Origin of the sequence: Pseudofrankia saprophytica (genome assembly GCF_000235425.2) — a bacterium.
Lineage (GTDB): Bacteria > Actinomycetota > Actinomycetes > Frankiales > Frankiaceae > Pseudofrankia > Pseudofrankia saprophytica.
In genome coordinates, this window is sequence record NZ_KI912266.1 from 60,771 (window position 1) to 144,775 (window position 84,005).

Annotated in this window: 75 protein-coding genes, 1 other RNA gene and 1 pseudogene (1 of these 77 only partly in view); 39 read left to right on the forward strand and 38 right to left on the reverse strand. The window is 72.5% G+C overall.

All coding sequences use genetic code 11. The annotated features are described in order from the left end of the window. The 5 genes from FRCN3DRAFT_RS41925 to FRCN3DRAFT_RS0200260 form a co-directional block, all read left to right on the forward strand. Positions 1-795 carry the 3' portion of an ABC transporter ATP-binding protein gene (locus FRCN3DRAFT_RS41925; protein WP_007512908.1) on the forward strand. 132 nt of this gene lie to the left of the window's left edge, so 795 of the gene's 927 nt are visible here — the last part of the coding sequence; its start codon lies beyond the left edge, outside the window; the stop codon is at positions 793-795. A gap of 1 nt (position 796) precedes the next feature. Further along, positions 797-3,406, forward strand: a complete 2,610-nt coding sequence (locus FRCN3DRAFT_RS0200245; protein WP_007512906.1) for an ABC transporter permease — start codon at positions 797-799, stop codon at positions 3,404-3,406. Between the two features lie 108 nt (positions 3,407-3,514). Next, positions 3,515-4,855, forward strand: a complete 1,341-nt coding sequence (locus FRCN3DRAFT_RS0200250; RefSeq protein WP_232793864.1) for an FAD-binding protein — start codon at positions 3,515-3,517, stop codon at positions 4,853-4,855. A gap of 540 nt (positions 4,856-5,395) precedes the next feature. Continuing rightward, on the forward strand, positions 5,396-6,421 hold the full coding sequence (locus FRCN3DRAFT_RS41930) for an MHYT domain-containing protein (RefSeq protein ID WP_051466090.1): 1,026 nt from the start codon (positions 5,396-5,398) through the stop codon (positions 6,419-6,421). Between the two features lie 93 nt (positions 6,422-6,514). Next, entirely contained in the window at positions 6,515-6,952 is a 438-nt protein-coding gene (locus FRCN3DRAFT_RS0200260; protein ID WP_007512899.1) for a TIGR03618 family F420-dependent PPOX class oxidoreductase, read from the forward strand. Between the two features lie 115 nt (positions 6,953-7,067). Here FRCN3DRAFT_RS0200260 and FRCN3DRAFT_RS0200265 read toward each other — a convergent pair whose 3' ends face one another. After that, a complete protein-coding gene (locus FRCN3DRAFT_RS0200265) occupies positions 7,068-7,682 on the reverse strand; it encodes a TetR/AcrR family transcriptional regulator (RefSeq protein ID WP_007512897.1) in 615 nt (204 codons plus the stop codon). Positions 7,683-7,747: 65 nt separating this feature from the next. Between FRCN3DRAFT_RS0200265 and FRCN3DRAFT_RS0200270 the strand changes: the two genes are divergently transcribed. The 10 genes from FRCN3DRAFT_RS0200270 to FRCN3DRAFT_RS0200315 all read left to right on the forward strand — a co-directional run bounded on the left by FRCN3DRAFT_RS0200270 (position 7,748) and on the right by FRCN3DRAFT_RS0200315 (position 18,407). Then, entirely contained in the window at positions 7,748-9,376 is a 1,629-nt protein-coding gene (locus FRCN3DRAFT_RS0200270; RefSeq protein WP_007512895.1) for an MFS transporter, read from the forward strand. 119 nt (positions 9,377-9,495) lie between these two features. Further along, positions 9,496-10,227 (forward strand): response regulator transcription factor, encoded by a 732-nt coding sequence (locus FRCN3DRAFT_RS0200275; RefSeq protein WP_007512894.1) that lies wholly within the window; start codon positions 9,496-9,498, stop codon positions 10,225-10,227. 13 nt (positions 10,228-10,240) lie between these two features. Next, positions 10,241-11,635, forward strand: a complete 1,395-nt coding sequence (locus FRCN3DRAFT_RS0200280) for a sensor histidine kinase (RefSeq protein ID WP_007512892.1) — start codon at positions 10,241-10,243, stop codon at positions 11,633-11,635. Between the two features lie 79 nt (positions 11,636-11,714). After that, positions 11,715-12,410 (forward strand): LmeA family phospholipid-binding protein, encoded by a 696-nt coding sequence (locus FRCN3DRAFT_RS0200285; protein ID WP_083401434.1) that lies wholly within the window; start codon positions 11,715-11,717, stop codon positions 12,408-12,410. Continuing rightward, positions 12,403-13,038, forward strand: coding sequence for a hypothetical protein (locus FRCN3DRAFT_RS0200290; protein ID WP_007512888.1), 636 nt, complete (start codon positions 12,403-12,405; stop codon positions 13,036-13,038). The genes FRCN3DRAFT_RS0200285 and FRCN3DRAFT_RS0200290 overlap by 8 nt, the downstream gene beginning before the upstream one ends. A 153-nt stretch (positions 13,039-13,191) precedes the next feature. Further along, on the forward strand, positions 13,192-14,676 hold the full coding sequence (locus FRCN3DRAFT_RS0200295) for a cytochrome P450 (RefSeq protein ID WP_007512886.1): 1,485 nt from the start codon (positions 13,192-13,194) through the stop codon (positions 14,674-14,676). 245 nt (positions 14,677-14,921) lie between these two features. Then, positions 14,922-15,383: a hypothetical protein gene (locus FRCN3DRAFT_RS0200300; RefSeq protein ID WP_232793865.1), complete on the forward strand. Its 462-nt coding sequence runs from the start codon at positions 14,922-14,924 to the stop codon at positions 15,381-15,383. A gap of 136 nt (positions 15,384-15,519) precedes the next feature. Next, complete coding sequence (locus FRCN3DRAFT_RS0200305) at positions 15,520-16,458, forward strand: alpha/beta fold hydrolase (protein WP_232793866.1); 939 nt, start codon at positions 15,520-15,522, stop codon at positions 16,456-16,458. Between the two features lie 239 nt (positions 16,459-16,697). Further along, on the forward strand, positions 16,698-17,756 hold the full coding sequence (locus tag FRCN3DRAFT_RS41935; protein ID WP_007512880.1) for an LLM class flavin-dependent oxidoreductase: 1,059 nt from the start codon (positions 16,698-16,700) through the stop codon (positions 17,754-17,756). A gap of 9 nt (positions 17,757-17,765) precedes the next feature. Continuing rightward, positions 17,766-18,407, forward strand: a complete 642-nt coding sequence (locus tag FRCN3DRAFT_RS0200315; RefSeq protein ID WP_007512878.1) for a class I SAM-dependent methyltransferase — start codon at positions 17,766-17,768, stop codon at positions 18,405-18,407. Here the strand turns inward: FRCN3DRAFT_RS0200315 and nhaA are convergent. The 4 genes from nhaA to FRCN3DRAFT_RS0200335 all read right to left on the reverse strand — a co-directional run bounded on the left by nhaA (position 18,401) and on the right by FRCN3DRAFT_RS0200335 (position 23,487). Beyond that, a complete protein-coding gene (nhaA, locus tag FRCN3DRAFT_RS0200320) occupies positions 18,401-19,669 on the reverse strand; it encodes a Na+/H+ antiporter NhaA (RefSeq protein ID WP_007512874.1) in 1,269 nt (422 codons plus the stop codon). The two genes, FRCN3DRAFT_RS0200315 and nhaA, sit on opposite strands and share 7 nt — an antisense overlap. A gap of 278 nt (positions 19,670-19,947) precedes the next feature. After that, complete coding sequence (locus FRCN3DRAFT_RS0200325; RefSeq protein ID WP_007512872.1) at positions 19,948-20,661, reverse strand: hypothetical protein; 714 nt, start codon at positions 20,659-20,661, stop codon at positions 19,948-19,950. Positions 20,662-21,040: 379 nt separating this feature from the next. Further along, complete coding sequence (locus FRCN3DRAFT_RS0200330) at positions 21,041-22,561, reverse strand: DUF1349 domain-containing protein (protein ID WP_007512870.1); 1,521 nt, start codon at positions 22,559-22,561, stop codon at positions 21,041-21,043. Continuing rightward, positions 22,558-23,487 (reverse strand): ATP-binding cassette domain-containing protein, encoded by a 930-nt coding sequence (locus tag FRCN3DRAFT_RS0200335; protein ID WP_007512869.1) that lies wholly within the window; start codon positions 23,485-23,487, stop codon positions 22,558-22,560. The genes FRCN3DRAFT_RS0200330 and FRCN3DRAFT_RS0200335 overlap by 4 nt, the downstream gene beginning before the upstream one ends. Positions 23,488-23,574: 87 nt before the next feature. On the opposite strand from FRCN3DRAFT_RS0200335, the gene FRCN3DRAFT_RS0200340 reads away from it, so the two are divergent. The 3 genes from FRCN3DRAFT_RS0200340 to FRCN3DRAFT_RS0200350 all read left to right on the forward strand — a co-directional run bounded on the left by FRCN3DRAFT_RS0200340 (position 23,575) and on the right by FRCN3DRAFT_RS0200350 (position 26,098). After that, complete coding sequence (locus FRCN3DRAFT_RS0200340; RefSeq protein ID WP_007512868.1) at positions 23,575-24,237, forward strand: response regulator transcription factor; 663 nt, start codon at positions 23,575-23,577, stop codon at positions 24,235-24,237. After that, a complete protein-coding gene (locus FRCN3DRAFT_RS0200345; RefSeq protein ID WP_007512867.1) occupies positions 24,234-25,331 on the forward strand; it encodes a sensor histidine kinase in 1,098 nt (365 codons plus the stop codon). Before FRCN3DRAFT_RS0200340 ends, FRCN3DRAFT_RS0200345 begins: the two co-directional genes overlap by 4 nt. Before the next feature lie 203 nt (positions 25,332-25,534). Beyond that, the gene (locus FRCN3DRAFT_RS0200350) at positions 25,535-26,098 is read left to right on the forward strand and encodes a dihydrofolate reductase family protein (RefSeq protein ID WP_007512866.1); all 564 of its coding nucleotides are present in this window, start codon (positions 25,535-25,537) and stop codon (positions 26,096-26,098) included. A gap of 60 nt (positions 26,099-26,158) precedes the next feature. Here FRCN3DRAFT_RS0200350 and FRCN3DRAFT_RS0200355 read toward each other — a convergent pair whose 3' ends face one another. Beyond that, on the reverse strand, positions 26,159-26,560 hold the full coding sequence (locus FRCN3DRAFT_RS0200355; RefSeq protein WP_232793867.1) for a hypothetical protein: 402 nt from the start codon (positions 26,558-26,560) through the stop codon (positions 26,159-26,161). Positions 26,561-26,594: 34 nt separating this feature from the next. On the opposite strand from FRCN3DRAFT_RS0200355, the pseudogene FRCN3DRAFT_RS50895 reads away from it, so the two are divergent. From FRCN3DRAFT_RS50895 to FRCN3DRAFT_RS0200380, 5 genes and pseudogenes are all read left to right on the forward strand, one after another. After that, positions 26,595-26,893: pseudogene (locus tag FRCN3DRAFT_RS50895) on the forward strand (transposase); the annotation flags it as partial. A 421-nt stretch (positions 26,894-27,314) separates the two neighbouring features. Then, positions 27,315-27,680 (forward strand): hypothetical protein, encoded by a 366-nt coding sequence (locus FRCN3DRAFT_RS0200365; protein WP_007512864.1) that lies wholly within the window; start codon positions 27,315-27,317, stop codon positions 27,678-27,680. 447 nt (positions 27,681-28,127) lie between these two features. After that, positions 28,128-28,517 (forward strand): hypothetical protein, encoded by a 390-nt coding sequence (locus tag FRCN3DRAFT_RS50465; protein ID WP_007512863.1) that lies wholly within the window; start codon positions 28,128-28,130, stop codon positions 28,515-28,517. A gap of 109 nt (positions 28,518-28,626) precedes the next feature. Further along, complete coding sequence (locus tag FRCN3DRAFT_RS0200375) at positions 28,627-29,109, forward strand: cation:proton antiporter regulatory subunit (protein WP_007512859.1); 483 nt, start codon at positions 28,627-28,629, stop codon at positions 29,107-29,109. A gap of 23 nt (positions 29,110-29,132) precedes the next feature. Beyond that, complete coding sequence (locus FRCN3DRAFT_RS0200380; protein WP_007512857.1) at positions 29,133-30,446, forward strand: cation:proton antiporter; 1,314 nt, start codon at positions 29,133-29,135, stop codon at positions 30,444-30,446. Here FRCN3DRAFT_RS0200380 and FRCN3DRAFT_RS0200385 read toward each other — a convergent pair. Beyond that, a complete protein-coding gene (locus FRCN3DRAFT_RS0200385) occupies positions 30,365-32,005 on the reverse strand; it encodes a GGDEF domain-containing protein (RefSeq protein WP_232793868.1) in 1,641 nt (546 codons plus the stop codon). The two genes, FRCN3DRAFT_RS0200380 and FRCN3DRAFT_RS0200385, sit on opposite strands and share 82 nt — an antisense overlap. A gap of 383 nt (positions 32,006-32,388) precedes the next feature. On the opposite strand from FRCN3DRAFT_RS0200385, the gene FRCN3DRAFT_RS54690 reads away from it, so the two are divergent. Beyond that, positions 32,389-32,550, forward strand: a complete 162-nt coding sequence (locus FRCN3DRAFT_RS54690) for a hypothetical protein (RefSeq protein ID WP_007512853.1) — start codon at positions 32,389-32,391, stop codon at positions 32,548-32,550. A gap of 277 nt (positions 32,551-32,827) precedes the next feature. On the opposite strand, the gene FRCN3DRAFT_RS54695 is transcribed toward FRCN3DRAFT_RS54690, so the two are convergent. Both FRCN3DRAFT_RS54695 and FRCN3DRAFT_RS50900 read right to left on the reverse strand, forming a co-directional pair. After that, complete coding sequence (locus FRCN3DRAFT_RS54695; protein WP_007512851.1) at positions 32,828-32,983, reverse strand: hypothetical protein; 156 nt, start codon at positions 32,981-32,983, stop codon at positions 32,828-32,830. Positions 32,984-33,163: 180 nt separating this feature from the next. Next, positions 33,164-33,580: a WhiB family transcriptional regulator gene (locus FRCN3DRAFT_RS50900; RefSeq protein ID WP_232793869.1), complete on the reverse strand. Its 417-nt coding sequence runs from the start codon at positions 33,578-33,580 to the stop codon at positions 33,164-33,166. Between the two features lie 442 nt (positions 33,581-34,022). Between FRCN3DRAFT_RS50900 and FRCN3DRAFT_RS0200405 the strand changes: the two genes are divergently transcribed. Then, positions 34,023-34,493: a response regulator gene (locus tag FRCN3DRAFT_RS0200405; protein WP_007512848.1), complete on the forward strand. Its 471-nt coding sequence runs from the start codon at positions 34,023-34,025 to the stop codon at positions 34,491-34,493. Between the two features lie 127 nt (positions 34,494-34,620). Here the strand turns inward: FRCN3DRAFT_RS0200405 and FRCN3DRAFT_RS0200410 are convergent, their stop codons facing one another. From FRCN3DRAFT_RS0200410 to ftsE, 9 genes are all read right to left on the reverse strand, one after another. After that, on the reverse strand, positions 34,621-35,043 hold the full coding sequence (locus FRCN3DRAFT_RS0200410) for an ATP-binding protein (protein WP_232793870.1): 423 nt from the start codon (positions 35,041-35,043) through the stop codon (positions 34,621-34,623). 449 nt (positions 35,044-35,492) lie between these two features. Continuing rightward, positions 35,493-35,768: a GlsB/YeaQ/YmgE family stress response membrane protein gene (locus tag FRCN3DRAFT_RS0200415; RefSeq protein ID WP_007512844.1), complete on the reverse strand. Its 276-nt coding sequence runs from the start codon at positions 35,766-35,768 to the stop codon at positions 35,493-35,495. 677 nt (positions 35,769-36,445) lie between these two features. After that, positions 36,446-36,819, reverse strand: a transfer-messenger RNA (tmRNA) gene (ssrA, locus tag FRCN3DRAFT_RS50470). A gap of 298 nt (positions 36,820-37,117) precedes the next feature. Then, positions 37,118-37,798, reverse strand: a complete 681-nt coding sequence (locus FRCN3DRAFT_RS41950) for a YoaK family protein (protein ID WP_063630198.1) — start codon at positions 37,796-37,798, stop codon at positions 37,118-37,120. Positions 37,799-38,092: 294 nt separating this feature from the next. After that, positions 38,093-38,560, reverse strand: coding sequence for a VOC family protein (locus FRCN3DRAFT_RS0200425; RefSeq protein WP_007512840.1), 468 nt, complete (start codon positions 38,558-38,560; stop codon positions 38,093-38,095). 127 nt (positions 38,561-38,687) lie between these two features. Next, on the reverse strand, positions 38,688-40,334 hold the full coding sequence (locus FRCN3DRAFT_RS50905) for a THUMP-like domain-containing protein (RefSeq protein ID WP_007512839.1): 1,647 nt from the start codon (positions 40,332-40,334) through the stop codon (positions 38,688-38,690). 35 nt (positions 40,335-40,369) lie between these two features. Continuing rightward, positions 40,370-40,849 (reverse strand): SsrA-binding protein SmpB, encoded by a 480-nt coding sequence (gene smpB / locus FRCN3DRAFT_RS0200435; protein WP_007512838.1) that lies wholly within the window; start codon positions 40,847-40,849, stop codon positions 40,370-40,372. A gap of 296 nt (positions 40,850-41,145) precedes the next feature. Next, positions 41,146-42,018 carry a permease-like cell division protein FtsX gene (gene ftsX, locus FRCN3DRAFT_RS0200440; RefSeq protein WP_007512836.1) on the reverse strand — a complete coding sequence of 291 codons (873 nt, stop codon included), beginning with the start codon at positions 42,016-42,018 and terminating at the stop codon, positions 41,146-41,148. Continuing rightward, positions 42,019-42,798, reverse strand: coding sequence for a cell division ATP-binding protein FtsE (gene ftsE / locus FRCN3DRAFT_RS41955; protein ID WP_232793871.1), 780 nt, complete (start codon positions 42,796-42,798; stop codon positions 42,019-42,021). It lies immediately after the preceding gene. A 364-nt stretch (positions 42,799-43,162) separates the two neighbouring features. Here ftsE and FRCN3DRAFT_RS0200450 point away from each other — a divergent pair, with 364 nt between their 5' ends. Further along, complete coding sequence (locus FRCN3DRAFT_RS0200450; protein ID WP_232793872.1) at positions 43,163-43,312, forward strand: hypothetical protein; 150 nt, start codon at positions 43,163-43,165, stop codon at positions 43,310-43,312. 116 nt (positions 43,313-43,428) lie between these two features. Then, complete coding sequence (locus tag FRCN3DRAFT_RS0200455) at positions 43,429-44,715, forward strand: PQQ-dependent sugar dehydrogenase (protein ID WP_007512830.1); 1,287 nt, start codon at positions 43,429-43,431, stop codon at positions 44,713-44,715. 221 nt (positions 44,716-44,936) lie between these two features. Here FRCN3DRAFT_RS0200455 and cobA read toward each other — a convergent pair whose 3' ends face one another. The 3 genes from cobA to prfB are packed head-to-tail and all read right to left on the reverse strand — an operon-like array spanning position 44,937 to position 47,254. After that, positions 44,937-45,761, reverse strand: a complete 825-nt coding sequence (gene cobA, locus FRCN3DRAFT_RS0200460) for a uroporphyrinogen-III C-methyltransferase (protein WP_007512828.1) — start codon at positions 45,759-45,761, stop codon at positions 44,937-44,939. 31 nt (positions 45,762-45,792) lie between these two features. Then, positions 45,793-46,131 carry a hypothetical protein gene (locus FRCN3DRAFT_RS0200465; RefSeq protein WP_007512827.1) on the reverse strand — a complete coding sequence of 113 codons (339 nt, stop codon included), beginning with the start codon at positions 46,129-46,131 and terminating at the stop codon, positions 45,793-45,795. A 19-nt stretch (positions 46,132-46,150) separates the two neighbouring features. Then, a complete protein-coding gene (gene prfB / locus FRCN3DRAFT_RS0200470) occupies positions 46,151-47,254 on the reverse strand; it encodes a peptide chain release factor 2 (protein ID WP_007512825.1) in 1,104 nt (367 codons plus the stop codon). A 637-nt stretch (positions 47,255-47,891) separates the two neighbouring features. Between prfB and FRCN3DRAFT_RS0200475 the strand changes: the two genes are divergently transcribed. Further along, complete coding sequence (locus tag FRCN3DRAFT_RS0200475) at positions 47,892-48,893, forward strand: hypothetical protein (protein ID WP_007512823.1); 1,002 nt, start codon at positions 47,892-47,894, stop codon at positions 48,891-48,893. Positions 48,894-48,938: 45 nt separating this feature from the next. On the opposite strand, the gene FRCN3DRAFT_RS0200480 is transcribed toward FRCN3DRAFT_RS0200475, so the two are convergent. Further along, entirely contained in the window at positions 48,939-49,403 is a 465-nt protein-coding gene (locus tag FRCN3DRAFT_RS0200480) for a pilus assembly protein TadG-related protein (RefSeq protein WP_051466092.1), read from the reverse strand. 495 nt (positions 49,404-49,898) lie between these two features. Between FRCN3DRAFT_RS0200480 and FRCN3DRAFT_RS0200485 the strand changes: the two genes are divergently transcribed. From FRCN3DRAFT_RS0200485 to FRCN3DRAFT_RS57335, 4 genes are all read left to right on the forward strand, one after another. Next, positions 49,899-50,882 (forward strand): hypothetical protein, encoded by a 984-nt coding sequence (locus tag FRCN3DRAFT_RS0200485; protein WP_007512821.1) that lies wholly within the window; start codon positions 49,899-49,901, stop codon positions 50,880-50,882. 786 nt (positions 50,883-51,668) lie between these two features. After that, positions 51,669-52,736, forward strand: coding sequence for a type III polyketide synthase (locus FRCN3DRAFT_RS0200490; RefSeq protein ID WP_269799804.1), 1,068 nt, complete (start codon positions 51,669-51,671; stop codon positions 52,734-52,736). Then, complete coding sequence (locus FRCN3DRAFT_RS0200500) at positions 52,733-53,992, forward strand: cytochrome P450 (RefSeq protein WP_007512819.1); 1,260 nt, start codon at positions 52,733-52,735, stop codon at positions 53,990-53,992. Before FRCN3DRAFT_RS0200490 ends, FRCN3DRAFT_RS0200500 begins: the two co-directional genes overlap by 4 nt. Before the next feature lie 568 nt (positions 53,993-54,560). After that, on the forward strand, positions 54,561-55,052 hold the full coding sequence (locus tag FRCN3DRAFT_RS57335) for an excalibur calcium-binding domain-containing protein (RefSeq protein WP_083401430.1): 492 nt from the start codon (positions 54,561-54,563) through the stop codon (positions 55,050-55,052). 367 nt (positions 55,053-55,419) lie between these two features. Here the strand turns inward: FRCN3DRAFT_RS57335 and FRCN3DRAFT_RS0200505 are convergent, their stop codons facing one another. The 6 genes from FRCN3DRAFT_RS0200505 to FRCN3DRAFT_RS0200540 all read right to left on the reverse strand — a co-directional run bounded on the left by FRCN3DRAFT_RS0200505 (position 55,420) and on the right by FRCN3DRAFT_RS0200540 (position 60,949). Then, positions 55,420-55,869, reverse strand: a complete 450-nt coding sequence (locus FRCN3DRAFT_RS0200505; protein WP_007512817.1) for a hypothetical protein — start codon at positions 55,867-55,869, stop codon at positions 55,420-55,422. 467 nt (positions 55,870-56,336) lie between these two features. Then, positions 56,337-56,750 carry a TadE family protein gene (locus tag FRCN3DRAFT_RS0200510; RefSeq protein WP_007512815.1) on the reverse strand — a complete coding sequence of 138 codons (414 nt, stop codon included), beginning with the start codon at positions 56,748-56,750 and terminating at the stop codon, positions 56,337-56,339. Between the two features lie 250 nt (positions 56,751-57,000). Further along, positions 57,001-57,243 (reverse strand): hypothetical protein, encoded by a 243-nt coding sequence (locus FRCN3DRAFT_RS0200520; RefSeq protein WP_232793874.1) that lies wholly within the window; start codon positions 57,241-57,243, stop codon positions 57,001-57,003. A gap of 317 nt (positions 57,244-57,560) precedes the next feature. Beyond that, the gene (locus FRCN3DRAFT_RS0200525; RefSeq protein WP_007512812.1) at positions 57,561-58,532 is read right to left on the reverse strand and encodes a type II secretion system F family protein; all 972 of its coding nucleotides are present in this window, start codon (positions 58,530-58,532) and stop codon (positions 57,561-57,563) included. Between the two features lie 94 nt (positions 58,533-58,626). Next, positions 58,627-59,487, reverse strand: coding sequence for a type II secretion system F family protein (locus FRCN3DRAFT_RS0200535; RefSeq protein WP_007512808.1), 861 nt, complete (start codon positions 59,485-59,487; stop codon positions 58,627-58,629). Positions 59,488-59,563: 76 nt separating this feature from the next. Next, positions 59,564-60,949 carry a TadA family conjugal transfer-associated ATPase gene (locus tag FRCN3DRAFT_RS0200540; RefSeq protein WP_007512806.1) on the reverse strand — a complete coding sequence of 462 codons (1,386 nt, stop codon included), beginning with the start codon at positions 60,947-60,949 and terminating at the stop codon, positions 59,564-59,566. A 595-nt stretch (positions 60,950-61,544) separates the two neighbouring features. On the opposite strand from FRCN3DRAFT_RS0200540, the gene FRCN3DRAFT_RS0200545 reads away from it, so the two are divergent. Then, positions 61,545-63,476, forward strand: a complete 1,932-nt coding sequence (locus FRCN3DRAFT_RS0200545; RefSeq protein ID WP_007512805.1) for a PAS domain-containing protein — start codon at positions 61,545-61,547, stop codon at positions 63,474-63,476. 11 nt (positions 63,477-63,487) lie between these two features. Here FRCN3DRAFT_RS0200545 and FRCN3DRAFT_RS49050 read toward each other — a convergent pair whose 3' ends face one another. Beyond that, positions 63,488-65,092: a hypothetical protein gene (locus FRCN3DRAFT_RS49050; protein WP_007512803.1), complete on the reverse strand. Its 1,605-nt coding sequence runs from the start codon at positions 65,090-65,092 to the stop codon at positions 63,488-63,490. A 530-nt stretch (positions 65,093-65,622) separates the two neighbouring features. After that, positions 65,623-66,105, reverse strand: a complete 483-nt coding sequence (locus FRCN3DRAFT_RS0200555) for a DUF6912 family protein (RefSeq protein WP_027140115.1) — start codon at positions 66,103-66,105, stop codon at positions 65,623-65,625. A 443-nt stretch (positions 66,106-66,548) separates the two neighbouring features. Here FRCN3DRAFT_RS0200555 and FRCN3DRAFT_RS0200560 point away from each other — a divergent pair, with 443 nt between their 5' ends. Beyond that, the gene (locus tag FRCN3DRAFT_RS0200560; protein ID WP_027140116.1) at positions 66,549-67,043 is read left to right on the forward strand and encodes a transcriptional regulator; all 495 of its coding nucleotides are present in this window, start codon (positions 66,549-66,551) and stop codon (positions 67,041-67,043) included. 364 nt (positions 67,044-67,407) lie between these two features. Continuing rightward, positions 67,408-68,598: a patatin-like phospholipase family protein gene (locus FRCN3DRAFT_RS0200570; RefSeq protein ID WP_007512797.1), complete on the forward strand. Its 1,191-nt coding sequence runs from the start codon at positions 67,408-67,410 to the stop codon at positions 68,596-68,598. Between the two features lie 33 nt (positions 68,599-68,631). Here FRCN3DRAFT_RS0200570 and FRCN3DRAFT_RS0200575 read toward each other — a convergent pair whose 3' ends face one another. Further along, a complete protein-coding gene (locus FRCN3DRAFT_RS0200575; RefSeq protein ID WP_007512795.1) occupies positions 68,632-69,972 on the reverse strand; it encodes a CpaE/TadZ family protein in 1,341 nt (446 codons plus the stop codon). Beyond that, a complete protein-coding gene (locus tag FRCN3DRAFT_RS0200580; protein WP_007512794.1) occupies positions 69,969-70,802 on the reverse strand; it encodes an SAF domain-containing protein in 834 nt (277 codons plus the stop codon). The genes FRCN3DRAFT_RS0200575 and FRCN3DRAFT_RS0200580 overlap by 4 nt, the downstream gene beginning before the upstream one ends. A 733-nt stretch (positions 70,803-71,535) precedes the next feature. Here FRCN3DRAFT_RS0200580 and FRCN3DRAFT_RS0200585 point away from each other — a divergent pair. Further along, positions 71,536-71,772 carry a helix-turn-helix domain-containing protein gene (locus FRCN3DRAFT_RS0200585; RefSeq protein ID WP_007512793.1) on the forward strand — a complete coding sequence of 79 codons (237 nt, stop codon included), beginning with the start codon at positions 71,536-71,538 and terminating at the stop codon, positions 71,770-71,772. A gap of 63 nt (positions 71,773-71,835) precedes the next feature. On the opposite strand, the gene FRCN3DRAFT_RS0200590 is transcribed toward FRCN3DRAFT_RS0200585, so the two are convergent. Continuing rightward, the gene (locus FRCN3DRAFT_RS0200590; protein WP_007512792.1) at positions 71,836-72,402 is read right to left on the reverse strand and encodes a hypothetical protein; all 567 of its coding nucleotides are present in this window, start codon (positions 72,400-72,402) and stop codon (positions 71,836-71,838) included. Between the two features lie 506 nt (positions 72,403-72,908). Between FRCN3DRAFT_RS0200590 and FRCN3DRAFT_RS0200595 the strand changes: the two genes are divergently transcribed. Both FRCN3DRAFT_RS0200595 and FRCN3DRAFT_RS0200600 read left to right on the forward strand, forming a co-directional pair. Beyond that, on the forward strand, positions 72,909-74,477 hold the full coding sequence (locus FRCN3DRAFT_RS0200595; protein ID WP_051466094.1) for a LysM peptidoglycan-binding domain-containing protein: 1,569 nt from the start codon (positions 72,909-72,911) through the stop codon (positions 74,475-74,477). Between the two features lie 36 nt (positions 74,478-74,513). Continuing rightward, a complete protein-coding gene (locus FRCN3DRAFT_RS0200600; protein ID WP_007512790.1) occupies positions 74,514-75,416 on the forward strand; it encodes an Rv3235 family protein in 903 nt (300 codons plus the stop codon). A gap of 80 nt (positions 75,417-75,496) precedes the next feature. Here the strand turns inward: FRCN3DRAFT_RS0200600 and FRCN3DRAFT_RS41965 are convergent, their stop codons facing one another. Together FRCN3DRAFT_RS41965 and secA are read right to left on the reverse strand one after the other, a co-directional pair. Continuing rightward, on the reverse strand, positions 75,497-77,302 hold the full coding sequence (locus tag FRCN3DRAFT_RS41965; protein WP_007512789.1) for a serine/threonine-protein kinase: 1,806 nt from the start codon (positions 77,300-77,302) through the stop codon (positions 75,497-75,499). 275 nt (positions 77,303-77,577) lie between these two features. Further along, on the reverse strand, positions 77,578-80,559 hold the full coding sequence (secA, locus tag FRCN3DRAFT_RS0200610) for a preprotein translocase subunit SecA (protein WP_007512788.1): 2,982 nt from the start codon (positions 80,557-80,559) through the stop codon (positions 77,578-77,580). A gap of 278 nt (positions 80,560-80,837) precedes the next feature. Here secA and FRCN3DRAFT_RS41970 point away from each other — a divergent pair, with 278 nt between their 5' ends. Further along, positions 80,838-81,404 (forward strand): GNAT family N-acetyltransferase, encoded by a 567-nt coding sequence (locus FRCN3DRAFT_RS41970; protein ID WP_007512787.1) that lies wholly within the window; start codon positions 80,838-80,840, stop codon positions 81,402-81,404. Between the two features lie 24 nt (positions 81,405-81,428). Here the strand turns inward: FRCN3DRAFT_RS41970 and FRCN3DRAFT_RS0200620 are convergent, their stop codons facing one another. From FRCN3DRAFT_RS0200620 to FRCN3DRAFT_RS0200630, 3 genes are all read right to left on the reverse strand, one after another. Next, positions 81,429-82,142, reverse strand: a complete 714-nt coding sequence (locus FRCN3DRAFT_RS0200620) for a response regulator (RefSeq protein ID WP_007512786.1) — start codon at positions 82,140-82,142, stop codon at positions 81,429-81,431. A gap of 430 nt (positions 82,143-82,572) precedes the next feature. Then, positions 82,573-83,442 carry a ribosome hibernation-promoting factor, HPF/YfiA family gene (hpf, locus tag FRCN3DRAFT_RS0200625; RefSeq protein ID WP_007512785.1) on the reverse strand — a complete coding sequence of 290 codons (870 nt, stop codon included), beginning with the start codon at positions 83,440-83,442 and terminating at the stop codon, positions 82,573-82,575. A 312-nt stretch (positions 83,443-83,754) separates the two neighbouring features. After that, a partial coding sequence (locus FRCN3DRAFT_RS0200630) for a phosphoribosyltransferase family protein (RefSeq protein ID WP_007512784.1) occupies positions 83,755-84,005 on the reverse strand: 251 nt, incomplete at its 5' end.

Consider the following 84,005-nt stretch of genomic DNA (forward strand, 5'->3'; position numbering starts at 1 on the left):
AGCAGCGCGGTGGCGCTGCGCGACGTCCGGAAGGTCTATGGGCGACGCGCGGCGGCCGTGACCGCCCTGGATGGGGTGACCCTGGACATCCACCGGGGCACGTTCGTCGCGGTGATGGGGCCGTCCGGCTCGGGCAAGTCGACGCTGCTGCAGTGCGCGGCGGGGCTGGACCGGCCGAGTGCCGGCGAGGTGTTCCTCGACGGGGTGGACCTGCGCGGGCTGAGCGAGAACGAGCTGACGATGCTGCGCCGGCAGCGGGTTGGCTTCGTCTTCCAGTCGTTCAACCTCGTTCCGGCGCTGTCCGCCGAACTGAACGTGGCGCTGCCGCTGCGGCTGGCCGGCCGCCGGCCGCGGCGGCGCGAGGTGCGCGACGTGCTCGCCGCCGTCGGGCTCGCCGGGCGAGGCCGGCACCGGCCGGCCGAGCTCTCCGGCGGTCAGCAGCAGCGCGTCGCCATCGCGCGGGCGTTGGTCACCCGCCCGGCGGTGCTGTTCGCCGACGAGCCGACCGGCGCGCTGGACACCCGGACCGGCCGCGAGGTGCTGACCCTGCTGCGCTCGCTGGTCGACGTCGACGGGCAGACGATCGTGATGGTCACCCACGACCCGGTCGCCGCCTCCTACGCCGACCGGGTCGTGTTCCTCGTCGACGGCCGAGCCGCCGGGGAGCTGGCCGACCCCGACCCGGCCACCGTCGCCGCCCGGCTCGCGGGCCTGGAGCCCGACGGCCGCGACCACTACGGCCGTAAGCACGGCGACCGCGACCGCGACCGCGACCACGGCCGCGAGGAGAGCTGACATGGCCGGGCTCGTCTGGCACACCGTCCGTGCCCGCAAGGGCGGCCTGCTGGGAACGTTTCTCGCGCTGGCGCTCGGGGTCGCGCTGCTGGCGGCGATGACGCTGACGCTGGTCAGCACCGTCGGCGGCTCCGCCCGCGCCCCGCGCTGGTATGCCACGCCGGACGTCGTCGTCGCCGGCGCCGGCACGGTCAGCATCACGACCGGCTCCGGCGAGGACCGGGAGACCTCCACGGCCAGGACGATCCTCACCCGCCCGCTGCCGGCCGGCCTCGTCGACCGCCTGCGGGCCGCCCTCGGCGGTGACGCGGCGGTGGTGGTCGATGTCGCCGGCTACGCGGCGGCCGACGGCGCGCCGGGTGACACCGTCCACCCGTGGTCCGCGGCGGCGCTGCACCCTTACTCCTGGGTCGCGGGCGGCGCGCCGCGGGCGGCCGGGGACATCGTTCTCAGCGCGCCGACCGGCCACCGCCCCGGCGACCGGGTCACCGTGGTGACCACGCATGGCGCCCGCGCCTTCACGGTGAGCGGGGTGCTGCGCACCGACGCGCCGGGCGCGTTCTACGCCACCGACACCGTCGCCACCGAGCTCGCGGACGGCCGGGTCACGGCGGTGGCGCTGACGGTCCGGCCAGCCACGACCGCGGCCACCGCCGGCGATCAGGCCGGCGCCCCGGCACCGCCACGCGACGCCGCGGCGCTGGCGGCGGCCGCGCGGGCCGTCGTCCACGACGCGCGCGCGGGCGACGGCTCGGTCAGCGCCGACGACGGCTCGGTCCGGGTGCTCACCGGCAACGGCCGCCGGTCCGCCGAGCCAGACCCGGACGCCGAGCGCCACGAGGTCGCGATCGCCCTGCTCGGCACCACCACCGGCCTCGGCGGCTTCGTGTCGATCTTCGTCGTGGCCGGTACCTTCGCCTACTCCGTCGCGGCCCGCCGGCGCGAGTTCGGCCTGCTGCGCGCCGCCGGGGCCACCCCGCGCCAGGTGTTCCGGCTCGTGCTCGGCGAGGCGCTCACGGTCGGCCTGCTGGCCTCGCTCTCGGGCGTGCTGCTAGGCGTGCTGCTCGCCCCGCCGTTCGCGCGCGTCCTGGTCCGCACCGGGTTCGCACCCAGCGGCTTCACCGCTCATTTCGTCTTCTGGGCGGTGACTCCCGCCTTCGGCACGGGTCTGCTGGTCGCGTTGGTAGGTGCCTGGGCGGCGGCGTGGCGCGCCGGGCGGATCCGGCCGGCGGAGGCGCTGCGGGAGGCGGCGGTGGACCACCGGCCGATGACCGTGGGACGCACCGTCCTCGGGCTGCTCGCGCTCGCCGGCAGCGTGCCGCTCATCGCGGTGCTGATGGCGCACCCGTCGGCGGCGGGCGTGGCACTGATCATCGTCGCGGGGATGCTGCTGGTCATGGGGTTCGCGCTGTTCGCGCCACTGGTCATCCCGCCGCTGGCGTGGCTGCTCACCGCGCCGCTCGCCGCCTCGCCGGGCGCGGTCGGGCTGCTCGCCCGCCACAACGCGCGCGGCGCCGTGCGGCGCACCGCGGCGACGGCGGCGCCGATCCTGGTGACGCTCGGCATCGCCGGCTCGATGCTCACCGGCTTCGGGACGCTGGAGGCGGCGACCGACAGCGCCGCTCGTGATCAGATCGCCGCCGACGCGCTGGTCGTGCCGGCCGTCGGCGCCGGCCTGCCCGACGCCGCCGTCCAGACGCTGCGCGAGATCCCAGGCGTGCGGGCCGCCGTACCCGTGACCGACGCCTCCGTCTATGTCCGGGACGACGGCGACCCCGAGCGCTGGGCCGCCCGGTACGCCACCGGCGCGGATCTCGCGGCCGTCCTCGACACCCCGGTCACCGCCGGCCGGCTCGCCGACCTCACCGGCACCGACACGGTCGCGGTGCCGGCCGGCAGCCACTGGAAGCTGGGCGAACGCGCCGAGCTGTGGCTCGCGGACTCGACGCCCGTGCGGCCGCGGGTGGTCGCCGTGCTCGGCAAGCGCCTCGACCTCGACGAGACCCTCCTGCTGCCGGCGGCGCTGCGCACCGGGCACGAGCCGGCGATCGCCACCGTCGTCTACCTGCGGCTCTCGGCGGAGGCGACGCGGTCGACGGCCGCCAGGGCCGCCGTCGCCGCCGGGGTGGCGACGGCCACCGCCGGCGCCGGAAAGCTGGTCGGCACCGACGAGTACCTGTCCGCGGCGAACGCCGAGCAGTCCAGGGCCAACCGGATGGCGTCGGTGGTGCTGCTCGGCCTGGCACTCGTCTACACCGTGCTCGCGATCGCGAACACGCTGGTCATGGCCACCCGGGACCGGGCGGGTGAGTTCGCCACCGTCCGCCTCGCCGGGGCGACCCGCCGGCAGGTGCTGGCCGTCGTCGCCACGGAGGCCGTGCTGGTGACCGCCATCGGCGCGGCGCTGGCCGCGGCGGTCACCGGGATCACCGCCTGGGGCGCCCGGTACGGCCTGGCACAGCTCGCGCCGTCGGTGCCGGTCGTCGTTCCCTGGGCGACGCTGAGCGCGATCGCCGCGGCCTGCCTCGCGGTCGCCCTGGTGGCCAGCATCGCCCCGGCGGCCCTGCTGCTGCGCCGCGACCCTGCCGACCTGGCCGCCGTCCGGGAGTGACCGGTCCCGTCCCCGGGCGGTGTCAGGCACGGCCGGGTGCGAGACTCGTCGCCGGGTTGGGGCCGAAGGGACGGCGTCGAAGGACGGCGGCGCGGAAGGGACGGCGGCATGGCGGACGGAGGCATGGCGGACGACGGGAGCGCGCCCACGCGGAACTGGGCCGGGAACGTGACGTTCGCGGCGGCCCGCGTCGTCGCCCCGACGTCGGTCGCCGAGCTCGCGCGCGTCGTGGCCGCCGGGGGCAGGGCGCGGCCGCTCGGCACCCGGCACTCGTTCAACCGGATCGCCGACACGGACGGCACGCTGATCTCGACCGCCGGGCTGCCTCGGCTGGTCCGCGTCGACCAGGCGGCCCGCGAGGTCACGGTGAGCGCCGGCATCCGGTACGGCGACCTGGGCCGGGAGCTCGACGCGGCCGGCTGGGCGCTGCGCAACCTCGGATCGCTGCCGCACATCTCGGTCGCCGGCGCGTGCGCGACGGCGACGCACGGTTCGGGCGAGCGCAACGGCAACCTGGCCACCTCGGTCGTCGCGCTCGACCTGGTCACCCCGTCGGGTGAGCTCATGACCGTCCGGCGGGGCGTCGACGAGGACTTCGACGGCCACGTCGTCGCCCTCGGCGCGCTCGGCGTCGTCGTCGCGGTGACCCTCGAGATCGTCCCGACCTTCCAGGTCAGCCAGCACGTCTACGAGGGCCTGACCCGCGAGGACCTGCTGGCCGGCATCGACGAGATCCTCGCCGCGGCCTACAGCGTCAGCGTCTTCACGGCCTGGGACCCGAACGCCGGCTCGCAGGTGTGGCTCAAGCGACGCCTCGGCGCAGGCGACGGCGACGGCGACGGGGGAGGCGGGGACGACGGGAGCACGGCGGCGCCGGCCGAGGTGTGCGGCGCCCGGCCGGCCACTCGCCCGTTGCACCCGATCCCCGGCGTCGACCCTGAGCACACCACCCAGCAGCTCGGCGTCCCCGGCCCCTGGTTCGAGCGGCTGCCCCACTTCCGCCTGGGCTTCACCCCCAGCGCCGGCGACGAGCTCCAGTCCGAGTACTTCGTCGCCCGTGAACACGCCGCCGCGGCGATCGACGCCGTCTACCAGGTCAGCGGCGACGTCCGTGGCGCGCTCCAGATCAGCGAACTGCGCGCGGTGGCCGCGGACGGTCTCTGGCTCAGCCCCGCCTACCACCGCGACGCGCTGGCGCTGCACTTCACCTGGCTACCGGACGAGACCGCCGTCGCCCGCGCGGTCGCCGCCGTCGAGCGGGCCCTCGCTCCGTTCGCCCCCCGGCCGCACTGGGGGAAGGTCTTCGCGCTGGATCCCGAGCGGGTCCGGGCCGGGTACCCCCGACTGGCGGAGTTCGTCCGGCTGGCGGCCCGCCGCGACCCGGGCCGGGTCCTCCGCAACTCCTTCCTCGACACCTACCTCAAGGACACCTACCTCAAGCTCGGCTGAGGGCCCCCGGCCTCAGCGGTCGCCCGGGCGCTGAGCGGCCGCTCGCCAACGCGGAACGCCTGTCCCTCATGGGCTGGAACGACGCGCGAGCCACCGCGATAGCACCAATGGGGCCCGCCTAACGGGACGTGAGCCAAACGGCGCTTAGGGCGATCATCGGTGCAGCCGTTGCGATGACACCCGGTTGACCACCTCAGGTGCTCGGCCATCTCACTTCGAGTGCTCGTCCGCATACCGGCGGATGCTTACCGACGGCGGTGACACCACCACCGTCCAACGGAGACACGATCGGTCGCGCCGACAAACAGCCCGGCCACGTTCCGCAGCATTCAACGGACCCAGTTCAGCCGTCACACCATCTCGCGCCCGCACCGCTATGGCCTGTATCGTTCCAATGAGTCATATAGATCACTATGCTGTTCCGATCTCCGCTGCTCAGATCGCCTTGTCGTCACGCTTGACCTCATTGCCCGGTCGCCCCGTACCCGCGAGCCCGGCCAGCGTCTCACACCCGCGGGGGGAAATGTGATCACTGCCCAGGTGGCGCATGAGCACGCCAGCAGCGACCTCATCTTTGTCGCCAGCTCCATCGGCCTCGCCGTGATCGGCTCGTTCGCGGCATTGGTAAGCGCGCGGCGTATCCCGGGCACCCAGGGCGGCGCCCGACGCCGCTGGATCGCCGCGTCCGCGGTATCCCTCGGCGGTGGCGCCATCTGGTCGATGCATTTCATGGGAATGCTCGGTTATCACGTCGGTGACCGGAAGCTTGCCTACAACCTTCCGTTGACCGCACTTTCCCTGCTGATCGCCATCGCCGTTTCGGCGATCGGGCTGGCCATCGTCGGGACCAACCCGAGAAGCGCCGTGCGCCTCATCGTCGGCGGGGTCATCGCGGGGCTCGGCGTCGCGGCGATGCACTACACGGGCATGGCCGCGATGCAGGCCGGCAGCACCGTCACCTATGACAAGAAGCTGGCCGGCGTCTCCGTCGCGATCGCCGTGGTGGCGGCCCTGGCCGCCCTGTGGCTCGCCTTCCGGGTGCGCACCACCGCGCACGTCGTCGTCGCGTCCCTCGTGATGGCCGCCGCGGTCAGCGGGATGCACTACACGGCTATGGCGGCCACCCAGGTCGCCGAGACCGACCGCCTGTCGGAGACGAGTGGCGCCGACCCGATCGTGCTGAGCTTCCCCGTCATGCTGATCGCCTTCTCGGTGCTCGCGCTCATCATCTTCGCCGCGCTCGGGGGCTTCGCCGAGACCGGCAGGTCCCCGCTGGTCGCCGGCCCGCGCAACGGGCGAGGTTCGCCCACCCCGGCTCGTGCCGACCGGAACAGCCCGGCCCCGCACGGCCGTCACCAGGCGGCGCCGGACGTGGATGCCCGCGACGCGGCGGCGGGGCGAGCCGCCTTCGACGACCAGCCCAGGCGCGATTTCTTCGACCGTCCGGCACCCGCCGGGCAGGGCTGGACGGATTACCCTCCTCAGCAGCCCGCGCCTACGCCTACGTCCGCGCCCACCACTCCGGCGTTCCCGGACGACGACCGCCGCGCGCCGCTCTACCGGTAGGGTCGGCCAGGGCCGCGCGGTAGACAGTCAGACTGCTGCGGCAGCTCTGTTGTAGCCGTGTAGTACCAGTCTCGGGCAGAGGGTGCCGGCCGGATGACCACCATCGACGATCTGGCCGCTCTCGGGCGCGCGGAGAACGGGCTGGCGGTCATCTCGACCGTGCGGGGCGATCAGACGATCCAGTCGTCGGTCGTCAACGTGGGCGTACTGACGCATCCGCTCACCGGCGAGACCGTGCTCGGTTTCGTCACCTACGGCAAGGTGAAGCTCGCGAACCTGCGCGCTCGCCCCCAGCTGACGGCCACCGTCCGGTCCGGCTGGCAGTGGGCGACGGTCGAGGGACGCGCGGAGCTGATCGGACCCGACGATCCCAGTCCGGACGTCGACGCCGAACGCCTGCGGCTGATGCTGCGCGAGGTGTTCACCTCGGCGGGCGGCACCCACGACGACTGGGACGAGTACGACCGCGTCATGGCCGAACAGCGGCGCACAGCCGTCTTCGTCCGGCCCGACCGGGTCTACAGCAACTAGCTGGAACCCTCCGCCAGCCAGAACCGCCGCCGCGGGCGGTGCCGCGCCGGCGGGGTCGAGTGGGCACCGTCGTCGAGTGGGCACCGTCGTCGACCGGCACGCCGTGGTCGCACGGTCAGCGGCGGCGCGCGGTGGGGGCGTAGAGGGCGGCGCGCAGGCCCGGGGCGAGGTGCCGGACCAATTCATCAGCCGTCATGCTCGCGATGGGTTCCAGCTCGAGCACGTAACGGGTGAAGATGGTCCCGGCCACCTGCGCGGTGAACGCCGCGGCACGGTAGGGGGCGTCCGCGCCGCCGACGTACTCGGCCACCTGGCCCACCATCTCCCGTTCCAGCACCTCCCGGAACAGCCGGGTCAGCTCGGGCTCCTGCACGATCGCCGCGATCATGAGCCGGAGCTGGTCGCCGCGGTCGGAGTCGTCCCAGGTGGTGACCGCGGAGCGCAGCACCCGCTCCGGCAGCGTCGCCCGGTCGCCCGGCAGCGCGGCGGACAGGAGCTCGGGCGGGTTGGCGAGCAGGCCGAGCGTCGCGCCGAACAGGCCCTTCTTGGAGCCGAAGAAGTAGCTGATCAGGGCGACGTCCACCTCGGCCTCCGCGGCGATCGAGCGCAGTGTCACAGCTCGGTAGCCATCCGACAGAAAGCGCCGGCGCGCGACGTCCAGGATCTGGCCGCGGGTGTCCGGGCTGCCGGCCCGCCGGCCACGGGTGCCCCCCTCAGCCTTATTCATCATGGTTGAAATTATGCGGAGAGCGGGTGACCTTGGCCAGGGTTCACACCCTCGGCTGGAGGTCCACGATGACCATCCCCACGGCGGCTCCCATGCCACCGGCAGACCGGCAGGGCGGCGTGCATCGCGCCGTGCTCCCGGTCGTCATGCTCGCCCTCGCCACCGTCGTCGCCGCCGTCGCGTCGCTGAACGTGGCGCTTCCCTCGATCGCCCGTGACACCCACGCGAACCAGACCCAGCTGTCCTGGGTGATCGACGCGTACGCCCTGCCGTTCGCCGCGCTGCTGCTCCTCGGCGGCGCCATCGGCGACCGGTACGGCCGCCGACGCGCGCTGATCGTCGGTCTCGCGGTCTTCGGGGCCGGCTCGCTCGCGGCCATGGCCGTCAGCGACCCGAGCTGGCTCATCGCGATGCGCGCCGTGCTCGGCGTCGGCGCCGCCCTGGTCATGCCCGCGACGCTGTCGACGATCACCGCCACCTTCCCGCCGGAGCAGCGGTCACGCGCCGTCGGAGCCTGGGCCGGCGTCGCCGGGGCGAGCGCGCTGCTGGGGGTGCTCGCCTCCGGCCTGCTCCTGGAGGTCTGGTCGTGGCGCTCGGTGTTCGGACTGAACGTCGCGCTGGCCGCGGTGGCCGTCCTCGCCACCCTGCGGGTGATCCCCGAGTCGGCCGACCCCGCGGCCGGGCGGCTCGATCTCGTCGGCGCGCTGCTCACGGTCGCCGGGCTCGGCGTGGCGGTCTACTCGATCATCGAGGCGCCCACGGAGGGGTGGAGCAGTCCCCGGACGCTGCTCGGCATCGCCGCCGGGGTCGTCATCCTGGTCGGCTTCGTCCTCTGGGAGCTGCGCCACCCGAACCCGCTGCTGGACCCGCGCCTGTTCGCCCACCGCGCCTTCGCCGCCGGCACCCTGTCGATCACGTTGCAGTTCTTCGCGTTCTTCGGGTTCATCTTCCTGCTCCTGCAGTACCTGCAGCTGGTCCGCGGCGACGGCCCGCTCGTCGCGGCGGTGAGCCTGATCCCGATGAGCCTGACGATCATGCCGGCCGCGCGGGTGGCCGCGCCCCGGCTGGTCAGCCGGGTCGGCGCCCGCCCGGTCGTCGTCCTCGGGCTCACCCTGGTCACCGCGGGCCTGCTGGTGCTGTCGCGGCTGGGCGCGGACAGCGGCTACTGGCTGCTGCTGGCGGGCCTGCTGCCGCTCGGCGCCGGCATGGGCCTGGCCATGACGCCCGCGACGACCGCGATCACCGACGCGCTGCCGGCGGCGAAGCAGGGCGTCGGCTCGGCGACGAACGACCTCGCCCGCGAGCTGGGCGGCGCCCTGGGGATCGCCGTGCTGGGCAGCATCCTGCAGTCGACCTACCGCGACCACCTGCACCCCGCCGGCCTGCCGGCCCCGCTCGCCGAGTCCGCCCGGTCCTCGCTCGCCCTCGCCACCCGGTTGGGCCCGGCCGTCGCCCAGCAGGCCGAGACCGCCTTCGTCGACGGCATGCGCACCGCGCTGACCTGCGCCGCCGTCGTGGTCGCCGCCGCGGCCGTCGCCGTCGGGACCCTGCTGCGCCCCGCCGCGGCGCAGACCGCCCCAGGCCAGCCATCCCAAAGCCAGCCAGCCCAAAGCCAGGCAGCCCAAAGCCAGGCAGCCCAAGGCCAGCCAGCCGAAGCGGCCGAGGATCAGCGGTCTGCCCAGCCCGCCTCGTCGTAGGCGGCTCCACCCCGGCGCCGGCGGTTCGAACCGAACTCATATGTTCGCCAGATGGAATGGTCCGCGGACAGCATGGAATGGTTCGCGGACAGCACGGCAGCGAAGGCCGGGGGTGAACGATGGAGGGGGCCGGGCCACGGCTGCTGGTCGTCGATGACGAGCCGAACATCGTCGACATGCTGCGGATGGCGTTGCGGTTCCACGGGTTCGACGTGGTCACCGCCCAGTCGGGGCGGCAGGCCACGGCGGCGGTGGCGGCGCGGCGCCCGGACCTGCTGGTGCTGGACATCATGCTGCCCGACTGCGACGGCTTGGAGCTGTGCCGGCAGTGGCGGGAGCAGGGCGTGGACGTGCCGGTCGTGTTCCTCACCGCGCGCGACCGGCACACCGACAAGATCGCCGGGCTGACCTACGGCGGCGACGACTACGTCACCAAGCCGTTCTCGATCGACGAGCTGGTCGCCCGGATCAGGGCCGTGCTGCGCCGCACGCGGCGGGAGCCACCCGCCGCGTGCCCGCCGGCGCTGACCTTCGCCGACGTCCGGCTGGACGAGGACACGCACTGCGTCACCCGCGCGGGCCAGCCCGTCGAGCTGGCCGCCACCGAGTTCAAACTGCTGCGGTATCTCATGACCAACCCGAACCGGGTGCTCTCCCGGGAGCAGATCCTCGACGCCGTCTGGAGCGAGGACTACCGCGGCGGCGCCACCGTCGTCGACCAGTACGTCAGCTACCTGCGGCGCAAGCTCGCGCCCTACGGCCCGCCGCTGATTCACACTCAGCGGGGTTTCGGCTACGCCCTGCGGGCGGGCGTTCCGGCTGCCCAGCAGCCGGACGCGAGTGAGGCGTGACCGAGGTCCCGCCGTGACGCTGCGCGCCCGACTGATGCTCGGGTTGCTGGCGCTGCTCGCGGTCTGCCTGGCGGTCGCCGGGACGGCAAGCGCCCTGGCCCTGCGGTCGCACCTGATCGACCAGGCGGACGACCAGCTGCGCGGCGCCCAGAACCTGATCAGCACCCGCGGCGTCTCGACGCTCACCCGGCTCGCTCCGCTGTTCGGCGGCGTCGGGCTGCAGCGCGCCGTGGCCCCGACCGAGTTCGTGATCGAGCTGCGTCAGCCCGGCGGTTCGACGATGACCCTGACCGGCGGGACCGACCAGCCAGCGGCCGGCGCCCGGCTCCTGACCAGCGTCACCGACCTGGACCGCCGGATCGCCGCGGCCACGCCGTTCACCATCGAGACGGCGGACGGCCGCTACCGAGCGCTGGTCACGGCGCTCCCCGGCGGCGTCACCGACCTCGTCGCGCTGCCCATGCGACCGATCGAGGACACCATCGGCCGGCTCCTGCTGGTCGAGACCGTCGCCGCCGCCGCCGTGCTCGCGCTCGGTGGGGGCTGCGCCTGGCTCCTGCTCGGCCGCGGCCTGCGCCCCCTGCGGGACATCACCAGGACCGCGGCGGCGATCGCCGACGGCGATCTGGAACGCCGGGTGCCGCATGGCCGGTCGCGTACCGAGACCGATCGCCTCGCCGCCGCCCTCAACGTCATGCTCACGCAGATCCAGACCGCCTTCGAGGGCCGCCGACGCTCGCAGGAGCGCCTGCGGCAGTTCGTCGCCGACGCCTCGCACGAGCTGCGCACACCGCTGACCTCGGTGCGCGGTTACGTCGACATGCTGCGCCAGGGCATCGTGCCGCCGTCGGGCGCGGACGACGCGCTTCGCCGCGTGCAGGACGAGACCCGTCGGATGAGCACCCTCGTCGACGACATGCTCTACCTCGCCCATCTCGACGAGGCCCGGCCGCTCGAACGCGCCACCGTCGACCTTGCCGCCATCGTCCGGGACGCCGCCGCCGACGTCGCCGCGGTCGAGCCGGATCGCCCGCTGTCCGTGCGGGTGCCGCCGGAATGCCTTGTCGTCGGAGATTCGGATGCGCTGCGGCAGGTGATGGGCAACCTGCTGACCAACGTCCGCGTCCACACCCCGCCCGGCACCCCCGCCGAGATCTCCCTCAGCGCCGTCGGCGGCGAGATCCTGCTCGAGGTCCGGGACGAGGGGCCGGGCGTGCAGGCGGCCGACCTGGACCGGATCTTCGACCGTTTCTACCGTTCCGACGCCGGCCGGGAGCGTGGCCGCGGCGGCAGCGGCCTGGGGATGTCCATCGTCGCCGCCGTCGCCGCCGCCCACGGCGGCCGCGCCGAGGTCGCGAGCGCTCCCGGGCAGGGGCTGGCCGTCCGGGTCACGCTGCCCGGTTCCTGAACGGACCCGCGTCGGACCCGCACGCCGCTCGACCCTGGCTCACATCTCGTCCGCATGAACGGGCGGTCTGCTCGGTGTCATGCGGAAACCGGTGGGTGGGTTCGGATCGGCGAGTTGTCTGCCCGCGCGACGGGTGGTCATCGCGGGCGGCGGAGCCTGGTGGCGGGGCAGATGGCAGATCAGATGGCGGTGGCTCGCCGCGGCGCCGCTCGTGGTTTCGGCCGCCCTCCTGCTGACCGACCGTCTGCTGGTTCGCGTCGCCGAGCACCGCCTGACCAACCGGCTGGGCTGCATGGGCACGTTGACGGGAACTCGATCCGTGCATATCGACGGATTCCCCTTCCTGACGCAGCTCGGCGCCGGTCATTTCCGGACCGTGACGGCGACGGCCGACGGCTTCGGCCGAACCGACCGGCTGACCGAACTCGCCGTGACGTTCCACGACGTCCACGTCCCGGTCTGGTCGGCCATCTTCGGCCGTCCGGCGGCGGGTTCGCCCACGGTTGGCTCGGTCTCGCTGACGGCCGTTCTGCGCCTCGGCTCCGACGGGCCGGGCGGCCGGTTGGCGCGCCTGCTCGGGTCCGGGCCGCTGGCGACCGGCCACCCGGCGGTGGCCGCGGCGGTGGCCGGGCGCCCGTCAGCCGCCGTCCTGCCACCGGGCGCGCACCTCGACGGCGTCGAACCGGTGCCTGGCGGACTGCGGCTCGCGGTCACGATGCCGGGAGCCGCGCTGGCCGGCATGGACGGTGCGGACGGACGGATATGCCGTGGCTGACACCACGTCCTGCGACACCACGTCCTGCGATACCACGGCGCCCAGCACCACGGCACCAGGTCCCGGGGCGCCGCGCGTCGCCTGGCGGCTCGTCGCCCGGCGGGGCAGGTCCGCGCGCGACCGCGGCGCCAGGCTGCTCCTGATCATCACGGCGCTGCTGGTCCTGCGCGGGGTCCAGGCCGCCGTCGCCGGGCTGACCGTGCTGGTCGTGACGGTGTCGCGGTTCGAGCACCCAGCCCCCACGCTGCACCTGGCCCGGCTCGCCGAGGTCGAGCCCGCGCCGATGAGCGCCGTCACCGCGCTGACCATGATCCTGGTGGCCACGGGTCTCGCTGCCGTTCTGCTGCCCCGCCGCCATCCGTTCGCCGCGTTCGCCGGGATCAAGGCGTTCGCACTGGTCGCCGCGTCGGCGCTCGCCGTCCTGTTCACGGCCGAGCCGGTCAGCATCCGGGCCGCCGTCGCCGGCTGTGGCATCGGCATCGTCGCCCTGTTCTGGCCAGCGGCGCGGGACGCGGCCGGGCGGGTACTGGCCGCGGTGGGCCTGCCGCACCCGCACGGCCGAGCCGGTGACCTCCTCCTCGCCGTGAAGATCGCGCTACTGGTGGCGGTCGTCGTCCTTCCCTTCTGACAGCCAGCCCTCTTCTGACAGCTCGCGCGCGCAGTACCGCGCGCGGCGTCCAGCCGTCGTTCCTGCCCGCGGACCTTGCCGGTCCTGACCAGACCCGACCTCGACGCACCCAGACGGTCATGAGACCACCACTCGATCAAGGAGACACGCGACATGCGCCCCACGGCTTCTTCTCCCCCGCCCTTCTCTCCCCCGCCCGTCTCGGCCTCGTCGCCCGGGAGCGTCCCGGCGACCGCGCCACGCGGCGTGCACGAGGTTCCCGGGCCGCCCGGCGGCATGGTCGCGGCCGTCCGGCGGCTGCGCGCCGATCCGCTGGCGCGGTTCCCTGAGCTGCGCCGCGACTACGGGCCGCTGGTCCGGCTGGCCAGCTGGCCGGTGTCCGCCTTTCTCGTGTCCGACCCGGACGCGATCGCCGACGCTCTGGTAGGCGGCCACCGCCTGTACGCAAAGGGGGCCGTGGTTCGCGGCCCCGGCTCGCGCACGACCGTCACGCAGCCACTGACATACCTGCTCGGCCAGGGCCTGCTGACCAGCGCGGGCGATACCCATCTTCGCCAGCGCCGGCTGATCCAGCCGCTGTTCCACAAGCAGCGGATCGCCGGTTACGGCGAGCAGTTCGTCGCGTTGGCAGACGCTGCCGCCGCGACCTGGCGGGACGGCCAGCGGCTGGACCTGCACGCGGAGATGACCGAGATGACGTTGGCGATCGTCGCCAGGACGCTGTTCGACGTCGATGTCGACGATCGCATCATCGACGTGGTGCGGACCGCCGTCGGCGAGAACATGCCGGCCGCGCGGCGCGCCAGCCTGCCCGGCTTCCAGCGTCTGGAGCGGCTCCCGCTCCGAGCGGCGCAGCGACGTCAGGAGGCCCGTCTGGCGCTCGACAACGCGGTGTTCGAGATGATCGCCGCCCGGCGCCACGCCGCCACCACCGGCGCTACCGGTGCCGCCGGCACTGACCTGCTGTCGCTGCTGCTGCACGCCCAGGACGCCGACACCGGCGAGCGGATGGACGACTCCCAGATCCGCGACGAGGCGATGACCCTCCTGCTGGCCGGCCACGAGACGACCGCGAACGCGCTGGCGTGGACGTTCCATCTGCTCGGCGGCGAGCCGGCGGTGGCCGCCAGGCTGCACGAGGAGGTCGACGCTGTCCTCGGCGGCCGGCCACCCACGATCGACGACCTGCCCCAGCTTGCTTACACCAACGCGGTGTTCTCCGAGTCCATGCGGCTCTACCCGCCGGTCTGGGCGATGGGTCGCCATCTCGTCGCGGACCACGAGGTGGCCGGATACCTGCTGCCCGCCGGATCGACCCTGGTCTTCAGCCAATGGGTGATGCACCGGGACGAGCGCTGGTGGCCGGATCCCGACCGCTTCGACCCGACGCGCTGGCTCGACAAGGCGACGGCGCACGACCGCCCCCGCTTCGCCTATTTCCCGTTCGGCGCCGGATCTCGCCAGTGCATCGGTAACAGCTTCGCGGTCGCCGAGGGGGTCCTGACGCTGGCCGCGATCGCCCGCCACTGGTCGTTCACCCCGGCCGCGGACACGCCGGTCGTGCCCGAGCCGCTGGTCACGCTGCGCCCCAAGGGCGGCCTGCCGATGGTGGCCCACCGCCGCGGGGGTGTCAGCTGAGGAGACCTGGCCAGTTCCGGTTTCGTCACACGGTTCTCACATCCAGCTCGCAGCCACGGCGCATCCACCGCGGGTGGGATCACCGCACTGGACGCCGCCCAGGCTGGCGTCCGCCAAGCGTCGTCGTCAGTTCGGAGAATGATGTGAACAGTCGGAACTGGGTTCGCGGCCGCTCGATCGCGCTCGCAGGCGGGCTCCTGCTGGCCGTATCCGGGTGCCGCGCCAGCGCCGGACCATCGCCGGGCGTGGCCTCGGCGGCACCCGCGACCGCCACGGCCGGCGCGGCCGCGTCCACGAGCACGAGCACGAGCACGGATCCGACGGCCGGCACGACGGCACCGGCCGGGGCGGGCACCGGCGGCCCCGGCTCGCTGACCGTCGGCATCACCAGCCCGGTGTCCGTCGCGGGGCACGTCAACACGCCGGTGAGCTGCGAGGTCGCCGGGCGGCGCTACGCCGAGTCGGCGACCGGCGTCGTGAACGGGGCCACGGTCGCCGAGAGCGTGCGGGTCGCGGGTTACACCGGACCGGGCTCGTACGCGGCGGTGGTGACCGTGTCCCTGGTCGCGAACGACGCCTCCCGGTACGCCATCGACGCCGTGCCGGCAACCGTCGAGATCACCTCGACCGGCGGTTCTGTCTCGTTCAGCGCCAGCACATACGCCGGCCGCACCCTGGCGGGCTCGATCAACTGGGCCTGCTCGTAGCCCTCGCCGTCCGTGTGGATTCCTTTACTGCGTCGGCTGGACCTGTCAGCGTGGACGAGTGCGGGCGCTGATCAAATACTGCGCGACGCCGGCTGGCCCCGTCGCGTATTCGACAATGGGGTCTGGACCGGCCTTGTTGTGCGACTCGGGGTGGATCACCCACCTCCGTGAGCAGCTGGATCTGCTTTCCTTTGGCAGGTTCGTCGAACGCCTCGCGCAGCATTTCACGGTGATTCGCTTCGACAAGCCCGGATGTGGCCTGTCGGATCGGGACGGAGCAGACCTCTCGTTCGACGGTCAGGTGGCTGCGGCGCTGGCGGTCGCCGACGCGGTGGGCACGCGCCGCTTCCGCCTGTTCGGCGCCTCGCAGGGGGGTCAGATCGCCGCCGCGATCGCGGCGAGGTGCCCGGAACGGGTCGAGGCGCTCGTGGTCTACGGAATGTGCGCCGACGGCCGAGAGCTGGCTCCGCTCGACGTCAGGAAGTCCGTCGTCGCGCTGGTGCGGGCGCACTGGGGCATGGGGCTGCAGGCGCTGGCGAACGCATTCGTCACCGATCCCACCGCGGACGAGATGGCGGCGTTCACCCGGTTCCAGCGGACGAGCGCCTCGGCCGCGGTGGCCGCCCAGCTGCTGGAGGTGTACTACGACACGGACATCCGGGCGCTCCTTCCGGCGGTCCGGACGCCGACCGCGGTCCTGCACCGCGAAGGCGACCGAGGCACCAGGTTCGAGCTGGGCCGCGCGGTCGCCGCGAGTATCCCCGGGGCCACCCTGATCCCGCTGCCAGGCTCCAGCCATCTCTACTACCACGGCGACTGGGAGGCGGTCCTGGACGCGGCACTCACCTTTCTTGGCCAGCCCGCGCGCAGGGGACAACGGCTGACGGACCGTGAGTTCGAGATCGCCGAACTGGTGACCGAGGGGCTCACCAACCATGCCATCGCCGGCCGGCTGTCCGTCGCGCCGCGAACGATCGAAACGCACGTGGAGAACATCCGACGCAAGCTGCGGATGAGCTCCCGCGCCCAGATCGCGGCCTGGACCACCGAACAGCGGCTGCGCCGGCACCGCTGAAGGATCGGTCGAACACCCGATATCCGCGGCCGCCAACCGTGCCAGGACCACGCCGGAGCGGTGCCAGGCCAGTAGTTCACCCGATAGGCGGCCCGACGCGGCGGTCCTAGCGTCGACCTCATGTCACCCGTCTCGATCCCGGCGCCCCTACCGGCCACCGGGAAACAGTCACCGCGCCCGGCGCCACCGACCCTGGCAGTCCCAACCTGTTTCCACGGCCCGGCCGAGAGCGCGGCGTCATGACTGCGCGGCGCGGGGTGGGCCTCACCCCCATGGAGACCCGGCGAGACGTCATCGTCAGGGCCGCAGTGCTGGCAGAAGAGCTGGGATACGAGACCTTCGCGGTTCCCGAGGGATGGGGCCTGGACTCCACCCCGGTCGTGACTGAGATCGCGCTGCGCACCACTCGTATCCAGCTGGCCTCGGCTGTCCTGTCGGTGTGGGGGCGCACCCCGGCGACACTGGCGATGACCGCCGCCACCCTGCACCAGGTCTGTGCGGGGCGCTACGTGCTCGGCCTGGGTGCCAGCACGAAAGCACTGGTCGAGGGGTTTCACGACGTGCCGTTCGAGCATCCGGCCGCGAAGCTGCGCGAGGTCGTCACCCAGGTCCGCGCGCTGCTCGCCGGCGAGCCGGCCCAGCTGCGCCACCTCCCTGGCGCGCACCCGCTGCGACTGGGCCAGTCCCCGACCTCCGAGGTGCCGATCTTCCTCGCGGCACTCGGCCCACGCACGACCCGGGTGGCCGCCGAGGTCGGCGACGGCTGGATCCCCGCGCTGATGGCCCGGGACCACCTCCCGGCCGCGGCGGAGCAGCTCAACCGGCTGCGGGCGACCGTCGCTCCGGACCGGGCGGCTCTCACCGTGGCGGCCGGCCCCATCGCCGTCGCCGATGAGAACCCCGACACCGCCCGGCACATCGCCGCCTCCTGCGCCGCCTGGTACCTCACCGCCATGGGCGGCGTCTATGCCCGGTCGGTGTCCGATCAGGGCTACGCCCCCCAGATCAGCGCCATCGCGGATGCCAACCCGCGACCGAGCCCGCGGCGCGGCATCATTCCCCCTGCCGCCCAGTCCGTCCTCGACCAGCTCGCCGCCTACGGAACCGGCGGCCAGGTCACCGAGCAGCTAGCGGCCTGGGACCAGGTCGCCGACGTCGTCACCATCCTGCTGCCACCTGGCCTGCCCTGGCCCACCATCGAGGCCACCCTCGTCGCCGCGGCGCCACCGGCCGCCGGCCGGGCCGAGGGACCGAACGCCGCCGTGCCCCGCCCAGGTTCCGCCCAGGTCCTCCGATGAGGAGTCGTGATGGGGTTCTATGACGACCAGGTGCTGCCCCGGATCACCGACCTCGCCCTCGGCAGACCGATGGAGGAGACCCGGGCGCGCGTCGCGGCCGGGCTGTCCGGCGAGGTTCTCGAGATCGGTTTCGGGTCGGGACGCAACATTCCGCATCTTCCAGCAGGCGTCACTCGCCTGCTCGCGGTCGAGCCCGCGGCCGTCGGCCGCAAACTCGCGGCGTCTCGCATTGCCGCGGCGCCCGCCCCGGTCGAGTTCATCGGTGACGATGGCCAGGCGCTACCCCTTCCGGACGAGTCGGTCGACCATGTGCTGACGACCTGGACACTGTGCACCATCCCCGATGCCGAACAGGCGCTGCGCGAGATCCATCGAGTACTGCGGCCCGGCGGCACGATGCACTTCACCGAGCACGGCCGCTCGCCCAGACCCGGCGTAGCCCGCTGGCAGGACCGGCTCACACCTTCCTGGGGCCGACTCGCCGGAGGCTGCAAGCTCAACCGCCGGATCGACGAGCTGGTCGAGAAGTCCGGACTAACCGTGGAGTCGGTCAGGACGTATCCGATGAGCGGTACGGCGCTGATGGGTTTCGCCTACGAGGGCGTCGCGTCGAAACCGGGCACAGCCGACCTCCAAGAGCAGCGTCACTGAGTCGAGTTCGTCGCGCGGCTCGCGCGGTACGCGCGGTTGCGCGGGCGCAGCACAGCGGCGGCGAGGACAGCGGCGAACAGGGAGCTGGCCAGGATGGCGATCTTTATGTGGTCGTCGTGGCCGCTGCCGGTGCCGAAGGCGAGCTCGCCGATGAGCAGGGAGACGGTGAACCCGATTCCCGCCAGGACCGCCAGCCCGAGAACATCGATCCAGGCGAGCTCGTCGTCGAGGGTGGCGTGGGTGAAGCGGGCTACCAGAAAGGTAGCGGCCATGATCCCCACGGGTTTTCCGATGAGGAGGCCGAGCATGACCCCGAGGGCGGCACGGTCTGTCAGAGCGTCGGTCAGGCCGTGCAGGCCGCCGATGGTGACCCCGGCGGAGAGGAACGCGAAGACCGGCACCGCGACACCGGCCGAGATCGGCCGCCAGCGGCGCTCGAAATGCTCGGCCAGCCCGGGACCCGTCGGGGGCCCGCCGGCCTGGTCGCCATGTCGTCGTCGTACCGGCACGGCGAATCCCAGGAGCACCCCGGCGACGGTCGCGTGCACACCGGAGGCGTGTACCAGCATCCACGTGGCCGCGGCCAGGGGAAGCAGCAGCCACCACGCCCGTACTCGGCGTTGCACCAGGACGGTGAACACCGCGAACGGCACCAGGGCGCCCAGCAGCGGGACGACCGAGAGGTGGCGGGTGTAGACGACCGCGATGATGACGATGGCGAGCAGGTCGTCGACCACGGCGAGGGTCAGCAGGAAGGTCCGCGGCGCCGGCGGCAGATGCCGTCCGACGACGGCCAGCACCGCCAGCGCGAACGCGATGTCGGTGGCGGTCGGGATCGCCCAGCCCCGGGACGCGCCGCCGTCGAGATTGACCAGCGAGTACAGCACGGCCGGAACCGCGACGCCTCCCATGGCGGCGACGACCGGAACGGCGGCTCGCCGCGGATCACGCAGATCGCCGGCGACGAACTCGCGTTTGAGTTCCAACCCCGCCACGAAGAAGAAGATCGCGAGCAGTCCGTCGGCCGCCCATTCGGCCACCGTGAGATCCAGACGCAGCCGGGCCGGCCCCAGGCGGTAGGACACCATCGACTGGTAGGAGGCCGACCACGGCGAGTTCGCCCAGACCAGAGCCAGGACGGTGGCCACCAGCAACACCGCGCCGCCGATGGTCTCCTTGCGCAGGATGGCGGCGATCCGACGGCTCTCCGGCCACGATCCACGATCGAACACCACGAACCGGCGAGGTGGGCTCTCGGGCACGGCGGACTCCTCGCCACGGGGTCAGGTCACCAGCCGCCGACCAGACTTCCCGGCACACCGGCACCGACAGTAGCCGAAGCCGCGGACAAGGCGCGTGCGCCTCAGCCGAAAGCCACGATGCCAGGCCTCCCGATCGACCGGCCGCACGCTCGCGGGCTCGATCAGCTGGGCCTGCTCGTGGCTCAGGCCACCCCGGCGGCCGCGCGCCGGGGTGGCCCGGACGCCCGGACGCCCGGGCACCGGGGCACCGGGGCACCGGGGCACCGGCGTCGACGCTGTCAGGCGTCCCTGCGTTCGAGGAGTACCGCGGCGGCAAGCAGCGCGCCGAGGGCCCACAACGCCAGGACGCCGAGACCCTTCCAGGGGCCGATCGCGAGGTCGCCGGAGGTGGCCTGCACCGCCAGGCCAGCACTCGCCGGCTCGATCCGCTGCAGGCGCCGTTGCCAGGCCGGGTCGGCCACCGCGGCGTTCACGATCGGGAGCGCGTACAGGAGCGCGAGGACCGTCCCCATCCCGGCGGCCGGGCTACGGACGGCCGCCGCGATCCCGAGGCTCAACAGGCCGATGAGGACCAGGTACAGCACCGAGCCGACCGCCGGGCGCGCGGCCAGGGTGTGCGCGGGCAGCAGGAACCGACCCGCGGCCACGGACCCGGCCACGGCGACGGCCGCCGCGGCCGCCACCACGGCGGCGACGACCGCCGCCTTGGCGGCCAGCACCCTGCTGCGGCGCGGCATGGCCGTGAACGTCACCACAGCCAGGCCGCTGGCGTACTCGTCGCCGACGGCCAGCACGGCCAGGACCGCCACGACCGCCTGACCCAGCTGCACTCCGGTGAGGCTCAGCCTCGGCAGGTCCGCGCCGGGCAGCGGGTCCGAGAACCCGGCCGCGACCGCGCTCACCGCGACCGTGCCGGCGACGACCGCGGCCAGCAGCGCCAGCGTGCCCGGCGACGTGCGCAGCTTGGTCCACTCGGCGCGCACTGTGTTCATGGTTCGCTCCGTGCGGGCGGCGCGCTCCGGCCCCTTCCTTGCTTCGCTGCGGAAGGGACCTCCGCGCGCCGTCCTCCTCCGCTCACGGGCGCTCCGGCGACCTCCGCTGCGGCCCAACCCACTTCGCTGCGCTCGTGGGCCGGGCCTCCGCGGAGGCGCGCCTCCGCGCCGCACGGTCGCCCGCCGCTGAACGTCGCCAATCCACGAACGACCTCTGTTCGCGGGGCACTTCGCTGCGCTCGTGGGCGGGCTTCCGCGGAGGCGCGCCTCCGCGCCCCGTTCGGTCGCGGCACGCTGTAGCGTCGCCAAGCCGAGGCTGCTTCCTCGCACGGGCAACCTCGCTGCGCTCGTGGGCGGGGCTCCGTGGCATCCGTCGGCGTCATGCGTCCCGCCGGCGTTGCGTCACCGCGGCGGCGGCGAGGACCACGGCCGCCCAGCCGGCAAGGACGGCGAAGCCGGCCCACGGCGCGAGCGGGAAGTACCCGTCGGCCGGCGTGTAGAGGTTCGCCACCTGCGGATACTCCGGCGACGCCTGCTGCAGCGCGAACGCCGCCGCCGGGCTGACGCGCAGCAGCCAGCGCGCCGCGTCGCCCGTCAGGACGGTCATGGCCAGCAGGTATGGCAGGACGATCACGAGGACCGCGGTGGTGACCGCGGTGACGCCGCGCCGCAGCAGCGTCCCGAGGCCGAGGGCCAGGACCGCGGCTACGGCGAGCAGGGCCGCGGTGCCGACGACGACGCGCGCCTCGGTGCCGGCCGGGGCGGCATGGACGTACACGCCGTTGCCGCGCAGCACCCGTTGCCCGAGGGTGATCGTGGCCGCCGCCGCGGCCAGGCCGGCGACGAACATGACGCCGCCGACGACGGTGGCCTTCGCGGCCAGGACCCGCAGGCGGTGCGGACTGGCCGCGAACGTCGTCCGGACGAGTCCGCGACGGTACTCCGCGGTGACGAACACGGTGCCCACGACGACGGCCAGGATCAGGCCGACGAAGGTGCCGACCAGCGTCTGGGCGATGGACACCCCGAGGCCCCCGGCGCCGGCCACGGCCGGCGCGATGTCGCCGGAACCGGTCAGGCGCACGGCGTCGCCGACCCGCTCGACCCCCAGCGCGGCGCCCAGGGGATCGCCCGACGGCCCGCTCGGCGCGCCGATGACGTCCGGGTGCCAGGCCGCGCCGGTCCAGCCGTCCCGCGCGGCGAGGTGGTCGAACGTGCCGGTCACCTGGGTCGGCCCGCCCATGGCGCCGGACATCAGCCCGGCGTGCAGCTCCTCGGAGTGCTGCGGGGACGTGGCGAACAGCCCGACCTCGACGGTCGGCGGCAGGCCGGGCAGCCGAGCGGTGCCGACGGTCGTCCACCGGCCGCCGTCGACGGACTCGGCGGCCGTGACGGTGTCCCCGGATCGGCTCAGGCGCAGCCAGCGAGGGGCGGTGGTGGTGGTGTCGCCGGGGCTGCCTGCGACGTCGTGGGTGTAGTCGTACTGCAGCCGCACCCCGTGGCCACCGGTGACCATGACCGCCGCGTACGACGAGCCCTGCCCCGTGCCCGCCCTGACGATGAGGCCGGCCTTGGCCCACGGCTCGACGGTGTGGCTCGGCGCGTCCGGGTCCACCCCGGACGCCAGGCCGGTGATGGCGGTGACCCGGGCGATGACCTCGCCGTCCCCGGCGAGCGCCTGGTGCAGGAACGTGAAGGTGTCGGTGACCTCCTCGCCGCCGGGGCCGACCGGCAGCGAGCACTCGGATCCCGGGCCGTTCTTGCCACAGCTCCCCTGCATCCCCGGCATGAGCCCGAACGCCACGATGACGCCGACGATGGCGACGGTGGCGATGACCCAGCCGCGGATGGTCCGGAACTTCGTCCACTCGGCCCGCAGCGTGTCCGCGAACGCGCTCATCGTGCCTCCTCCGTGGTGGCGGCCGACGCGGCGGCGCGGTACTCCACGGCGTCGCGGGTGAGCTCCAGGTAGGCGTCCTCGAGCGTCGCCCGGTGCGCGGCGAGCTCGGAGAACGGCACGCGGTGGCGGCTGAGCAGCGCGGCGATCGCCTCGGCCGGCAGGCCGGCCACGACGAGCGTGCCGTCCCCGGCGGCCGTGACGGAACCGCCACCGCCCGCCAGCACCACCGCCGCGCGCGCGGCCGAGGAACGTACCGTGACCCGGCCGTCCGACACGGCGGCCAGCAGCTCGGGGACGCTCGCGTCGGCGAGGACCCGGCCCCGGCCGGCGACCACGACGTGGTCGGCGATGTCCTGCAGCTGGCTCATCAGGTGGCTGGAGACCAGGACCGCCCTCCCCTCGGCGGCGAGCGCCCGGGTGAGACCGCGCATCCAGATGATCCCTTCGGGATCCATGCCGTTGAACGGCTCGTCGAGCATCAGCGCCGGCGGGTCGCCGAGCAGCGCGGCGGCGATGCCGAGGCGTTGCCGCATGCCGAGCGAGAACCCCCCGGCCCGGCGCCGGCCGACGGAACCGAGCCCGACGGCGTCGAGGACCTCGTCGACCCGGCCGGCCCCGAGCCCCTGGGAGTGCGCGAGCCACAGCAGGTGGTTGCGGGCGGTGCGGCCCGGCGAGACCGCGGCCGCGTCGAGGAGCGCGCCGACGTGGCGCAGCGGGTGGCGCAGGGAGCGGTACGGGTGCCCGTCGATCAGGGCCTCGCCGTCGTCGGCGGCATCGAGGCCGAGGACGACCCGCATGGTGGTCGACTTGCCGGCGCCGTTCGGCCCGACGAAGCCGGTGACCTGCCCCGGCTGGACGGTGAACGTCATTCCGTCCAGGGCGGTGGTCTCGCCGAACCGTTTCCGCAGTCCGTTCACGGTGATCATAGGTCGGGGTTCTAACCGTCCGGCGGTGTCAGCACGGTGCCGCCCGACGACACCTGGACGCCACCGCCGGCCTGGGATGGTGATGGGATGCGCGTCCTGGTGGTGGAGGACTTCGAGATTCTGGCCCGCACGATCAGGACCGGGCTGCGCCGCGAGGGGATGGCGGTCGACGTCGCGCTCGACGGTGACGACGCGCTGGCGCGCCTCGTGTCCACCCGGTACGACGTGGTGGTGCTCGACCGGGACCTGCCCGGCACGCACGGCGACGAGGTGTGCCGGCGGATCGTCGCCACGTACTCGGGCAGCCGGGTCCTCATGCTGACCGCGTCGAGCACGGTCAGGGACCGGGTCGACGGGCTTGGCCTGGGAGCCGACGACTACCTGCCGAAACCGTTCGACTTCGCCGAGCTGGTCGCCCGGATCCGGGCGCTGGCCCGCCGGCCGACCGCCCTGGTGCCGCCGGTGCTGGAGCACGGCGACCTGACCCTCGACCCGGGTCGGCGGGTCGCGTCCCGGGGCGGCCGGCGCCTCGACCTCAGCCCGAAGGAGCTCGGAGTGCTCGAATGCCTGCTCGCCGCGTCGGGACGGCCGGTGCCGGCCGAGGAGCTGCTCGAACGGGTGTGGGACGAGGCGGCGGACCCGTTCACGACCGCGGTGAAGACGACGATCCGCCGGCTGCGCGCCAAGCTGGGCGACCCGCCGGTGGTGTTCACCGTCCGCGAGGGCGGCTACCGGATCGGCGAGCTGTGATCCCCCGCCCGCGGTTGCCGCGGCGGCTGCGGACGCAGCTGATGCTGCTCTACGCCATCCCGTTCTTCGTGTCGGGCACGGTGCTGCTGACGGCGGCGCTGGTCGGGACCAGGTCGTCCGCGCCGGTCGGCGCGGTGCTCGATCCCGGGCTCGGGCCAGGCCCAGGGCCAGGGATGCGGCCGACCACGACGACGTATTTCCCGTTCCTCACCTGGTCGCTGTGCCTGGTCGCGCTGCTGCTGGTGTCGGTCGGGCTGGGCTGGCTGGTGACGGCCCGGTTCCTGCGGCCGCTGCGGACCATCACCGCGACGGCCCGGGACATCTCGGCGAGCAACCTGCACCGCCGGCTGGGGCCGACCGGCCGCGCCGACGAGTTCGCCGAGCTCGCGGCGACCCTCGACGACCTCTTCGGCCGGCTGGAGGCCGCGTTCGCGTCGCAGCGGCGCTTCGTGGCGAACGCGTCGCACGAGCTGCGCACACCTCTGACCGCGCAGCGAGCCGTCCTGCAGGTCGCCCTCGCCGACCCCGACACGACGGTCGACTCGTTGCGGGTGGCCTGCGGGGAGGTGCTTGAGCTGGGCGCGACGCAGGAGCGACTGATCGAGGCCCTGCTCACCCTGGCCAGCGGCGAGCAGGGCGTGGACCGGCGGGAGCCGTTCGACCTGGCCGACATCGCCCGGCAGGTCCTGTCGTACCGCCCATCGCATCGGCCCGCCGACGTGGCCGTCGACTCGACCCTCGACGCGGCACCCGCGTCGGGGGATCCGCGGCTGGTCGAGAGCCTGGTGGCGAACCTGGTCGACAACGCGCTGCGCTACAACGTGGCCGGTGGGCGGGTCGAGGTGACGACGTCGGCGACCTCCAGCGGGGCGCGGCTGTCCGTCCGCAACTCGGGGCCGGTCGTCCAGCCAGCGCAGGTCGCCCGACTTTTCGAGCCGTTCCAGCAGCTGCACGGCCGGCGCATCCGGCACGGCGAGGGCCACGGCCTGGGCCTCGCGATCGTCCGGGCGATCGCCGAGGCCCACGGCGCCCGGCTCGCCGCCGCGGCCCGGCCGACCGGCGGGCTGGACATCGAGGCCACCTTCCCGCGGTGATCGACCCAGCCGTGGAGACCGACAGACCCGGCGGCGGGCGGCGGGCGGCGCGCGCCGGACCCGGTCACCGATGAGTTCCCGGCCGTCGGTCAGTCTGACCAGGTAAAGCACCGAGCGGACCGCGGGACCGGGACCACGGCAATGCCGGAGGTCCACGACACAGCAAGCGGAAGTCCACGACCCAGCAAAGAGGAGAGTCCAGGATGCGCACTCTGATCGTCACCGCCTTCGTGTCCGTCGACGGCGTCATGGAGGCGCCGGGCGGCGAGGCGGAGTACCGGAACACCGGCTGGACCTTCAAGGACATCGACTTCGACCCGGCCGCCTATGAGATCAAGGGCCGGGAGCAGGAGGAGACCACGGCGCTGCTGCTGGGGCGGATCAGCTACGAGGCGTTCGCCCCGATCTGGCCGACGATGGAGGAGTTCGCGGGCTACAACGCGATGCCGCGTTACGTCGTCTCGACCACGCTCACGCAGGACGACCCGCGGTGGCCGGCGACGATCCTGCGCTCCGTCGACGAGGTCGCGGCGCTGAAGGAGACCGAGGGCGGCCCGATCGCGGTGCACGGCAGCGCGGAACTGGGGAAGAGCCTGGCCGACGCGGGCCTGGTCGACCGTTACCACCTGCTGGTGTTTCCCGTCCTGCTGGGCGCCGGGAAGCGGCTGTTCAGCGCGGCCGACAAGGACAAGGCCATGCTGAAGCTGGTGGAGTACCAGGCCTACGCCAACGGCGTCCAGAAGCAGGTGTTCGATGTGGTCCGCTGACGCGGGCAGCCCCAGCCGGCGGCCCCGGCGGCGGTGCGGGGCCGCCGGGGCAACCGACGGCTAGGAGAACTGGACGTTACGGATGACGCAGCGCAGATCGTCTTCCTTGCCGGACGCGCCGAGAATCGTCCAGTCGGCGCTTTTCCCGCCGGCGACTCCGGGCACCTTCACAACCTTCGTGTCGACGACCGTGTTGCCCTCGTCAAGCACGAAGTCGACCACGATCGAATAGTCCCGCTTGTCCTTCGAGCGGTTGTTCACCGTACCCGCGAACTTCCACTCACCCTTGTCGTCGCGGCCGCAGTCCCCGGGCACGGCGTCGGGCCGGGCGCCTTTCTCCGGGTCGCAGGAGGGGATATCTCCCACCTTCGGGGTCGGCGCGGCGACCGGATTCCGCGGCTTATCCGACGAGTCCGACGAGCACGCGGTCACCGTTCCCCCGGCCAGCACGGCGGCGGTCACCAACGGCACCATCCACCGTCGCGGCGCCGGTGTAGCCAAAGCCGACCTGCTCGCGTTCACCGCCCATCCCGGGAGATCTGGCGCCAGATCTGGTCCTCAAACCCGCAGGAACGGCTGAACAAGTAGATCCGCCGACGCACCGACGTCGTCGGGATCTTCCCGAACCGCGACGCCATCATCAGACTCGTCGGCGCCGTCCTCGCCGAACAGCACGACGAATGGATCGAGACCCACCGCTACTTCGGCCTGGAAATCCTCGCCAAAACCGACCCAGCCGAAACCGCGCCCGACACACCCGAGATCAGCGTGACCCCCGAAGCCCTCACCGCATAACCTGCACCCAGGATCACGCGACGTCACTCTCCGTACATCACGCCGCTGGACGCGACCTAGCTGCAGTGGGATTGCCATGGAGCCGCGTCGAACCTGTTACCGACAGCGACCTGCGGGCCCGTCCATCAACAGTCACACAGAGCAATCACAGGAGTCTTTAAGTCTGGGTCGCGTGTCGCAAACATGCAGTTCAGAGCACTCCGACATGTTCGAGCTGGGCAGTTAGATCAGGCTTGACAGCCACGGAACGTTAAGGAACCAGGCCCGGGCTGCGGGCTGCGGGGCATCACCGGCCAGCCCCGGCCTGACGACGGAACGGCCTGTTCGAGATCAGTCAGGCCACTGTCGCGCAGCGCCTGACTGATCTCGAAGCGGAATCGGTTCACGTTCGTGGGTTGTGGCCTTGGTTTACGCTGGGCACATGGTCACCGTCCGGCGCCGGAGCTTCGGCGCCCTCTGGGCGGTGGCCCTGCTGGTGATTGGCCTGCTGAGCGCGGGCGGTGGCGGCGGCGGTGCTGGCGCGGGAGCGTCGGACCGGGCGCTGGCCGCCGTCTCCTCGGTCGCGGGTTCCGCGGCCCGCGCGGATGTGGTCGTTCCCCGCGTCGATGGCCGCATGGCGGTGTCGGCGAAGCTGGCCCCCGATCATCCTGGCGATCTGGCCGTCGCGGCGACGCTCTTCGGGCTGACGCTGCCGGGTCTCGTCTGGTGGCGACGAGCTGTTGGCCGCGGTCGCCGGCCGGACAAGCTCGACGGTGTGTGCGGCGCCCGTGGCCCACCTGCCAGGTAGATAACGCCGTAGTAGAACCCCTGGCTGCCGCGCGCTGATCGCGCGAGCGGCGGATCGCGAATCCGGCCGGCTCTGACCGGAGCGCCCTGTTATGGGTGGCCCGGCGTCGCGGGCGGTCGTCTCCTGACCGGCCTGGCTCTCCAGGTCGACCCGCCGGACATCCAGCTGCGCCCACGTCCGCGACGTCCGCGACGTCCGCGAAAGCGTTGCCGCGTTGCGCCGTTGCCAAGTTGCGCCGTTGCCGCGTAACGGCGCAACGGCGTCGCCGGACGCCGCCGGTGATCTGCCGCCGGGGTGGCACTTCTTCGCTGGCCCTTCCTCGTCGCCCACCGGTCCGGAATCTTCCGCCGCGTTCGAGACGACGCGGCTGGGGCTTCACATTCGTCTTGCCTGGCGCCCTCCCCCGTCGCGGGCTGGGCCCAGGGACACCGTTATGGAGAACAGCCTGTGCATTCAGGACTCGACTGGGGCCGTGTACTGATCGTGGTCCCGCTTCTCGGCTTCATGTTCATCGCGCCAACGATCGTGATCTGGTGGGATCTGCGCAGAGATCGGCGCCGGTTCGGTCTGGAGGCGCTGTCGCGGCCCATTCGCTACACCGCGGATGGGAGGCCCGGCCGCGAGGGGCTCCCGCTGCCTCCCGCCACCGACGCCATCGACGCCGCCGCCGACGACGACACCGACACCGCTGGCCGGGTCCCGGTCGACGTGCCGTCGAAGGGTCCGCGCCTTCGCACCGGCGCCGTTCCCGGGCCGACTCCCGAGACCGAGCCTTCCGCCGCTGGACGTTCCGCCGCTGGACGTTCCGCCGCTGGACGTTCCGCGCCTGGCCGATGACCTCCCGTCAGTGATCTCGGGGACAACGGCCTCCGGGTGTGCGAAAGAAGATCATTCTCGCGCACCCTTTGGCCCGCCGACTGCCGAGAGCCAACGAAAGGCCGCATCCATGGAGATCGAGGAGACCGCGCTGCCCGGCATCGGGCTGCGGCACGAGTTCACCACCCGCGGCAGGCGCCGGGTTGGCGTCGTCGCGCACCACAAGGGCCGGCGAGAGCTGGTGATCTACGGAGCGGACGACCCGGACGCCGTCGCCGAGTCGCTGATGCTCACCGCCGAGGAGGGCGATGCGCTCTCCGAACTGCTCGGCGCGCCGCACATCGTCGAGAAGCTGGCCAACCTCAACAAGATGTTCGCGGGCCTGGTCGGCGAACGAATCCGGATCTCGCCGGACTCCCCCTACGCGGGCCGGCCGCTCGGCGACACCCAGGCGCGCACCCGCACCGGCGCGTCGATCGTCGCGGTCGTACGCGACCAGGAGGTCCTCGCCTCGCCGCGGCCGGACTTCCGGTTCGCCGCCGAGGACGTCGTCGTGGTGGTCGGAACCCCGGAGAACACCGCCGCCGTCGCCGAGCTGTTCCGCACCGGCTGACCAGACAGGAAGTGGGTGACGGCGTGCATGACACGGCATCGGTCTTCATCGAGCTCGGCGGGGTGCTGTTCTGCCTCGGGATCCTGGGACACGTCGCCTCCAGGGTCGGGATCTCCCCGATCCCGTTCTACCTGCTCGCCGGGCTGGCGTTCGGCCACGGTGGGCTGCTCCCGCTCGGGGCCAGCGAGGAGTTCATCAAGACAGGCGCGGAGATCGGCGTCGTCCTCCTGCTCCTTACCCTTGGCCTGGAGTACACCGCCAGCGAGCTGATCCACGGGCTGCGCCGCCAGGCACCGGCCGGCGGCCTCGACCTCGTGCTGAACGCGGCTCCAGGCGTCGCCGCCGCCCTGTTGCTCGGCTGGGGCGCGCTCGCGGCGGTGGTCATGGGTGGAGTGACCGCGATCTCGTCGTCCGGGATCATCGCGAAGGTCCTCGGCGACCTGCACCGGCTCGGCAACCGGGAGACGCCGGTGGTGCTGTCGGTGCTGGTGCTCGAGGACCTGGCGATGGCGGTGTACCTGCCGGTCGTGACGGCGCTGCTGGCCCACCAGACCGTCGCTCGCGGCTCGCTGACGGTAGCGATCGCCCTCGGCGCGCTGGTCGGGGTGCTGGTCGTGGCGCTGCGGCACGGCGCCAAGGTCACCCTGCTGGTGTTCAACCCGAAGTCCGACCGCAACGACGAGATCCTGCTGCTGCGGGCGCTCGGGCTCGCGCTGCTCGTCGCGGGCGTCGCGCAGCGACTGGAGGTGTCCGCCGCGGTCGGCGCGTTCCTCGTGGGCATCGCGCTGTCCGGCCCGGTCGCCGAGAGCGCCAGCGAGGTGCTGACTCCGCTGCGGGACCTGTTCGCCGCGGTGTTCTTCGTCTTCTTCGGGCTACAGACCGACCCGTCGGCGATCCCGCCGGTGCTGGGCGCGGCGTCGCTGCTGGCGCTGGCCGGAGTCGCGACGAAGGTGCTGACCGGCTGGTGGGCGGCCCGGCGGGCGGGAATCGCGACGCTCGGCCGGTTCCGCGCCGGGGCGGCGCTGGTCGCCCGCGGCGAGTTCTCGATCGTCATCGCCGGCCTCGCCGTGGCGGCCGGCGTGAACCCGAAGCTGGGACCGCTGGCAGCCAGCTACGTGCTGCTGATGGCCATCCTCGGCCCGCTCGCCGCCCGGTTCGTCGAGCCCGTCACCCGCGCCGCGCTGCGACGCCGGGAACGCGGGCCCTCTGCGGCGGCCGCCACCAGCCCCGACATCGGGCTGCGACAGCACGGCGATCACCAGGGGGCCGACGCCCCGGGCGTTCTCCGATGGAGGAATCGTGGCAGGCCAAGGCGAGAGGCGGAAAGGGCTGGGTGAAAGCCTGGGTGGCGGAGCCGGTTCTTGGCGGCGTACATCGCCTGGTCGGCGCGGTGAAGCAGATCTTCGGTGCTGGCGACGGGGGTTCCGGCGTCGGCCACGGCGACGCCGACGCTGGCCTGGAGGTCGCGCCGCTGCCCGTGGACCTGGAACGCCGGGCTCATGGCTTCTCGGATGTGCCTCGCGGTGGCGTCGCCGGTCGCGCGTGGGTCGTCGGACGGGTCGCGCATGAGGACGGCGAACTCGTCGCCGCCGAGGCGGGCGGTGAGGTCCTGGGCGCGGACGGCGCCGCGCAGCCGCCCGGCGACCGCGCGCAACAGCTCATCGCCGGCGCCGTGGCCGAGGGTGTCGTTGACGGTCTTGAAGTCGTCGAGGTCGCAGAACAGCACGACGAGTGGCCGGCCGCTGGCGCGGTGTGCGTCGACGGCGTGGTCGACCTCGGCGGTGAACAGGGCGCGGTTGGCCAGGCCGGTCAGCGGGTCGTGCAGCGCCTGGTGGCGTAGGCCGCGCTGGGTCGCGCGCAGGCTCGCCATCAGCCGGGTGTTCTGCGCGACCGTGATCAGCTGGCGGATCGTGACCAGGGTGACGAGCACGATCGAGAGCTGCAGAGTGATCCCCTGCAGGGCCTGGCCCCGGGCAGCGGGCACGACGACCAGCAGCGCGGCGACGCCCAGGGGCAGGTACGGCAGATAGGCATGGACCAACAGCGACCGGTCCTCGCCGCCGCCCCGGCCCGGCCGTGCCGGTCGCCTCCTGGCCGGTCCCGGCGGGACGACCATGGCCAGCGCGAGCAGCGGCGGGGCGAGGACGGTGCCGATCCAGTACAGCGCCGTGTCGTCGACTTCGAACGGCCCGCCCGCGGCCAGAAATATCAACGCCGTCTCCGAAACGGCGAAGAGCACCAGGCTGGCGGTCACCAGCCCCATCGACCGGCCATTGCAGGGCCGTCGGAACGTCATCAGCAGGACGGCGACCACGATCAACAACATCCCGCTCAACGGGATGGCGAGGGCGAGCGCGAACGGCCACCCGCTCAACCCGCTGGCGGTGACGTTCTCCAGCACCGCGACCCAGGCGATGAGGAACATCGACACCACGATCATCAGGCTGTCCAGCGCGACCACCACAGCCGCGGCATGCCGTCCTTCCTCATGGTCGAGCGGAGGCGCACGCTGCTCCGCTGACCCCTCGGCCGGCCGGATCGGAATGCTCAGCAGGCCCAGCGAGGCCAGCAACGGCGGCACCAGGTACACCAGGTCCGCGGCATCCAGCGTGACCGAGGAACGGTCCGCGACCAGCCAGGTGATCATCCAGTCGATCGACCCACCCACCGCCGAGGCCAGACCACTGCTCAGCAGCAGGCGCCAACGACGCTCGGCACCGCGGCTGCGCACGATGGCGACACCAGCTACGACGGCCGCGAACACACTGCAGGTGACGAACGCGATCCCCTGGAAGACCACCCGCGGCTGTCCACCCAGGAAGGCCAGTGGGACGAGCGCTCCCACGTACAGCAGCGCGGTTCCACCGGCCAGCCACCAGAACACCCGCCCGCTCACCGTTCCAGCCGAGTGCGCCGCCGGACCGCGTGCCGGCCCGGTCCCAGCCGACGCGCGGCCCTTCGGGTACCGGCCGGCGACGGCCCGGGACAAGCAGTGAGGCCCCACGTCGCGCAACACCTCATTCCCCCTCCTTCCCAGAATCGCCGACCGCGCCCGTCCGCACACACCCGAACCCTTCCGCTACGTGACCGGGACGTCGGCCGGCGAGCGCCAGCCGTCCAGGCATTGGCACGTGTCTCCGGGTATCAATTCGGCCACGGCCGGGTGGGTATCCGAAATGTGCCGAGAAACAGGCGCCAAGACGATCACTATCGAGCCGGCGCCGCCGACGGCGGACGGTTATTGTTTAAACACAGACCATCCGTGGGAGGTGCGCGACAGTGAAGGCCCTGCTGCCATGGGCATTCTGGATATTCGTGGTCTTCTACGTAATGACCGCACCCAGCGACGCCGCGGCCATCGTGCACACGGCGGTTGGTTGGCTCGGCGCCCTCGGCAACGGCGTCTCCACCGTCGTCACCGACACCACCAGCTCCGTCTGACCACCAGCGACGCTCTAACCGCCACCTGCGCCACCAGCGCCAACGCCAGCGCCGCCCAGCTGGGCCAGCCCTGGGCGCTGCGCCACGACCAGCCCCTCCAAGGGCCCATCGCGAATGCGCCTACCGGGACCCGGTGGAATGCACACATCGGGGTTTCCCGACAAGGCAAGAACCCCCGCCACTCGCGTGACGGGGGTTCAACCATGCCCACCCTCGTGGGCCTGGGAATTCATATGCCGGAGGATATCCCGCTTCCAGGTCCGCGGCCAGCCTACCGCTAGAGCCTCGATCGGCCGCCTCGGCCGATGCCGCGGCGGCCCACGAGCCAGAGCACGGCGATAATCACAATCACCCACAGCACTGGATGAACCGTCAGTCCTAGCGCGGCGGCGATCGCGACGATGACGATCGCAATCAAGATGTCGATAAGCATAGAAGTCTCATACCCATGAGAACCGCACTAAACCGGGCGCGATCGTGCCCGCGCCGATGCCCACGGGTCCCGTGGGCATCGGCGCGGGCACACGCGAGAGACCCGCAGGCCTGGTTTCGTTGCCGCCGGTCGCTCGTGGGCGTCGTTCGCCGGGAGCATGCCCCGGCCGGCGCTACGCACTCAGGCGGCATCCAGCTGGAGAAACGACCCGTCCGCGTTCGTGAGCCTCTCGGCCGGGGTGGTGCCGCCCCAGATCCCGTGCCGGTCCCCGGTGACCATCGCCGAGAGCAGGCACAGCACGCGGACCGGGCACCCGGCGCAGATCTCCTTGGCGGCCGCCTCCCGCCGGAGCCTTTCCTGTCCGTCGGCGCTCTCCGGTGGGAAGAAGATCTCGACGTCCGCTGAGCCACAGGCGGCGCCGACCCGCCAGTCGAGGAGGTCCACGTCGAGGTCGCTCTCGTCGGCGTAGGCCTCGGCCAGGGAATCGCCCCCGATCGCCTCGGATACCTCGGCCACGTCGAGTGCCATCCCCAGGTCGAGCGCCGGCGCCGCGGCGTCGTCCTCGCCATGCGGCGGCTGGCCGACCGTCTGAGGCAAGGAGGCGGCTTCCGCCGGGCGGATGGGCTGAAGGCGATCAGCGGGGGCGGCGGGAGGGAGAAGCGTCGGCATCGGACCTCGCTCAGCGTCGAGAACGGCAACCGCGGGACCTATTCCCCCATAGACCAGCGCAAACCCTGCCTTCCCGCCAAGGTGCGCCATCACGGCGCTGGGCTACGACATCGAACGACGCGAGGCCGAACAGGCCACCCTGGCGCTGCACGAGTCGCGGATGCGGGCCGGAGAGAACGCCGCCTCGAACGCGGCTTACCGCCCGCTCCCCGCTGCCCGCGGGACCCTGCGCCGGTTGGACCGCCGTGTAGCCTGCCGGCTAAGGGCCAGGCATAGGCGACGAGTCCGATCAAGGCGATCGCCGCCGCGTCGACGGCCCGACAGAGGAGGTGCGGCGTGTGTCCCGGATCGCCGCACACGAAGGAGCAGCGTGCCCAATCCGCTTTCCGAACCCGTGTTGCCGATCGAGATCCTGCTCGTCGAGGACGACCCAGGCGACGTGCTGATGACCCGGGAGGCGTTCGCGGACCACAAGGTCAAGAACAACCTGCACGTCGTCGGCGACGGCGTGGAGGCGCTGCACTTCCTGCGGGGCGAAGGCAAGTACAGCGCCAGCCCTCGGCCGGACATCGTCCTGCTCGACCTGAACCTCCCGCTCAAGGACGGCCGGGAGGTGCTGGCCGAGGTCAAGGCCGACAGCACGCTGCGACACATTCCGGTGGTCGTGCTGACGACGTCCGAGGCCGAGGAGGACGTGCTGCGCAGCTACGACCTGCACGCCAACGTCTACATCACCAAACCCGTCGACTTCGAGCGGTTCGTCGAGGTCATCCGGCACATCGACGACTTCTTCGTCAGCGTCGTCCGGCTACCCCGGCCATTGACCGCCGAACGGTTCTGACCTCCGAGACGAGGTCGACGGCCTGCGGCTTCTCGTCCGAGCGGTCGTCGACGGCGCCACAAGATGCCCGGTCTCGACGGCCTCCTCATCGGTGGCCTGGAAGACGAGTCGCGGTGCGCCGGGCGCGTCAGCCGATCGGGGGCCAGGTCGGGGTTGGCGGGGTGGTTGGGGAAGCTGGCGCGACCTCGAACCACACGGTCTTTCCATCGGGATGTCGCTGGACTCCCCAGCGGGTCGCGAGCGTGTCGATCAGCTGGATGCCCCGGCCGTTCGTGTCGTCGGGCCGCGCGGGCACGGCGACGGGCGGGCGGGCGGTGCCATCGGTGACTTCCACGCGGATGCCGCCGGCCGAGACCCGGATGACCAGGCGCGCGGGAGGGCCGCCATGCACGATGGCGTTCGTCACGGTCTCGCTGGCCAGCAACATGGCCGTCTCGCAGGTGTCGGTGCCCAGGTCGGCGCCTCGACACAACCGTCGCACGGCGTGCCGGGTCTCGCGGACGGCCGTCGGATCGGACACGATCCAGAACTCCTCGGCCCGCTCGCTCACCACGTCGGCAGCCAGCGTCGCGATCGGGACCTGTGCCTACGCCACCTCACGTCGACTGATCCGACGACTGATCGCGGGCCGGCGTGGGCGGGACAGCGTGGGGCGAGTGAGCATTTCTCGCGTCCAGCCATTTTGCCTTCCCGATTCCATTGTTCCGGGCCGGTGTCCTATGGATGTTCTGGTGCTTCTGGCTGTTCTGGTGCTTCCCGCCGGGCGGACGACGTACTGATGTGAGGTGGGCGGACGGCCCCGTCTCGGGACCGCCCGCCCACTTGGACCGTGATCCGCCATCGACCGAAGGCGCCGCGGGAAACCAGGCCTGCCGAGTTTCTCCGGAACATCAGAGTTTCTCCGGAACATCAGACCCGGCTCCTGCCCCGACCGCGACTGCCCCCGACCGCCGATCCTGGTCGCCTATGGGCTGACGGGGTCGTCTCCGAGGAGCGCCGTCAGCGCAGAACGCGGCGGTGGCTCGCGGCCCGGTAGACCAGCAGGACGACGATCGCGCCGATGATGGACCCGACGACCCCGGACGGCTGCAGCGCACCCTCGCTCAGGTCCTTACCGAAGATGAGGTATCCGAGAAATCCCCCGAGAAACGAGCCGACGACCCCGAGGACGATGGTCCCGACGACGCCCATCGGGTCACGGCCGGGCACGACGAAACGCGCGACCGCGCCGGCGACCAGGCCGAGCAAAAGCCAGAAGATGATGGTCCAGACCACGGGAGCCTCCAGGTAGGCGAAGCATATTCGACGATCGCCCGTCGTGATTTCGGATGCTTTATCCCACCCAACTGGCCACCCAAACACACCGTCGCCAACGCCACCGTCATGGTCGGGGCAGACCCGCGACCCCCGCTAGCACGATCGACACACAGCGAAGTCATTCCGTCACTTTTTGCCGACAGACGTCGGGGCGGGGGCGCCGAGGCGGGCGGTCGTCGTCGGGCGGCGGCTGGACGTGGCCGCAGCCGCGCACAGTAAAGAGGCCCGTCGGGGCGCCGCGCTCCGCGCGTTCTCGGGTGAGCCGTTCATGATCTGGTTGGATCTTCGGCGTTATAGCTCCGAGGATCCCACCAGATCATGAGATGCGAGACCGGCCGTGGTTCAGGCGATGTACATGCGGCAGGCGAGGCCGCGTACGTCGCAGCCTCCGGCGGCAGTGGGCACGTTGGAGCGTGCATCCCGAAGGCCGGACCTACGTCTCATGCACCCAAAAAATTCTCGAACCCGTCCACGACACCACTGGGCGTCTTATGGGCACAGCAACTTACGGGCGCCGCAACTTACGGGCACAGCGCCTTATGGGCACAGCAAAACGCCGCCCGGACGACGTCCGGGCGGCGAACTGTCTTACAAGGCCACAAGCCGTCAAGATCATGGTTCGAACTTGGCGGCTCTGGTGGAGGTGGCGGGAATCGAACCCGCGTCCTCCGGCGGCGCGTCAGGGCTTCTCCGGGCGCAGCCTGCTCCTTATTTCTCGGCCCCACCGGTCCCGCAGGCAGGCCGGTGTGGGCCCAGTCACTGTTTGATGTTCCGCGCTACCCCGTGACCGGGTGGCGAGGTGATCCTCCTAGCGATGCCAGGTCCTGGGCCGGAGGAGCTCCCAGGCTGACAGTTACCTATATCTCGTCAGGCCGCGAGGGCGTAACGGGAGGTAACAGGCTGCGTCTTGTTGGCAGCTATTTTTTTGAGCGGATCGTTAGCGAGATAACCGCTCATCCTCGGCCCGCTTCCCCTGGCGTGGCGTCCGAAGTCGAAACCGGTCACCCCCAGGTTCAGACACCACCACCGCGGACGCGATCATCGTGCCTTGGCGAAGGTGGTTCCCACGCCCATGCCCGCCTTGCGGCAATGCGTTGACCGTGGGTGTCATACCGTGCTGTGCAGTTCAAGAGGAACAACGAGCCCGAAGGCCCTGGTGATCGAACATACCCTCGGCTCGTCCGCCCGGCAAGTTCGTTTCCACCAGCAAGTATAACGCTCGCCAGCCGGGCTTGTTCCCGCCCCGGCGCCGCGGTGTGCCACGCACCCCGCACCCGCACCCATGCCGTGCCCCGAGCGCCCAACGCTCAGGGCGGACGGACGCGGCCGGTGGCGACCTCCAGCGCGACGACGACGGCGAGCGCGGACGCGAGTGCGAGCGGCACCGGTACGCCGCCCGCGCGGTAGGTGGCGGCGCCGACGAGCGCGCCGCTGAACATCACGACCGGGGCGGCGGAACGCCGCCGGGCGCTTCGTCCCAGCTCACCGGTGCGCCAGCCACCAGCCGCGATCATGGTCAGCTGGGTCGTCAGCACGTTGGTCGGAATGTCCGGCATCGCCAGCCGACGGCCGGCCGCGTTCTGCATGCCCATCGCCAGTCCCAGGACGACGATCATGACGTACCGCATCCGGCCCGCCTCGGCGTCGAAGACCATGGCGATCACGAGGCCGATGACGAGCAGGCCGGCGTAGGCCGCCGCCGCAAGCGCCAACGGACGCCGCGCGGCCCACGTCGCGTCGTCCGCGTCGTCCGTGCGCATCGCGCCGTCCGTGGGGCCGGGTCTGGCGGGTGAGCGCCGGGGCGGCGCGCCGACCACGGCACCAACGAAGAAACCGGTCACCGCGGTCGCGAGCTGCGCGGCCGAGTGACCGGGCGCTCCGGCCAGTGTGAAGCCGAGGAACATGATGTTCCCGGTCACCATCGCCACGAACAGATGGCCGATGGCGAGGAAGACGACCGCGTCCACCAGCCCGGACACGAACGTCATCGACAGCAGGGCACCCGCCGTGGCCCGCGGCCAGTGCGCGACCGGGCCACCGGCCCGGCCACCTCGCCAGCCCCGAACCATCACCAGCCCCCGCCAGGCGCACCGGCCCGTAACCAGGCAGTCGGGTGCGCGGCGTCCGCCACCCAAGGGCGCCCCGCGCCCTCGTCACAGTGTCGCCCGGACACCCGGGGATTGGCTGGCGGCGGGCGCTGGCGCCGCCCCCAACCAACGTTCGCCGTGGCGATCATGAACGATCGTGGGCCGGGGCCGATCTTCGGCGTCGGCGGCGGAGGGCTAGAGGCGCAGCGGGCGGATCGGGGCCGCGACCAGGGTCGGGTCGTTCTTCCAGTCGACGCCGGCGACGTCGATGTAGAGCTCGATCTCGTTGCCGTCCGGGTCAAAGATGTACAGGCTGTGCGTCACCGTGTGGTCGGAGGCGCCCGCGATCGAGACGCCCGCCTCGGTGATCTGGGCGAGCACCTCGCGCAGTTCGTCGTCGGTGTCGCCGACCTTCAGCCCGAAGTGGTACATCCCGACGCGACGGCCGCGCGGCAGCTCCGCCGCGTCCTCGCCGACCTCGATGAGCAGCAGTTCGTGGTGGGTCCGCCCCGAGGAGAACCCCGCCGCGGGGAACGGCAGCGGGCCGTCATTGCCGGGATCCGGAAAGATCTGCCGGAATCCGAGAGTGTCCCGGTAGAACGACGCCGATCGTTCGATGTCGTGCACGTAGAGCACCAGGTGCCCGAGTTCCTTGATTTCCATCGTCCCCGCCGCCTCCGGTCGTTGGGCCTGGTCACTGGGCCGGCGGCGCCGACCACGCATCCGACCTCAGATCCGGCCCTCACCATATTGTTGCCAACGCAACCATGCCGGATCGACGTCTGTTCCATCACTCTGCCGCACCGTCACCGCGCCGCGCGGCCGCCCGGCGCGGCTCGGGCGGCCTGAATGGCCGGGCCGCTCGGGGCGCCCGGTGGCTGGGGCTCGCTGGGGCGGTGCAGACGAAGGCCCAGGGACGGTCGTGGTGGCGCGTCATGACGACGGTGACGGCCGGACCACCCGCGACCAGGTCGCGACGGGCGGGAAGCAGCCGCCGGCGCAGGGCGTCGACGTCGCCCGCGAGCCCCCGGCGACGCAGGTCCAACGCGCCGATCCCCATGCCGCGCAGCAGGACGGTCAGCCGGCGTACGTCGAACGGCAGGCTCGCCTCGACCCGCAGCATTCGGGCGAACGGCGTCGGGACCGCCCGGTCGGACGTAAGGAAGGCGATCATCGGGTCGATCTGCCACGCGCCGAGCCGGCGGGCGAGCTCACCGACGAGCCCAGCCCTGGTGACGGCCGGGCTCGGGTCGTACAGATAGGTGCCGGGCTCGCCGAGCCGGCGCGCGCCCACACCTTCCTCACCGTCGTCGCCAGGCTCGCCGTCGGGTTCTCCGGCGAGCGTCACGGCCACGACGCTCTGCCGGCCCAGCTCGGGCGAGATCCCAGGCAGGGCCTCGGGTGGGGTCCCGGGCGAGATCTCCGGCGGCCCTACCGCCGCCGTCGGTCCGTCACCGCTCGGCGAGCCGGCATCCTCGAGCGGAACGTCGTCGAGCCGGACGCCGTCAAACTGGACACCGTCGAGCAGGACGCCCTCGAGCAGGAGGCCGTCGAGCAGGGCGCCGTCGAGCAGGACGGTCGCGCGCCGCGGCGTCCCGTAGGCCAGGGCCGGCGAGAACAGCACCGCTTCCTTCAGGTCGCGGCCGTCGGCGACGAACTCGATCTCCCAGCCGGGCGGGACGAGCGCCGTCGGCAACCCCGGTGCCGCCTTCACCGCGACGGCGGGCACCCGCTCCGCGAGCGCGAAGCACCAGGGCAGCGGCGGCTCGCTGGTACCGGCGGCGAACCGGCGGCCGTCCGCGCGGCGCGCCGGGTCGACGAACACCGCCTCGATACCCGCCAGCTCCACGTCCCGGACGTCCGCTCCGCGCGCGTCGAGATCCGCGTCTGGCGCGTAGACGCGCGCGTTGTGGACGGCGATGCGCAGGTGCAGGGGGTCACGGTCGACGGCGACGAGTGGGTGGCCGGCGGCGGCCAGCGCGAGCAGGTCCCCGCCGATGCCGGTGCAGAGGTCGGCGACGCGGCCCAGCCCGGCGAACCGGGCGGCGCGATGGTGGGCCGCGGCCTCGGCTGTCGACTGCTCCAGCCCAGCCCTGGTGAACAGCATCTCGCCCGCGCGGGTGAACGTGCCGGCCGCCCGCAGGCGCAACTCCGCCTGGGTGAACGCGGCGGCGACCAGCTCGGGCGGCACCCCCGCGGCGCGCAACCGGGCACCGGTCCCGAGCTCGTCGCCGGCCTCGAGCGCCGCGGCCGCCCGCGCGAGCAGCCGCCCGCCCCGCGTCGAGGTCAGCTCGCCCAGCCAGTCAGACCCGGCCGAGCCCGACTGGCCGGCCTCGCCGGGCTCGCCGAACGAGCCGGACTCAGCGGGCGAACCGGACTCGGCGGGCGAGCCAGAGCGGCTGGACGAGCCGGACGGACCGGCGGTCTCGCCGTCCACCAGCTCGTCTGACTCGTCCCGCGGCGGGCGCTGGCTCAGCTGTGACGGCCCTTCGCCTGGCGGCCCATAATGCGGGCCATCTCGCGCTTGGCGTCCTTCTCCGCGAGCGCGGCGCGCTTGTCGTAGTTCTTGCGACCGCGGGCGAGCGCGACCTCGATCTTCGCCCGGCCGTCCTTCCAGTACAGGACGAGCGGAACCAGGGTCAGGCCGCCCTCCTTGGTCTTGCCGACGAGCTTCTCGATCTCGTCGCGGTGCAGCAGCAGCTTGCGCTTGCGCCGCGGCGCGTGGTTCGTCCACGTCCCCTCGGTGTACTCGGGAATGTGGACGTTGTGCAGCCAGACCTCACCGTTCTCGACCTGCGCGAACCCGTCGACCAGCGACGCCCGCCCATGCCGCAGCGACTTGACCTCGGTGCCGGTGAGCACCACGCCGGCCTCGTAGGTGTCGAGGATGTCGTACTCATGCCGGGCACGCCGGTTCTGCGCGATCGTCTTGCGACCGGTCTCCTTCGGCACCGTCTTCCCTCAACCGTCTTCCGTCTTGCGTCGTCTTCTGACTGGCGTCGTCTTCTGACTGGCGTCGCCCTCTGGCTGGCGTCCGCCTCGCGCGTCCGCGAGACCGCGTTCTGTCTCGCGTTCGCGAAGCCGCGCCCAACCCCGCGCGGCCAGCACCCCAAGGTCACGAGGGTACCGCCACGCCCGCCGCTTCGGGCGCCGCCGAGCTTCCCGTGATCGTTCGGACGACGGCGACGGCGAGCGCGGGGGCGGTGCCGCCCGCCTCGCGTCGCCTCGCGGCAGCTCTGCGGGGCTCGCTACGCCCGCAGGTGACGATGGAGAGCCAGGCTGCCCATCGCGGCCGCGGCCAGCGCGCCCAGCGCCATGACCGCGCCGCCGGACACCCACACCGCGTCCCAGCCGAACAGCGGGAACGTCGTCTGGTGCGCGAAGCGCCCGTCGACCAGGAATGCCTTACACATAACCAGCGCGGCCGCCGCCACCATTCCACCCGTCAGTCCCGACAGGGCGCACTCCAGCACGAACGGCGCCCGGATCGTCGCGTTCGTCGCTCCTACGAGCCGCATGATCGCCGTCTCCCGGCGGCGGGCATGTGCCGAGACACGGATCATCGTGTAGATCAGCGCGCCGGACGCGGCCGCCTGCACGGCGGCGAGCGTGAACGCGGCGACGCTGAACCCGTCCAGCACCCGGTAGAGCGGCCGCAGCAGCGCGCGCTGGTCGCGCACGGCCTCGACGCCGTCGCGGCCGGTGTAGCCGAGGACGATCTCGTCACCCGCGCGCGGGTCGACGAGCCGCAGCCGCAGCGCCGCCGGCAGGTCGGCCGGCCCAACCCCGGCGACGACGTCGGGCGAGGACCGGAAGTCCCGCTTGAAGCGCTCGTAGACCTGCTCTTTGTCCTCGTAACGGACGGCCAGCACGGCGGGGTCGGCCTTCAGGTCGTCGGTCAGCGCGGTCCGCTGGGCCGGGGTGACGTCGTCGGTGAGGTCGATGACGACCTCCAGCTGGTCGACCAGGTAGCCGTCGATCGTGTGGACCTCGGCGCGCAGCAGCAGTCCCGCGCCCAGCATGCCCAGACACACAGCCGCGGTGATGACCACGGCCGACGTCACTGCCAGGTTGCGCCGCAGGCCGGCGCCGAGAATCGCGAGCAGTGGCCCGATCCGCACCTAGTCCACCCCGCCGCCCGCGCCCGCGGGAGTGCCCGCGGCGGCCGTCATGCCGGTCGTGCCCTGGCCCGGTGTCGCGGCGGCGGTGCCCGTCTCGTCCGCCTCGTACGCGCCGCCGTGCTCGTCGCGGACGCAGGCGCCGTCCGCGAGCTCGATCACCCGGCGGCGGCGCGCGTCGACCAGCCCGGCGTTGTGCGTCGCCATCACCACCGTCGTCCCGGTCCGGTTGACGGCGTCCAACAGTCGCATGATTCCCTCGCTGGTGGCCGGGTCGAGGTTGCCGGTCGGCTCGTCGGCGAGCAGGACCCGCGGCCGGCCCACGAACGCCCGCGCGATCGCGACCCGCTGCTGCTCGCCGCCGGACAGCTCGTCGGGGTAGCGGTTCTCCTTGCCGGCGAGGCCGACGAGACCGAGCACCTCGGGCACGACCGCGCGAACGACGTGCCGCGGCCGGCCGACGACGTCGAGGGCGAAGGCGACGTTGCCGGCGACGGTGCGGTCGGGCAGGAGCCGGAAGTCCTGGAACACGCAGCCGACGGCGCGGCGCAGCAGCGGCACCCTCCGGTCGGGGATCGCGGCGAGATCCATCCCGTCGAGGGTCACCAGCCCGCTGGTAGCTCGTTCCTCGCGCAGCAACAGCCGCAGGAGGGTCGACTTGCCCGAGCCGGACGGGCCGACGAGGTAGACGAACTCCCCCTCGTCGATGCGCAGGGTGAGGTCACGCAGCGCCGGCCGGGTGCCCGCCGGGTAGGTCATCGTCACCGCGTCGAGCCGGATCATCCCGGGCCCCTTCCGGGCGGCCGGTGCGGCGGCGCCTGAACCGCCGCCGCCCCGACCATCCCAATCCATCACCGTCCGAACTGCTCTCACCACTGTAGGTGACTAGATGGTCGTGACCGGTAAGCGGGCGTACGGTGAACAGACAGCGTCCGACAGTGTGGTCTTAGGATCATGGGTTCTTAAGGATCATGACCTCAAAGAATCACGACGGGGAACTTGGTGGGCAAGAGGCCCTCGCGGCCTGGTAACCCACCGGCGGATCCGGGAAGAACGCATCGTGGGGCGGCGCCCGCCCCGGCGGACGGTAGAAGGGACGGCGGCTATGTGCTGTGACGACCTGGTCTGCGCGCGGTGCGCGAGCCCAGTGGCCGAAGGCCGTTGCCCGACCTGCCGGGCCGCCCGCGCCGAGCTCCACCACCAGTCCGGTGGGTTCACGGTTTCCCCGCAGCTGGTCGCCCTGCTGCTCCTCGTCCTGACCGCGCTGGCGCTGCTCGCCGCGCATCAGGTCCAGTAGGCACCAGATCCAGCAAGGCGGGCACGAATACGGGCACGGGGTTGGGATTTCGCCCGTCGGAATTCGGATAGGTCGGGTCATTCCCGGACCAGCTGACCGTGGCGGATCCTGGAACCATGGCATCTGGTCTGGACCGGCGTTTCCTGAGGACAGCAGGCCGGCCGCGGACACCGCTGATCATCATGGCGGGGGTCGTGGCGATAATCCTGGCCGCCGTCCTGAGCGCATGCTCCGGCGGCACGCCCGACGACACCGGCCCCGGGACGCCCGGCGGGCCGACTACCGCGACACCGCTCGCGCCGGGCGGCGTGCCCGCGTCCGCCGCGCCGGGCGACGACCCGCGGGCCGACCGGGTGATAGCGACCGGGCTGCGCTCGCCCTGGGGGCTGGCGTTCCTGCCGGACGGCGACGCGCTCATCGGCGAGCGTGACAGCGGCAAGATCCTGCTCATGCCGGCCGACGACGGCGGAGGCAAGGGCGGCTACGGCACCCCGGTGGAGATCGGCGCGCTGCCCGGCGTGTACCACGTCGGCGAGAGCGGCCTGCTGGGGCTGGCGGTCTCGCCGACCTACCCGTCCGACCACCTCGTCTACGCCTACTTCACGACGCGCACCGACAACCGGATCGTCCGGTTCACGCTCGACGGCACCGGCGACGGCGCGGGCGCGGGCGCGACGCCCAAGATCGGCCAGGTCACGACCATCCTCACCGGTCTCGCCTCCGCGCAGTTCCACGACGGCGGCCGGATCGCCTTCGGCCCGGACGGGATGCTCTACGCCGGCGTCGGGGACGCCACGGACCGCACCCGGGCGCAGAACCTGGCGAGCCTCAACGGCAAGATCCTCCGGATGCGCCCGGACGGCTCGGTCCCACCGGACAACCCGTTCCCGGGGTCGCTGGTCTACAGCCTCGGCCACCGCAACGTGCAGGGGCTGGCCTGGGACAGCGCCGGCCGGCTGTGGGCCACCGAGTTCGGCCAGGACACCTGGGACGAGGTCAACCTGATCCGGCCGGGCGCGAACTACGGCTGGCCGGTCGTCGAGGGCGTCGGCGACACCGACGGCGGGCGTTTCACCAGCCCAGTGGCCACCTGGCCGACCGACGACGCCTCACCGAGCGGCGCGGCGATCGCGGGCGACGTCCTCTACGCCGCCGCGCTGAAGGGCGAGCGGATCTGGACGATCGACCTGCGCCCGGGCCTCGCCCAGGGCACCGCCTCGCCGACCGCCCCGACGACGGGCGCGCCGACGGCAGGCACGCCCAGGGCGGTGCGCGCCGACGTCTACGGCCGCCTGCGCACGATCGTCACCGCCCCCGACGGCACCCTCTGGGTCGCCACCAGCAACACCGACGGCCGCGGTCAGCCAGCCCAGGACGACGACCGCATCATCTCGCTGCGCTAGCCGCGTCATCCGGCCGCCAGCGGTGTCACCTCGCTGCGCCGGCGGTCGTTGGCTCTGTTCGTCTGGCGGCGGAGCCGGCGTCAGGCGGCGGAGCCGGCGTCAGGCGGCGGAGCCGGCGTCAGGCGGCGGAGCCGGCGTCAGGCGGCGGAGCCGGCGTCAGGCGGCGGAGCCGGCGTCAGGCGGCGGAGCCGGCGTCAGGCGGCCACCGGCCACCTGCTGGCTTAGTCCGGGATCCGGTAGGAGCCGATCTCCGCGCTCAGGGTGACGACCTCGCCGATGACGATGATGGCCGGAGAGCCCAGGCCGGCGGTGGTGACCGCGGCCGCGATGTCGCCGAGGGTGCCGGTCACGACCTGCTGGCGGGTGGTCGTGCCGGCGTGGATGACGGCGACGGGGGTCGCCGCGGGTCGACCCCGCTTGACCAGCTCGCGGCTGATCTCCGCCAGCGCCGCGACGCCCATGAGGACGACCACCGTTCCAGGCCCGGAGGCAAGGGCATCCCAGTTGGATGTCGATCCGGGGTGAGAGGGGTCGACATGCCCCGAGACGATGGCGAGGTCCTGGGTGACGCCGCGATGCGTGACCGGTATGCCGGCAAGCGCCGGCACCGCGACCGCGCTGGTCACCCCAGGCACCACCTCGCAGGGCACCCCGGCGGCGGCGCAGGCGAGCGCCTCCTCGCCCCCACGGCCGAACAGGAACGGATCCCCACCCTTGAGCCGGACGACGCGCCGGCCGCGCAGCGCCCGCTCGACGAGCAGCACATTGATCTCGTCCTGGCTGAGGTTGTGACCATGCGGCCCCTTGCCCGCGTCGACGATCTCCACCTCGGGACCGAGGTCGGCGAGCAGCTGGCGGGGCGCCAGCCGATCGACGACGACGACGTCCGCCCGGCGCAGGAGGTTCAGGCCGCGAACGGTGATCAGATCGGCGGCGCCTGGCCCGCCCCCGACCAGCGCCACCCAGCCGACGCCCGCGCCCGCCGTTCCCACACTCGACTCCACCGTCAGGTCACCTTTCCGCCATCCGGCCGCCGGCGCGGCCATTGTCAGCCTCCACGCCCGCGTCAGGACCAGGTCAGTCCGCCGGCGGAGGCGGGGTCCCTCCCGGCTCGGCGGTGTCGGCCAGCTCCAGCAGGTCGGCCAGGTCCGAGAACTCCGCCAGACCGCCCAGTTCCGTGAGGTTCGGGGGGTCCGTGAGATCGGGCCCCGGCGCTGGATCCGCCGGGTCGGGAGGGTCCACCGGTTCGCCGAGCTCGGCCAGCAGCTCCAGCAGCCGCGCCCGCTCGGCCCGCAGTTCGGCCGACCGCCGTCCCGGTGCGAGCCGCGCCGCCGACCAGGACCACGACCACGAACCGTGCGGACGCCCGGCGGGCGGACGACGTCGTCCTGGTGAACCGGGCGGCCGGGTGCGCATCGTGAGTCGGCGGCGTTCGCTAGTTGGCGCCCGACTCGGCCGAGCGCCGCCAGCGCACCTCGGCGTCGATGAACTCGTCTATCTCGCCGTCCAGCACCGCGCCGGTGTTGGACGTCTCCACGTCGGTCCGCAGGTCCTTGACCATCTGATATGGGTGCAGAACATAGTTACGGATCTGCGACCCGAACGAGACGTCCTGCGGGCCGCCGGTCAGCCGCTGCTTTTCGGCTGCTTCCTCGGCCCGTCGTCGTTCCAGCAGCTTTGCCTGCAGAACGACCATCGCGGCCGCCTTGTTCTGCAACTGGCTGCGCTCGTTCTGGCAGGTGACGACGATATTGGTCGGCAGGTGGGTGATACGCACGGCCGAGTCGGTCGTATTGACGCCCTGCCCACCAGGGCCGGATGACCGGAAAATATCGATCCGAAGGTCCTTGTCGTCGATGTCGACGTGGTCGGACTGCTCGACGACCGGGGTGATCTCCACCCCGGCGAAGGACGTCTGCCGGCGGTTCTGGTTGTCGAACGGGCTGATGCGAACCAGCCGGTGCACCCCGTGCTCGCTGCGCAGCGTTCCGTACGCGTATGGCGCCTTGATCAGGAAGGTGGCCGACTTGAGCCCGGCCTCCTCGGCCTCGGACGAGTCGTACACCTCGGTGGTGTAGCCGTGCCGCTCGGCCCAGCGCGTGTACATCCGCAGCAGCATCGCCGTCCAGTCGGCGGCGTCGACCCCGCCCGCGCCGGCGGACAGCTGGACGATCGCGTCCCGCTCGTCGAACTCGCCAGACAGCAGGGTGCGGACCTCCAGCGCCGAGATGTCCCTGGACATCGCGGGCAGCTGGTCGGCGGCCTCCGCCATCAGGTCCTCGTCGTCGAGGTCGAAGGCGGCGATGAGGTCGTCCAGCCGGCGGCGCAGCCCCTCGACGCGGCCGATGTCGCCACGCACCGACGACAGCTTGCGGGTGACGGCCTGCGCCCGGTCCTGGTCGCTCCACAGGTCCGGGTCAGCGGCTTCCTGCTCCAGGCCCTCGGCGCGCCTACGCAGCCCCTCGACGTCCAACACGGTCTCGATACCGGTCAGAGTCGCGTCGAGGTTCTTGAGCTCCTCAGCGAAGTCGGCGGCCATGCCCTCAACCTTACCGGCGGCCATGCCTCCCCGACGCCGGCAGTGATCGCGCGCCGCTCGCCGCCGGCCCGGCCGTGCCCGCCGACCGCCGCCGCCCGGTCTCCACCCGCGCGCGAGCCGCGACCGTGGACCGCCATAACGGCGGCCGCGAGCCGACGAGGCAGCGGCGACCGCGGCCGGCGAACGTGCCCGCCAGCCCGACCCAGCCCGGTAACATGCAATTGCACGAAGATACTTCCCGGAAACATTGTCGGCGTGTCCCGTAATGCAATTGGGCGATCGCCCACATCGCTTCTTCAGTCGAGACGCAGGCCACACCGCTGTCGAACCGGGAGCCGGCTCGACCCTTGGATCGAACGCTATCTTGAATCAAAGGTCCCCGCTACGCCGTGAGGTACTTCGAGATGCGATCACATCGCGGTCTGCCGGCTCTACGGGCTCCCGCGGCGACGGCCGGGGCTCATCTCCTCCTTCGCTCGTCCCCCGTGGGCAGCGGTCCCGACGCCGCCGAAGCGCCCCCCCGGCGATCTGCTGGCGCCCAGTCGGCGGGAACCCCCGCGGTGACCATGGCGGAGCCGCGCACGGCCACCGGCCCACAGCCAGTACCGGCCGGAAGCGGATCACGGAGGTCGTCGCCGTGCCGTACGTCCTCGACAGACGTCTCCTGCTACGCGCGTTCAGGGCCTCGGCGGTGGTCGCGGTGAGCTTCGACCACCAGCCCAACCTTGAACCGTTGCGCAGCACGACCGATCTGCACCAGGCCTGTTCCGCCGCCCTCATCCAGGCGATCGACGGCTACGAGACGTCCGACCTGACCAGCACCGCGTCCTCGATGCGCCCGCTGGAGAACACCACCCGCACCATTCCGCGCCAGCGCCGGCTGCGCGGGCGGGACGCTCTCGACTGGATGCGGCTGCACGCCGCCGTCACGGTGGTCTCCGCGGGCACCGACTATGACCGAGGTCTGCATTCCGACGCCGCCGCCCGTTCCGACCGGGCCGCGAGCCTCGCCCGGGCGGCCGGCGACGGCCCGCTCGCGGCGCGGGCGCTCGCGCTGCGGGCCCGGCTGGTGCGCCAGCACAGCCCAGCGGTCTCCCTGCAGATCGCCGGCGCCGCCGCCCGGATCGCCGGGCACAGCCCCGCCCGCGCGATGATCGCCGGCAAGGTCGTCGCCGGCGCCTACGCCGCGGCGGGCGACCTGGCCGGCGTCCGCGACGCGGTCGCCCGTGCCTGGCGCACGATGGAGCTGCTCGACGACAACGCCTACGGCCGGCCGGGCTTCGCGCTGGAGACCTACTCCCCCGCCGACCTGGCACTCGCCTCGGCCGAGGCGCTCACCACGGTGGGCGCGGCCGAGGAGGCCCGACCGTACCTGGAGAAGGCGTACGCGCTGATCAAGGACAGCGGCCAGACCGGTATGATCGTGTCCGTCCTGATGGCGCAGGCACGGGCGGCGGTCAGCGGTGACCGGCCGGACCACTTCGAGGCGGCCGAGCACGCGGCGGCGGCCGTGGCGCTGGCCGCGGACCGGCCCGCCGAATGGGTCGCCCGCCTGGTCCGCGACGTCTCGAACCTCGCCGAGACGCACACCGGCCACGCCCTGGACGACCTGGTCGCCGCGACCGCGGCCTGGGTCTGAGGACTTCCCTCCCGCCCGGCGGGGCTACCAGGGCTGTCAGGACTGTCAGGGCTCCACTTGCTGCTGGCGCACGATGGTCTGGGCATCCGCCGCCGCGTGGACCGTGACCGGGCCGATGCCGAGGAAGCCGACGAGAGGCAGGTCGACGACCCGGCTGCCCTGGACCTCGACGGTGTCCTCGTCGAGGAGCGACCCGGTCAGTACGGTCGCCCCGCTGGGGTCGGCGCGGTCCTGGTAGTCGGCGACCGTCGTCAGCACGTCCGACAGCGGCAACCGGTCGAGCTGCCCAGTGGTCGTGTAGACGGCGTTCTCGTCGATCCGCTGCGCCGCGGCCAAGGCCGCCCCATCGGCCGCCGACGCGACCGAACGGCGGGCCAGGTACACCGCGGAGACGTCGGTTACCACGATGGCCAGCATCGCCGCGATCATCACGTAACCCAGCGTCAGCATCATGATCGACCCGGCATCGGCCCGCCCACCCGAACGGCGCACCGATGGGCGAACTCGCATCCACGTGGACACAACGGCGCGAACCCCTGTCACCCGTCCATTGTCACGTACGGCGCCCAGTCAGGGACAACCCGCCCAACCAACACGCCACATCCATCATCGAATCCGCGCCACACCTCCTCACGGCCAACGACCTCGCTACCGGTCAGCGCTGGTTACCGGTGCTTCCGACCGGTCGGGCGGCGTGGCCGTGCAGCGGCGCGGCCAGACGGCGGCGCGGCCCGTCAGCGGCGCGGCCCGTCAGCGGCGCGGCCTGACACCTCTGGCGGCGAGCACTCCGCGCGGGTCGACCTCCCACGAGGTCAGCTACTTGCCCAACCGACAATGTCGCCGGTTCCCGTTCTTTGGACGCCAACAGCGATGTGGTTCTCTGGACGTAGGTTCAGGACTCGCCAGGAATCGGACACAGGCAGGCAAGCGCACGGGCGGCCGGCCCGGCGGTGCCGCCATCGGCCAGACGGCCAAGGCCGCCTCGCGGCCGGGATGGGAGACACCGTGCGCAGGCGCGAGGCCGACACGCTACTGCGCTTCGTACGGGTGGCCCGCCCGGTGGCGGCGACGGCCGTCAGCGTGACCACCGCCGACGACGGGGAAGACGGCGGCCGGCGAGCCCAGGCTGACCGGATCGTGCGGCACTGGCGCAACGAACTCGTTCCGCTGGCCGCGTTGCCCGGGGTCGGCGGCCGGTTCACGCAGCCGATCCGCGAGGTGCTCGCCGGCACCGTGCAGGGGCTGCTGGTTCTGTCGCTCGCGCAGCTGTGCGGCGTGACGGACGAGGGTGAGCAGGTCCGGCTCGTCGCCGCCCTGATGCTGCGCGAGGACCTGCCCGCCGGTTGGACACCGCCGGTGCCCGACCCGGCCCACAGCACTGTCGCCACCGACGACGCGGCCACCGCCACCGCCACCGACGACGCGGCCACCGCTGAGGTCGCTGACGTCACTGACGACGACGCCCGGTCTGACGGCGGCGGCGCGGGCGGTGGCGGCCCAGCCGCCGGCGGCGCCCTCGACGCCACCGAGGCCGCTCCGAGTCCCGAGGCGGCTACAGGCACGAGCGCGGACGCGGGCACGAGCGCGACCACAGGTACGAGCGCGGTCGCGGGCGGGACCGTGGACCCCCGGGACGCGGACGAGGAGTCGGCGACCTGGCGACTGGTCGCGCGGCAGATCCCAGTGGCCGTCTACCGCGCGGCTCGCGAGCTGTGGACGATCCACAGTCTCTCCGGCCAGCGCGCCGAGGGACGCCTATGGCATCGCGCGCTCGGCAACCTCCCCGCGGTCGGCGTCGTCGGTGCCACCCTCGGCGAACGCCACGCTCTCGCTGACATCGCGGCCGCCGCCTACATCGAGCTCGGCCTGACGGCCGTGGAGGCTCCGGGGCCGTCGGTGGCCGCGCGCGCGGCCACCGCCGCCAAGGGCGTCGCCGCCCAGCTCCCCGCCCTAGGGCGCGCCGTCAGGTCCCCGTTCCGCAAGCCGTAGGGGCCGCCCGAGGCCCCGGCGGGTCCCGCCGGGCGATGTCCCATCGCGCAGGTTCCCGCCGCGCAGGTTCCCGCCGCGCAGGTTCCCGCCACGCTGGCTCGAGGCCGCCCGGCCAGATGCCCGCGCCGCACCGGGCACCCTGACCTCGAACACGTAAGGGCCCCGCACACGCAAGGGCCTCGAACACACTCTGCCTCGCCCGCGATGACCCCGCCACGCAAGGGCCCCGAAACGCGCGAGGACCCAAACCCGCGAACCGTTCATGATCTGGCGGGATCCTCGGAGCCCCAGCTCCCAAAATCCCACCAGATCATGAAACATGGCATCAGCAGCACCGACCCGTCACATCGCAGGCACGCCGGAACCTGCATGGTCGCCCATCGCGGCGATCACCGAAAGGACGGTCCGGTCACAGCCAGCACAGATCGGCCACCGTCAGGACGGATCGGCCATCGCAAAAATGCGCCATTCACCGCCGCCAAACCTTCAACCGGACGCGCTCACGCGAATTATCTCTTCTCAATGCCGGGCGCACGTTCGATGTTGCGTGACGACGCGTGTTCGCATGCCGGTCAGGTGGCCGCCGTTTTGGGAGTCCAGGCTGGGGCAGGCTGTATTGGCTATTAGCTGGCCCGGTCGCCGAGCAAGCCGACCTCGCCGCGGGGTTCCGGGTCGTTAGTCCCGGGACGTTCGCCCCCGGGGACGACCGGGATAGCCGGAGGAGGCGCCCGTCGTATGCCGATTCTCTGCCGTCCGGCCGTAATGGTGCCGGAACATACCATCACGATGGGCGAGACGCTGGACCTGGCGCGTCAGCTGCATGCAGACCATCCGAAACTAGATCTCGTTCTCCAGCTCATTGAGAACACCGGCGTGCATAAGCGCCACCTGGTGCGCCCGCTGGACCAGACACTGCGCCATCCCGGAGTCGAGGTACGCAACCTCGTCTACGAGGAGGAAGCCAGGCGGCGAGTACCGGAAGTCACGCTCGCCGCGCTCGCCGCGGCCGGGGACCTGGGCGCCCAGGACATCGACGCCATCATCTTCGTCTCCTGCACCGGTTTCCTCATGCCGTCGATGACGGCATGGATGATCAATAATCTGGGATTCCGGAACGACACCAGGCAGATTCCGATCGCCCAGCTCGGCTGCGCTGCGGGCGGCGCCGCGATCAACCGGGCGGCCGACTTCTGCAATGCCTACCCAGGGACGAACGTGCTCATCGTCGCCTGCGAGTTCTGTTCACTGCTCTACCAGCCGTCCGACAGCGACGTGGGCTCGCTCCTGTCCAATGGGCTGTTCGGCGACGCGGTGGCCGCCGCCGTCGTTCGTGGACGCGGCGGGTACGGCGTGCGGCTCGAACGCAACGGCTCCTACCTCGTGCCGGATACGGAGCACTGGATCTCCTACGCGGTCAAGGCAACCGGTTTCCATTTCCGGCTGGACAAACGAGTCCCGACGACGATGGCGATGCTCGCGCCGGCGCTGCGCACACTCGCGGACAGCCACGGCTGGGATGCCGCCGCTCTCGACTTCTACATCATCCACGCCGGCGGTCCCCGCATTCTGGACGATCTGAGCGACATCCTGGGAGTGGACACGGAGTCCTTTCGCTACAGTCGGGCGACCCTCACCGACTACGGCAACATCGCGAGCGCCGTAGTATTCGACGCTCTCCGCCGCATGTTCGAGGAAAACACGCTCGAACACGGCGCCGCCGGGGTGATCGCCGGTTTCGGTCCTGGCATCACGGCCGAAAGCTGCGTCGGCACCTGGGCGGTCCCCACGGGTCAGCCTTCCCCCCAGCCGTCCCAGTCGCCCCGAATCGCGACCGCGGAGAGCGGGATGTCATGACGATCGAGACCAGGAGAGCGACGGGAGCCAGGCAAGGAACAGTCAGGCAGGAAACAGAGCGGCGGATCGTGCACTGCCCGTTCGACCATGCGACCGCGCTGGAGTTCGACCCGTTGTTGCGGCGGCTGCGTGAGGAGGCGCCCATCGCGCGCATCACCATGCCCCACGGCCAGGGCTGGGCCTGGCTGGTGACGCGGTACGACGACGTGCGTACCGTCGTGAGCGACCAGCGGTTCAGCCGCGCCGCCGGAATCGGCCGCGACCTTCCCAGGATGACGCCCGAGCCCATCGCTCAGACCGACGCGATCAACCTGATGGACCCGCCGGCGCACACGCGGTTGCGCCGGCTGGCCGCCCAGGCGTTCACCGCGACCCAGCTCGAACGCATGGCCCCGAGAATCCACGCGATCGTGGACCGGCTCGCTGACGGCCTGGCCGCCCATGGGACTCCCGCCGACTTCACCCGGCTGTTCGCGACCAGGCTGCCGCTCGCCGCCACCTGCGAGGTCTTCGCCATTCCCGAAGCCGACCGGCCACGGATCCGGCGGCTGGTGGTCGCGCTCATGTCCACCGACCGGGGGGCTCAGTCGACGCGGGACGCGAAGGCCAGCCTGCGCGCGTACTTCGTCGATCTCGCCGCCGGCCGCCGCGAGCGGCCGGGCGACGACCTGGTCAGCGCGCTCGCCATTGCTCGCGATGGTGGCGGCGGCGAGCCCCTAGGCCTCACCGAGCTGGCGATGCTGGCGATGACCCTCACGATCGCTGGCCATGACACGAGCACATACCAGCTCGGCAACATCCTCTACACGCTGCTCACCCACCCCGAGCAGCTGGCGCTGCTGAGGTCACGCCCCGATCTCCTGGAGCCGGCGCTGGAAGAGCTGCTGCGGTTCATCCCGTTCCGTCAGGGCGTTGGCATCGCCCGGGTCGCCACCGAGGACGTAGAGCTCGGCGGCGTGACCATCCACGCGGGCGACGCCGTCCACGTCTCCTACCTTGCCGCCAACCGCGACCCCCGGATGTTCCCGAACCCGGACGAGCTGGACCTCGAACGTCGGCACGGGCCGCACATGACCTTCGGCCACGGCATCCACTACTGCGTCGGCGCCGGCCTCGCCCGGATGGAGCTGCGTATCGCCTTCGAAACCCTGCTCGCCCGCTTCCCGGACCTGCGCCTGGCGGTGCCCCCCGACGAGATCCCCTGGCATACAGGTTCCATCTGGCGCTACCCCGAACAGCTCCCCATCGCGTGGTGATCCGGCGCGATCCGCTGAGTGGCGAAAGCCCAGCCTGGGCTGGATATCAGACCGGTCCGCTCGGCGCCGGTCGATGACGACCGCGCGCTGACGGTTCACCGCTTGAGCGGTCCGCCGCAGACCAGCGGCACCTCCCTTGATCTCAGCCCGCAATCCGGCTGCTGGCGGAGATCGGCTCGCCTTCCGCGTCGTCGTCGCGGCACGATGGCGAATAAAGGGCACAAAGAGCCTAAATGAGTGCCGATGGTCATCGACCGGGCCGGCGATCTGCAGTTTGCCCAGAATCTGGTACTTCGCGCACGTCCCCATGCTCGACGACCCGCTCCAGCCAAACCAAGCAAGACAGATCAATCGATGAACACACGGAACAACCGCGAACCTACGGACCAGCGCGCCAGAACGGTTGTAAATGACGAGTCACGACCTCCCGTCGGCTCGCCCTGCGGCCCCCCATACGCTGCCTGCCTCACCAACAGGGGGGTTGGAGATGACCTACGGGGGACCGTATCCGCCACAGCCGCAGCCACAGCGAAACTGGCGGCGAATCGCAAAGATCACAGCAGCCATCATGGGCGGACTGTTTCTGTTCTTCCTGATCCTCGGTCTCGTACTGCCGAAGTCGGACAAGAAGGCCACAGCCGCGGACATTCAGACGGCAACCCCGACGGCGACGTTCTCTACTGCCGAGCCGACGCCGTCAACACCAGCACCGGTTGCCACGCAGGTGGCTGCGACCACACCAGCGGCGGGGCTCCTGGCACCGGCAACGACATCAGCCGCCGCGCCGGCGCAAAGGACGACCCAGCCGGCAGTACCCGCGGCCACGCAACCAGCACGTACCGAACCGGCACAGGCCGCTGCCCCGCCCCAGCAGCAGGCCCCGCCGCCCCAGCAGCAGGCCCCGCCACCTCAGCAGGCCCCCGCGCAACCCGCCAGCGTGTACTACGCGAACTGCTCCGAGGCTCGTGCCGCCGGCGCCGCACCCCTACATCGAGGCGATCCGGGATACCGGAGCGCTCTGGACCGGGATGACGACGGCGTGGCCTGCGAGACCAGCTGAGCGGACATAGCAGCTAAAGCGGACATGGCAGCTAAGCGCGCATGACCGCTAAGCGCACATGGCAGAACGGCCCCGGCATCGGTCGGGGCCATTCTGTACCCGGGGCTGGCGCCGAGAGGGGTCCGACCCATACCGCCCGATAACGGGCACATATGGAACCGGTACAACCCCATCGGGGTCCGGGCCGGGCTGGACCAGCCGCACGGGAGCGATGAAAAGTCGCCGACGACCGGCAACGCGCGAGGCCCACGGTGATCTGGTGGGATTTTCGGAGTTCCGACTCCGAAAATCCCACCAGATCATGAACCAGACCATGATCTGGTGAGGTTTTTGGCACCGGCCGACCAGAGGTCGCGCCGTTCTCCCGCTAGGGCTCGGTGTCGGTGCCGGACCGGTCCGCGCGGTACTGGTCGATGACGACGGTGAACGCTCCGTTGAGCGTGACGTCGGCGAGGCCGGAGCCGAGGACGCTGACTCCGGGGAGTGGGGCGACGGTGCGGACGCAGACGACGAAGACTGCGCCCGGTTGCAGGGTCTCGGCACCGTCGCCGGGGTCGGACGCCCCGCAGTTGGCGCCCTGAGGCGCGAACCGAAGCTCGGGAGCGGTGTCGATTCCCTGGTCCTGAAAGGCGAGCTGGGCGGCGAGCCGTGCGCGGGTCAGGCCCTCTTCCTCGTTGGCGGCCGTCGAGTAGGCCCGGCCCGCCTCCCTCGCCGCCTGCGTGACCGCGAACGCCGAACGCTGCACGGAGAACAGCGCGAGGAAGAAGTAGACGAACGGGATCAGCAGCACCACCGAGAGCCCGACGAACTCGATCATCGCCGAACCGGCGTCCGGCCGCCGTGCCCGCTCGTCGCGCCCATCCCGGGCACCACGACCCGCCAGGCCAACCGGACGCGGACGCGTGCGGAGAGCCAAATCCGCCCGCCACCGGCGGAATCTCTCTGCGCCGGGCTTCCGCGCCTCGACAGGGCGCGCCGTCGCCACAGGCGCTACCACCGGCGACAAAGCCCGCGCCGACGCCCCCGTGCCGTCCACGGCGACGTTCACCCAGCCCGCGCCTCGAAGATCGCCAGGACTGTATCCGGATCCGAACTCCGAGCCCTCGCTGGTTCGGATCCGGGTACAGATCCGCTGATCAAGTTCACGGCGCGGCGGCGTGGCCGGGCCGACCTTGGCTGAAGCGGCACCAGGCGGCGCATGCGACGACGACGGGGATGACGACGGGGACGACGGGGATGGTGTCCGCGGGAGAGCGGCCGGCCTCTGCGGATCCGGCGTCGTCGTCATGGGGTCTCCTTCACCGCGTGGCCGGTGACGTGCACGGTCACGCCGCCCCCGAACGGGAGCAGGCTGAGGGGAACGCGGACCTCGCAGGTCACCTGGACCAGCGGCACGTCGCCCGGACCGTCGATCTGGGCGCCCGTGCAGGCCGTGTCGGACCGGCCTGGGATGGACTCGGCGATCAGTCGCTGCGCGTAGGGGCCACCGTCGGCCGGGTCGACGCCGAGGTTCGCGCCGTGCCGCGCGCCCTCCGCGGCGTTCGCGGCGAGGGTGTTGCGGACGTGCAGCACCAGGCCGACCTGGATGATCCCCAGGAAGAGGAACAGCAGCAGGGTGCTGACCAGCACGAATTCCACGATCGCCGACCCGGCGTCGGCCCGGCGCGGACCAGCCTGGCGCACGCCGACCCGATGCACGCCGACCTGACACGCACCGGCCCGACACGCACCGGCTCGGCGCACGCCGACCCGACACGGTCCAGCCGAGCCCGCGTCGGCCCGGTACCGGCCGTGGGCCGGGTGTCGGCCGTGGGCCGGGTGTCGGGCCGACCGGCCCGGAGTTCGGGGCTGTCGCGCCTCGTGATCTCCATCGGCCCCCGCCGGCTGGCCGTCGCGGACCCGGGCGGGAGCCCGGACCACGGCGGCCAGCCGGCGCCGGCGCGGGGACTCAGCCGCCCGCACCGCCGCCTCCGCCGTCGCCACCGATGCCGGTGACCTTGCTGATCGCGGCGGTGAACATGTCCTGCAGTGCCGGAGTGGCGATGGTGGCGATCGCGACCACCAAAGCGGCGGTCATCACCGTCACCATCACCCAGCCCGGCACGTCGCCGCGATCCCCGCCACGGTGGGCCGCGGCCGGGTGCCGCCGTTCCCACCAAGCGAAGTAGCCGACGACCAACGTCGTCGCCATCCGTGCCATCTCGTCCTCCCAGTCCGGCTGACCGGCGACACGCGACGATGGCGAAGCCTCGCGCGGCCGCGGGCCTGCCTATTCGCAGCAGAACCCCTGGCCCCCTCGACCCCCTCTAACCGCTGACCCCCCACTCACGGAGCGACCCCTCAGACGCTCCGCGACCCGGCCGCCGCCGCGCACTGGCGGCGACCCACGCGCCTCATCGCGCGAGACTCACGGGTGTCACCACACCCGATGCCATGACCGGACCTCCGACGGCGCCAGGCTGTGCCCTGATCGCCGCGAGGAAGGCACCTCGGCCGGATACCAGCGCGTCATTGCGCGAAGAACGTGAAGCTCACGAGCGCCGGATAGAAAGCGAAGATCACCGTCGTCGGCAGCACCAGGAAGACGACGGGAATCATCATCGCGATCTCCTTGCGCCCGCCGGCCTCCAGCAGCTGGCGCCGGCCGGCCTCCCGGACGTCGACCGCCTGCGCGCGCAGCACGTCCGCCAGCGGGGTGCCGCGCTCGATCGCGACGGCCATTCCGTCGACGAACCGCGCGAGCGACGTCAGCGTGGTCCGGTTGGCGATTCCTTCCAGCGCCTGCACCAGGGTGGCGCCGGCGCGGGCGTCGGCGAGCGCGAGCCGCAGCTCATGGCCGAGCTCGCCGCGGGTCAGCCGGGCGACCCGCTCGAGCGCGCCGACCGGCGACTCCCCGGCGGTGACCGCGAGCGCGAGCAGCTCGGCGACCGTCGGGAACTCCGTGAGCATCTGGTCCTCACGCTCCCGGATGGCCCGGGTGAGGTACCACTCCCTGGCGACCACACCGCCCGCGACCCCGGCGACGATCAGCGCGACGCCGACGGCGGGTGGCGGCCCGATCCCGGCGGTCGCGCGCAGAACCAGCAGCAGCGCCCCGACGAGGCCGCCGACCACCGCCCAGATCACCTGCTGGGCGCGGAACTCCTCAACGGACGTGCGGCCACCGGCCTGGGTCAGCCGGCGCGCGAGGCCCGCCCTGCCGCCGAGGAACCGGTCGAGCCGGCGGGCCGCGTCCGTGAGGAACGGCCGGGCCAGCGCCTCGACCGCGGCGAGTGGAGTGGGTGCCGCGCGCCCGGCCCGGCGAAGCTCGCGGGCGGTCCGCTCGTCGAGCAGCCGGGACGGCGCCGGGGTGTCGCGCAGGTAGGGCTCGACCCGATCGGCATAGCGGATCCGGCGCGCCCGCGGCGAGCGCACAGCAATGATCACCAGGCCGGCGCCGGTGAACAGTCCCAACAACGCTCCGGTGGCGGCGAGGCTCATCGCTGACCCGTCCCCTCGTTCCCGGCTTTCTGGATCATGTTTGCCTGGGTCATGACTGTCTGGGTCATGACTGTCTGGAGCACGGTCGCCTCGGTCACGGTCGCAGCACCCGTCCCTCCTCCGGCAGCCGGCCGATCCGTTTCATGAGCAGGTAGGCGAGCAGCGAGACGACCCCGCCGCCGACGAGCACCCCGACCCCCGTCGGGCTGTCGTAGGCGGACACGTTCTGGCCACGGGTGGCGAGCAGCAGCAGCACCACCCAGGGCGCCGCGAGGGCGAGCCGAGCCGCGTTGACCGTCCAGCCCTGCCGCGTCTCCAGCTCGGCGCGGGTGCGGGCGTCCTCGCGCAGGAAGGTGGACAGCGTGCGCAGCAGCCGGCCGAGATCCGTACCGCCGACCTCCCTGGCCAGCCGCAGCGACTCGATGATCCGGTCGGCCACCGGATCGGCGAGCTCGTCGGAGAGCCGGTCCAGGCAGGTGCTGAACGAGCCGGTCGCCCGGTACTCCTCGCCAAACCGGGTGAACGCCCCGCGCAGCGGCGCCGGCCCGCGCTGACCGACCGCGGCGAGTCCCTCCGGCAGCGACATCCCGGCGCGCACGGCGCTGGCGAGGTTGTCGACGACGTCCGGCCACATCGCCCGAAGGTCGTGCATCCGGGATCGGCGGCGGCGAACCACCAGCGTGCGCGGCAGGAACGCGGCGAACACGAAGAACGCCGCGGCGAGCGAGACGGTCGACGTGAAGGCGAAGATGATGAAGCCGACGACCACGCCGACGACCACGCTCACGGCGACGAACTGGCTGGGGCTCAGCCCTCGCACCCCGGCCTGGGCGAGCAACTCGGCGGTGGACCGGTGCCAGTTCGCCTCGGGGCTCGCCTCCCGTGACCGCTGCCGGCGCGGGCCGACGATCAGGAAGAGCCCGAGGCCGAACAACAGCCCGACGAAGATTCCCATCAGCCCACCCCCGTGGCCGTCCGCTGGGTCCGCTGGCGTATCTGGCTCCGCCGGCGAGTCTGGCTCCGCCGGCGGATCATCGGTCGACCGCGATCTCGGGCCAGCCGCCGCGCTCCGGCGGGGCGAGCACCGCGGCGAGGTCGTAGCCGGCGCGGGCGAACCGCTCCGGGTGCGGCGGGTAGCCCTCGGCGCGCACCAGCGTGTCGCCGTAGGCGCGGAAGATCTGCGCGACCTCGACGACGTCGCCCTCGGCGCGGCCCGGCAGGGCGACGATCTCGGTGGCGCGTCGCCGCCCGTGCGCGTCCTTGGCCAGGTGGACGACGATGTCGACGCTGGCGGCCACGGTCGGCACCACGAAGTTGTGGCTGACGTTCTCACCGGCCAGCAGCGGCAGCGTGCACAACTTCGTGACCGCCTCGCGGGCGGAGTTCGCGTGCAGGCTGCACATCCCGGGCAGGCCGGAGTTCAGCGCGATCAGCAGGTCCAGCGCCTCCTCCTGGCGGACCTCGCCGACCAGCAGCCGGTCGGGGCGCATCCGCAGCGCCTCCTTGATCAGCCGCCGCAGCCGGATCTCTCCGCTGCCCTCCAGGTTCGCCTGCCGGGTCTGCATCGCCACCCAGTCCGGCGAGCGCAGCCGCAGTTCGAAGACCTCCTCGCAGCTGATCACCCGCTCCCTGGCCGGGATCGCCGAGCCCAGGCAGTTGAGCATCGTCGTCTTCCCCGCCTGGGTGCCGCCGGCGACGATGATGTTGAGGCCGGCGACGACGGCGGCCTCGAGGAACGCGGCGGCGGCCGGCGGGAGTGTGCCCATCGCGACCAGCTCGTCAAGGCTCGACGCCGAGAGGATGAACTTGCGGATGTTGACCGACCAGTGCTGGCGGGTCACGTCCGGGATGACGACGTGCAGCCGCGAGCCGTCCGGCAGCATCGCGTCCACGAACGGCGTCGACAGGTCCACCCGCCGCCCCGACGACTTGAGCATCCGCTCGACGAGGTCCTGCACCTGGTCGGCGGTGAGGATCGTGTTGGTGAGCTCGCTGCGGCCGTGGCGGGCGATGAACACCCGGCCCGGCTCGTTGATCCAGATCTCCTCGACGGTGGGGTCGTCGAGGTGGCGCTGCAGCGGGCCGAAGCCGGCCACGGCGTCGTAGACGAGCCGCGCGGTCAGCTCTCGGTCCGCGACGGCCGGCAGGTCGCTGGTGAGGACCCGGTCCTCATAGTCGGTCAGGACGTCGTCGACCAGGCGGCGCACGGCCATCGGCTCCCGCACCGGGTCCAGCGAACGCCGCCGGACCAGCTCCCGGACCTCCGCCTCCACGAGAGAGCTCGCGTCGAGCCAGCCGCCCGGCCCCGGACCGCCCGTCAGGCCGCCGTTCAGGGAGCCACCGCCCAGAGGGCCCCCGCCCAGGGGGCCACCACGTACAGCCGCCACGAGAGTCCGCCGCTCCTCGTCCAGGCGCACGTGTCACCACCTCGCGTCAGCGGGCAATCGCTACGAAGGGTAGGAACGTCGCCACATCCCGGCAACCCCTGATGAAGGGGGCGCACGGAACCAACATTCGCACAATCCCCGTCGGCTCGTGGTGGCGGGGTATGTTCGGCTTGGCGCTTTCCGTGAGAACGTCATCACTTGAGCAACGAGGGCGATGACGAGAGGTGATGTTCATCGGCCCGACGGATCGCCGACCCTCGGCACGGGTCCGGGTCGACGCGACCGGCGCAGGTCGGGCGGTCCGGGTCGATGCCCCAGATCACGGCGGTTCCGGCTCACAGCTCGCGGCTCCCGCCACATCGCCGCCTCGGACCCGCCGCGTCGAGGCAGCCGGCGAGTCACGAAGGAAGCCAATCCGGACAACCCGGTACCGGGCGACCGGACCCGTCAACGGCGACAGGCCACAGCCATGTACCTGATGGCACCTTCACCCGGCGCGCGCTAACCTGGCGACGCTTAGCAACCTTCCACGTTCGCTCAGTCACGAGCCGTTCGGCGACGGACCTTCCCCCCACGTCCACCGCCTTGTCGGACCGCCGTGGCATGCCTCCCGGGGGTGTCAACTGTGGGCGTTCCCATGCCCGACCAGTCCGACGAGTGGGGCGCCGAGGGCAGCCTCGGCGAAGCGGCGCTCGGCGAGGCGTCCCACAGTGCGGCCGGCGAAGGCACTGATGACCGCGACGTCACCACCGACGCCCCCCTCAGCCGCGCTCCCCATGGCCGGCACGGCGACGGCACGAACGCCGTCGCCGGCGAACACGACGCCGCCGCCGCGAACGACGCTGGCGGCGCGAACGACGGTGCCGAGACCGCCGGGTGGGACCTGTTCCGCCGGATGGCGATGAGCTGCCCACTGCCGGTCTTCGCCACCGACGCGGTCGGCCGGCACGTCTTCGTCAACCCACGATGGAGCGAGCTGACCGGCGTCGAGCCCGACGAGGCCATGGGCTGGGGCTGGGAGCGCGCGATCCACCCGCACGACCTGCTGGTCGTGACCAACCAGTGGGGACGGGCCCGGTCGGGCGGCGACGGGCTGTGGGTCCGGCTACGGCTGCTGCGCCCCGACGGACTGCACCGGGCGGCCATCCTGCAGGCGGTACCGACGGGAGTCGAGGGAGGCGTCCCGCGCTTCATCGGGACGCTCACCCCGCTCCCCCCGCTGCCGGCCTCGCTGCCGACTCCCCGCCACGGTGCCGGCGCGGCGCCCACGCCCCTGCCACCGCCGCTCGCGGCTCCGCCCGGGCCGGTCCCGGCGGAGCAGGCGACGGCGAAGGAGACGACCACGAGGGAGACGGCCACGGGGCCTCACGACGCGCCGGGCCGGGATACGCCGGAGAGGGACGGTGCCGACGACCAGGGCCGTACCCGCGAGGACGACGGCCGCGCGACGATCCCGGTCCCGGTGCCACGGCCACGGACCGGGCAGGAGCCACCGTGGGTGACCGCGGCCGGTCGCGGCACGCCGGAATCCGAGGGTCGGGACGACGTGGCGCCCTGGAGCGGCGACGACCTGCCCGCCTGGGAGGCCGAGGACGGCGGCGACGGCGAGGTTGGCGAGACCGCGGGCAGCTGGTGGGACGAGGCAATGAACCTGACCGGCCGGGACGACGTGGGGGCAGCCGGCCTGAACGCCCCGTTCGACGAACGTGGCCCGGGCCGCTCCCGACGTGACCATCTCGCCTGGGACGGCAACCGCCGCCGCGCCGCCGCGCCCGATGGCGGGGACACCTGGCCGGGCAACACGGAGACGAGGACCGCGCCGACGCTGGGGGGCGAGTGGCGCGCCGCCATCGCGCTGCACGGCCGGGACGCCGGCAGGCACGACGTCCAGGACCGGGATCCGGCGGCGGCCCATCCGCACCCGCACGACAGCCGCCAGCACGCCCGGGCGCACGCCCAGGCGGGCGGCCAGGGCCGCGGCCCGGCCGGCGGCGACGGCCAGGGCCACACCGGCGGCAACGGTTCCGGGCAGGGCGGCGGGCGCGGCTCCGGCATGGGCGACAGCGGGCGCGGCCAGCCCGACCGGCTACCGCCGGCGGAGTGTGGATGCCTCTATGGGGAGCTGACCCGCGCGGAGGCGGCCTGCCGCGACCGGGAACGCTGGCTCACCAGCCTGCTCGCCGAGCTGCCGGCCGCGGTGCTGCTCGCCGACGCGCACAGCCAGGTCGTCGGGGTCAACCAGGCGTACTGCGACCTGTTCGACCTCGCCGAGGCGCCGGTCGACCTCGTCGGCACCGACTGCCGCCTGCTGCTGCGTCCGCGTACCGGCCTCGTCGACGACCCGGCCGGCTTCGCCGACCGCCTCGACACGCTGCTGCGGCGCCGGCGCACCCTGCGCCGCGAGACGGTGATGTTCGCCGACGGCCGGGTCTTCGAACGCAGCCACCTGCCCCTGGTCAGCCCGGACGGCTACCGCGGCCACCTCTGGCTGTACGTGGACGTGACCGACCGGCGCATCCTCGACGCGGAGATCGAGGGCCTGATCTCCGAGCTGTAGCCGCCGGAGACCTACAGTCCGCCGTGGTAGCGGGCCTCCAGCTCGCGGGCCTGGCCGACCCAGTCGTCGGAGACGATCCGGGTCCCGAACCCCTCCAGCAGCGCCACGAGGCGCTCGACGTCGGTGTCGCCCATGGTCGCGAGCTGACGGAACGAGGTGACGCCGAGCCCGCGCAGCCGCGCCTCGATCACCTGGCCGATGCCGACGATCTCCTTGAGGTTGTCCGCCGAGGCCACCGGCTCCGCGAGGCCGCCCCAGGACGGGAACGTCTCCGCCGCCGTCCTGGGCTTCGGCCGCGCACCGGCGTTGGCCGGCGGCACCTTCGCCGCCTGAGCGGCCGGGGCCAGGGGCGCGGCCACCGGGGCGCCGGCCGCGGGAGCCCCAGGGGACGCGGGGGCCGCCGTCTCGCGGCGGGGCTCGCCGGTGGCCGGTGCGTCGCCGTCCGCGCCATCCATGCCAACCACGCTCGCCATGCCAACCACGCTAGCCACGCCGATCGGGACGTCCAGCCCGTCAGCCGTGTCCCGCGGGGCCTCGGTCGCGGGAGCCCTGGTCGTGGGGACCGTGGGGGCCTCGGTCGCCCGGGTGGTCGCGGCGCTGGTCGCCCAGGTGGCGGCGAGCGCCTCGACCTCGGCGATCCTGCGGAGCAGCCCGGCGCGTTCGGCGGCCCACTCCGCCTGGCGGACCTCCAGCCGCTCGGTCAGCGCGGCGGTCTGGTGGGCGGCCTCCTCGGCCTCGGTCCGCACGGTCGCGAGCCGCGCGGAGAAGCTGGCCGCCCGGGTCTCCGCCTCGGCGAGCGCGGTCCGCAGGTGGGCGGCCTGGCCATCCCGCCCGTCGCCCTCGCGGCGCAGCTCCGCCTCGATCTGGGCGATCCGTGCCTGCGTCGCGTTGACCTGCTCGGCCGCGTTCGCCGCCCGCCGCTCGGCCGCGCTCACCCGGCTCTCCGAGGCGGTGGCCCACAGCTCCGCCGCCGCCAGGCGGGACGCGAGATCCGCGTTCTCGACCGAGCTGCGTTCCTCCTGCCGGCGCAGCCGTTCGGTCAGGGCCGCGATCCTGTCCTGGTCGAGCGCCGCGAACTCGGCGTCCGTCCCGGCATCGCCGATGGCGGCGTCCTGGGCGGTGTCACCCTCGGCCACCTCGGCCACCTCGGCCTCGGCCGTCTGGACCTGCGTGATCTCGTCTTCCGCGGTCCCGGCCTGCGCGATCCCGGTCCGGGCGATCTCGTCCTCCGTGATCCCGGCCCGGGCGGTGTCGCCCTGCGCGATCCCGTCTTCCGTGATCTCGGTTTCCATGATCTCAGCTTCCGCGATCTCGGCTTGGGTGGTGTCGCTCTCGGCGGTCAGGTCCCGCACGGGCTCGTGGATGGCCCGGTCCGCCTCCGGGCCCGCCGCCCGTCCGCGTCCGGTTCCGCCAAGAACCGACACGTTGGTGGTCGCGGCCAGCACCGCCGGGCCACGCGGCCGGCCGGAGGCGGGCATCGCCGCGGCGGCACCCATGCCGGCGAGCGCCGGCCGCTGCCGCCGGATCGGCCCGATCAGGAAGACCCATGCCAGCGCGGCACCGAGAACCAGCGCCACCAGCATGAACGCCAGGATCTGCTCGGCGAGGTAGAGCACGGGAACCAGCCTCCCTCCCTCGCCCGGATCCCGGGCGAGGGCGGTCGAACACGGACATCGATCGATGAGTGACCGGAGTGAGCGACCATCAGCACAAGATCGTCACGGGCCGGTGAATCTGGAGCCACGGACCACCGACCACCAGCCTCGGCCCACGTGCGGGCGAGGCGATGATCGCTTGTTGAGAAAAACCTCTGGTCGGGCAACGCGCCACGACGACCGACTCCGGCCCCGCGTTGCGTTGTCCGATACGTGCTCGTCTGGCACGGGACAATAGCGCGCCAGCCACGCCAGACCAGACAGCGACCCGCCGAGCGACACAGCCCGGACACACCGCCCCAATCACCTCGCGGGCCGGAGGGCGGGAGCGGGGTCGGCGGCGAGGACGAGCCGATCCTGGCGACAACCCGCGCCCACGGCAAGGCCCGGGCCGGCGGCAAGGGCCACGCCGGGCCGGGCCGGGCGGGCCGGGCGGGCCGGGCGGGCCGGCGGAGCGTCCGACGAACAGGGACGACCCGAGCCGCGCGCCGTCAGAACAGGTCTGCGATCTCCTGGGTGGCGTACCAGAGGAGCTCGTGGCCGTCCGCGCCGTCGACGATGAACGCGGCGTCCTCGCTGCCCAGATCGGCCGCCATGACCGAGTCGGCCGCGGCGGCCACGGCGGGCTCGGCGTCGGCGGCGTCCGCGTGCACCGCGCGGACCCTGGCCAGCGGCACGGCCGCGGTGACCTCGACGACACCCCGGTCGAGGTCATCCCTGACCCGGACACCCGCGTCGTCGACGTCGACGGCGAACACCACCCGGCGTCTGGGCGCATCGGCGTCGGCGTCGAGCAGGCGGAGGCAGGCCCGCGCGGCGGCGAGCAGCGCCGCGTACTCCATCTCCTCCGTGTCCGACCAGGCGTACCACTCCCGGACAGCCGGGGTGACCGCGAATCCCAGTCCGGCGGGCACGGCACGTTCGTCGATCACTGCTCGCGCAGCCGTCGGCGTTGACGGCAGGTAGACACGCACGCCGTCAGTCTGCCCCTTCCGTCGCGAACCCGTGAACGGGGGTCGATAGCAGCGCGTGACGGGGGGTTACGCGGAGCGATTCGCGGGCATCGACACGAGCAGTGACGGAGGCATTCGCCACCGCCAGCCCAGCGGGGTTTCCCCTCGACCCGCTCGCAAACAACGAGGGGAGCCCACCACTCGCCAAAGGGGGGGCACGCCGATGGCAACGGGTAGTCAGCAGTGTCACCTTTGATGGCGTTTTGTCCGATATTAAGCGCAAGATCGATACCTAGAGTATTTTCGATCTAGGTAAGATGGTAAACGGACTCTTTCGGCAGCGTTACTACCGCTGCCGCGTCTGGTGATCCCGCACGATGCCGACGGTAGGCCTGACGATCAAGAGGGGTCATGGCGACGTTACGGAGGGTTCGGATGCTCGTTCGAGGCTGGGGGTGAGTCGGGTGAGCCGGGAGTACGCGAAGGCCGTTGGTTCTCGCCTGAGGGCGATCCGTATTCAGCAAGGCCTCTCGCTGCAAGGCGTGGAGCAGAAGTCACGCGGTCGGTGGAAGACCGCGGCGGTCGGCTCCTACGAGCGCGGCGACCGGATGATCAGCGTGCATCAGCTCTCAGAGCTGGCCGGTTTCTACGGGGTACCGGTCTCGGCGCTGCTGCCGAACGAGGATCAGCTGCCTCCGCGCGAGCGGCGGCCCAGGACCGTGCTCAACCTCGAGAAACTGGCCGCGGCCCCGACAGACACCTCCGCCCTGGTGCGCAGGTGGGTCGCGCAGATCCAGCGGCAGCGCGACGACTACGCCGGCCACGTCCTGTCCATCCGAGACGGCGACCTGCGCGCACTCGCCCTGCTGCACGACACCACTCCGCAGGAGTTCGCCGACCGGCTGCGTTCCTGGGGAGTTCTGGAAACCACCTTCCCGGAGCCCGACGAGCCCGAGTGAGGCGAAGGCGCCACGGCGCCCTCGCCGTCGGCGCCGCACGCCCGGCCAGGAACACACATACCGAGCGGTACGAGCGGTCAATGCGGACCGTGGACCGGAACCTCGGTGACCTCAGCCGACCCCGGAAGGTGCCACCCGGCGGGTGGCCGGCTCGAGAACACCCCGTGTGAACGGCCCACGCGGACGTGGCCGTGGCCCGCGCGACCCGCACGACCCGATCTTCGTCGATCGGAGCCGTCGCGAGCCGCCGCAGATCGACGCGGAGATGCCGCGCCACGCACACCCCGCCAGCAGCCCAGGCCATCGGCGGCGGACGCGAGGCCGGTCGCGCGGGCTTCGGTCGCCGCGCTGGGAGGTGGTGGCGATGCCACGCAAACAGGCTCCGCGCCGAGGGCTGGTCCTCGGGGCCGGTGGAATACTCGGCTCTGCCTGGATAATCGGCGCTCTACGGGCGTACCAGGCCCAGACCGGCGACGATGCCCGGTCCTTCGACCTGATCGTGGGCACGTCGGCCGGTTCGGTGGTCGCGACGCTGCTCGGCCTGGGTGTCGACGTCGACACGATGGCTGACTCCGAGCGAGGACTGTACGGACCGGGCGCGCCCATCCTGGACTACCGGGACCTCGGGGCGTCATTGCCGCCGCCGCCCAGAATGCGGATGGGTTCGCCGCGCCTGCTGACCAGCGCGGTGCTGCACCCCCGCCGGACGACGCCGATGGTGGCGCTGGCCGCACTGCTGCCACAGGGCCGTGGCACGATCGCCGCCGTCGGCGACCTGATCGCGGGCGCCGCCGCGCGGCACTCGGCGAGTGCCACCACCTGGCCACGCCCGCTTCGGGTCGTCGCGATGGACTTCGACACCGGCGCACGCGTGCTGTTCGGCGCGAGCGGTGCCCCCAAGGCCATGGCTTCCCAGGCCGTGATGGCCTCGTGCGCCATCCCCGGCTGGTACGCCCCCGTCACGATCGGCGGCCGGCGGTTCGTCGACGGCGGAACCCGCTCGCCGACGTCGCTGGACCTGTGCGTGGACGCGGGGCTCGACGAGATCCTGGTGCTGGCGCCGGCCTGCGCCTTCGACGGCGACCGGCCGCGGCACCCTGTCGCCATCGCCGAGCGCCAGCTACGCCGGGCCGCCACCCGGCGGCTCGCCAGGGAGATCGCGCTGGCGGAGGCGACCGGGACGAGCGTGTGCGCGCTGGCCCCCGGCCGGGAGGACCTCGAGGTGATGGGCGGCAACGTCATGGACATCACCCGGCGCGCCGAGGTGTTCGAGACCGCGCTGCGCACCTGTGCCGCCGCGTTCGCCGAACGGGCCGCCGGCGCGGCCGAGCCGGCGGCGGTGCCGGAACGCGCGGCCGCGGTGACGGTCCAGCCGACGAGGCCGACGAGGCCGACCACGCCGAGGAGACCCACCGTGCCGACGGTGGCGCCCACGGTCACCAGCACCGCGCGCCTCGCGGCGACGCCCACCCGCCGCACCGGGCCGGTGCGGCGCCCGACCCTCCGGGACGAGCCCGAGCTCACGGTCCGCGAGGAGCCCGGTCTCGCCGGCTGACCGGGCCGCCGGGGAGGGGTCCCCGGCGGCCGTTCAGCGGCGGGCCGGCAGGCGGCGGCGCTGGCGCTGGCCGCGGGGCGTGCGGCCGGTCAGGCGGGTCGCGAGGTCGCGGATCGCCGCTCGCGCGGGCGACGCGGGGGCGATGTCGCGCAACAGCTGACCGGCGGCCTGGGCCGCGTCGAACGACGCCAGGTCGTACGGGACCAGCGCCATCGGCTCGGTGCCGGTGTGCCGGTTGAGCGCCCTGGCGATCTCGCGGCGCGGGTCGCCGCCGGCCACGGAGGCGCGCAGCCGGTTGACGACGACCAGCGGCTCCACGCCGGGGACCAGCTCGCGCAGGTCCGAGAGCCCTCGGACGAACCGGACCAGGGCGACGGGCTCGGCGGAGGTCACCGCCACCACAGTGTCGGCGTCCGCCAGCACCGTGAGCGTGGCTCCGTTGCGCCGCGGGGCCGACGTGTCGAAGCTCAGCTCCTCGTCGGCCTCGAGGCAGAAGCCGCAGTCGACGATGACGAACTGAGCGAGCCGCCGGGAAAGGTCCAGCACGTTCTCCAGCGCGGACGGCCGCAGCTCCGGCCAGCGCGACGGCCTGGCGATGCCGGGCAGCACCCGCAGGCCGCCGCCGAGGTCGCGGCACAGCACGGCGAGCCGAGGCACGTCGAGCGTGCCTTGGTTGGCCGCCCGCGCGGCGGCGGCGAGGCCGGGCGCCTCCTCGAGCAGGCCGACGAGCTGGCCGATGGACCCACCGTAGGAGTCCGCGTCGATGAGCAGCGTGGACGCGCCGAGGTCCGCGAGCTCGGCGGCGAGGCTCAGCGCGATCGTCGTGCGCCCGGGGGCGCCGGTCGGGCCCCAGACGGCGACGACCCGCCCCTGGCCCACCGGCGCGTGGGCACGCTCGTCGTCGAGGTCGTTCGTCTCGTCGAGGACGGGCGGCAGCATGGCGCCGTAGCCGACGACCGGCTCGCTGAAACCGTGGCTGATCGACACCGGGCCGATGGCCGGGCGGGTGGTCAGCGCCTTGGTGGCCTCCACGACGGCGGCGGCCACCGTGTGGGCGGTCGCGTCGGCCGTGATCACGGCGACGACGCCGAGCTGGCGCAGCCGCCGGTCACCCGCCTCGTCGCCGGGCGCGATCAGGCCGACGACGGCCACGTTCGCCTGCGCGAGCCGGGCGAGTGCCTCCCGGTCGAGGCGACGCAGGTCGGCCGAGAGCAACGCGGCCCGCGCCGCGCCCGTCGTCGCGGCGGCGAGCAGGTCCGGAAGGTCGACACAGCGACGGACGACGGTGACGCCGAGGTCATTGCGGTCGAAGGCGGAGACCAGTCCGGCCTCGACGACCGAGTCCGTGACCGCGGTCAGGATCGGCAGGCTCACCGGCCGTACCCCGGCGCCGCCGTCGGCCCGGTCTCGCCCACCTGACCACGACCGTCACGTTCCAGCTTCACGATGTCGACGCGCTCGCTCTGCGACGCGGCGACCGCCCGGATCGCCGCGTCCACGGGCACTCGCAGCGTCAGCGACCGGTCGCCTGTCGCGATCCGCAGCTCGCCGAGGAACTCGACGTCGTGCAGGACCATCACCTCGGCGCCGGCCCCGCCGGCCGCGGGGGTGCCCACGCCGTCCGACTGTCCCTGCCCGTCCGGGGTGGCGGCCCCGCCGGAGGTGACCGTCGCGTCGACGGCACCGGCCGGCTGGTAGACGTACACGTCGACGTGGTCACCGGGAACCAGGGTGGGAACCCTGCCGGCCTTGACCACCACGGGCACGATCCGGGTCGCCGCGGCGTCGGCGGCGGCGAAGTCTCCTCCGCTGAGGAGCTCGCCCTTGCCTACCGGGCGGGCGAGCGTGCCGCCGACGACCTCCTTCGACCGTCGCCCCGGGTAGTAGCGGGCGGCCGTGGCGTCGTCGAGCTGGGCGCGCACCGTGACGAGATCCGCCGCGGTGACGACGTGACCGGCGGGCAGATCGGCCCTGGCGGCCACCCAGGAGGCCGTCTGGTCCGCCGTCGCGAACAGCCGGGCGCCGATCACCACGGACACCAGCACGAGCAGCACGCCGAACAACAACCGGGTGTCGCGCCAGCCGCGGCGGCCGATCCGGCGGGCCGGCGGTGACGGCGGGGTGATCGGGTCCGCCCGCCTGCCGGATGGGCGACGTCCATCCGGCGGGGACCCAGGGCCGAGGGCGGGCGCCAGGTCGGTCACCGTGGTCTCCTCATCGTGCTCGATCACCCGCGGGCGGGTGCCCCGGAGTGGCGGCGGTTCCCACGACGGGACTCGTGCCCGACCGGCGAGCGACCGCCGGTCGTGGTCGGACCGTCGCGCCGTGCGCTTGACGGGCGACGCGCACGGATATGCGGCGTTGCACAGCGTACGCGCCGATGGACCACATCGTGGCACCTGTGGGGATCTCCCACTGGACACCGAGTTGGACGCTCCAGAAGGCCCACGAGATGTCCTCGGAGCAGCAGTTCCCGCGGCGTTCTTGGACTTGGCGCGCGGTATCCGCGAATCGGTCACCCGACGCGTACGGACGGGGCCGGAATGTCGCCGGCCCGAGGTCTTAGCGGTCTGACCGGGCGCGATCGAGGGCAGTTATCCACAACCGAAGGCATCCGAGCGCATCCCGGCGAGAAAACCTGGTACACACGTCGTAGACACCGGTCGGCCTCCACGGAGCCCTTAAGCGCTCAGAGCCCTTAAGCCTGCAGAGCCCCTGAGCCCACAGAGCCTCTGAGCCGCTCCAGGGGCGGCCAGCCGCACCTGTCCGCCCGCGCGCCTTCCCGGCAGCGGGCGGCCGGGCGGTGGCGACACCCGGGGCGGGGCACGCTGGTCGCTGGGATGGAGCCGAGGGGCACACGCGGTCGCGACGGGGGCCGTGCGGGCGGTCGGCCGAACGGATGTCGGACGGGCGGCGGAGGGGATAGAGGTCAGCTCGATGAACGAACGGTTCCTGCAGCTCACCGACGTTGCGGAGATCCTCAACATCTCGGCGTCACAGACCTACGCGTTGGTCCGCAGCGGCGAGCTGCCCGCCATCAAGATCGGCGGGCGCGGCCAGTGGCGGGTGGAACGCAGCGAGCTGGAGGCCTACATCCAGCGCGCCTATGAGCAGACCCGGGCATTCGTGCTCGCCAACCCGCTGACCCGCCACGAATCACTGCCAGACGACTGACCGCCGCGGGCGCCTGGTCGGCGACGGCGGAGCGCCCGGCGGTCAGGTCCCGCGGAGCAGGACTCAGGTCCGGCGCAGCAGGACGATCGCGGCCAGCGGAACGGTGCAGCCCTCGACGGCGCGCGGCCGGCGAAACTCGCCCGGGGCATGCTCGGCGAGGTCGACGAAGTCGGCGCCCACCCGGTCGATCGTTCCGCTGACCGTCCGTCCGTCGGCCAGCATGACCAGGCAGCCGGACCGGTCCCTGGCGACGCCGCGCAACGCATGCCGCAGGTCGAGGCGGGCGCCCACCCGGCCCTCGTGCCCCGGGTGCGCCGCCTCGCCACGCAGCCCGCGCACCGCGAGCAGGGACCGCACCGGGATCAGGGCCTCGCCCCCGCCGGCATCCTCGGCGAGCAGCCAGTCCGCCCCCAGCGCGAGCAGCCGACCGGTGATCACGCCTCGTTCCGGACCGGGCTGGCCGAGGATGTCGAAGCGCATCCGGTGCCCGACGGCCGGGCGTAGCCGGTCGACGAGCCTCAGGTAACCGATCTCCAGGCGACTACGGTCCGCGACCTCGGCGGCAAGCTCGGCGGCCTCGGCCGCGTCCCACTGCGCCTCAAGATCCGCGAACAACGCCTCCCAACGCAACCTGGCACCCCCTTTGGCCGTCCCGACAATACGGACCGATCGGGTCCGCCCAGGCAGCCGGCACCAGACCGCCGGGCACACCCGCCGGCCGCCAGGCAAGCCCGGGCGGGCCGAGCGCCGTCAGCCCGTACCCGGCCAGACAACCAGGATTGACACTTTGCCGCCAGAGGGCTACACAAGCAAACAGAAGCAAACGAAGTACTCCATGGCTTCGCTGCCGAGCAGAAAGGGGTCGTACCGAACGGGGCCCACCACAAGCGGACCCGACGGAACTGGCTTCGGCGAAGCAGCTTGTCCGCCACCTCGGGTGGTCTCCCGGTGACCCGCCGCCGTGGAGACGGTCCCGCCCTGGGTGGCGCCGGAGGCGGCGGGCTGACAGGCGAGTGCCCGTTCGGGGGGATGACCCCCCGAACCATCCGGGGCGGGCCCAGCGTGTTCGCTGCCCACAGGGCGGCCACGCGACGGCCCACGGCGCGAAGCGAGGCGCGATGAGATCGATCCGGCGCGTGTTTCGGGCCGTCCTCCCGATCGCGTTGGCGGGTGGCGTCGCCGCGATCCTGCTCGTCGCCGGCCCCGGGCTCGCGGACCTGCCGACGGGCGTCGGCGACGTTCCGCGCTGGTTCTCGGACGCGCCCGAGCAGGCGCTGGTCACGGCGGTGGCGGCGGCCGCGTGGGCCTGCCTGCTGTGGCTGTGCCTGGGCGTCGTCATCGGGTCGCTCGCGGCGCTGCCCGGGGCGGCCGGGCGTGGCGCCGGACGGCTGTCACGCTGGATGCTGCCGCGCGCGCTGCACCGGCTGCTCGAGGTCAGCCTCGGCCTGACGATCGTCGCGAGCAGTGCGGGTGGGCTGATCGCCGCGACGCCCGCGTCCGCGAGCGTGCCCCGCGACTCGCCGACGGCCGCCCAGACCCACGCGTTTCCCGACGTCTCCGCGCCCGTCGTCCCGGCGCCGGCGCAGAGCGGGGCCCCGGGCTCCTTCCCAGATCTGTCGGCTCCGGTCGTCAACCCGAGGTCCCCAGATCTCTCGGCCCCGGTCGTCAGCTCGGGGCCGGGCACGAGCTCGCCTACCCGGGGAGGTCCGGCGCCAGCGCCAGCGCCGCCGCCGGCCGCGAGCAGGGCACCGGCCGCACCCACCCGCAACCCACCCGCGCCCGCGACCCGCCCCCCGACGACCCAGCCCCCGGCTCCGGCGCCGGCGCCGGCCACCACCGCACCCGCCGCACCGCCACCGGCTCCGGCTCCGGCTCCGGCCACCACGACACCGGCCACGCCACCGCCGGCGGTTCCGGCACCGGCCACCACCCCACCAGCGGCTCCGGTCACCCCGCCGGTCCTGGCACCGGTCACCGCGACGCCGGCCCCGTCGGCCCCGACGACCGGACCGGCAATCCCGCTCACTCCGAGTGCTCCCGACGCCTCCGGCCAGCCGTCCGGGTCGCCCACCGCCCCGGCGTCCGCCTCCCCAGGGGGGCCACAGCCCGGGCTGCCCGCGGGCACCCCGATCGTCGTGCTCACCCCCAGGGACCAAGGCGTCCCGCCCTCAGCCACTCCTCAGACGGGCGCCCCTGCCCCCGGCGCCCCGTCGTCCTCCCCCAGCCCGACGGCGGCCTCGCCCTCGCCGACGGCGCTCCCGGCCCCGCCGTCCCAGCCGGTCGACCCGACGTGGACGCCCGCGGCCACACCAACGCCGTCCATGAGCCCGACGCCCTGGACGCCGACGATGCCCACGACCGCCCCACCCCCGTCCACCGTCCGCCCGGCCGGAATGCCGGCCGGGGGCTTTCCTGACCTGACGGCGCCGACGATTCCCTCCCCCTCGCCGGGCCTCGATCCGCTGGGCGGCTCAGCGCCACGTGGGATCGGCGAGCCACCCGGGAGCGGCTCGTCGGCGGAGGTGGTTGTCCACCGGGGCGACTCGCTGTGGACGATCGCCGCGCGCCACCTCGGCCCCAGCGCCACCGATGCCCAGATCGCGGCCGAATGGCCACGGTGGTGGGCAGCCAACCAGGACGCGATCGGCCCTGACCCCGGCCTGATCCTTCCGGGGCAGCGGCTCCGGCCGCCCGACGGGCCCTGACCCCGCCCATACGGCCCGGCCAAGGAGGCACGCCAGATGACTCTTCCCAACGCTCGCGCGGGGCGGCCTGACCCGCCCGAGTCGCGCCCGGCCGCCCCGTTGCGCGGGCTCCGAGCGTTCGTGACCGAGCCGCCCTATGACGATGAGGCGCGAAACGCCGACGACGATGAGGCGCGAAGCGCCGACGATCACAAGACCTCCGGCGCGCACGACGACGAGACCCGAGCCGTGCGGGGCGACAAGACCCGAGGCGCCGACGACGCGGTGCGGCATACCGGCGACGACAGGCCGGGCGGCGCCGGTGAGGACCAGGTTCGGCGCACCGGCGACGACGAGATGCCCCGGACCCGCGTCGGCCGACGCGCTCTGCAGACCGGCGGGCGACGCGGCCCCGGCACCGCCGGCTCGTCCCACGGCCGGAGCGCGCGGCACGGCGCCGTCGCCCATCGTGGCCCTGGCGACGTTCGGCTTCCGCCGCCAACACCGTCCCCGGCCGTCACGGTCTCCCACGAACTCTCCCGGACGACGGACGACGTCTCGCTGCGCACCGCCTCCGGACGGTCGAACCTGGCGGCGCACCCGACGGCGCGCCGGGCGCCACTCCGGATACCCGCGCAGGCCCGGGACAGCCGTTTCCGGGAGAACCCGGGCCCGGCCGCGACGATCTTCGTCCGGGCCGTCGTGGAGGTGCTCGCCGGCGTGCGGCCGGTCTCGCACCTGGCCGGCTGGGCCACCCCGCGGCTACAGGCCGCGCTGGAGAAGGCCGGTGGCCAGTACCCGGGCCGCGGCTCGGTCCGCAGCATCCGGATCGGCGAGCCGCGGCCAGGCGTCGCCGAGGTCGTCGCGGTGGTCAACCGTGGCGACCGGGTGGCCGCCCTCGCGCTGCGCATGGAGTCGACGGGCGGGCGCTGGCAGGTGACCAACCTCCAGATCGGCTGACGCCCAGGGTGGGCCGCCACCCGAGGTGGGCTGGAGGCCACAAAAGCCCGGCCAGGTAGATCGTGGCGTCAACGGCCACGTCAGGAGGCGGGAAGCCGAGCGGAGATGCGCCAGCCGGCCGCGGTCCGGACCAGCGTGACGTCATTGCGCTCGGGGGCGCCCTGCTCCTTACGCAGGACCACCTTGCCGCTCGCGTCCAGGATCTCGTAGGCGCCCAGCTGCTCGGTGACCCGTAGCACCACCCGGTCCTGGGTCTGTTCCCGGATCTGCAGGTCCCGGACACGCAGCGACAGCCCGGAGACATGCCCGCCCTGACGGGCGACCTGCCGCAGCAGGGCAAGATCGGCGGCGTAGACCGCGCTGCCGGCCTCGTAGACGTCCCCCAGCGCGGACTCGTCGACCTGCTCGAACGCGCGGCCCCTGGCCGCGTCCAGACCGGCGAGCACCGTCTCCCAGGCCTTCTCCGGCGGCTGGCTTGGAGAAGGCCGCGTGCTCTGGGTTCCGGGGGTCGTCGGCTGTGACGTGGATCCGGCTGGCTGGGACGCGGATGGCGTCGCGCCGTCCGGCCCCGCTGGGTCGTCACCCGTTGACGTCAGAAGCAGGATGACGGCCGCCATGACCGCCACGAGCACGACGGCGCCGGTCACCACCCACCACGGCCGGGTGAGGGTTCCCAGCCGCGGTCGCCGCCCCGTCGCCTCGCGTCGGTCGGGTGCCCCGCCCAGCCGGGTAACTGTGGACGCCGCGAACTGCCCGTCGCCGGGTACGTCAACCGGTTGCCGCCACGGTGGCGCTTCCGGTACCAGCGAGACCGGCGGCGAGGGCGCTGGCGAGGCCGCCGGTTCGGCGTTCTGATCGGCGCCGCGACGGCCGGCGGCGCGAGCGGGTTGGCCGCCGCTCCCCAGCGGCTGGACAGAGCCGCCACCCGACCGGCCCAAGAGCGCGAGCGCCGATTCGGACGGCGCCGGCGGAGCCGCGTCGGCGGCCGGCGAGGCGTTGGGCACGAGCAGGTTGTAGAGCTGGGTGGCGGTCGGGCGGCGGTCCGGGTCGGGGTTCATCGCGTCGGTGACGAGGGCCCGTAGGGACTCGGGTACGCCCGACAGGTCGGGCTTCTCGTGGACGACGCGGTAGAGCAGGGCATGGATCGGTCCGATGCCAAAGGGCGGGTGCCCCGAGGCGGCGAAGGCGACGACACCGCCCCAGGCGAAGATGTCCGCGGCGGGGCCTACGCGTTCCCCCCGGGCCTGTTCCGGCGCCATGTATCCGGGGGTCCCCGCGTCGTGCTCGCCGGGAACCGCGGTGCCGTCCAGCGCGACGGCGATACCGAAGTCGATGACGAGCGGGCCGTCGGCGGACAGCAGCACGTTGGAGGGTTTCAGGTCGCGGTGGATGGTCCCCGCCGCGTGGATCGCGGTCAACGCGGTGGCGACCGCAATGGCCAGGCGCTCCAGCCGTGGGAGCTCGAATGGCCCGTTAAGCTGAACTTCCTCCGCCAGCGTGGGACCGTTGATGAACTCGGTGACCATGTAGGGAACACCGTCGGCGGTGCCGACATCAATCACGTCCGCCGTACAGAATCGGGCGACGCCGCGGGCGAGTTGCGCTTCACGCTGGAAGAGCCGTACGAACTGAGGATCGGCGGCCAGGTCTGGGCGGACAACTTTGATCGCGACCGCTGGCCCCGATGGGGCGCGGGCAAGGTAGACGCTTCCCATCCCACCCCGGCCGAGCACTCCCTCGACCCGGTACTCACCTACCTGAACCGGATCGTGCTCGGCAAGCGGCTTGAGCCAGCCGGGTGCCCGCGACACCGGCGACGCCAGCGGTGCCGACGGCGCGGGGGTTCGCCACCGCGGGAGAGACTCGCCGTCGGTCGGCGTCACCATGGCGGTCCCGCCCACGCGTATGCGGACATGTTTCGTTTCCGCATACGCGGCCCCCGCTGCACCGACGTCTCCCACGAACCGTCGAACGCCGGATCATCCGGCCCGCCTGACCATACCGCGCGAAACGTGACGACGCCGGCACGTCCGCCGCAATGCGGCGGACGTAGTTCGGTGTCAGCCGTCAGGTGTCAGGTGTCAGGTGTCAGGTTACGAGGGAATTCCCAATTTAGGGCTCTTGACGGCCCATTGATCCCGCTAACTACCTGACAATGGGCCTAACCCCGGCGGGCGGGGTCGCCGTGGCAGCGCTTGTACTTGCGGCCGGACCCGCACGGGCACGGCGCGTTGCGGGCGGTGCCCTTCGGCTCGCCGCCCAGGCCGCCGGCCGCCGCACCCCCGCCGGCTCCGTCGCGCCCGTACGCCGTCACCGGCTCCGGGCCGCCGTCGACCGACGGTGCCGAGTACTGCAGGCCCGTGCTTGGCCGGCGAGGCTCCAGGCCCTTGACGAACACCGGCGGCGGCGTGGGCGCCGTGGGTACCGGCGGGGTAGGCGCGGGTGCGGCCTGGCGGGCCGGGGCCTGGCCAGCCCCCTGCGCCCGCCGGTTGGTGCGCGCGCCGCCCCGTGCCAGCGGAGCGGTCTGCGCGGCCGGCGGCACGTCGCGCTCCGCGGCCGGCGGGTTCACCGCGGCCAACGGCTTCGGCGCGCCCAGCGTGGGAGCTGCCCCCGCCGCCGGCTGACCGCCCTGTTCCTCGTCGCGACCCGTCACCTGGACCTCGACGTTGAACAGCAGCCGGACGGACTCCTCCTTGATCCCTTCCATCATGGTCTGGAACATCGAGTAGCCCTCGCGCTGGTACTCCACCAGCGGGTCACGCTGCCCCATCGCCCGCAGGCCGATGCCCTCCTGCAGGTAGTCCATCTCGTAGAGGTGCTCGCGCCACTTCTTGTCCAGCACGGCGAGCACGACCCGCCGTTCGAGCTCACGCATCACGGGTTCGCCGTCGGGGCCCGTGCCGAGCTCGGTCTCCCGCCGGTCGTACGCGTCCTGCGCGTCGGTCTGGATGTCCTCGACGAGCATGTCCGTGCTCAGGCCGTCGCGGTCGTCAGGCGACGGTGCCTCCACCCCGACCGGGTAGAGCTGGCCGAGACCGGTCCACAGCGTGTCGAGGTCCCACTCCTCCGCGAAGCCCTCGGCGGTGGCGCCCTGCACGTAACCGGCGATCGTGTCGTCGACGAAGTGGCGGACCTGCTCGTGCAGGTCGGCGCCCTCGAGAACCTTGCGGCGCTCCTCGTAGATGACGGTGCGCTGCTTGTTCATGACCTCGTCGTACTTCAGGACGTTCTTGCGGATCTCGAAGTTCTGGCCCTCGACCTGGGTCTGGGCCGACCGGATCGCGCGAGTGACGATCTTCGACTCGATCGGCACGTCCTCGGGGATCTGCAGCCGGTCCATGATCCCCTCGACCGTGGACGCGTTGAACAGCCGCATCAGGTCGTCGCCGAGCGAGAGGTAGAACCGGGACTCGCCGCTGTCGCCCTGGCGGCCGGCGCGGCCGCGCAGCTGGTTGTCGATCCGGCGGGACTCGTGCCGCTCAGTGCCGAGCACATACAGCCCGCCGAGCTCGCGGACCTCGTCGTGCTCGGTGGCGACCGACGACCTGGCCTTCTCCAGGGCCTCCGGCCAGGCGGCCTCGTAGTCCTCGGGCGTCTCGAGCGGGGACAGCCCGCGGGAACGCAGCTCCCCCTGGGCGATGAACTCGGGGTTGCCGCCGAGCATGATGTCCGTACCGCGGCCGGCCATGTTCGTCGCCACCGTGACGGCGCCGCGCCGCCCGGCCTCCGCGATGATCATCGCCTCGCGCTCGTGGTGCTTGGCGTTGAGTACCTCGTGCTTGACGCCCTCTTTGGTGAGCTGCTTGGACAGGTACTCGGACTTCTCGACGCTGGTCGTGCCGACGAGGACCGGCTGGCCCTTCTTGTGCCTGGCCACGATGTCGTCGACGACCGCGGAGAACTTCGCGACCTCGGTCTTGTAGACGACGTCGGGCTGGTCGGCCCGGATCATCGGCTTGTTCGTCGGGATCGGCACCACACCCAGCTTGTAGGTCTGGTGGAACTCGGCGGCCTCGGTCATGGCCGTACCGGTCATCCCGGACAGCTTGTCGTACAGCCGGAAGTAGTTCTGCAGGGTGATCGTCGCGAGGGTCTGGTTCTCCTGCTTGATCTCGACCTTCTCTTTGGCCTCGATCGCCTGGTGCATGCCCTCGCTGTAGCGCCGGCCGTGCAGGATACGGCCGGTGAACTCGTCGACGATCAGGACCTCACCGTCGGTGACGATGTAGTCCTTGTCCAGCTTGTAGAGCTCCTTGGCCTTCAGCGAGTTGTTCAGGTAGCCGACCAGCGGGGTGTTCACCGACTCGTAGAGGTTCTCGATGCCGAGCTGGTCCTCGACCTTCTCGACCCCGGACTCCGTGATGGCGACGGTCCGCTTGCCCTCTTCGACCTCGTAGTCGACGTCACGGATGAGCAGCGGGGCGATCCGCGCGAACTCCGTATACCAACGGGTCGGCTGGTCGGCCGGGCCGCTGATGATGAGCGGGGTACGCGCCTCGTCGATGAGGATCGAGTCGGCCTCGTCGATGATGGCGAAGTTGTGGCCGCGCTGGACCAGCTCCTCGCCGCTCCACGCCATGTTGTCGCGCAGGTAGTCGAAGCCGAACTCGTTGTTGGTGCCGTAGGTGACGTCGCAGGCGTACTGCTCGCGCCGCGCCGAGGGCGGCATCTGCGGGTGGATCACGCCGATCGAAAGGCCGAGGAAGCGGTGGACGCGGCCCATGTTCTCGGCGTCGCGCTGGGCCAGGTAGTCGTTCACCGTGATCACGTGCACGCCCTTGCCCGCGAGCGCGTTCAGATACGCCGGCAGCGTGGAGACCAGCGTCTTTCCCTCACCGGTCTTCATCTCGGAGATGTTGCCGAGGTGCAGTGCCGCCCCGCCCATGATCTGCACGTCGAAGTGGCGTTGGCCGAGGGTGCGCCGGGCCGCCTCGCGCACCGTGGCGAACGCCTCCGGCAGCAGCGAGTCGAGCGTCTCCTCATCGTCCGCGAGGCGCTGGCGGAACTCGTCGGTCATGCCGCGCAGCTCGGCGTCCGAGAGGCCGACGAAGTCGTCCTCGATGAGGTTCACCTGCTCGGCGATGGCATGGAGCTTGCGCAGAATCCGTCCTTCGCCGGCGCGCAGGATCTTGTCTAGTACCACGGGCGAGACTCCTCGGGCTGGCATGTCGACGGGCGGGCCGACACCACGATGCTAGCCCTTCAACGGCCCTCGATCGGAACCCACGACACTCCCTGGCGCCGACTCCGCGAGATGTGTTGGGTGTCGGTCCCTCACCGGCCGGGCAAACGGCCGCATGATCGACGGGCGGAAAACCGGAAGCCCTGCGCGCAGGACCCTGCAATCGTGTGAGGCGCGGGGCGGCGACGGTACGCACCGGCCGGTCCGCGCCCGTCCCCCTAATTCCGGAGGAACACTCCATGTCCGTCCTGGAGCCGGTAGAGATCACCGCCGGCGCGCTGCACCTGCGCCCCTGGCGGCCGGACGACGCGGACGCCGTGTTCGCCGTCTGCCAGGACCCGGAGATCCAGCGCTGGACGAGGGTGCCGGTGCCCTACCGGCGCGAGGACGCGGTCGGGTTCGTCGCGGCGATCACCCAGGTCGGGTGGCGCACCGGCACGGGCGCGCACCTCGCGGTCGTCGACGCGACCACCGGTGGCCTGCTCGCCTCGGTCGGTCTAGCCGACATGCGCGACGCGGACGGGCTGCCGGGCGTCGCGCCGGGCGGGGACGCCGAGGTCGGCTACTGGTGCGCGCCGGACGCGCGCGGACGCGGCGTCACCACGGGCGCCGTGCGAGCGTTGTGCCGCTGGGGTTTCGGCGGACTGGGCCTGGCCAGGATCCGATGGATGGCGCTGACGGGCAACGAGGGCTCGCGACGGGTGGCGGTCAAGGCCGGGTTCGCGATCGACCCGACCCCCCGGCCGCTCCCGCACCCCCGCGACGCCGGCACCGCCGAGCACTGGACGGGCCTGCTGCTGCCATAGGGCTGGTGCCGCGCGGTGCCCCGCCTAGGTGATCTCGAGGAGCTTCTCGCGGACGGCGTAGACGACGGCCTCCATCCGGGAGTGCAGCTGGAGCTTCTCCAGGATGTTCCGGATGTGGTTCTTGACCGTGTTCTCGCTGATGAAGAGCTGCTTGGCGATGTCGCGGTTGTTCATGCCCTTCGCGACGAGCCGAAGCACCTCCATCTCCCGGTCGGTCAGCCGTGGGGTGGGCAGCTGCGGCCGGTCGTCCTTGTTCTTGATCATCGAGGCGAACTCGCTGAGCAGCTTCGACGCCATCGACGGGCTGATCAGGCTCTGCCCGTTGTAGACCGCACGGATGTCCGCCGCGACCTCGTCGATCGAGATCTCCTTGAGCAGGTAGCCCATCGCGCCGGCCTTGATGGCGTCGTACAGGTCGGCCTCCTCGTCGCTGATCGTCAACATGACGATCTTCGCGCTGGGCACCGCCTGCTTGATGGCGCTGGTCGCGTCGATGCCGCCCCGCCGCGGCATCCGCACGTCCATCAGAACGATGTCCGGAGCCATCTCGCTGGCCATCGTCACCGCCTCGGAGCCGTCGGCGGCCTCGCCGACGACCTCGATATCCACCTCCTGCGCGAGCACCATCTCCAGCCCACGCCGAAACAGCGCGTGATCGTCGACGATCAGCACCCGGATCGGGTTCTCCTCCGATGGCGCCCGCGGCGTCTCGGGCGAGCGCTGCTCGTCCACCGTCATCTGGCCTCCCTTGACCGCTGCCCCGATATACGGATGGCGGCGCGGCCAGACCCACGCGCGGACACCGCCCGTCCACGCACCGGCCCGGCAGCCAGACAGGGCCGAACTTCTCTCATCGGCCCATGGCGCCCGCCACCCGACGCCGATGATCCCACGTCGGTGAGCCTTTCCCCCACCGATCCGCGTTCCCCACCGATCGGCCAACATCGGACAAGGCACCAATTTCCAGGTTCGGCCTCATTCGGGCCCGGCGCGGGGGCCCACGGGGATCGCTGTGATACGTGGTCAGAGGTACATCGAGCGGCCGAAGCTGGAGGGCCGCCGGGAGTCGGACAGCGGCCGGCCCCCTGGGAGCCCGGTCGGGCTCCCAGGGGGCCGGCGCGGTGGGCCGGACAGGCCGGCTCTCACCGCGGGTGTTCCCTGAGACCTCCTATGACGCCGTTCCCACCCGTTCGCGCTCCTCGTCCGAGGCTGTCGCCGGGTCGTCCGGGTCGATCAGGTGGATGACGCCGTAGTCGTAGCCGTGCCGGCGGTACACGACGCTCGCCCGGCCGGTCGCCACGTCCTGGAAGAGGTAGAAGTCATGGCCGACGAGCTCCATGTTCGACAGCGCGTCGTCGAGCGTCATCGGCGCTGCCCGGTGCGTCTTGGTACGCACGACCATGGGTGAACGGTCCGGCTGCTCGTAGCGGTCGAGGTCGAGGCCATCGAGGTCCGGCTCGTCGATGACCCGCGCGCCGTTCGAGGCACCCGCGGGCCGCTGGCCGGCGCCGGTCGTGCCTCGGCGCCCCAGGGCGGCCGCGACGTCCGCCGGAGTGGCCACGCCACCACCGCCCGAAGGGGCCAGCCCGTCCGCCGCTGCCAGGCCCTGCTCGGGCGGGGCGGGCGCCGCCGAGCGCCCGTTCTGCTCCGGCGCCGCGGGGGTCGGGCCGCCACGGTCCACGATCGGTGGCCCGACGTAGGCGTGCCCGTGCCCCTGGCCGTGGTTGCCGTGCTGGTGGTCGACACGACGCTCGGCCGCCCGGCGCAGCCGTTCGGCGAGCTTGTTGGTCGCGCCGTCCAGCGCGGAGTAGGGGTCCGCGGCCGCGGCCTCGGCCCGGATCACCGGCCCGCGGCTGTAGAGGGTGAGCTCGACCCGCTCGCGGACATCCGCCAGGCGGGGGTTGCGTTCCCTGGAAAGCTCGACGTCGACCCGGATGACCTTGCCGTCATACCGCTCGAGCTTCGCGAGCTTGCTCTGGACGTGCGTACGGAACCGTTCTGGAACCGCCGTGTGCCGGCCCTTGACCACGATCTCCACGCGATCCACCTCCAGTTCGCCGGCCGGGTGTCCGGTTCGTGGTGCGGCGGCCTAGCCCGCATCCGGACGGGAGCCCGGCGCCCCGGTGCTGGCTCGAACCCGGACGGGCCCGAACGAACCGGGTCTAGTCGTCAGTACTGGCTGTCCCCCATCTCGTAAAACGCGCGCGCCTGCGGCCGCTTTGTGATCTCGATCGGTCCTGCCTGCCGGTTCCGTCCTCTCCTCTGGCTTGGGTGTCACGGATGTCGGCGCCCGCCCACCGGGGAGCGGGTGGTCGGACGACCCGCCCGTTCACCGGTAGGCCATCTAGTTTCACCCTTCCGGTACCCGCGTGGTGGGCAATCGGACACGTGGGCGCGCCGAGGTGCCGTCGACCGCCGCGATGACGGCGGTCGCCAGCACCGGTACCCCTGCCCGGCGAAGCGCCCGCACCGCCTCGGCGAGCGTGGCGCCGGTGGTCGCCACGTCGTCGACCACCACGATCTCGATCCCGCCGCCGCGGCCCGGCTCGCGGCCGGGCTCCAGGAGCGCCGCCGCCACCCGGGCCGCCGGGGCCGGGCGGG

What these genes read in the sequence shown, in the direction of transcription:
- FRCN3DRAFT_RS0200455 (WP_007512830.1), top strand. Translation starts at nt 43,429, where the DNA reads ATGGCATCTGGTCTGGACCGGCGTTTCCTGAGGACAGCAGGCCGGCCG.
- FRCN3DRAFT_RS0200315 (WP_007512878.1), top strand. Translation starts at nt 17,766, where the DNA reads ATGGGGTTCTATGACGACCAGGTGCTGCCCCGGATCACCGACCTCGCC.
- FRCN3DRAFT_RS0200465 (WP_007512827.1), bottom strand. Translation starts at nt 46,131, where the DNA reads ATGCGCACCCGGCCGCCCGGTTCACCAGGACGACGTCGTCCGCCCGCC.
- FRCN3DRAFT_RS0200365 (WP_007512864.1), top strand. Translation starts at nt 27,315, where the DNA reads ATGGTCACCGTCCGGCGCCGGAGCTTCGGCGCCCTCTGGGCGGTGGCC.
- FRCN3DRAFT_RS0200375 (WP_007512859.1), top strand. Translation starts at nt 28,627, where the DNA reads ATGGAGATCGAGGAGACCGCGCTGCCCGGCATCGGGCTGCGGCACGAG.
- FRCN3DRAFT_RS0200325 (WP_007512872.1), bottom strand. Translation starts at nt 20,661, where the DNA reads ATGAACACAGTGCGCGCCGAGTGGACCAAGCTGCGCACGTCGCCGGGC.
- FRCN3DRAFT_RS0200505 (WP_007512817.1), bottom strand. Translation starts at nt 55,869, where the DNA reads ATGATCGAGTTCGTCGGGCTCTCGGTGGTGCTGCTGATCCCGTTCGTC.
- ftsE (WP_232793871.1), bottom strand. Translation starts at nt 42,798, where the DNA reads ATGATCCGGCTCGACGCGGTGACGATGACCTACCCGGCGGGCACCCGG.
- FRCN3DRAFT_RS0200270 (WP_007512895.1), top strand. Translation starts at nt 7,748, where the DNA reads ATGACCATCCCCACGGCGGCTCCCATGCCACCGGCAGACCGGCAGGGC.
- FRCN3DRAFT_RS0200570 (WP_007512797.1), top strand. Translation starts at nt 67,408, where the DNA reads ATGCCACGCAAACAGGCTCCGCGCCGAGGGCTGGTCCTCGGGGCCGGT.
- prfB (WP_007512825.1), bottom strand. Translation starts at nt 47,254, where the DNA reads ATGGCCGCCGACTTCGCTGAGGAGCTCAAGAACCTCGACGCGACTCTG.
- FRCN3DRAFT_RS0200245 (WP_007512906.1), top strand. Translation starts at nt 797, where the DNA reads ATGGCCGGGCTCGTCTGGCACACCGTCCGTGCCCGCAAGGGCGGCCTG.
- FRCN3DRAFT_RS0200500 (WP_007512819.1), top strand. Translation starts at nt 52,733, where the DNA reads ATGACGATCGAGACCAGGAGAGCGACGGGAGCCAGGCAAGGAACAGTC.
- FRCN3DRAFT_RS0200520 (WP_232793874.1), bottom strand. Translation starts at nt 57,243, where the DNA reads ATGGCGACGACGTTGGTCGTCGGCTACTTCGCTTGGTGGGAACGGCGG.
- FRCN3DRAFT_RS0200260 (WP_007512899.1), top strand. Translation starts at nt 6,515, where the DNA reads ATGACCACCATCGACGATCTGGCCGCTCTCGGGCGCGCGGAGAACGGG.
- FRCN3DRAFT_RS0200425 (WP_007512840.1), bottom strand. Translation starts at nt 38,560, where the DNA reads ATGGAAATCAAGGAACTCGGGCACCTGGTGCTCTACGTGCACGACATC.
- FRCN3DRAFT_RS0200480 (WP_051466092.1), bottom strand. Translation starts at nt 49,403, where the DNA reads ATGCGAGTTCGCCCATCGGTGCGCCGTTCGGGTGGGCGGGCCGATGCC.
- FRCN3DRAFT_RS0200285 (WP_083401434.1), top strand. Translation starts at nt 11,715, where the DNA reads ATGCGGAAACCGGTGGGTGGGTTCGGATCGGCGAGTTGTCTGCCCGCG.
- FRCN3DRAFT_RS41935 (WP_007512880.1), top strand. Translation starts at nt 16,698, where the DNA reads ATGACTGCGCGGCGCGGGGTGGGCCTCACCCCCATGGAGACCCGGCGA.
- FRCN3DRAFT_RS54695 (WP_007512851.1), bottom strand. Translation starts at nt 32,983, where the DNA reads ATGCTTATCGACATCTTGATTGCGATCGTCATCGTCGCGATCGCCGCC.
- FRCN3DRAFT_RS0200340 (WP_007512868.1), top strand. Translation starts at nt 23,575, where the DNA reads ATGCGCGTCCTGGTGGTGGAGGACTTCGAGATTCTGGCCCGCACGATC.
- FRCN3DRAFT_RS0200250 (WP_232793864.1), top strand. Translation starts at nt 3,515, where the DNA reads ATGGCGGACGGAGGCATGGCGGACGACGGGAGCGCGCCCACGCGGAAC.
- FRCN3DRAFT_RS0200330 (WP_007512870.1), bottom strand. Translation starts at nt 22,561, where the DNA reads ATGAGCGCGTTCGCGGACACGCTGCGGGCCGAGTGGACGAAGTTCCGG.
- FRCN3DRAFT_RS0200600 (WP_007512790.1), top strand. Translation starts at nt 74,514, where the DNA reads ATGACTCTTCCCAACGCTCGCGCGGGGCGGCCTGACCCGCCCGAGTCG.
- FRCN3DRAFT_RS41970 (WP_007512787.1), top strand. Translation starts at nt 80,838, where the DNA reads ATGTCCGTCCTGGAGCCGGTAGAGATCACCGCCGGCGCGCTGCACCTG.
- FRCN3DRAFT_RS41965 (WP_007512789.1), bottom strand. Translation starts at nt 77,302, where the DNA reads ATGGTGACGCCGACCGACGGCGAGTCTCTCCCGCGGTGGCGAACCCCC.
- FRCN3DRAFT_RS0200350 (WP_007512866.1), top strand. Translation starts at nt 25,535, where the DNA reads ATGCGCACTCTGATCGTCACCGCCTTCGTGTCCGTCGACGGCGTCATG.
- FRCN3DRAFT_RS41950 (WP_063630198.1), bottom strand. Translation starts at nt 37,798, where the DNA reads ATGACGTTCGTGTCCGGGCTGGTGGACGCGGTCGTCTTCCTCGCCATC.
- FRCN3DRAFT_RS0200490 (WP_269799804.1), top strand. Translation starts at nt 51,669, where the DNA reads ATGGGCGAGACGCTGGACCTGGCGCGTCAGCTGCATGCAGACCATCCG.
- FRCN3DRAFT_RS0200335 (WP_007512869.1), bottom strand. Translation starts at nt 23,487, where the DNA reads ATGATCACCGTGAACGGACTGCGGAAACGGTTCGGCGAGACCACCGCC.
- cobA (WP_007512828.1), bottom strand. Translation starts at nt 45,761, where the DNA reads ATGGCCGCGCCGGCGGCCGGATGGCGGAAAGGTGACCTGACGGTGGAG.
- FRCN3DRAFT_RS0200275 (WP_007512894.1), top strand. Translation starts at nt 9,496, where the DNA reads ATGGAGGGGGCCGGGCCACGGCTGCTGGTCGTCGATGACGAGCCGAAC.
- FRCN3DRAFT_RS0200525 (WP_007512812.1), bottom strand. Translation starts at nt 58,532, where the DNA reads ATGAGCCTCGCCGCCACCGGAGCGTTGTTGGGACTGTTCACCGGCGCC.
- FRCN3DRAFT_RS0200585 (WP_007512793.1), top strand. Translation starts at nt 71,536, where the DNA reads ATGAACGAACGGTTCCTGCAGCTCACCGACGTTGCGGAGATCCTCAAC.
- FRCN3DRAFT_RS57335 (WP_083401430.1), top strand. Translation starts at nt 54,561, where the DNA reads ATGGGCGGACTGTTTCTGTTCTTCCTGATCCTCGGTCTCGTACTGCCG.
- FRCN3DRAFT_RS0200620 (WP_007512786.1), bottom strand. Translation starts at nt 82,142, where the DNA reads ATGACGGTGGACGAGCAGCGCTCGCCCGAGACGCCGCGGGCGCCATCG.
- FRCN3DRAFT_RS0200265 (WP_007512897.1), bottom strand. Translation starts at nt 7,682, where the DNA reads ATGATGAATAAGGCTGAGGGGGGCACCCGTGGCCGGCGGGCCGGCAGC.
- FRCN3DRAFT_RS0200295 (WP_007512886.1), top strand. Translation starts at nt 13,192, where the DNA reads ATGCGCCCCACGGCTTCTTCTCCCCCGCCCTTCTCTCCCCCGCCCGTC.
- FRCN3DRAFT_RS0200535 (WP_007512808.1), bottom strand. Translation starts at nt 59,487, where the DNA reads ATGGGAATCTTCGTCGGGCTGTTGTTCGGCCTCGGGCTCTTCCTGATC.